Consider the following 115,093-nt stretch of genomic DNA (forward strand, 5'->3'; position numbering starts at 1 on the left):
CAGGGTGTCGCCCATCTGCAGGATCGGGATGCGGTACATGGGCCTAGACCTGCCGGCGCGTGATGACGAAGCCCTGCTGCTCCATCGCGAGCGTCAGCGCATCGGCCAGCGAGGACTTCGAGGCGATGCCCTGCAGGTCGATGCCCAGGTGCACGATGGTCTGCGCGATCTGCGGCCGGATGCCGCTGATGATGCATTCCGCGCCCATGAGGCGGATCGCGCTCACGGTCTTGAGCAGGTGCTGCGCCACCAGCGTGTCCACGGTGGGCACGCCGGTGATGTCGATGATCGCCAGCCGCGAGCCGGTCTCGACGATGCGCTGCAGCAGCGTCTCCATCACCACCTGCGTGCGCGCGGAGTCGAGCGTGCCGATCATGGGCACGGCGAGCACGCCCTCGAACAGCTTGATGACGGGCGTGGAGAGCTCCAGCAGGTCCTGCTGCTGGCGCCGGATCAGGTCTTCGCGGGTGTGCTGGTAGGTGGAGACGGTCCACTGCGCCATGCGGTCCGCCAGCAAGGAGACGGTCCACGCGGCGGCCATCGGCTGCTCCCTGACCTCGCGCTCGATCAGCGCGAACAGGGGCCGCTTGAAAGCGAGGACGAACGCGCTGGTGTCGCCGGCCGACTGGCCCTGCGCCGCGCGCGAACGCGAGAGCGATTCCAGCGCGCCGCGCAGCGTGTTCCACTGCGGGGACTGGAAGGCATCGGGATCGCCTCCGCCGCCCAGCGCCTCACGCACGCCGCGCAGGATCTCCTCGGCGTCGGTGCGCATGGCACGCCGGCCGGCTTCGGTGACGCGGCTCGCATTGGCGCCGGCCTCCTGCATCCATTCCGTGAGGATCTGTGCTTCGTGCTGGCCCAGCAGCTGCAGGACGGCATCGGTTTCTCGGCTCATTCTCGTTGTACCCGATGGTGAAAAGGACGGCCATTATCGGATTCAAAGGTTGAGCTGAGGTGTAGGAGAAGGCCGACAACTACCCGAGGAGAGCAGGCAGATCGGCGAGATCCGCGAAGATCATCGAGGCTCCCGCCGCCTTCAGCGCGGCCGGCGCATCGTGGTCCGCTTCGCTCGGGCTGTAGCCGAACACGGTGGCGCCTGCGCGCACGCCGGCCGTGACGCCGGTGACGGTGTCCTCCACCACCGCGCAGCGCGCGGGCGTCACGCCCAGCGGCGCCATCGCGGCGAGGTACACATCGGGCGCGGGCTTGGAGCGCGGCATCTCGTGGCCGCTGAAGATGCGGCCCTCGAAGTACGGCAGCAGGCCGCATTTGGCCAGCTGCATCTCCACCTTCCAGCGGTCGGCGCCCGAGCAGCAGGCGATGCGGCCCTGCAGCCTGTCGCTGATCGCAGCCACCGCCTGCAGCGCATGCCGGATCGGCTGCACGCCAGCGAGCAGCTGCTCGTTGCGGCGCTCGCGAAAGCGCACCAGCCATTCCTCGGTGAGCGGCCGGCCGGTGCGGGCCTCGATCAAGTCCACCTCGTCCTTCACCGCCTTGCCGAGGAACAGGTGCATGCACTCCTGCCTGGTGAGCTTCCATCCCAGCTCTTCCAGCATGTCGCGCAGCACCCCGTTGGTGATGCCCTCGCTGTCCACCAGCACGCCGTCGCAGTCGAACAGCACCGCATCGAACTTCACTTCAGATCTCCATCGACATAGAACCAGCGGCCATCCTCGCACACGAAGCGGCTGCGCTCGTGCAGGCGCTGCGCGCGGCCGGCCAGGCGCGAGCGCGCCACGAACTCGACTTGCGCATGCGTGGGATCGAGCAGCTGGTGCTCGCGCACCTCGAGCCCGAGCCACTTGAGCCCGGGCTCGAATCCCACCTCCGGCGGCCGCGTGGAGGCATGCCAGGTGGCCAGCAGGTAATCCGCATCCTCCAGCACGAAGGCCGAGTAGCGCGAGCGCATCAGCGCTTGCGCATCCGGCGCGGCCCGGTGCTCGAAATCGGCGAGGTACGGCCCGCAGCAGCGCGCGAACGGCAGGGGCTTGCCGCGTGCGTCCGTGCGGCCGCAGGGACAGGGGCCCTGGGCCGTGACGCTCATCCCTTCTTCGCCTTGCGCTGCTCCAGGGTCTCCGTCGGGCCGCCCTGCTTGACCCATTCGGTGTAGCCACCGTCGATGTGGGCCACGTTGGTCATGCCCATGTCCTGCAGCGCCTTGGCCGCGAGCGCGCTGCGCCAGCCCGCGCCGCAGAACAGCACGAACTCCTTGCCTTCGTCGGCGAAGACCTTCTTGAAGTACGGCGACTCGGGGTCGACCCAGAACTCGAGCATGCCGCGCGGCGCGTGGTAGCTGCCGGGGACGGTACCCTCGGCCTGCAGTTCGCGCACGTCGCGGATGTCCACCAGTTGCAGGTCGGGGCGTTCCAGGCGTTCGCGCACCTGCGCCACGCTGTACGTGCGAACGTGCGCCATCGCCTCGTCGACGAGTGCGCGGTAACCTCGCGTGATCGGCATGCGTTGGTCCTCCAGTGTGAATTGCGGCGGGCAGGCCCTCATCCTATAGTGCGGGCGCGGGGTGGCCACATGGATACGATCAAGGGACCGGCGAAATCACAGCGTCAGCGCGTCGGGGGCCCCCTGGGGGTGCTGCTCGTCATCGACACGCCTTCGCTGCTGATGCGCATGGCGGACGTCGCGCGCGACATCGAGGGCCTGCGGGTGGTCGGCACCTTCTCCAGCGCCGCGCAGGCCGTGGACTGGCTGGTGTTCGACCGCGCGGGCTGGCATCTCGCCTTCGTGGACCTCGGGCTGGGCGAAAGTGGCGACGAGCTGGTGCAGCGCCTGCAGTCGCAACCTCGCCCCGGCGTCGTCGTGGCCGTGGGCGACCATCTCTGGCGCGAAGTGCGCGAGAAGTGCCGCGCGATGGGCGTGCACGACCTGCTGGAAAAGGGCGACGTGATCGCCTTCCGCGGCTACCTGGAAAGCAAGGTCCGGTAGCCTAGTCCAGTGAAACAGGGAAATAGCACCCCCCGTGAGCGCCAGAAGGGCTGCAGGCTAGGCGCAAATCCTCGCCAGGTTGGACACCTGGCGAGGATTTGCAACGACGCATGCGGCCCTTCTGGCGCTCACCCGAAGGGCCGGGGCGAGAAGGGGCGCAGGAGGGCGTTACGGTCCTTGCCCAGGCGTCCAGCCTGGGCTGCGAACCGTGCCTACTCCTGCACCCCTTCTCGCCCCGGCGGGGGGTGCTATTTCCCTGTTTCACTGGACTAGAGCGCGCGCTGGATCAGGATCTTCTGCACGTCCGAGGTGCCTTCGTAGATCTGGCACACGCGCACGTCGCGCCAGATGCGCTCCACCGGAAAGTCGTTCACGTAGCCATAGCCGCCCAGCGTCTGGATCGCGGCGCTGCAGACCTGCTCGGCCATCTCGCTGGCGAACAGCTTGGCCATCGCCGCTTCCTTCAGGCAGGGCCTGCCGGCGTCGCGCAGGCTGGCCGCATGCCAGACGAGCTGGCGCGCGGCTTCGAGCTGCGTCGCGCAGTCGGCCAGGCGGAAACCCACGGCCTGGTGGTTGAAGATCGCGGTGCCGAAGCTCTCGCGCTCCTTGGCGTACTGCAGGGCCACCTCGAAGGCGCTGCGCGCCATGCCGATGCTCTGGGCCGCGATGCCGATGCGGCCACCCTCCAGCGCCGACAGCGCGATGCGGTAGCCCTCGCCTTCCTCGCCGATCAGGTTGCCGGCGGGGATGCGGCAGTCCTCGAAGCGGATCTGCGCGGTGTCGCTCGAATGCTGGCCGACCTTCTCCTCCAGCCGCGCCACGACGTAGCCGGGCGTGTCCGTGGGCACGAGGAAGGCGCTGATGCCGCGCTTGCCGGCCGCCTTGTCGGTCACCGCGATCACGATGGCGAGCTGGCCGTTCTGGCCGCTGGTGATGAACTGCTTGACGCCGTTGATCACGTAGCCGTCGCCGTCGCGCGCGGCGGTGGTGCGCAGCGCCGAGGCGTCGCTGCCCACGTGCGGTTCGGTGAGGCAGAAGGCGCCGAGCAGTTCGCCCTGGGCGAGGCGCGTGAGCCACTGCTTCTTCTGGGCCTCGCTGCCGTAGCGCATCAGGATCGCGTTGACCGGGCAGTTCGTGACGCTGATGGCGGTGCTGGTGCCGCCGTCGCCGGCCGCGATCTCCTCCAGCACCAGCGCCAGCGTCACGTAGTCGAGGCCGGCGCCGCCGTATTCCTCCGGCACGCAGATGCCGTAGGCGCCCAAGGCCGCGAGCCCCTGGTGGGCTTCGCGCGGGAAGGTGCGCTCGCGGTCCCAGCGCGCCGCATGCGGCCACAGCTGCTCGCGCGCGAAGTCGCGCACGGCGTCGCGGATCATTTCCTGGTCCGGGGTCAGAAGCATTCAGGCCTCCCGCCGAGCCGCCTCGAGGGAGGCCTGCGCCCCCTCGGGGGGCTGCGAACGAATGTGAGCTTGGGGGTCCATGGTTTCACCAGCCCTTGAAGGGGGTGCCGTCGTAGTCGAGGAAAGGGACGTGGCGGTGCTTGTACGCACGCTGGATGGTGTGGCGCATCCACTCCACGCTGGCGTCCGTCGCCAGCGGCGCGTTCTCGCCGCCCATGTCGGTCTGCACCCAGCCGGGGCTCAGGACGAGGAAGGTCGCCCTGGGGTAATCGGGCTGCGCCGAGGCCGCGGCCATGTTGAGGGCCGCCTTGCTGGCGCGGTACACCCAGCTGAAGCTGGAGTCGACGCTGGCGATGTGGCCCATCTGGCTGCTGACGAAGGCGAACTTGCCCCCGGCCGCTTCCACCATCGGCGCGACCTGGGGGATGGCCTGCATCGCGCCCCAGACGTTGGTGCGCATCACGCGGTCGAAGTCGTCGCGCGCGGGGGGCACGGTGGCGCCGCCGTGCGACATCACGCCGGCGACGTAGAGCGCGACGTCGATCTTCTCGCCATCGAGCTGCCAGCCGAGGCCGCTGATGCTGGCGGGGTCGGTCACGTCGAGCCTGAGCGCCTTGGCGCCGAGGGCGGCCAGCCGCGCGAGTCCTTCGTCGTCGCGCGCGGTGGCGATGACGGTTTCGCCCGCAGCGCGGTACTGGCGCGCGAATTCGAGGCCGATGCCGCGGGAGGCGCCGAGGACGAGGATGTTCATGGTGGGGTTGGTGTCCGTAGGCTGGTGGTGAGCGCGCGCAACGCGCGCCGCGAACCCCGGCGATGCGCGAGCGCCGCGGAGCGCTGGGGTTCGCGCGCTGCGCGGCTCACCGCCAGCCTACGAAGACGAGCACGAACTCAGACCAGTTCCAGCGCCACCGCCGTGCCCTCGCCGCCACCGATGCACAGCGTCGCGATCCCGCGCTTGCCCCCGCGCGCCTTCAGCGCATGCAGCAGCGTCACCATGATGCGCGCACCCGACGCGCCGATCGGATGGCCGAGCGCGCAGGCGCCACCGTTGACGTTCACGATGTCGTGCGCGACCCTCAGCTCCTCCATCAGCGCCATCGGCACGACGGCGAAAGCCTCGTTGACTTCCCACAGGTCCACGTCCGAGACCTTCCAGCCGGTCCTGGCCAGCAGCTTCTGCGTGGCGCCCACCGGAGCGGTGGTGAACCACTCGGGCTCCTGCGCATGCGTGGCATGGCCGACCAGGCGCGCCAGCGGCTTGACGCCCAGGCGCGCGGCGGTGCTTTCCTTCATCATCACCAGCGCGGCGGCGCCGTCGTTGATGGACGAAGAGGACGCCGCCGTGATCGTGCCGTCCTTCTTGAAGGCGGGCTTGAGTTGCGGGATCTTGTCCAGCTTCACCTTGCCCGGGCCCTCGTCGATGGTGACGACGCGCTCGCCGGCGCGGTCCTTCACCGTCACGGGCGTGATTTCCGTGGCGAACGCGCCGGAGGTCGTCGCCTGCTGCGCGCGCTTGACGGAGGTGGTGGCGAAGGCGTCCTGCGCCTCGCGCGTGAACTTGTACTTCGCCGCGCACTCCTCGCCGAAGGTGCCCATCGAGCGGCCGGCCTGGTAGGCGTCTTCCAGCCCGTCGAGCATCATGTGGTCGTACACCTTGTCATGGCCCATGCGGTAGCCGCCGCGGCCCTTGAGCAGCAGGTAGGGCGCGTTGGTCATGCTCTCCATGCCGCCCGCCACCATGATCTCGTGCGTGCCTGCCAGCAGCATGTCGTGCGCGAACATGGCGGCCTTCATGCCGGAGCCGCACATCTTCGACAGCGTGACGGCGCCGGTGCTCTTGGGCAGGCCGCCCTTGAACAGCGCCTGGCGCGCGGGCGCCTGGCCCTGGCCCGCCATCAGGCAGTTGCCGAACAGCACTTCGCCGACGGCATCGGCCGGGATCCCGGCGCGCTCGACCGCGGCCTTGATCGCGGCGCCGCCGAGGTCGTGCGCGGCCAGCGCCGAGAAGTCGCCCTGGAAGCCGCCCATGGGGGTGCGGGCGGCGCCGACGATGACGATGGAATCAGCCATGCTTACTCTCCTTTTCGAAGGAACGGGACATCAGGTGTGTCCAGGGGAATCGGACCGCCTTCCTCTTCGGCGATCCGGCGGATGTAGTCGCGGAACTCGGGGTCCTCGCCCCGCAGCAGGTACGGCAGGTTGTCGTGGAAGTCGCGGCGCCGGCACCATTCGCGCATGAAGTCGTCCCAGCTGTTCCAGCGCCGCGCCTCGTCCTCGCTCATGCGCGGCTTGTGCGCGACGAGGTAGGCGCGCTCGAACAGCGAGATCAGCATGTCGAAGATCACCAGCATGCGCTCGCGCTGCTCCGGCGTCGCCTCCGGCAGCGGCTCGTTGGTGCGCAGCTGCAGGTCGGAATTCGCGAGCACCACCTTGAGGAAGTCGGTGTAGGCGTTCGACAGCAGAAGGTACGCCTCTTCCTCCTCGTTGTCGCGCTCCTTGCGCTGCTCCCAGGCAAAGAACAGGATGGCGACCGGCAGGCCCAGCGTCGTGACGATGAAGCTGGCGACTTCCCATAGGTCTTTCCACTCCTCGCTCATTTCGCCTCGCGCATCCAGGCCACCATGTCGGCGACGACACGGTCCTCGATTCCGTTGAAGCCATGATAGGCGAGCGGCTCGCACAGCGGACCCTGGCTGCGCCCGCCCTCGTAGGTCCTGAGCGCGCTGCGGCCGGCGGGCAGCTTCGCCATCAGCTCGGGCAGGCGCTGCGGCGGGCAGACCTGGCAGGCGTCCTGCGCATGGTGCATCACCAGCACCGGCATCCGCAGCTTCTCCACGCCCATCTCCTGCACCGGGCGCGCGGTGGAGGTGCCGAAGCGGCTGCTGCCCAGGATGGTGGAGGTGAGCACCACGCCGTCGGGCGCGGCGTCACCGGCCAGCCGCACGGCCGCATTCGCGGCCGATTGCGTTCCGCGGCTGGTGCCGACGATCCAGACCGGCCTGGCGAAAGTGCGCCGGGCCCACGCCACCACCGCACCGAGGTCCTGCGCGTGCTCCTCGCTTTCGCGGAAATCGCCGCGCAGCTCGCGGCGGTCGCTGGGCGTGTCGACCAGCACGACGGCCTGGCCCTGCTGCACGAACAGCGAGCGCGAGCGGATCAGGAAGTTGCCGTCGTGGCGCAGGCTGCCGTTGTCGAAGATGCCCAGCGCGCCGCCGCCGCCGGTGAGCAGCAGCAGCACGCGCTCCGGCTCGCCCTCGGGGCGGATGGCGAGGCCGCGCTGCTGCACGCCGCGCGGCGTGGGCAGGTCCAGGACCTGCGACGTCTGCGCGATGGCGGGGACGATGCCGCCGAGCGCGAGCGCCAGCGCTGCGAGCCAGTCGCGCCGCTTCATGCCGCCACCTTGCCTTCCTCCGCCTGCGAAGCGGGTTCCTGCTGGCGCCGCGCGAAGCGCTTCTCGCGCTCGTACGGAAACACGTCGTGCACGTGGCCGGCGAGGATGCGCTCCTTGTGCAGCTGCCAGAACGCGGGATCGAGCAGGTCCGCGTGGTGCTTCATGAACACCTCGCGCACGGCGGGATGACCGAGCAGGAAGGGCGCGAAGGTCTCGGGGAAGACGTCCTTCGGCCCTACCGCGTACCAAACCTCGCCCGACATTTCCTCTTCCTCGTTGCGCGGCTGCGGCACCTTGCGGAAGTTGCAGTCGGTGAGGTATTCGATCTCGTCGTAGTCGTAGAACACGACCTTGCCGTTGCGGGTGACGCCGAAGTTCTTCCACAGCATGTCGCCGGGGAAGATGTTGGCGGCCACCAGGTCCTTGATCGCATTGCCGTACTCGATCACGGCGCGCTCCACCTGGCCCTGCTCGCCGGCGTCGAAGGCCTCCTGCAGGTAGATGTTCAGGGGGATCATGCGGCGCTCGATGTAGAGGTGCTTGAGGATCACCTCTTCGTGGCCGTCGCCGTCGCGGTCGCTCGTCTCCAGCTGGCTCGGGGCGAACTTGCGGATCTCCTCCACCAGTTCTTCCTCGAAGCGGTCGCGGGCGAAGGCGACCTCGCTGTACTCCAGCGTGTCGGCCATGCGGCCCACCCGGTCGTGCTGCTTGACCAGCAGGTACTTGGACTGGATCTGCTCGCGGCTGGTGTCCTTCTGCGGCGGGTAGAAGTCCTTGATCAGCTTGAACACGTAGGGGAAGGACGGCAGGTCGAACACCAGCATCACCATGCCCTTGATGCCGGGCGCGATGCGGAACTTGTCGCTCGAGTGCTTCAGGTGGTAGAGGAAGTCGCGGTAGAACAGCGTCTTGCCCTGCTTGGCCAGGCCCAGCGCGCTATAGAGCTCGCCGCGCGGCTTGCGCGGCATGAGCGAGCGCAGGAACTGCACGTAGGCCGCGGGGATCTCCATGTCCACCATGAAGTAGGCGCGCGCGAAGGAGAACAGCATCTGCAGCTCGTCCTCGCCGAACAGGACCGCGTCGATCACGAGCTTGCCGGCGCGGTTGTGCAGGATCGGCAGCGAGAAGGGCAGCTCGGCAAAGCCGTTGATGATCTTGCCGACCACGTAGGCGCCCTTGTTGCGGAAGAACAGGGACGACAGCACCTGGATCTGGAAGTTGGCTCGCAGCTTGACGTGCGCCAGGCGCGTGGCGATCGCCTCCATGATGAAGCCGGCGTCGCGCTGCAGGTCGTCGAAGGGGCACTGCAGCTGGAAGTTGTCGACGATGCGCACGATGTTCTCGCGCAGCGTCTCGCGGCTCGGGTAGTAGGCGCGGTAGGTCGGCGTGGCGGCCGGCTCGTCGTTCTCGATGTACTCGGTGCTGACCGCCGGCCGCACGAAGATGAAGTCGTTGTGGAAGTAGGTGCGGTGCAGGATCTTGGTGGTGACCGAGTTGAAGAAGGTCTCGGCGCACTCGGGCTGGTGGTGGTCGATCAGCAGGCCGATGTAGTGCAGCTTGACCTGGTGCCACACGTCCATCGGCTGCTCGCCGGCCTTGAATTCCTTTTCCAGCCGCACCACGGCTTCCCGCACCCGCAGGTCGTAGAACTCGATGCGCTCGCGCTGGGAGCGCTGCTGGCCGTGCCAGTCGGCCGTCTCGAAGCGGTGCTTGGCGCGCTGCGACTCCAGGCGGAACAGGCGGTAGTGCCGGTTGAAGCCATCGAGCATCGCCTTGGCGATGTCGTAGGCGAGCGGGGAGTCGAGGCGCTGGGGGAACATGGGCGGGCCGCGGGGCTAGCTGCGCGCGGCGATCACGCCTTCCACGGCGGCGCGGTACACGGGTTCGATCGAATCGGTGCTGGTGACCGTCATCCCCAGGTCCTGCAGCAGGCCGTCGTGCACGCCGAAGGCCCAGCCGTGGATCGTCACGTTCTGGTTCTTGGCCCACGCATCGACCATCACCGTGCTCACGCACAGGTTCACCACCTGCTCGATCACGTTCAGGTCGACCAGCGCGTCGGCGCGCTTGTCCGGCGCGATGTTCTCCAGGATGCCGCGGTGCCGGTCGCGCACGTCCTGGATGTGGCGGATCCAGTTGTCGGCCAGCCCGATGCGCTGGCCGTGCAGCGCGGCCATCACGCCGCCGCAGCCGTAATGGCCGACCACCATGATGTGCTCCACCTTCAGCATCTCCACGGCGAACTGCACCGTGGACAGGGCGTTGAGGTCCGAGTGCACCACCACGTTGGCGACGTTGCGGTGCACGAACACCTCGCCCGGCTCCAGGCCGGTGATCTGGTTGGCGGGCACGCGGCTGTCGGAGCAGCCGATCCACATGAACTTGGGCTTCTGCTGCTTCTGCAGGCCGGTGAAGAAGCCCGGGCGTTCGCGCTCCATCTGCGCGGCCCAGTTGCGGTTGTGGGCGAAGAGGTCGTTGATCGAAGCCATGGATGGATTTTGCTCGTCATTCCCGCGCGGGCGGTGAGGATGGCGACGCTACATCGTCTCCGCGAACAGCTCCCGCCCGATCAGCATCCGGCGCACCTCGCTGGTGCCGGCGCCGATCTCGTACAGCTTGGCGTCGCGCCACAGGCGCCCGAGCGGGAATTCGTTGATGTAGCCGTTGCCGCCGTGGATCTGGATGCCCTCGCCGGCCATCCAGGTCGCCTTCTCGGCGCAGTACAGGATCACCGAGGCGCAGTCCTTGCGCACCTGCCGCACATGCTCGCTGCCGAGCATGTCGAGGTTCTTGCCCACCGTGTAGCAGAAGGCGCGCGAGGCCTGCAGCACGGTGTACATGTCGGCCACCTTGCCCTGGATCAGCTGGAACTCGCCGATGCTCTGGCCGAACTGCTTGCGGTCGTGGATGTAGGGGACCACGTTGTCCATCACCGCCTGCATGATGCCGATCGGGCCGGCAGCGAGCACCGCGCGCTCGTAGTCGAGGCCGCTCATGAGCACCTTGGCGCCGCCGTTGGCCGCACCGAGGATGTTCTCCTCCGGCACCTCGACGTCCTGGAACACCAGCTCGCCGGTGTGGCTGCCGCGCATGCCGAGCTTGTCGAGTTTCTGGGCAATGGAGAAGCCCTTCATGCCTTTTTCGATCAGGAAGGCGGTGACGCCGCGCGCACCCAGCTCGGGCTCCGTCTTGGCGTAGACCACCAGCGTGTCGGCATCGGGGCCGTTGGTGATCCACATCTTGCTGCCGTTCAGGACGTAGTAGCCGCCCTTGTCCTGCGCCTTCAGCTTCATCGAGATGACGTCGCTGCCGGCTCCCGTCTCGCTCATGGCCAGCGCGCCGACGTGCTCGCCGGAGATCAGCCTGGGCAGGTACTTCTTCTTCTGCGCCTCGGTGCCGTTGCGCTTGATCTGGTTGACGCACAGGTTGCTGTGCGCGCCGTAGGACAGGCCGACCGAGGCGGAGGCCCGGGAGATCTCCTCCATCGCCAGCATGTGCGCGAGGTAGCCCATGCCGGCGCCGCCGTACTCCTCCGGCACCGTGATGCCGAGCACGCCGAGCTCGCCCATCTTGCGCCACAGGTCCATGGGGAACTGGTCGCTGCGGTCGATCTCCGCGGCGCGCGGGGCGATTTCCGCCTGCGCGAAAGCGTGCACGCTGTCGCGCAGCGCCTCGAGGTCCTCGCCGAGGCCGAAGTTCAGGCCGGGTAGCTGCATGGTGTCTCCTGGGGGGTCTTGGTGGTTCAGTTCTTGACGTCGTCGCGGCCGGTGATCGTCATGAGCGTGGCGCCCATGGTCGCGACCAGCTTCTCGCGGCCTTCGTGCAGGGCATAGGCCCGGCCTTCGGTGACGCTGATGGTGCGGCCCGGCTTGACGACGAAACCCTCCATGCGGAAGGACTCGCCGCGCGCGGGCGCCAGCAGGTTGATCTTGTATTCGATGGTCAGCACGCCGGCGTCGGCGGGCATCAGCGTGGAGGCCGCGTAGCCGCAGGCGGAATCGAGCGCGGTGGCGACGATGCCGGCGTGCAGGAAGCCGTGCTGCTGCGTGAGCTCCTGCCGCCAGGGCAGCGCGATCACCACGCGGCCGGCGGCGATTTCCGCCAGCGAGGCACCGATGGTGTGCATGGCGCCCTGCAGGGCGAAACTGGCGCGGATGCGCTCGGCGAAGGCAGGGTCCTGCGGGATCAGGCGCGGTGCGTCCATGGGCGGCGGGGTCCGATCGGCGGTTGACGTTGACGTAAACGTCAATTATGCGCGGACCTTGTCCGCCTTGTCCTTTTCCAGCCGCGCCAGCAGGGCCCGGGCTTCCTTTTCGTGGGTGCGGACCTCGTCCAGGTTGGCCTGCAGCTCCGCCAGCTGGTCCTCGAGCTGCTGCCGGTGCTGCGCCAGGATGGCGAGGAACTTGCGCAGCTGCGGGCCCGTGTCGCGCGGGCTGTCGTACATGTCGATGATGTCCTTGGCCTCGGTGAGCGAGAGGCCGAGGCGCTTGGCGCGCAGGGTGAGCTTCAGGCGGGTGCGGTCGCGCGGGCTGTAGATGCGGTTGCGCCCGCCGGGGCCGGAGCGCCCCGGCTGCAACAGGCCCATGTCCTCGTAGAAGCGGATTGCCCGCGTCGTGAGGTCGAATTCGCGGGCGAGGTCGCTGATCGTGTAGGTGGTCTGGGGATGCGGGGCGGCCATGGCGGGGTACGGCAATGCGGGCCGGGGGGCGGCCCGCCAGCCGGCATTACATCTGACGTTTACGTCAACGTCAACTCACCAGGCCGGCAGCGCCTCGTCCTTCAGGTGCGCGCGCAGCTCGGAATAGTTGGGAACGACGGTGCGCACCGTGTCCCAGAAGCGCGGGCTGTGGTCCATCACCCGCAGGTGGCTCAGTTCGTGGGCGACCACGTAGTCGATGACGGCAAGGCGGAAATGCACCAGCCGCCAGTTCAGGCGGATCGAGCCGTCGCTGTGCGCCGTGCCCCACAAGGTGCCGGCGCTGCTCAGGGAGAGCTTGCGCCACTGCACGCCCAGTTGCGGCGCGTAGTGGTTCAGGCGCTGGACGAAGAGGCTCCTGGCCTGCCGCATCAGCCAGGCCTGCACCGCGTCGCGGATCTGCGGGCCGGTGGCGCCCTGCGGCAGGCCGATGTGCAGCGTGTGGCGCGCGACGCCCGGCAGGGTGCTGTCGTCCGCGTGCAGCACGCCGCCGGCGGCGCTGGAACGCGGATCCAGCACCACGATCACCGTGTCGCCGAGATAGGGGAAGGTCGCGCCGTCCTTCCACTCGATGCGCGCGGCCTCCAGGCGGGCCTGGCGTTCGCGGGCGGCTTCCAGCTTGCTCACGATCCAGCGGCTCTTGGCGCGCACGGCCTGCTCGACCTCGCCCAGCGGCACCCAGCGCGGCGCGGTCACCACCAGCCCCTCGGGGCCGACCACGAAGCCGATGTTCTTGCGCCTGGCGCGCCGGAACTCGTAGGCGACCAGCACCTTGCCCAGGAGCGCTTCGCGGTTGGCGTCGGGATGGCGGAAGGCCTGCGGCGTGAGCACGCTGTCGAACGGCTCGCCGCGCACGGGGCGCAGGTCTTCTTCGGAGAGGGGTCGGCGTGCCACCGGGGGCGGCGCGGGCCTGGCCTTCGGCTCGTCGAACAGGTCGAGGAGGAGCTGAAGCGGCGACTGCATGGGCCGCGATTTTAAGGGTGCGGCGCGCGCGCGGGAGCGCCGTTACACCTGCGCCGGCTGCTGGCTGGAATCGCGCACGTAGGCGTCGGGATCGAGACGACGCATCTCGCCTTCGATCCAGGCCTCCACCTCGCGCATCAATTCGTCGGCGGAGCGACCCTCGCTCGGGATCGGTTTGCCGATGGAGACTTCGACCAGGCCCGGGTGCTTGATCATCGACTTGCGCGGCCAGCAGCGGGCGGAGCTCACCGCGATGGGGATCACGGGCGCGCCGGTGGCCACCGCCAGCCGCGTGCCGCCGGACTTGTAGGTGCCGGCCTGGCCGCGCGGGATGCGCGTGCCTTCCGGGAACATGATCACCCACACGCCCTGCGCCAGCAGCCGCTTGCCCTGCTCCACCACCTTGTTGAAGGCCTGCGCGCGCTGGCTGCGGTCGATGTGCACCATGTCCAGCCGGCCGATCGCCCAGCCGAAAAAGGGGATGTACAGCAGTTCGCGCTTGAACACGTAGGCCAGCGGATGCGGCATCAGCACCGGCATCAGGAAGGTTTCCAGGGTGGACTGGTGCTTCACCAGCAGAATGGCGGGGCTCGTTTCCCCGAGCGGCAGGTTGTCCCAGCCCTGCACGCGCCAGTGCACGCCGCAGATCACCCTCAGGCCCACCATCACCTGCCGCAGCCAGTCGCGCGCGATGCGGTAGAGCGTGTACGGCCTGGCGAACGGCGACAGCAGCACGATCGCCAGCGCGTACGGGATCACGGTCAGGAGCATCCACACGGCGTGGATGATGGATCGCAGCAAGGCCATGGCGCCCGAGTATGTCAGGACACAGGGCGTGGCGCAGGGACCTTGGCGATGAGCCAGTCGGCGAAGGCGCCCAGGTCCTGGTGGACACGGGTGTGGGCGGGATAGCCGTCCGGCAGGGGCTTGCCTTTCAGCGAGGCGGCCCGGCCGGTGAGCACCAGGTGCGGCGGGCAGCCGACCGCCGCGCCGGCGATCAGGTCGCGCGGCGTGTCGCCCACCACGGGCACGGTGCGCAGGTCGATGCCGAAGCGTTCGCCGATCTGCTCGAACAGGCCCGGGTTGGGCTTGCGGCACTGGCAGCCCTCGTCGGGCCCGTGCGGGCAGTAGAACACCGCATCCACGCGGCCGCCCAGCGCGGCCAGGGCCTTGTGCATCTTGGCGTGGATGGCGTTGAGCGAGGCCACGTCGAACAAGCCCCGCCCCAGCCCGGACTGGTTGGTGGCGACGGCCACGTGCCAGCCGGCGTGGTTCAGCCTCGCGATCGCCTCCAGCGCACCGGGCAGCGGGACCCACTCGTCCGGTGTCTTCACGAACTCGTCGCTCTCGTGATTGATGGTGCCGTCGCGATCGAGGATGACGAGCTTCATGGCGGGATTGGAGCGCTTATTGTGCAAGGCGGGACAGGTCCGCGACGCGGTTCATGGCCTGGTGCAGCGTGGCGAGCAGGCCCAGGCGGTTCAGGCGCAGGTCGGTCTCCTCGGCGTTGACCATCACGTCGTCGAAGAAGGCGTCGACCGGAGCGCGCAGCGCTGCCAGCGTCTGCAGCGAGCCGGTGTAGTCGCCCGCCTCGAACTGCGTGCGGGCCTGGGGCGCGATGCGCTGGGTGGCGGCGTAGAGCGCCTTCTCGGCGTCCTCGCGCAGCAGCGATTCGCTGACGTGCGCATCGGCCTTGTCGGCCTTCTTGAGGATGTTGCCGATGCGCTTGTTGGCCGCGGCGAGCGCCTGCGCCTCGGGCAGCGCCGCGAAGGAGCGCACAGCCGCCAGCCGCCTGGGCACTTCGCCCAGGCGTTGCGGCTGCAGCGCCAGCACGGCGTCGACTTCGTGCGCGCTGTAGCCCTGCTCGCGCAGCAGGCCCGCGAGGCGTTCGTAGATGAAGTCCGCGAGCTGCTGGTGCGTTTGCGGCTGCGCCTGCGGGAAGGGGGCGAGCGCCTGCGTGACGAGGTGGTCGAGCGACAGCGGCAGGTCGCGTTCCATCAGCATGCGCACGATGCCCAGCGCGTGGCGGCGCAGCGCGAACGGGTCCTTGTCGCCGGTGGGGAGCTGCCCGATGGCGAACAGGCCCGCCAGGGTCTCCAGCTTGTCGGCCAGCGCCACCACCACGCCGACGTCGTTGCGCGGCAGGCCATCGCCCGCGAAGCGCGGACGATAGTGGTCCTCGATCGCGATGGCGATGTCGTCGCCGAGGCCGTCGTGGCGGGCGTAGTAGCCGCCCATGATGCCCTGCAGCTCGGGGAACTCGCCGACCATGTCGGTCAGCAGGTCCGCCTTCGCCAGGCGCGCGGCCAGGTCCGCCTGGCGCGCCAGGGCATCGCCGCCGACCTGCGCACCGATCACGCTGGCGATGGCGCGCACGCGCTCGATGCGCTCGCCCTGCGTGCCCAGCTTGTTGTGGTACACGACCTTCGCCAGGCCCGGCACGCGCGAATCCAGCGTCTTCTTGCGGTCCTGGTCGAAGAAGAACTTGGCGTCGGCCAGGCGCGGGCGCACCACGCGTTCATTGCCGCCGACCACCGCGCTCGCGTCCTGCGGGCGGATGTTGCTCACGACGAGGAACCGGTTGGTCAGCTTGCCCCTGGCGTCCAGCAGCGGGAAGTACTTCTGGTTGGCCTTCATCGTGAGGATCAGGCATTCCTGCGGGACGTGGAGGAACTCCTTCTCGAACTCGCAGGTCAGGACGTTGGGGCGCTCGACCAGCGCGGTCACTTCGTCGAGCAGCGCCTCGTCCTCGATGGGACGGGCGCCGCCGCCCACGCGCGCGGCGGCTTCCTGCAGTTGGCGCACGATGTCGGCGCGCCGCTCGGCGAAGCTCGCGATCACGGCGCCGTCGCGCGCCAGGGTTGCCGCGTAGGTGTCGGCGTTCTTCAGCACGATGTCCTGCGCCGCCGCCTCGAAGCGATGGCCGTGCGTGGTGCGGCCGGCCTGCAGGCCGAGTGCCTGCACCGGCACGACCTCGGCGCCATGCAGGGCGACCAGCGCGTGCGCGGGCCGCACGAATTTGACGTCGGTCCAGCCGTCGGCGAGCTGGTAGGTCATGACCTTGGGGATCGGCAGCCTGGCGATCGCCTCGTGCAGCGCCTTCTGCAGGCCCTCGGCCAGCGTGACGCCCTTGGCGGTGCTGTCGTAGAACAGGGCCTCGGCCTTGCCGTCCAGGGCGCGCTTCAATTTCGGCACGACGGAGGCGTCGGCGCCCAGCGCCTGCAGCTTCTTGAGCAGCGCGGGCGTGGGATGGCCCGCGGCATCGAGGCCGACGCTGGCGGGCATGAGCTTCTGCGAGATCGCCTTGTCGGGCGCCTGCGAAGCCACGGCGGTGATGTGCGCGGCCAGCCGGCGCGGGGAAGCGAAAGCGGTGAGCTTCGATTCTCCCGTGGCCAGGCCCTGCGCCCGGAGTTGCTCCAGCAGCACGCCGGCAAAGGATTCGCCCAGCTTCTTCAGCGCCTTGGGCGGCAGTTCCTCCACGAACAGTTCGACCAGCAGGTTGTTGACGCTCATGTCAGGCCGCCTTCTTCTGCAGTTCGGCCACCCACTCGCGCGGCGCCATGGGGAAGCCCAGGCGCTCGCGGCTTTCGAAGTAGCTCTGGGCGACGCTGCGCGCCAGGTTGCGGATGCGGCCGATGTAGGCCGCGCGTTCGGTCACGCTGATCGCGCCGCGCGCATCCAGCAGGTTGAAGGTGTGCGCCGCCTTGAGCACCTGCTCGTAGGCGGGCAACGCGAGCTGCTGCTCCATCAGGTGCCTGGCCTGCTTCTCGTAGGCGCCGAAGGCGGTGAAGAGGAAATCGGCGTCGCTGTGCTCGAAGTTGTAGGCCGACTGCTCCACCTCGTTCTGGTGGTACACGTCGCCGTAGGTGAGCCCCTCGGTCCACTTCAGGTCGAACACGTTGTCCACGCCCTGCAGGTACATCGCCAGGCGCTCGAGGCCGTAGGTGATCTCGCCGGTGATCGGCTTGCAGTCGATGCCGCCCACCTGCTGGAAGTAGGTGAACTGCGTGACTTCCATGCCATTGAGCCAGACTTCCCAGCCCAGGCCCCAGGCACCGAGCGTTGGGTTCTCCCAGTCGTCCTCGACGAAGCGGATGTCGTTCTTCTTCAGGTCGAAGCCGACGGCCTCCAGCGAGCCGAGGTACAGCTCCAGGATGTTGGCCGGCGCCGGCTTGAGCACCACCTGGTACTGGTAGTAGTGTTGCATGCGGTTGGGGTTCTGGCCGTAGCGGCCGTCCTTGGGACGGCGGCTGGGCTGCACGTAGGCGGCCTTCCACGGCTCCGGGCCGATGGCGCGCAGGAAGGTTGCGGTGTGCGAGGTGCCCGCCCCGACTTCCATGTCGTAGGGCTGGAGCAGCGCGCAGCCCTGGGCGTCCCAGTACGACTGCAGCTTCAGGATCAGTTGCTGGAATGTGAGCATAGGCGGGGGGGCGCCAAGGCGGCGCTCCCGGGTCGGCGCGGGCCGGCGGCCCACGGAACCTTCCATTTTAGGGCTGCGGGCGGCGCCGCCCCGCCGAGGCCGCGAGCACGGCAGCGGCCAGGGCCAGCAGCCACAGGGGCAGCAGGCCCAGGCGGCTCGCCCAGCGGGCAAAAGGCGTGAAGGCCGTGCCCCCTTCCACCTCGCCCACCAGCACGCCGCGCGTATGGCGCGGCAGGGCGTGGGTGACCCGGCCGAAACGGTCGATGATCGCGGTGGCGCCCGTGTTGGTGGCGCGGATCATGGGCCGCTCGAACTCCAGCGCCCGCATGCGGCTGATCTGCAGGTGCTGGTCGATGGCGACCGTGTCGCCGAACCAGCCGATGTTGCTCACGTTGACGAAGATGGTCGGCGCCGTGGCCGGATCGGTGAAGCGCGCGGCGAGCTCCTCGCCGAACAGGTCTTCGTAGCAGATGTTGGGAGCGAGGCGCTGGCCCTGCCAGGCGAAGGAGGGCTGGCCCACGTCGCCCCGGTTGAAGTCCCCCAACGGGATGTTCATCATCCGCGTGAACCACTTGAACAGCGGCGGGATGAACTCTCCGAAGGGCACCAGGTGGTGCTTGTGGTAGCGGTAGCTGCCGTCGCCGGGGCGAAAGCCCATCACCGAGTTGGTGTAGCCGTCGTCGAAGTTGCCCAGCGGAATGCCCACCAGCGCGGCGCGCTGCCCGGTGGCGAAGCTGGCGCGCAGCCCCTCGAGATAGCCCTCGGGCAATTGCGCGGGCAGCAGCGGGATGGCCGTCTCCGGTGCCACCACCAGTTGTGCATTGGTGTCGCGCAGCCGGGCGCCGTACCACTCCAACGCGAGCGGGATGCCCGTGCCGCCCTCGAACTTCTCGTCCTGCGGGATGTTGCCCTGGAGCAGCCCGACCTGCAGGCGGGGCCCGCCCGGCGCCGCGGGCGGTGCGCTGGCGGTGTGGACGTTGCAGGCGGCCAGCAGGCCCGCGGCCGCGGCGAGCGCGATCCAGTAGCGCCACGAGCCCTGCACCGGCCGGCGCGCGAGGAGCGTCACCAGCCAGGCCAGCCAGGCCGCGACGGCGCCGATCCCGTACACGCCGAGCCACGGCGCCAGCGCGGCGAGCGGGCCGTCGACATGCGCGTAGCCGCCCGCGCCCCAGGGGAATCCGGTGAACAGCGTGTTGCGCAACAGCTCCGCGCCGAGCCACAGGCACGCGAACAGCACGCCGTCGCGCCAGGGGCGCCCCGCCGCGGCCCGCCACAGCCCGGCGGCCAGGGCGTAATAGAGGGACAGGAAGCCCGCCAGCAGCAGCACCGCCGCCACCGCGAGCGGCGCGGCCAGCCCGCCATACACGTGCATGGAGATGAACAGCCACCAGAATGTGGCCGCGAGCCAGCTCGTGGCGAATACCCAGCCCTCGAGGGCCGCCGACTTCCATCCGGGCGCGCGCCGCAGCAGTGCGACAAGGCCGGCAAGCGAGAGCACCTGCAGCCACCACTGCGGCTGCCCGTTGCCGGGCCAGGCGAGCGACAGCGCCTGCAGGAGGCCGGCCAGCGCTGCGAGGACGAAGGAGGCGAGGCCGGCCAGGCGCGGGCTCAAGCCGGGCCGCCGTCCAGGTCGACCGGGCTCACCTTGAACCAGCGCACCGCGCCGCCCTTGGTGTGCAGCACGACGAAGTTCAGCCCGCCCAGCACGATGGATTCGCCGCGCTTGGGCACGTGGCCCATCTCGTGCGCGATCAGGCCGCCGATGGTGTCGAAGTCGTGTTCCTCGGCCTCCTCGGACAGGTCCAGCTTGACGTCGAAGGCCTCGTTCACGCGCTCGATGGCGGTGTCGCCGCTGATGCGGTAGGTGCGGTCCGCCAGGCCGAAGATGTCGCCCTCGTCCTCCTCGACGTCGAATTCGTCCTCGATCTCGCCCACGATCTGTTCGAGCACGTCCTCGATCGTGATCAGGCCCGCGACGCGCCCGAATTCGTCGATGACGATGGCCAGGTGGTTGCGATTGCCGCGGAATTCGCGCAGCAGGTCATTGAGGCCCTTGGTTTCCGGCACCAGCGCTGCGGGGCGCAGCAGCGCGCGCAGGTTCAGGTCCGGCGAGCGCTGCAGCTTGAGCAGGTCCTTCGCCAGCAGGATGCCGATGATGTTCTCGCGGTCGCCCTCGTACACCGGGAAGCGCGAATGCGCCGTGTCGATCACCAGGTGCAGGATCTCGTCGTAGGGCGCGTCGATGTCGATCAGGTCCATGCGCGGCGCCGCGACCATCACGTCGCCGGCCGAGAGCTCGGCCATCTTGATCACGCCTTCGAGCATCACCCGCGACTCGGGGCCGATGATGTCGTTGTCCTCGGCATCCGCCAGGGTCTCGATCAGCTCCTCTTTCGAGTCGGGGCCGGGGTGGATGAACTCGGCAACCTTCTGCAGGAATGTGCGCTTGTCCTGCTTCTCTTGCGCTGCGCGCGCAGGGTGAGGGTCTGACACAGCCGGGACGGCGGTAGTGGAGGGATCGATAGGATACCGGATTGGCCGGGCACGCTGGCTCAGCCTGGACCCTACTCCCTTCGCGACCGCTCCTCGATCAGCGGCCGCTCTTGCGGCGCGCCTCGATGGCGCCGCGCCGGGCTTCCTGCAAGCCGGCCAGCAATTCGAGGAAGGTGCGGGCCTGCTTCTTCAAGCGATAGTCGACCTGCGCGACCTGCTCGTCGACGGCTTCGGTCATGCGGCTGTCCAGGGTGGCGGGCGGCAGGCGCAGGTAGGCCTCGGTCTCGGTGCCGTCGCGCTCCAGCGTGGCGCCGGCGTTGCGGGCGATCTTGATCATCGCCGTGTTCTCGGACAGGGCGTGGATGAACATCAGCTCCACGCCCTCGTTGCGCGCATGCGTGACGGCGCGGTCGAACAGGCGCGAGCCGTAGCCGCGCCCGCGCGCCTTGGCCAGCACCGAGACGCCGAACTCCGCGCCGGGCGCCGTGCCGGGATCGCTCGGAATGAACGCCAGGTGCGCCATGGCGATCAGTTCCAGCTTGCGGTTGAAGATCCCGAAGATGTCGTCGCGATCGAAATCGAGGTGGTCCACGTAGCGGCGGATCTGCTCGTCGTTCGCCGCGTAACCGAACCGCAGGTAGCGGTCGTGCGGCTCCAGGGCCAGCAGGTGCGAGGCGATGCGCCGGCTGTGCCCGGCGCCGAGGGAGCGGATCGGGACGATCCGCGACGGGCGGGGAGGTTGCTGTTCGGCCATGGCGCAAATGTAAGGGTTTCCCCTGACAAATGGGCGGGGGCGTGCCTAAAACCCCACGCCCGAATGCACGCCGCACCCCCTCCCAACGGGTGAGCTGGTGCGCACTCGCATGAACAACGTGATACAAAAACCAGCAAGCCGTTCTCGTTCGCCCTTGCGAATGCTGGCTTCCATGCACGACGCGCCACGCTTCATACGCACGACCAAGGTCATTGCCGTGGCGGACGTGGTCGAGTCGGTGCGGCTCATGGAGCAGGACGAGCAGGAGTTCATCCGGCGCTGGCAGAGCTTCGTGGGCTTCGTGCAGCAGCGGGTCGCGCAAGACAGCGGCCGGATCCACAAGAGCCTCGGCGACGGGCTGATGCTGGAGTTCTCCGATGCACACGGCTGCATTCGCGCGGCGCTGGCCATGCGCGCCTGGCTCGCCGAGACCAACGAACGGCTGCCTCCGGAAGACCAGGTGCAGCTGCGCATCGGCGCGCACGTGGCGGAGTTCGTGGCCGACGAGTACGACATCTACGGCACCGACGTGAACCTCGCCGCGCGCATCGCCTCGCTGGCCGGGCCGGGCGAGATCGTCATCTCCGCGGCCCTGCGCGAGCACCTGGGGGCGCAAGCCGGCCTGGTGCTGCAGGACCTGGGAACCTGCCACCTGAAGCACGTGAAGGAGCCGGTGCATGCCTTCCGGATCGGCGAGGCAGGCCACGCCCCCGTGGTGCCGGTGCGGCGGCTGGCGACGCATTCTCTGCGGCCGACGATCGCCGTGCTCCCCTTCGGGCTGGAGACGCCGACGGACGGGCTCACGGGCGAGGCCCTCGCGGACGACATCGTGGCTGCGCTCGCGGCAAGCGAATACCTGCAGGTCGTCTCGCGGCTGTCCACCGCGCCTTTCGGTGCCGAGAAGACCGGGCTCGACGAGGTGCGGCGGGCCGTGGGGGCGCATTTCGTCCTGGCGGGCCGCGCGCGCGGCGGCGCTGCCAACCTGTCCCTCTATGTCGAACTGGCCGATGCAGCCAGCGGTCACGTGGCCTGGGCGCAGACCTTCCAGGGGCCGCTGCGCGACGCCGAATTCAGCGAAGGCAGGCTGATGCGGCAGGTGGTGGCCGCGGTCCATGCGGCGGTGCTGGCCCATGAGCTCGATCGCTCGCGCTACCAGGCGCTGCAGGCGCTCGAAGGCCACACGCTGCTGCTCGCGTCCATCGGTTTGATGCACCGGCTCGCGGCGGCCGACATGGACCGGGCGCGGACCATGCTGGAACACCTGATCGAGCGCGGCCGGGGCCAGCCCGCACCGCACGCCTGGCTGGCGCACCTGAACGTGCTGCGCCTGCGGCAGCTCGGTGCGGGCCGCCCCGGAATCGACGCCGATGAAGCACTGCGGCACGCCGCGTCCGCCCTGCAATGCGATCCCGGTTCGGCGTGGGCACTCGCCGTGCAGGGGCAGGCCTGGCTGTATGCCGCGCAGGACGCCGATGCGGCGGAGGAATGCTACGCGCAGGCGCTCAGCGAACGCCCCGACGATGCCCTGACGCTGCTCCTGCTGGCGGAACTCCGGGCGCTGCAGGGGCTGGGGCAGCCGGCCCGCGAACTGGCCGAGCGGGCCCTGGCGGGCTTTCCACTGGAGACGATGCGCTACCTGTACGAAGGGGTGGGCGCGCTGGCGGCGCTGGTGGCCGGCGATACGCGCGCTGCGCTGGCGGGCGCCCGCCGCGCGGTGGAACGCAATCCGCACTACCTGCCGGCGCTGCGGACGCTGGTGGTGGCGCAGGTGCTCGAAGGACGGGTGGACGAGGCGCGGCGCACGGCCCGGCGGCTCGCCGCACGCCAGCCCGGATGGGGCGCGCGCCCGTGGTTGCAGCCCCTGCCGGCGTGCAGCGGGGTGGCGGTGCTGTTCGCCGAGGCCTTGCAGCAGGTGAGCGAGCCCGGGCAGTGAGCGCCTACCAGCGCGCGGGCAGCTTCTTCTTCAGCGTGATCCGCTTGATCCCGAGTTCGACGTAGCCGCCCTTTTCCAGGTCCTTGAGCAGGCGGCTGACCATTTCCCGGGACGCGCCGACCCGGCTGGCGATCTGCTGGTGGGTGATCTGCGTGAGCTGGATGGGCCCCGCCTGGCTCGCGGGCCCCTGCTGGCCCTCCAGGGTGTGGATCACCCGGCCGTAGACATCGAGCAGCGCCATCTGGCGCGCGGTCTCGGTGGCGGAGCGGGCCCGCCGGATCACCTGCGATACGAGGGCGAGCGCGAACGCCGGCTCTTCGGCCAGGTGCTGCTGCACCGCGGCGCGCGAGACCAGCGAACACAAGGTGGTCTCCAGCGTCATGACCGACGCCGACCGGGGGCCGCCATCGAGCGACATCTCGCCGAAGTAATCGCCGGCGCGGATCGTGCCGTAGGTGATTTCGCGCCCGTTTTCGTCCGTGGCGTACACCTTGACCTGCCCTTGCAGCACCACGAACAGGGAGTCGCCGGTGTCCCCCTCGTTCAGCACGATGCTGTTCTTGCGGTAGCTGCGCAGGATCCCGCGCGCGGCAAGGCGCCCCAGAGAGGGCTCGAGGCCGGCGATCAGCTTTTCCTGCTCCGTGGCGATGCGCGACACGGTCATGGCGTCCACCCCCTGAGTGAGAAAAAACTCTAGCACGACAGCCGCCGCACCGGCGGCATGCCAGCCTAATGCAGCGGGTCTTGCAGGTACGCCGCGCCCAGCGGGGGCAGGACTGCGACCTGGCCGACGAGCGCTCGCACGCCGTTGGAGTGCGTCTTGGCGCACAGGCTGCGGACGTGGCTGCGCACGGTGGAGACGGCCACATCGAGCTGCGAGGCGATTTCCGGCGCGGAATAGCCCTGGCAGAGGATGGAAAGCACCTGCTCCTCCGCCGGCGTCAGCCCGTGGCTGCGCGCGAAGAAGCACAGCATGAGGGCATCGCACACGGAGGCGCGCGAGAGGAACAGCGCGATCGGCGCGCCGGCGCGCGGGTGCTGGCCGCGCAAGGGAACGACGGCGATGCTCAGGCGCCCGCTGCCGGAACGCAGCGCGATCAGGCTGCGCAGGCCCGTCTCCGCCTTTTCCAGCGCCTGGACGAGCACGCGCGCCTGGCGGGCATCCGTCGTCTGGAGTTGCCCTTCGTGCACGGTGAGCATCTGGCGTCGGGCCAGTTCGTGCCGCGCCGCCTGGTTGGCGTGCAGCAGTTGCCCGGTGGCGGACGAGACCAGCACGCCATGCGCCAGTTCGTCCATGATCAGCGCGAACCCGCTGCTTGCGGCCTCGAGCTCACGCCGGGGCGCCGAGGCGCCCCCGTTGACGGCTTCGTTCATTGTCGATCCCCCTGTGCGCGGAGGATGGGAACATTGGTATTCCTTCCGCGCGGAGGTACAGCTTAGGAATGCGACAACGCTCCTGTTAGCTATTTTCAAGGGCGCGGCGTGTGACGGATTCACCTTGACGCGCGCGATCGATCCGGCCCATGAGTTCCATGCACCCGTCCATCACCTCGCGATGGAAGGCGAGCGCCACGTGCGGCTGGCCGGCGACGAAGCGGTTGTCGGCGTGTTCCATGGCCGCCGTGGCGGCGGGGAACACGATGTTGTCGCAGTTGGAGTACCAGCAGGTGGTAGGCGGCAGCGGATGGCGCGCTTCGTGGCTCGCCAGCTCGCGCACCCAGGGGCTGTCCAGTCGCATCTGGCGACCGTTGGGCATGCGGCTGAAGCGGCCCATCCACGTGCCCCCGTGCGGGCTGCCGATGGTGACGAGGCCCGCGAGCGTCCGCCCGCTGCCATGCGCGCGCCACCAGGCGCGGGCGGCAAGCCCTCCCATGCTGTGGCAGATGACCAGCGGCGGGCGGCCGGTGAGTTGCTCCACGCGCCGCACGGCCTGCTCCACGATCGTGGCGTATGCATCGATCGAAGCGAACACGGGCTCCAGGTTCACGGCGACATAGGGGTGCCCCTGCGCACGGAGCCTTCGCATCCAGGCGTTCCAGAAGCCTCGGTTGCACATGAAGCCGTGCACCAGGACCACGCCGGTGCGGCCGGCGCAGCGCTCGTCGAGATGGTCTTCGACGGCACGCCAGCGCAATGGCTGGCGCCACCAGAACGCGGCGAACAGGTGGCCGCTTTCGGCCAGCCAGGCATGCAGCACCTGCGCCGCGGAGGGCGCCGGCACGCGTGCGTCCGCCCGGTTGACCGCAGCGGACAGCACCGCCTCGATCGCGAGCACGATGGGGCCGAGCAATGCGATGACCGCGACGCCGAAGACCGCCTGCTGCGGGGAAGCAGGCCATCGCCATGCGGCCCACAGCATCGCGGCCGCGACTTGCACGCACACGGACAGCTGCAGCAGGCGCGCGAGGCTCGAGTGGCGCGGCATGCGTCCAGTATCCCACGCAGCGCCGGCGACACCCCGGCCCGCGCCACCTCGCTAGACTCGGCCTTGTCATGAGCACCGCCGAGACCATCCGCCAGGCCGTCGCCGAGGTCGAGGCGATGCGCCGCGAGAGCCGGGACCTGCCGGAGATCGGCGCCGCGGTCACCCGCGTGAAGCGGCTGCAGGCCCGGCGCTTCGAGGGCACCTACGCGGACCTGCTCGCCGATGGCACGTACAGTGCCGCGGCGCGCTTCTTCCTGGAGGAACTTTACAGCGAGCGTGACTACGCCGAGCGCGACGCGCAGTTCGCGCGCATCGCCGGCGCGGTGGAGAAGCTGTTCCCGCACGACGTCGCGGATACCGCCTCCGGGCTCGCGCAGCTGCACGCCTTGACCGAATCGCTCGATCACGCCATGGCGCGCGCGCTCCTTGCCCCCGACAGCGACGAAGCCGCCGCTTATGTGCGCGCGTGGAGGGCGGTGGGCCGCCGCGCCGATCGCCAGCGCCAACTCGAGACCGTGGTGGCGATCGGGGCGGAAATGACGCGCCTGACCCGCCTGCCGGGGTTGCGGCTGATGCTGAAGATGATGCGAGGGCCTGCTTCGGCCGCCGGGCTCGGCTCCCTGCAGCGCTTCCTGGAGTCCGGCTTCGACACCTTCGCGGCGATCGCCCGGCAGCGAGGGGGCGCCGAGCGCTTTCTCGCCATCATCCGCGAGCGCGAGGAACGCCTGATGGGGATGATGTTCGACGCCGAGGCTGTCGCTTGCGGGACCGAGCTGCGGCGCCTCTTGGGACAAGCCCGCTAGCGCCGCGCGGCCGGCTTTGGAGAATCGCCCGCGAAGGAGCTCACCACGATGGATTCCAAGCCCTGGCTGCAAAGCTATCCGCCCGGCGTGCCGCACGACATCGATCCATCCCAGTACGGGTCGCTCACCCAGCTGCTGGAGGAGTCGTTCCGCAAGAACGCGCAGCGGCCGTTTTCCGTGTGCATGGACCGCTGGATGCACTATGCGGCCCTCGACGGACACTCGCGCGCCCTCGGCGCGTGGCTGCAGGCCAGGGGGCTGGAGCCCGGCGCACGGGTCGCGATCATGATGCCGAACCTGCCCCAGTTCGCGGTCGCGATGGCGGCCGTGCTGAGGGCGGGCTACACCTGCGTGAACGTGAACCCGCTCTACACGGCTCGCGAGCTGGAACACCAGCTCAAGGACTCCGGCGCGACGGCGATCGTGATCCTCGAGAACTTCTGCCACACGCTGCAGGAGGTGATCGCGCACACGCCCTTGCGGCACGTCGTGGTCACCGGCATCGGCGACCTCCTGGGCGGCTGGTACGGTCACTGGATCACCTTCGCCGTGCGGCATGTCGCGCGGCTCGTTCCCGCGTTCCGCCTGCCCCTCGCGGAAGGGCGGACGGTAACCCAGCTGCCGCAGGCGTTGCGCGAGGGGGCGCGCCTGAGCCTGCGACCGGTGGCGCAGTCGCTCGATTCGGTCGCGTTCCTGCAATACACGGGCGGGACGACGGGGCTGTCCAAGGGCGCCGTGCTGACGCACCGCAACGTCGTGGCGGCGATCCTGCAGGCGGAGGCCTGGTTCACGCCGGCGCTCGCGCGGGTGGGCGAGACGCATCGCATCAACAGCATCGCGGCGCTGCCGCTGTACCACATCTTCGCTCTCACGCTGCTTCTCCTGGAGATCCGCTGGGGCGCACACCTGACGCTCATTCCGAATCCACGCGACATCGGCAAGTTCGTGGAGGTGCTCAAGAAGCGGCCGTTCCACATCCTTCCCGCGGTGAACACGCTGTTCAACGCCCTGCTGCAGCATCCGCAGTTCCGCTCCATCGACTTCTCGCCGCTGTGCGTGTCGCAGGCCGGCGGCATGGCCGCTTCGGAGGGCACGGCGCGCCAATGGCGGCAGGTGACGGGCTGCGTGATGGTCGAAGGCTGGGGCATGAGCGAGACCTGCGCGATCGGCACCAACAACCCGCTGGACGCGCGCGAGTTCTCCGGGACGATCGGCCTGCCACTGCCGGGGATCGACATCGCCATCAAGGACGATGCGGGGCGCTCGCTGGCCGTCGGCGCGGAAGGCGAGATCTGCATTCGCGGGCCCAACGTCACGCCCGGCTACTACCAGCAGCCGGAGGAGAACGCGAAGGCCTTCACCCGCGACGGCTACCTGCGCACGGGCGACATCGGGATCATGGATGCGCGCGGCTACACGCGCATCGTCGATCGCAAGAAGGACATGATCCTGGTCAGCGGCTTCAACGTGTATCCCAACGAGCTGGAGAACGTGGTTTCCACCTGTCCGGGCGTCGTGGAATGCGCGGCGATCGGCGTGCCCGACGAGAAGCAGGGAGAAGCGATCAAGATCTACGTGGTGAAGAACGATCCGACGCTGACCGAAGAGGAAGTCGCCCACCACTGCCGCGAGAACCTGACCGGCTACAAGCTGCCAAAGTACATCGAGTTTCGCGACGAGCTGCCGAAGACGAACGTGGGCAAGATCCTGCGGCGAGAACTGCGGACGTCGCGCTGAAGGACTGGAATGGGTTCACCCACGGAGCTGTTGCCTCCCGGCATCGTCGTGCTTGAGCGCGGCTGGCTGTCGGCGAACAACATCGTGCTGCGCGGCGCCGATCGCGCGGCGCTGGTCGACAGCGGGTACTGCACGCATTCGGAGCAGACGCTTCAACTGGTTGCCCGCGCCGTGGGCGCTCTGCCTTTGACCGACCTGGCCAATACGCACCTGCACAGCGATCACTGTGGTGGAAACGCGGCCTTGCAGGCGCGCCATCCGGGGCTGAGAACGTGGATTCCCCCGGGCCAGGCAGACGCCGTGCGCGCATGGGACGTCGTTGCGCTGTCGTATCAGCCGACGGGCCAGCAATGTCCGCGGTTTGCATTCGATGCAGTGCTGCGGCCCGGACGAGACGTCGAACTCGGGGATCTGCGTTGGCAAGTGCACTGCGCGCCGGGGCACGATCCGCATTCCGTGATCCTGTTCGAGCCGGGCTCGCGGACGCTGATGTCGGCCGATGCGTTGTGGCAGAACGGTTTCGGCGTGGTGTTCCAGGAACTGGAGGGGGAGGATGCCTTCGATGAGGTGGCCGCCACGCTGGATCTCATCGAGGGCCTCGCTCCACGCGTCGTGATCCCGGGGCATGGAGCGGTGTTCACCGATGTCGCGGATGCGCTCGGACGGGCCCGAAGCCGGCTGGAGGCGTATGTGAAGGATCCGCGGCGCCATGCCGCCCATGCGGCCAAGGTGCTGCTGAAGTACAAGCTGCTGGAGTTGCAGCGAGTCAGCGTGCGCGAGTTCACTTCGTGGGCGCTCGATGCGCCTTATTTCGTGCTGGTCCACGACCGGTGGTTCGCGGATCGGCCATTGCAAGAATGGCTTGCCACACTGATGGCGGAACTGGTGCGCGCCGGTGCTGCGACCTGCGACACAGATTTCATCGCCAACGCGTGATAACCGCGCGCAAAAACAAAAGGCCCGGCATTGCTGCCGGGCCTTCGTCGCTATTACAGCCTGACGATGTCCTACTTTCACACGGGAATCCGCACTATCATCGGCGCAGAGGCGTTTCACTGTCCTGTTCGGGATGGGAAGGAGTGGGACCACCTCGCTATGGTCATCAGGCTTAACTTTTTGCCCTGCTGCTATTGCTAGCAGCAAGACCAATTCATAGAGTCTTGTCAGTTGGTGCATTGCTGCACCGGTATTTGATTGCGTTCAACCCTGGCATAACACCCTGATCGACTCACCGGAGAAATGCCTCCGGCATTGGATCAAAGTTATAGGGTCAAGCCGCACGAGCAATTAGTACTGGTTAGCTTAACGCATTGCTGCGCTTCCACACCCAGCCTATCAACGTCCTGGTCTAGAACGACTCTTCAGGGGGCTCGAGGCCCCGGCAGATCTCATCTTGAAACGAGTTTCCCGCTTAGATGCTTTCAGCGGTTATCTCTTCCGCACTTAGCTACCCTGCAATGCCACTGGCGTGACAACAGGTACACCAGAGGTGCGTCCACTCCGGTCCTCTCGTACTAGGAGCAGGCTTCCTCAAATCTGCAGCGCCCACGGAAGATAGGGACCAAACTGTCTCACGACGTTTTAAACCCAGCTCACGTACCTCTTTAAATGGCGAACAGCCATACCCTTGGGACCGGCTACAGCCCCAGGATGAGATGAGCCGACATCGAGGTGCCAAACACCGCCGTCGATATGAACTCTTGGGCGGTATCAGCCTGTTATCCCCAGAGTACCTTTTATCCGTTGAGCGATGGCCCTTCCATACAGAACCACCGGATCACTATGTCCTGCTTTCGCATCTGCTCGACTTGTCAGTCTCGCAGTTAAGCACGCTTATGCCATTGCACTATCGCCACGATGTCCGACCGTAGCTAGCGTACCTTCGAACTCCTCCGTTACGCTTTGGGAGGAGACCGCCCCAGTCAAACTGCCTACCATGCACTGTCCCCGACCCGGATCACGGGCCTAGGTTAGAACCTCAAACGCACCAGGGTGGTATTTCAACGTTGGCTCCACCAGATCTAGCGACCCGGCTTCAAAGCCTCCCACCTATCCTACACAGATCCGTTCAAAGTCCAATACAAAGCTACAGTAAAGGTTCATGGGGTCTTTCCGTCTTTCCGCGGGGAGATTGCATCATCACAAACATTTCAACTTCGCTGAGTCTCGGGAGGAGACAGTGTGGCCATCGTTACGCCATTCGTGCAGGTCGGAACTTACCCGACAAGGAATTTCGCTACCTTAGGACCGTTATAGTTACGGCCGCCGTTTACTGGGACTTCGATCAAGAGCTTGCACCCCATCACTTAATCTTCCAGCACCGGGCAGGCGTCACACCCTATACGTCCACTTTCGTGTTTGCAGAGTGCTGTGTTTTTATTAAACAGTCGCAGCCACCGATTTTTTGCAACCTCATTGGGCTCCATGCGCGAGGCACTTCACCTACTAAAGGCACACCTTCTTCCGAAGTTACGGTGTCAATTTGCCGAGTTCCTTCTCCCGAGTTCTCTCAAGCGCCTGAGAATACTCATCTCGCGCACCAGTGTCGGTTTGCGGTACGGTCGTTGCAAGCTGAAGCTTAGTGGCTTTTCCTGGAAGCAGGGTATCACTCACTTCGGCGGCAAGCCGCCTCGTTATCACCCCTCATCTTAGCCCGGCGGATTTACCTGCCAGGCACGACTACAGGCTTGAACCGGGACATCCAACACCCGGCTGAGCTAACCTTCTCCGTCCCCACATCGCACTTGCAATCGGTACAGGAATATTGACCTGTTTCCCATCAGCTACGCATCTCTGCCTCGCCTTAGGGGCCGACTCACTCTACGCCGATGAACGTTGCGTAGAAAACCTTGCGCTTACGGCGAGCGGGCTTTTCACCCGCTTTAACGCTACTCATGTCAGCATTCGCACTTCTGATACCTCCAGCAGCCCTCTCGAGCCACCTTCACAGGCTTACAGAACGCTCTCCTACCACGTGCACTTGCGTGCACATCCGCAGCTTCGGTAACTGGCTTAGCCCCGTTACATCTTCCGCGCAGGACGACTCGATCAGTGAGCTATTACGCTTTCTTTAAATGATGGCTGCTTCTAAGCCAACATCCTGACTGTTTTAGCCTTCCCACTTCGTTTCCCACTTAGCCAATTTTAGGGACCTTAGCTGGCGGTCTGGGTTGTTTCCCTCTTGAGTCCGGACGTTAGCACCCGGTGCTCTGTCTCCCGCGCTGTACTCTTCGGTATTCGGAGTTTGCCTTGGTTTGGTAAGTCGCCATGACCCCCTAGCCAAAACAGTGCTCTACCCCCGAAGGTAATACGCGAGGCACTACCTAAATAGTTTTCGGAGAGAACCAGCTATTTCCAAGTTTGTTTAGCCTTTCACCCCTATCCACAGCTCATCCGCTAGTTTTGCAACACTAGTCGGTTCGGACCTCCAGTACCTGTTACGGCACCTTCATCCTGGCCATGGATAGATCACTTGGTTTCGGGTCTACACCCAGCGACTGAAGTTCGCCCTGTTCGGACTCGGTTTCCCTGCGGCTACCCTATTCGGTTAACCTTGCCACTGAATGTAAGTCGCTGACCCATTATACAAAAGGTACGCAGTCACCCTTGCGGGCTCCTACTTTTTGTAAGCATGCGGTTTCAGGATCTATTTCACTCCCCTCCCGGGGTTCTTTTCGCCTTTCCCTCACGGTACTAGTTCACTATCGGTCGATTACGAGTATTTAGCCTTGGAGGATGGTCCCCCCATCTTCAGACAGGATTTCACGTGTCCCGCCCTACTTTTCGCTAGCTCAGTACCACACAGATCTTTTCGCGTACGGGGCCATCACCCTCTTTGGCGCGCCTTTCCAGACGCTTCCGCTAAGTTCTGCGCTATCACTAGCAGGCTGTTGCGATTTCGCTCGCCACTACTTTCGCAATCTCGGTTGATGTCTTTTCCTCGAGCTACTGAGATGTTTCAGTTCACCCGGTTCGCCTCGCATGACTATGTATTCATCATGCGATACCGCTTGCGCGGTGGGTTTCCCCATTCGGAAATCTCCGGATCAAAGCTAATTTGCCAGCTCCCCGAAGCTTATCGCAGGCTATCACGTCCTTCGTCGCCTGTAATCGCCAAGGCATCCACCACATGCTCTTAGTCACTTGACCCTATAACTTTGACCCCTCTCACGAGGATTCATTGTCAATCAAGTACTTCGCGAGGTCTTTCACCTCGCGCGTTATGCCGTTTCTTCATACTTTCGATGTTTGACGTCGAAATTGAAGTCTGGTTGACGCAATCAAAAAATTGTCGTTAGCGGCACGGTCCGCCATGAAGCGGTTTCCGCTAACAACGCTGATTCGACTCTATGAATTGTTAAAGAACAGCCGATCGACTCGCAGCCAATGCCGCGGTCAACAACAAAACAGCCTGGAACTCTTTTTCTATAAAAGCCCAAGCCGCTTTGGTGTTGATTTTCCGATTATGGTGTTGGTGGAGGATGACGGGATCGAACCGACGACCCCCTGCTTGCAAAGCAGGTGCTCTCCCAGCTGAGCTAATCCCCCCCAGTGCCTCGTCTCATGCCTGGTCTTGCCGGGATGCGGGCAGCAGATGGTGGGTCTGGTTGGTCTCGAACCAACGACCCCCGCCTTATCAAGACGGTGCTCTAACCAACTGAGCTACAGACCCGGGGCCGTCGCTCACTGCGAGCACCTGTCTTGGCGAGCACGGCGTCGCTGGCGACATCTTCCAACAACCGATAAGTGTGGACGTTTGAATAGCTGCGAGTTGCAGTTTTTCCAGAAAGGAGGTGATCCAGCCGCACCTTCCGATACGGCTACCTTGTTACGACTTCACCCCAGTCACGAACCCTGCCGTGGTAATCGCCCTCCTTGCGGTTAGGCTAACTACTTCTGGCAGAACCCGCTCCCATGGTGTGACGGGCGGTGTGTACAAGACCCGGGAACGTATTCACCGTGACATGCTGATCCACGATTACTAGCGATTCCGACTTCACGCAGTCGAGTTGCAGACTACGATCCGGACTACGACCGGTTTTATGGGATTGGCTCCCCCTCGCGGGTTGGCAGCCCTTTGTACCGGCCATTGTATGACGTGTGTAGCCCTACCCATAAGGGCCATGAGGACTTGACGTCATCCCCACCTTCCTCCGGTTTGTCACCGGCAGTCTCATTAGAGTGCCCAACTGAATGTAGCAACTAATGACAAGGGTTGCGCTCGTTGCGGGACTTAACCCAACATCTCACGACACGAGCTGACGACAGCCATGCAGCACCTGTGTTCTGGCTCCCTTTCGGGCACTGGCACATCTCTGCACCATTCCAGACATGTCAAGGGTAGGTAAGGTTTTTCGCGTTGCATCGAATTAAACCACATCATCCACCGCTTGTGCGGGTCCCCGTCAATTCCTTTGAGTTTCAACCTTGCGGCCGTACTCCCCAGGCGGTCAACTTCACGCGTTAGCTTCGTTACTGAGTCAGTGAAGACCCAACAACCAGTTGACATCGTTTAGGGCGTGGACTACCAGGGTATCTAATCCTGTTTGCTCCCCACGCTTTCGTGCATGAGCGTCAGTGCAGGCCCAGGGGATTGCCTTCGCCATCGGTGTTCCTCCGCATATCTACGCATTTCACTGCTACACGCGGAATTCCATCCCCCTCTGCCGCACTCCAGCGATGCAGTCACAAATGCAGTTCCCAGGTTAAGCCCGGGGATTTCACACCTGTCTTACATCACCGCCTGCGCACGCTTTACGCCCAGTAATTCCGATTAACGCTCGCACCCTACGTATTACCGCGGCTGCTGGCACGTAGTTAGCCGGTGCTTATTCTTACGGTACCGTCATCAGCCCGAGGTATTAACTCAGACCTTTTCGTTCCGTACAAAAGCAGTTTACAACCCGAGGGCCTTCATCCTGCACGCGGAATGGCTGGATCAGGCTTGCGCCCATTGTCCAAAATTCCCCACTGCTGCCTCCCGTAGGAGTCTGGGCCGTGTCTCAGTCCCAGTGTGGCTGGTCGTCCTCTCAGACCAGCTACAGATCGTCGGCTTGGTAGGCCTTTACCCCACCAACTACCTAATCTGCCATCGGCCGCTCCAATCGCGCGAGGCCCTTGCGAGTCCCCCGCTTTCAACCAGAGTTCGTATGCGGTATTAGCGTAGCTTTCGCTACGTTATCCCCCACGACTGGGCACGTTCCGATGTATTACTCACCCGTTCGCCACTCGCCACCAGGGTTGCCCCCGTGCTGCCGTTCGACTTGCATGTGTAAAGCATTCCGCCAGCGTTCAATCTGAGCCAGGATCAAACTCTACAGTTCGATCTTGAATGTTGCTCAATAGGAATCGAAGTGAACTAACACTTCTTCTCTCTATGAGCGTTTGATTTGTTCCGAAGAACCTGGCAACTCTTTGCCATCAAACGCCCACGCTTATCGGCTGTATGTTGTTAACGATCCCGCAAGAGCCCCGCCTGCTTTGCGCCGCGCTACTCTTGCTCACCCCCGCTGCGATCAGCGAAGCCTTCGATTATGACAGGTTTTGAAGAGACCTGTCAATCTCTGCGGTTTCACTGCAGCGCTGCCCGGCGGCCGCGTTGTCAGCGAAGACTCACATTCTAGCACGCACCTGGGGCGCTCTCATCAATGCTCGCTGCGCCGGCCTGGCGCATCACTTGTTGGGGAGCACTGATGAGAACGCCCCGTCGTTGCCGACGGGGCGCCACGAATTACAGCCTGACGATGTCCTACTTTCACACGGGAATCCGCACTATCATCGGCGCAGAGGCGTTTCACTGTCCTGTTCGGGATGGGAAGGAGTGGGACCACCTCGCTATGGTCATCAGGCTTAACTTTTTGCCCTGCTGCTATTGCTAGCAGCAAGACCAATTCATAGAGTTTTGTCAGTTGGTGCATTGCTGCACCGGTATTTGATTGCGTTCAACCCTGGCATAACACCCTGATCGACTCACCGGAGAAATGCCTCCGGCATTGGATCAAAGTTATAGGGTCAAGCCGCACGAGCAATTAGTACTGGTTAGCTTAACGCATTGCTGCGCTTCCACACCCAGCCTATCAACGTCCTGGTCTAGAACGACTCTTCAGGGGGCTCGAGGCCCCGGCAGATCTCATCTTGAAACGAGTTTCCCGCTTAGATGCTTTCAGCGGTTATCTCTTCCGCACTTAGCTACCCTGCAATGCCACTGGCGTGACAACAGGTACACCAGAGGTGCGTCCACTCCGGTCCTCTCGTACTAGGAGCAGGCTTCCTCAAATCTGCAGCGCCCACGGAAGATAGGGACCAAACTGTCTCACGACGTTTTAAACCCAGCTCACGTACCTCTTTAAATGGCGAACAGCCATACCCTTGGGACCGGCTACAGCCCCAGGATGAGATGAGCCGACATCGAGGTGCCAAACACCGCCGTCGATATGAACTCTTGGGCGGTATCAGCCTGTTATCCCCAGAGTACCTTTTATCCGTTGAGCGATGGCCCTTCCATACAGAACCACCGGATCACTATGTCCTGCTTTCGCATCTGCTCGACTTGTCAGTCTCGCAGTTAAGCACGCTTATGCCATTGCACTATCGCCACGATGTCCGACCGTAGCTAGCGTACCTTCGAACTCCTCCGTTACGCTTTGGGAGGAGACCGCCCCAGTCAAACTGCCTACCATGCACTGTCCCCGACCCGGATCACGGGCCTAGGTTAGAACCTCAAACGCACCAGGGTGGTATTTCAACGTTGGCTCCACCAGATCTAGCGACCCGGCTTCAAAGCCTCCCACCTATCCTACACAGATCCGTTCAAAGTCCAATACAAAGCTACAGTAAAGGTTCATGGGGTCTTTCCGTCTTTCCGCGGGGAGATTGCATCATCACAAACATTTCAACTTCGCTGAGTCTCGGGAGGAGACAGTGTGGCCATCGTTACGCCATTCGTGCAGGTCGGAACTTACCCGACAAGGAATTTCGCTACCTTAGGACCGTTATAGTTACGGCCGCCGTTTACTGGGACTTCGATCAAGAGCTTGCACCCCATCACTTAATCTTCCAGCACCGGGCAGGCGTCACACCCTATACGTCCACTTTCGTGTTTGCAGAGTGCTGTGTTTTTATTAAACAGTCGCAGCCACCGATTTTTTGCAACCTCATTGGGCTCCATGCGCGAGGCACTTCACCTACTAAAGGCACACCTTCTTCCGAAGTTACGGTGTCAATTTGCCGAGTTCCTTCTCCCGAGTTCTCTCAAGCGCCTGAGAATACTCATCTCGCGCACCAGTGTCGGTTTGCGGTACGGTCGTTGCAAGCTGAAGCTTAGTGGCTTTTCCTGGAAGCAGGGTATCACTCACTTCGGCGGCAAGCCGCCTCGTTATCACCCCTCATCTTAGCCCGGCGGATTTACCTGCCAGGCACGACTACAGGCTTGAACCGGGACATCCAACACCCGGCTGAGCTAACCTTCTCCGTCCCCACATCGCACTTGCAATCGGTACAGGAATATTGACCTGTTTCCCATCAGCTACGCATCTCTGCCTCGCCTTAGGGGCCGACTCACTCTACGCCGATGAACGTTGCGTAGAAAACCTTGCGCTTACGGCGAGCGGGCTTTTCACCCGCTTTAACGCTACTCATGTCAGCATTCGCACTTCTGATACCTCCAGCAGCCCTCTCGAGCCACCTTCACAGGCTTACAGAACGCTCTCCTACCACGTGCACTTGCGTGCACATCCGCAGCTTCGGTAACTGGCTTAGCCCCGTTACATCTTCCGCGCAGGACGACTCGATCAGTGAGCTATTACGCTTTCTTTAAATGATGGCTGCTTCTAAGCCAACATCCTGACTGTTTTAGCCTTCCCACTTCGTTTCCCACTTAGCCAATTTTAGGGACCTTAGCTGGCGGTCTGGGTTGTTTCCCTCTTGAGTCCGGACGTTAGCACCCGGTGCTCTGTCTCCCGCGCTGTACTCTTCGGTATTCGGAGTTTGCCTTGGTTTGGTAAGTCGCCATGACCCCCTAGCCAAAACAGTGCTCTACCCCCGAAGGTAATACGCGAGGCACTACCTAAATAGTTTTCGGAGAGAACCAGCTATTTCCAAGTTTGTTTAGCCTTTCACCCCTATCCACAGCTCATCCGCTAGTTTTGCAACACTAGTCGGTTCGGACCTCCAGTACCTGTTACGGCACCTTCATCCTGGCCATGGATAGATCACTTGGTTTCGGGTCTACACCCAGCGACTGAAGTTCGCCCTGTTCGGACTCGGTTTCCCTGCGGCTACCCTATTCGGTTAACCTTGCCACTGAATGTAAGTCGCTGACCCATTATACAAAAGGTACGCAGTCACCCTTGCGGGCTCCTACTTTTTGTAAGCATGCGGTTTCAGGATCTATTTCACTCCCCTCCCGGGGTTCTTTTCGCCTTTCCCTCACGGTACTAGTTCACTATCGGTCGATTACGAGTATTTAGCCTTGGAGGATGGTCCCCCCATCTTCAGACAGGATTTCACGTGTCCCGCCCTACTTTTCGCTAGCTCAGTACCACACAGATCTTTTCGCGTACGGGGCCATCACCCTCTTTGGCGCGCCTTTCCAGACGCTTCCGCTAAGTTCTGCGCTATCACTAGCAGGCTGTTGCGATTTCGCTCGCCACTACTTTCGCAATCTCGGTTGATGTCTTTTCCTCGAGCTACTGAGATGTTTCAGTTCACCCGGTTCGCCTCGCATGACTATGTATTCATCATGCGATACCGCTTGCGCGGTGGGTTTCCCCATTCGGAAATCTCCGGATCAAAGCTAATTTGCCAGCTCCCCGAAGCTTATCGCAGGCTATCACGTCCTTCGTCGCCTGTAATCGCCAAGGCATCCACCACATGCTCTTAGTCACTTGACCCTATAACTTTGACCCCTCTCACGAGGATTCATTGTCAATCAAGTACTTCGCGAGGTCTTTCACCTCGCGCGTTATGCCGTTTCTTCATACTTTCGATGTTTGACGTCGAAATTGAAGTCTGGTTGACGCAATCAAAAAATTGTCGTTAGCGGCACGGTCCGCCATGAAGCGGTTTCCGCTAACAACGCTGATTCGACTCTATGAATTGTTAAAGAACAGCCGATCGACTCGCAGCCAATGCCGCGGTCAACAACAAAACAGCCTGGAACTCTTTTTCTATAAAAGCCCAAGCCGCTTTGGTGTTGATTTTCCGATTATGGTGTTGGTGGAGGATGACGGGATCGAACCGACGACCCCCTGCTTGCAAAGCAGGTGCTCTCCCAGCTGAGCTAATCCCCCCCAGTGCCTCGTCTCATGCCTGGTCTTGCCGGGATGCGGGCAGCAGATGGTGGGTCTGGTTGGTCTCGAACCAACGACCCCCGCCTTATCAAGACGGTGCTCTAACCAACTGAGCTACAGACCCGGGGCCGTCGCTCACTGCGAGCACCTGTCTTGGCGAGCACGGCGTCGCTGGCGACATCTTCCAACAACCGATAAGTGTGGACGTTTGAATAGCTGCGAGTTGCAGTTTTTCCAGAAAGGAGGTGATCCAGCCGCACCTTCCGATACGGCTACCTTGTTACGACTTCACCCCAGTCACGAACCCTGCCGTGGTAATCGCCCTCCTTGCGGTTAGGCTAACTACTTCTGGCAGAACCCGCTCCCATGGTGTGACGGGCGGTGTGTACAAGACCCGGGAACGTATTCACCGTGACATGCTGATCCACGATTACTAGCGATTCCGACTTCACGCAGTCGAGTTGCAGACTACGATCCGGACTACGACCGGTTTTATGGGATTGGCTCCCCCTCGCGGGTTGGCAGCCCTTTGTACCGGCCATTGTATGACGTGTGTAGCCCTACCCATAAGGGCCATGAGGACTTGACGTCATCCCCACCTTCCTCCGGTTTGTCACCGGCAGTCTCATTAGAGTGCCCAACTGAATGTAGCAACTAATGACAAGGGTTGCGCTCGTTGCGGGACTTAACCCAACATCTCACGACACGAGCTGACGACAGCCATGCAGCACCTGTGTTCTGGCTCCCTTTCGGGCACTGGCACATCTCTGCACCATTCCAGACATGTCAAGGGTAGGTAAGGTTTTTCGCGTTGCATCGAATTAAACCACATCATCCACCGCTTGTGCGGGTCCCCGTCAATTCCTTTGAGTTTCAACCTTGCGGCCGTACTCCCCAGGCGGTCAACTTCACGCGTTAGCTTCGTTACTGAGTCAGTGAAGACCCAACAACCAGTTGACATCGTTTAGGGCGTGGACTACCAGGGTATCTAATCCTGTTTGCTCCCCACGCTTTCGTGCATGAGCGTCAGTGCAGGCCCAGGGGATTGCCTTCGCCATCGGTGTTCCTCCGCATATCTACGCATTTCACTGCTACACGCGGAATTCCATCCCCCTCTGCCGCACTCCAGCGATGCAGTCACAAATGCAGTTCCCAGGTTAAGCCCGGGGATTTCACACCTGTCTTACATCACCGCCTGCGCACGCTTTACGCCCAGTAATTCCGATTAACGCTCGCACCCTACGTATTACCGCGGCTGCTGGCACGTAGTTAGCCGGTGCTTATTCTTACGGTACCGTCATCAGCCCGAGGTATTAACTCAGACCTTTTCGTTCCGTACAAAAGCAGTTTACAACCCGAGGGCCTTCATCCTGCACGCGGAATGGCTGGATCAGGCTTGCGCCCATTGTCCAAAATTCCCCACTGCTGCCTCCCGTAGGAGTCTGGGCCGTGTCTCAGTCCCAGTGTGGCTGGTCGTCCTCTCAGACCAGCTACAGATCGTCGGCTTGGTAGGCCTTTACCCCACCAACTACCTAATCTGCCATCGGCCGCTCCAATCGCGCGAGGCCCTTGCGAGTCCCCCGCTTTCAACCAGAGTTCGTATGCGGTATTAGCGTAGCTTTCGCTACGTTATCCCCCACGACTGGGCACGTTCCGATGTATTACTCACCCGTTCGCCACTCGCCACCAGGGTTGCCCCCGTGCTGCCGTTCGACTTGCATGTGTAAAGCATTCCGCCAGCGTTCAATCTGAGCCAGGATCAAACTCTACAGTTCGATCTTGAATGTTGCTCAATAGGAATCGAAGTGAACTAACACTTCTTCTCTCTATGAGCGTTTGATTTGTTCCGAAGAACCTGGCAACTCTTTGCCATCAAACGCCCACGCTTATCGGCTGTATGTTGTTAACGATCCCGCAAGAGCCCCGCCTGCTTTGCGCCGCGCTACTCTTGCTCACCCCCGCTGCGATCAGCGAAGCCTTCGATTATGACAGGTTTTGAAGAGACCTGTCAATCTCTGCGGTTTCACTGCAGCGCTGCCCGGCGGCCGCGTTGTCAGCGAAGACTCACATTCTAGCACGCACCTGGGGCGCTCTCATCAATGCTCGCTGCGCCGGCCTGGCGCATCACTTGTTGGGGAGCACTGATGAGAACGCCCCGTCGTTGCCGACGGGGCGCCACGAATTACAGCCTGACGATGTCCTACTTTCACACGGGAATCCGCACTATCATCGGCGCAGAGGCGTTTCACTGTCCTGTTCGGGATGGGAAGGAGTGGGACCACCTCGCTATGGTCATCAGGCTTAACTTTTTGCCCTGCTGCTATTGCTAGCAGCAAGACCAATTCATAGAGTTTTGTCAGTTGGTGCATTGCTGCACCGGTATTTGATTGCGTTCAACCCTGGCATAACACCCTGATCGACTCACCGGAGAAATGCCTCCGGCATTGGATCAAAGTTATAGGGTCAAGCCGCACGAGCAATTAGTACTGGTTAGCTTAACGCATTGCTGCGCTTCCACACCCAGCCTATCAACGTCCTGGTCTAGAACGACTCTTCAGGGGGCTCGAGGCCCCGGCAGATCTCATCTTGAAACGAGTTTCCCGCTTAGATGCTTTCAGCGGTTATCTCTTCCGCACTTAGCTACCCTGCAATGCCACTGGCGTGACAACAGGTACACCAGAGGTGCGTCCACTCCGGTCCTCTCGTACTAGGAGCAGGCTTCCTCAAATCTGCAGCGCCCACGGAAGATAGGGACCAAACTGTCTCACGACGTTTTAAACCCAGCTCACGTACCTCTTTAAATGGCGAACAGCCATACCCTTGGGACCGGCTACAGCCCCAGGATGAGATGAGCCGACATCGAGGTGCCAAACACCGCCGTCGATATGAACTCTTGGGCGGTATCAGCCTGTTATCCCCAGAGTACCTTTTATCCGTTGAGCGATGGCCCTTCCATACAGAACCACCGGATCACTATGTCCTGCTTTCGCATCTGCTCGACTTGTCAGTCTCGCAGTTAAGCACGCTTATGCCATTGCACTATCGCCACGATGTCCGACCGTAGCTAGCGTACCTTCGAACTCCTCCGTTACGCTTTGGGAGGAGACCGCCCCAGTCAAACTGCCTACCATGCACTGTCCCCGACCCGGATCACGGGCCTAGGTTAGAACCTCAAACGCACCAGGGTGGTATTTCAACGTTGGCTCCACCAGATCTAGCGACCCGGCTTCAAAGCCTCCCACCTATCCTACACAGATCCGTTCAAAGTCCAATACAAAGCTACAGTAAAGGTTCATGGGGTCTTTCCGTCTTTCCGCGGGGAGATTGCATCATCACAAACATTTCAACTTCGCTGAGTCTCGGGAGGAGACAGTGTGGCCATCGTTACGCCATTCGTGCAGGTCGGAACTTACCCGACAAGGAATTTCGCTACCTTAGGACCGTTATAGTTACGGCCGCCGTTTACTGGGACTTCGATCAAGAGCTTGCACCCCATCACTTAATCTTCCAGCACCGGGCAGGCGTCACACCCTATACGTCCACTTTCGTGTTTGCAGAGTGCTGTGTTTTTATTAAACAGTCGCAGCCACCGATTTTTTGCAACCTCATTGGGCTCCATGCGCGAGGCACTTCACCTACTAAAGGCACACCTTCTTCCGAAGTTACGGTGTCAATTTGCCGAGTTCCTTCTCCCGAGTTCTCTCAAGCGCCTGAGAATACTCATCTCGCGCACCAGTGTCGGTTTGCGGTACGGTCGTTGCAAGCTGAAGCTTAGTGGCTTTTCCTGGAAGCAGGGTATCACTCACTTCGGCGGCAAGCCGCCTCGTTATCACCCCTCATCTTAGCCCGGCGGATTTACCTGCCAGGCACGACTACAGGCTTGAACCGGGACATCCAACACCCGGCTGAGCTAACCTTCTCCGTCCCCACATCGCACTTGCAATCGGTACAGGAATATTGACCTGTTTCCCATCAGCTACGCATCTCTGCCTCGCCTTAGGGGCCGACTCACTCTACGCCGATGAACGTTGCGTAGAAAACCTTGCGCTTACGGCGAGCGGGCTTTTCACCCGCTTTAACGCTACTCATGTCAGCATTCGCACTTCTGATACCTCCAGCAGCCCTCTCGAGCCACCTTCACAGGCTTACAGAACGCTCTCCTACCACGTGCACTTGCGTGCACATCCGCAGCTTCGGTAACTGGCTTAGCCCCGTTACATCTTCCGCGCAGGACGACTCGATCAGTGAGCTATTACGCTTTCTTTAAATGATGGCTGCTTCTAAGCCAACATCCTGACTGTTTTAGCCTTCCCACTTCGTTTCCCACTTAGCCAATTTTAGGGACCTTAGCTGGCGGTCTGGGTTGTTTCCCTCTTGAGTCCGGACGTTAGCACCCGGTGCTCTGTCTCCCGCGCTGTACTCTTCGGTATTCGGAGTTTGCCTTGGTTTGGTAAGTCGCCATGACCCCCTAGCCAAAACAGTGCTCTACCCCCGAAGGTAATACGCGAGGCACTACCTAAATAGTTTTCGGAGAGAACCAGCTATTTCCAAGTTTGTTTAGCCTTTCACCCCTATCCACAGCTCATCCGCTAGTTTTGCAACACTAGTCGGTTCGGACCTCCAGTACCTGTTACGGCACCTTCATCCTGGCCATGGATAGATCACTTGGTTTCGGGTCTACACCCAGCGACTGAAGTTCGCCCTGTTCGGACTCGGTTTCCCTGCGGCTACCCTATTCGGTTAACCTTGCCACTGAATGTAAGTCGCTGACCCATTATACAAAAGGTACGCAGTCACCCTTGCGGGCTCCTACTTTTTGTAAGCATGCGGTTTCAGGATCTATTTCACTCCCCTCCCGGGGTTCTTTTCGCCTTTCCCTCACGGTACTAGTTCACTATCGGTCGATTACGAGTATTTAGCCTTGGAGGATGGTCCCCCCATCTTCAGACAGGATTTCACGTGTCCCGCCCTACTTTTCGCTAGCTCAGTACCACACAGATCTTTTCGCGTACGGGGCCATCACCCTCTTTGGCGCGCCTTTCCAGACGCTTCCGCTAAGTTCTGCGCTATCACTAGCAGGCTGTTGCGATTTCGCTCGCCACTACTTTCGCAATCTCGGTTGATGTCTTTTCCTCGAGCTACTGAGATGTTTCAGTTCACCCGGTTCGCCTCGCATGACTATGTATTCATCATGCGATACCGCTTGCGCGGTGGGTTTCCCCATTCGGAAATCTCCGGATCAAAGCTAATTTGCCAGCTCCCCGAAGCTTATCGCAGGCTATCACGTCCTTCGTCGCCTGTAATCGCCAAGGCATCCACCACATGCTCTTAGTCACTTGACCCTATAACTTTGACCCCTCTCACGAGGATTCATTGTCAATCAAGTACTTCGCGAGGTCTTTCACCTCGCGCGTTATGCCGTTTCTTCATACTTTCGATGTTTGACGTCGAAATTGAAGTCTGGTTGACGCAATCAAAAAATTGTCGTTAGCGGCACGGTCCGCCATGAAGCGGTTTCCGCTAACAACGCTGATTCGACTCTATGAATTGTTAAAGAACAGCCGATCGACTCGCAGCCAATGCCGCGGTCAACAACAAAACAGCCTGGAACTCTTTTTCTATAAAAGCCCAAGCCGCTTTGGTGTTGATTTTCCGATTATGGTGTTGGTGGAGGATGACGGGATCGAACCGACGACCCCCTGCTTGCAAAGCAGGTGCTCTCCCAGCTGAGCTAATCCCCCCCAGTGCCTCGTCTCATGCCTGGTCTTGCCGGGATGCGGGCAGCAGATGGTGGGTCTGGTTGGTCTCGAACCAACGACCCCCGCCTTATCAAGACGGTGCTCTAACCAACTGAGCTACAGACCCGGGGCCGTCGCTCACTGCGAGCACCTGTCTTGGCGAGCACGGCGTCGCTGGCGACATCTTCCAACAACCGATAAGTGTGGACGTTTGAATAGCTGCGAGTTGCAGTTTTTCCAGAAAGGAGGTGATCCAGCCGCACCTTCCGATACGGCTACCTTGTTACGACTTCACCCCAGTCACGAACCCTGCCGTGGTAATCGCCCTCCTTGCGGTTAGGCTAACTACTTCTGGCAGAACCCGCTCCCATGGTGTGACGGGCGGTGTGTACAAGACCCGGGAACGTATTCACCGTGACATGCTGATCCACGATTACTAGCGATTCCGACTTCACGCAGTCGAGTTGCAGACTACGATCCGGACTACGACCGGTTTTATGGGATTGGCTCCCCCTCGCGGGTTGGCAGCCCTTTGTACCGGCCATTGTATGACGTGTGTAGCCCTACCCATAAGGGCCATGAGGACTTGACGTCATCCCCACCTTCCTCCGGTTTGTCACCGGCAGTCTCATTAGAGTGCCCAACTGAATGTAGCAACTAATGACAAGGGTTGCGCTCGTTGCGGGACTTAACCCAACATCTCACGACACGAGCTGACGACAGCCATGCAGCACCTGTGTTCTGGCTCCCTTTCGGGCACTGGCACATCTCTGCACCATTCCAGACATGTCAAGGGTAGGTAAGGTTTTTCGCGTTGCATCGAATTAAACCACATCATCCACCGCTTGTGCGGGTCCCCGTCAATTCCTTTGAGTTTCAACCTTGCGGCCGTACTCCCCAGGCGGTCAACTTCACGCGTTAGCTTCGTTACTGAGTCAGTGAAGACCCAACAACCAGTTGACATCGTTTAGGGCGTGGACTACCAGGGTATCTAATCCTGTTTGCTCCCCACGCTTTCGTGCATGAGCGTCAGTGCAGGCCCAGGGGATTGCCTTCGCCATCGGTGTTCCTCCGCATATCTACGCATTTCACTGCTACACGCGGAATTCCATCCCCCTCTGCCGCACTCCAGCGATGCAGTCACAAATGCAGTTCCCAGGTTAAGCCCGGGGATTTCACACCTGTCTTACATCACCGCCTGCGCACGCTTTACGCCCAGTAATTCCGATTAACGCTCGCACCCTACGTATTACCGCGGCTGCTGGCACGTAGTTAGCCGGTGCTTATTCTTACGGTACCGTCATCAGCCCGAGGTATTAACTCAGACCTTTTCGTTCCGTACAAAAGCAGTTTACAACCCGAGGGCCTTCATCCTGCACGCGGAATGGCTGGATCAGGCTTGCGCCCATTGTCCAAAATTCCCCACTGCTGCCTCCCGTAGGAGTCTGGGCCGTGTCTCAGTCCCAGTGTGGCTGGTCGTCCTCTCAGACCAGCTACAGATCGTCGGCTTGGTAGGCCTTTACCCCACCAACTACCTAATCTGCCATCGGCCGCTCCAATCGCGCGAGGCCCTTGCGAGTCCCCCGCTTTCAACCAGAGTTCGTATGCGGTATTAGCGTAGCTTTCGCTACGTTATCCCCCACGACTGGGCACGTTCCGATGTATTACTCACCCGTTCGCCACTCGCCACCAGGGTTGCCCCCGTGCTGCCGTTCGACTTGCATGTGTAAAGCATTCCGCCAGCGTTCAATCTGAGCCAGGATCAAACTCTACAGTTCGATCTTGAATGTTGCTCAATAGGAATCGAAGTGAACTAACACTTCTTCTCTCTATGAGCGTTTGATTTGTTCCGAAGAACCTGGCAACTCTTTGCCATCAAACGCCCACGCTTATCGGCTGTATGTTGTTAACGATCCCGCAAGAGCCCCGCCTGCTTTGCGCCGCGCTACTCTTGCTCACCCCCGCTGCGATCAGCGAAGCCTTCGATTATGACAGGTTTTGAAGAGACCTGTCAATCTCTGCGGTTTCACTGCAGCGCTGCCCGGCGGCCGCGTTGTCAGCGAAGACTCACATTCTAGCACGCACCTGGGGCGCTCTCATCAATGCTCGCTGCGCCGGCCTGGCGCATCACTTGTTGGGGAGCACTGATGAGAACGCCCCGTCGTTGCCGACGGGGCGCCACGAATTACAGCCTGACGATGTCCTACTTTCACACGGGAATCCGCACTATCATCGGCGCAGAGGCGTTTCACTGTCCTGTTCGGGATGGGAAGGAGTGGGACCACCTCGCTATGGTCATCAGGCTTAACTTTTTGCCCTGCTGCTATTGCTAGCAGCAAGACCAATTCATAGAGTTTTGTCAGTTGGTGCATTGCTGCACCGGTATTTGATTGCGTTCAACCCTGGCATAACACCCTGATCGACTCACCGGAGAAATGCCTCCGGCATTGGATCAAAGTTATAGGGTCAAGCCGCACGAGCAATTAGTACTGGTTAGCTTAACGCATTGCTGCGCTTCCACACCCAGCCTATCAACGTCCTGGTCTAGAACGACTCTTCAGGGGGCTCGAGGCCCCGGCAGATCTCATCTTGAAACGAGTTTCCCGCTTAGATGCTTTCAGCGGTTATCTCTTCCGCACTTAGCTACCCTGCAATGCCACTGGCGTGACAACAGGTACACCAGAGGTGCGTCCACTCCGGTCCTCTCGTACTAGGAGCAGGCTTCCTCAAATCTGCAGCGCCCACGGAAGATAGGGACCAAACTGTCTCACGACGTTTTAAACCCAGCTCACGTACCTCTTTAAATGGCGAACAGCCATACCCTTGGGACCGGCTACAGCCCCAGGATGAGATGAGCCGACATCGAGGTGCCAAACACCGCCGTCGATATGAACTCTTGGGCGGTATCAGCCTGTTATCCCCAGAGTACCTTTTATCCGTTGAGCGATGGCCCTTCCATACAGAACCACCGGATCACTATGTCCTGCTTTCGCATCTGCTCGACTTGTCAGTCTCGCAGTTAAGCACGCTTATGCCATTGCACTATCGCCACGATGTCCGACCGTAGCTAGCGTACCTTCGAACTCCTCCGTTACGCTTTGGGAGGAGACCGCCCCAGTCAAACTGCCTACCATGCACTGTCCCCGACCCGGATCACGGGCCTAGGTTAGAACCTCAAACGCACCAGGGTGGTATTTCAACGTTGGCTCCACCAGATCTAGCGACCCGGCTTCAAAGCCTCCCACCTATCCTACACAGATCCGTTCAAAGTCCAATACAAAGCTACAGTAAAGGTTCATGGGGTCTTTCCGTCTTTCCGCGGGGAGATTGCATCATCACAAACATTTCAACTTCGCTGAGTCTCGGGAGGAGACAGTGTGGCCATCGTTACGCCATTCGTGCAGGTCGGAACTTACCCGACAAGGAATTTCGCTACCTTAGGACCGTTATAGTTACGGCCGCCGTTTACTGGGACTTCGATCAAGAGCTTGCACCCCATCACTTAATCTTCCAGCACCGGGCAGGCGTCACACCCTATACGTCCACTTTCGTGTTTGCAGAGTGCTGTGTTTTTATTAAACAGTCGCAGCCACCGATTTTTTGCAACCTCATTGGGCTCCATGCGCGAGGCACTTCACCTACTAAAGGCACACCTTCTTCCGAAGTTACGGTGTCAATTTGCCGAGTTCCTTCTCCCGAGTTCTCTCAAGCGCCTGAGAATACTCATCTCGCGCACCAGTGTCGGTTTGCGGTACGGTCGTTGCAAGCTGAAGCTTAGTGGCTTTTCCTGGAAGCAGGGTATCACTCACTTCGGCGGCAAGCCGCCTCGTTATCACCCCTCATCTTAGCCCGGCGGATTTACCTGCCAGGCACGACTACAGGCTTGAACCGGGACATCCAACACCCGGCTGAGCTAACCTTCTCCGTCCCCACATCGCACTTGCAATCGGTACAGGAATATTGACCTGTTTCCCATCAGCTACGCATCTCTGCCTCGCCTTAGGGGCCGACTCACTCTACGCCGATGAACGTTGCGTAGAAAACCTTGCGCTTACGGCGAGCGGGCTTTTCACCCGCTTTAACGCTACTCATGTCAGCATTCGCACTTCTGATACCTCCAGCAGCCCTCTCGAGCCACCTTCACAGGCTTACAGAACGCTCTCCTACCACGTGCACTTGCGTGCACATCCGCAGCTTCGGTAACTGGCTTAGCCCCGTTACATCTTCCGCGCAGGACGACTCGATCAGTGAGCTATTACGCTTTCTTTAAATGATGGCTGCTTCTAAGCCAACATCCTGACTGTTTTAGCCTTCCCACTTCGTTTCCCACTTAGCCAATTTTAGGGACCTTAGCTGGCGGTCTGGGTTGTTTCCCTCTTGAGTCCGGACGTTAGCACCCGGTGCTCTGTCTCCCGCGCTGTACTCTTCGGTATTCGGAGTTTGCCTTGGTTTGGTAAGTCGCCATGACCCCCTAGCCAAAACAGTGCTCTACCCCCGAAGGTAATACGCGAGGCACTACCTAAATAGTTTTCGGAGAGAACCAGCTATTTCCAAGTTTGTTTAGCCTTTCACCCCTATCCACAGCTCATCCGCTAGTTTTGCAACACTAGTCGGTTCGGACCTCCAGTACCTGTTACGGCACCTTCATCCTGGCCATGGATAGATCACTTGGTTTCGGGTCTACACCCAGCGACTGAAGTTCGCCCTGTTCGGACTCGGTTTCCCTGCGGCTACCCTATTCGGTTAACCTTGCCACTGAATGTAAGTCGCTGACCCATTATACAAAAGGTACGCAGTCACCCTTGCGGGCTCCTACTTTTTGTAAGCATGCGGTTTCAGGATCTATTTCACTCCCCTCCCGGGGTTCTTTTCGCCTTTCCCTCACGGTACTAGTTCACTATCGGTCGATTACGAGTATTTAGCCTTGGAGGATGGTCCCCCCATCTTCAGACAGGATTTCACGTGTCCCGCCCTACTTTTCGCTAGCTCAGTACCACACAGATCTTTTCGCGTACGGGGCCATCACCCTCTTTGGCGCGCCTTTCCAGACGCTTCCGCTAAGTTCTGCGCTATCACTAGCAGGCTGTTGCGATTTCGCTCGCCACTACTTTCGCAATCTCGGTTGATGTCTTTTCCTCGAGCTACTGAGATGTTTCAGTTCACCCGGTTCGCCTCGCATGACTATGTATTCATCATGCGATACCGCTTGCGCGGTGGGTTTCCCCATTCGGAAATCTCCGGATCAAAGCTAATTTGCCAGCTCCCCGAAGCTTATCGCAGGCTATCACGTCCTTCGTCGCCTGTAATCGCCAAGGCATCCACCACATGCTCTTAGTCACTTGACCCTATAACTTTGACCCCTCTCACGAGGATTCATTGTCAATCAAGTACTTCGCGAGGTCTTTCACCTCGCGCGTTATGCCGTTTCTTCATACTTTCGATGTTTGACGTCGAAATTGAAGTCTGGTTGACGCAATCAAAAAATTGTCGTTAGCGGCACGGTCCGCCATGAAGCGGTTTCCGCTAACAACGCTGATTCGACTCTATGAATTGTTAAAGAACAGCCGATCGACTCGCAGCCAATGCCGCGGTCAACAACAAAACAGCCTGGAACTCTTTTTCTATAAAAGCCCAAGCCGCTTTGGTGTTGATTTTCCGATTATGGTGTTGGTGGAGGATGACGGGATCGAACCGACGACCCCCTGCTTGCAAAGCAGGTGCTCTCCCAGCTGAGCTAATCCCCCCCAGTGCCTCGTCTCATGCCTGGTCTTGCCGGGATGCGGGCAGCAGATGGTGGGTCTGGTTGGTCTCGAACCAACGACCCCCGCCTTATCAAGACGGTGCTCTAACCAACTGAGCTACAGACCCGGGGCCGTCGCTCACTGCGAGCACCTGTCTTGGCGAGCACGGCGTCGCTGGCGACATCTTCCAACAACCGATAAGTGTGGACGTTTGAATAGCTGCGAGTTGCAGTTTTTCCAGAAAGGAGGTGATCCAGCCGCACCTTCCGATACGGCTACCTTGTTACGACTTCACCCCAGTCACGAACCCTGCCGTGGTAATCGCCCTCCTTGCGGTTAGGCTAACTACTTCTGGCAGAACCCGCTCCCATGGTGTGACGGGCGGTGTGTACAAGACCCGGGAACGTATTCACCGTGACATGCTGATCCACGATTACTAGCGATTCCGACTTCACGCAGTCGAGTTGCAGACTACGATCCGGACTACGACCGGTTTTATGGGATTGGCTCCCCCTCGCGGGTTGGCAGCCCTTTGTACCGGCCATTGTATGACGTGTGTAGCCCTACCCATAAGGGCCATGAGGACTTGACGTCATCCCCACCTTCCTCCGGTTTGTCACCGGCAGTCTCATTAGAGTGCCCAACTGAATGTAGCAACTAATGACAAGGGTTGCGCTCGTTGCGGGACTTAACCCAACATCTCACGACACGAGCTGACGACAGCCATGCAGCACCTGTGTTCTGGCTCCCTTTCGGGCACTGGCACATCTCTGCACCATTCCAGACATGTCAAGGGTAGGTAAGGTTTTTCGCGTTGCATCGAATTAAACCACATCATCCACCGCTTGTGCGGGTCCCCGTCAATTCCTTTGAGTTTCAACCTTGCGGCCGTACTCCCCAGGCGGTCAACTTCACGCGTTAGCTTCGTTACTGAGTCAGTGAAGACCCAACAACCAGTTGACATCGTTTAGGGCGTGGACTACCAGGGTATCTAATCCTGTTTGCTCCCCACGCTTTCGTGCATGAGCGTCAGTGCAGGCCCAGGGGATTGCCTTCGCCATCGGTGTTCCTCCGCATATCTACGCATTTCACTGCTACACGCGGAATTCCATCCCCCTCTGCCGCACTCCAGCGATGCAGTCACAAATGCAGTTCCCAGGTTAAGCCCGGGGATTTCACACCTGTCTTACATCACCGCCTGCGCACGCTTTACGCCCAGTAATTCCGATTAACGCTCGCACCCTACGTATTACCGCGGCTGCTGGCACGTAGTTAGCCGGTGCTTATTCTTACGGTACCGTCATCAGCCCGAGGTATTAACTCAGACCTTTTCGTTCCGTACAAAAGCAGTTTACAACCCGAGGGCCTTCATCCTGCACGCGGAATGGCTGGATCAGGCTTGCGCCCATTGTCCAAAATTCCCCACTGCTGCCTCCCGTAGGAGTCTGGGCCGTGTCTCAGTCCCAGTGTGGCTGGTCGTCCTCTCAGACCAGCTACAGATCGTCGGCTTGGTAGGCCTTTACCCCACCAACTACCTAATCTGCCATCGGCCGCTCCAATCGCGCGAGGCCCTTGCGAGTCCCCCGCTTTCAACCAGAGTTCGTATGCGGTATTAGCGTAGCTTTCGCTACGTTATCCCCCACGACTGGGCACGTTCCGATGTATTACTCACCCGTTCGCCACTCGCCACCAGGGTTGCCCCCGTGCTGCCGTTCGACTTGCATGTGTAAAGCATTCCGCCAGCGTTCAATCTGAGCCAGGATCAAACTCTACAGTTCGATCTTGAATGTTGCTCAATAGGAATCGAAGTGAACTAACACTTCTTCTCTCTATGAGCGTTTGATTTGTTCCGAAGAACCTGGCAACTCTTTGCCATCAAACGCCCACGCTTATCGGCTGTATGTTGTTAACGATCCCGCAAGAGCCCCGCCTGCTTTGCGCCGCGCTACTCTTGCTCACCCCCGCTGCGATCAGCGAAGCCTTCGATTATGACAGGTTTTGAAGAGGTCCGTCAACCCTTTTTCGCTGTTCCGTCCGCGATCCGCGCCTGCAGCATCTGCCGTCGCGTCTCGCTTCGTTGCCAGCGAAGCCTGCCATTCTATACCGACTTTCGTCGGCCCCGACCGGCAGGCTCCCTGCTGCTGTCGACCCCGCGTTCGCGTTGCCGTCATCAACAGAGCCACGGACTATAGCACAGGGAAAACCCTAGGCCAAATCCACGAGCGGCAAGGAGCGGTGACGCTGGCCAGTGAGAGCGAAGAGTGCGCCCGCCAGCGCGGGCGCCAGCGGAGGCACGCCCGGCTCGCCGACACCCGCCGGCGCACCTTCGCTCGGCACGATGTGCGTCTCGACCTGCGGCGCGGAGGCCAGCCTGAGCATCCCGTAGTCGGGGAAATTCCGCTGCTGCACGACCCCCTGCCGGATGTCGATGCGTCCGTACAGAGCGGCCGTGAGGCCGAACACCACGGCTCCCTCCATCTGCTGCGCCACGATCTGCGGATTCACCACCGTGCCGCAGTCGATCGCGCAGACGACCCGATGCACGCGGGGCGCTGTGCCCTGCAGCGAGACTTCCACCACCTGCGCAACGACGGCGCCGAAAGACTCGTGCAGCGCCACGCCGCGTGCGCGCCCGGGCGGCGGCGGGCGGTCCCATCCGGCGCGTTCGGCGGCCAGGTTCAGCACCGCAAGGTGCCGGGGCGACTCCCGCAAGAGGCTGCGGCGCAGAGCCAGGGGATCCTGGCGGCCCTCTGCCGCGATCTCGTCGATGAACGACTCCATGAAGAAGGCATTGTGCGAATGCCCCACGGAGCGCCAGAAGCCCACCGGCACGCCGCTGCGCGTGAACACATGCTGGATGCGCTGGTGGCTGATCGCGTAAGGCTGGTCGAACAGGCCCTCGGACCCCGTCTTGTCCGGCAGGTCGACGGGTCCGGCGAACGCCGGCAGCGCCCGTTCCATCCAGCGCGGTGCGATCGCATCGCCCGCCGACCGCACGTGGAGTGCGACCGGCCGCCCCTGTGCATCCAGCGTCGCGCGCAGCCGTGCGACGTGCATCGGCCGATAGAAGTCGTGCGTCGTGTCTTCCTCGCGCGGCCAGATCAACTGCACGGGCACGCCGGGCACGTCCATCGCGACGCGGACCGCCTGCGCCACGTAGTCGACCTCGAGTCGCCTGCCGAATCCGCCGCCGAGGAAGGTGACGTGCAGGTCCACCCGATCGAGCGGCACGCCGGCGATGCGCGCCGCCGCTTCGCGACAGGCCTGCGGCACCTGCGTCGGCGCCCAGACCTCGACGCGGCCGCCATCGACGCGGGCGGTCGCATTCATCGGCTCGAGCGTGGCATGCGCCAGGAAGGGCGCGTGATACCAGGCCTCCAGCGTACGCGTGCCTTCGCGCGCGACGCCGTCCACGTCCCCTTCGCTGTGGAAGGTGAAGCCCTCCCGCGAGCGCACCGCGTCCTCCAGGTCGCGCGCGATCCGCGCCGAATCGAGGCGCGCATGCAACCCCGCCCGCCACTCGACCTGCACGGCCTGCACCGCCTGCAGCGCCTGCCAGGAATTCCCCGCCACCATGGCGAAGCCGGCGGTCGAGCCCGCGTACGCCGGCAGCATCACCAGCCGCTCCACGCCCGGCATGGCCAGCGCCGCCGCCGCATCGATCCGGCCCGGCGCGCCGCCCAGGGTCGGCGCCAGGCGCAGTGCCGCGTAGCGCATGCCCGGCAGCCGCACGTCGATCCCGAAGCGCGCCTGCCCGTTCACCTTCGGCGGCAGGTCCAGGCGCGGCGCGGGGCGGCCGATCACGCGCCACTGCTTGCGATCCTTCAGCTCCACCTGCCCAGGCGGGGTCGCCGCGGCAACGCGCGCCAGTTCGCCGTATCCGGCACGCCGTCCGGACGGATGCGTCACGACACCGTCGGCGACCTGCAACTCCTCGGCCGGCAGTTTCCAGCCAAGCGACGCCGCACCCACCAAGGAAGCGCGCGCGGTGGCCGCGGCGAGCCGCACCACTTCCCACGCGTCGGCGACGCTCGAGGAGCCGCCGGTGGCATTGACGCCCAGTTCCCGGCCCACCTTCCCGATGAGCCAGCGCCCCGCCTTCACGCGCCCGAATCCGTCCTCCCGCGATTCCTCGCGCGGATGAAAGGGGAGATAGCCGTACAGCAACGCCACATTGCCGTAGATCGCGTCCCAGCCCGCCTGCTCGATGCCCACCGCCGACAGCGGCACATCGAGTTCCTCCGCCGCCAACTGCGGCAGCGCCGTGTGCACGCCCTGCCCCATCTCGCTGCGCGGCATCGCCAGCACCACGCCGCCATCGGGCAGGATCTTGATCCAGCCGTTGAGCGCGAAGTCGCCCTCGCCGGGGACCATCATGCTGGCGAGGCCAACGCGCGAGCGCTGCGGCAGCGCCGCCCAGCCCACGAGCAGCGCGCCGGCGCCCGCCGTGGTTCCGACCAGCCAGGTGCGGCGCTTCACGCGCGCATCCCGGCCGCGCGCTTGATCGCGGCGCGCACGCGCTGGTAGGTGCCGCAGCGGCAGATGTTGCTCATCGCGACGTCGATGTCGGCGTCGGTCGGCTTGGGCTTCTTCTCCAGCAGCGCCGCGGCGGCCATCAGCATGCCGCTCTGGCAATAGCCGCACTGCGGCACCTGCTCGGCGATCCAGGCGGCCTGCAGGGGATGGGGCTTCGCGGCCGTCCCCAACCCTTCGATCGTCTGGATCGCGCGTCCCGCCACGCTGGCGACCGGGGTGACGCACGAGCGCACGGCCTGCCCGTCGACGCGGACCGTGCAGGCGCCGCAGGCGGCGATGCCGCAACCGAACTTGGTCCCGGTCATCTGCAGCACATCGCGCAGCACCCACAGCAGCGGCATGGCGGGGTCGGCCTGCACCTCGATGCGCGCGCCATTGATGTTCAGGTCCACGGAACCCCTCCCTTCGCCAGCAGGTCCCACTATAGCCAGCGGCCCCTCCGCCGGTCGCCCGGCCATCGCCGCTCGGCGGCGGTGCTACGCTCGCCAGCTTTCCACCCGCACCATGGCCCTCATCACCCTCGCGAACGCCCAGCTCGCCTTCGGTCACGTGGCATTGCTGGACCACGCCGACTTCGCGCTCGAAGCCGGCGAGCGCGTCGGCCTGATCGGCCGCAACGGCGCCGGCAAGTCCTCGCTGCTGCGCATCCTCGCGGGCCTCGAATTCCCGGACGACGGCGAGGTCCAGCGCCAGCAGGGCCTGCACGCCGCCTTCGTGGCGCAGGAGCCGCTGCTGTCCGAAGACGCCACCGTGTTCGAAGCGGTGCGCATCGGCCTGGCCGACGTGATCGCACTGGTCGACGCGTTCACGCACCACGGCAGCGGCGACCTCGATGCCCTGCACGCGCTGCAGGCGCGCATTGAGGCGCAGGACGGCTGGAACTGGCGCCAGCGCATCGACGAGACCCTGCACCGCCTGCACCTCGATCCGCAGGCGCTGGTCGGCTCCCTTTCGGGCGGCAACCGCAAGCGCGTGGCGCTCGCGCAGGCGCTGGTGCGCCGGCCCGACGTCCTGCTGCTCGACGAACCCACCAACCACCTCGACCTCGACTCCATCGAGTGGCTCGAGAACCTGCTGCTGGAGTTCCGTGGCAGCGTCGTGCTGATCACGCACGACCGCACGTTCCTGGACCGCGTCGCCACCCGCATCGTGGAGCTCGATCGCGGCCGGCTGCTCTCCTATCCCGGCAACTTCACGCAGTACCAGCTCCTCAAGCAGGAGCAGCTCGCGCAGGAGGCCGTGATCAACGCCAAGGCCGACAAGCTGCTCGCGCAGGAAGAGGTGTGGGTGCGCAAGGGCGTCGAGGCGCGCCGCACCCGCGCGCAGGGGCGCATCACCCGGCTCGAGCAGCTGCGCGACAGGCGTGCGGCGCGGCGCGAAGCGGTGGGCCGCGTCAGCATGGACGTCGCCACGGGCCAGTCCAGCGGCAAGATCGTGGCCGAACTCACGCGCGTGTCCAAGTCCTACGGCGACAAGGTCGTCGTGCGCGACTTCACCAGCACGATCCTGCGCGGCGACAAGGTGGGCCTGGTCGGTCCGAACGGCGCCGGCAAGACGACGCTGCTCAAGCTGATCCTCGGCGAGCTCGAGCCCGACTCCGGCCGCGTGCGCCGCGGCACCAACCTGCAGGTCGCCTACTTCGACCAGATGCGAACCGCACTCGACCCCGACGCCACGCTGGAGGACTTCATCAGCCCCGGCAGCGAGTGGATCGAGATCGGCCGCCAGCGCAAGCACGTCAAGAGCTATCTCGGCGACTTCCTGTTCTCGCCGGCGCGTTCGGGATCGCCCGTGCGATCGCTTTCGGGCGGCGAGCGCAACCGGCTGCTGCTGGCGCGCCTGTTCGCGCGGCCGGCCAACGTGCTGGTGCTGGACGAACCGACCAACGACCTCGACATCGACACGCTGGAACTGCTGGAGGAATTGCTGCAGGACTACGAGGGCACCGTGTTCCTCGTGAGCCACGACCGGGCGTTCCTCGACAACGTGGTCACGAGCACGATCGCCTTCGAGGGCGACGGCCGCTGGCGCGAATACGAGGGCGGCGTCGAGGACTGGCTGACGCAATCGAGGCGCTCGCGCGAACTGGCCGAGGCGGCCAGCGCGCCGGCAGCGGTGCCCGTGCGGGAAAAGGCGCCCGCGCCGGCGCAGGCGGCGGCGAGCAAACGCAAGCTGGGCTACAAGGAACAGCGCGAGCTCGAGGCGCTGCCGGCGCGCATCGAAGCATTGGAGCAGGAGCAGAAGGCCATCCAGGCCGAACTCTCCGCCGGCGCCGTCTACCGCGACGACCCGGCGCGTGCGACGCAGCTCGCACAACGCAGCGAGCGCATCGAGGAAGAACTGATGGAAGCGCTGGAGCGGTGGGAGGCCTTGGGTCAGCTGTAGGCATCCGCCGTCACCTTCTGGCGGCCCTTGCTGACCTTGCCATCCACCCGCGCCACGGGCTGCACGCTACAGTCCGTGCACTCATGACGACCAGCAGTTTCACGATCGCCAAGCGCCCTCCGCAGTTCTTCTGGAGGCTCCTGGTGCGCTGGTTCACGATCGCGCTGCTGCTCGGGGGCGCCGGCGGCTGCGCCAGCCTGCCGGCCAACGAGGGCCGCACCGCCTCCAGCGCATTCAACCAGCCGGAGGCCACGCCGCTGGGCCGGCTGGTGCAGGCGCGCCGCAGCCAGGTCACCACCCGCAGCGACACCGCCTTCCACCTGCTCAACACGGTGGACGAAGCCCTCTCCAGCCGGCTCGCGCTGATCGACGGCGCGCAGCGCAGCCTCGACCTGCAGTACTACGCCATCCACGCCGATGCGAGCACCGAGGTGCTGCTGCAGCGCCTGCGCGAGGCGGCGCGGCGCGGGGTGCGCGTGCGCATCCTGCTGGACGACTTCAATTCCGTCGGCGAGGACGCCCAGGTGCTGCGCCTGGCCTTCGAGCCCAATGTGGAGATCCGCCTGTTCAATCCGCTGCCGGGCAGCCGCAGCAACATGATCGGGCGGATCATCACTTCGCTGCACGACGTCGGCCGCATGCAGAAGCGCATGCACAACAAGCTGTTCCTGGCCGACAACGCCTGGGGCATCACGGGCGGCCGCAACCTGGGCGACCAGTACTTCGGCGGCGGCGACAAGCAGAACTTCGTCGACCTCGACGTGCTGGCGGCGGGCCGCATCGTGCGCGACATGTCCGCCAGCTTCGACCGGTTCTGGAACGACGAACTGGCCTACCCGGTGCAGACCCTCCTCGATGCCCAGGACCTGGAGCAGCTGCGCCAGTGGCAGCCCGCCTCGGCGCCGGGCGCGGGCGATGCGAAGCCGCAGCCGGCGGCGCTGCCGGTCACGGCGTCAGCCACGGTCCTGCCCTCGGTCACGCCTTCCGAAGTGGTCGACGCCAAGCGGCCGCCCATGGACCTGACCACCATCCCGCTGATCTGGGCGCCCTCGACGCTGCTGGTCGACGCGCCCGGCAAGGTGGGCCCCGGGGACGACGAAGTGGACGCCGGCGAAACCGTCATCGACGGCCTGCTGTCGCTGATGCAGCAGACCCAGCGCGACCTGCTGATCATCTCCCCCTACTTCGTCCCCGGCCAGCGCATGATGGCGGTGTACGAGCAGCTGCGCAAACGCGGCGTGCGCGTGCGCGTATTGACCAATTCGCTGGCTTCCAACGACGCGCCCGCGGCCCACGCCGGCTACGCGCGCTACCGCAAGCAGTTGCTGGACATGGGGGTGGAGGTCTACGAGATGCGCTCGGATCCCGGCACCGCCGCCGAAGCGCTGGGCAACAAGCCGACGCAACGGCGCCGCGCGGCCCTCTTCGGCAGCGGCGTGGGCGGCTCCAAGGGCGGCGCGTCGCGCGCCAGCCTGCATTCGAAGGCGGTGGTGATCGACGGCAGGCTGTCGATCATCGGCTCGATGAACCTCGACCTGCGCTCGCAGCTGAAGAACAGCGAAGTCGGACTCGTGATCCGCAGCGCCCCGCTCGCGCAGGTGGCGACGCGGCAGGTCGAGGAGACGCTGTCCAGCGCCGCCTACCGGCTCGAAAAGCGCGGCGGCGGCTTCTTCTGGCGCGCCCCCGCCGGTGCCAGCTTCGGCGACGAGGACGGCGAGCCCGGCGCCAGCACCAAGCTGAAACTGATGGTGCGCCTGCTCGGCCCCCTGGCGCCCGACGAGATGCTCTAGTCCCGCGCGGCCCTCACATCTTCCTGGCCAGCTCCACGTACTTCTTCCAGAACGCAGCGTCCTGCGTGGTCGCGAAGTTGATGCGCATGAGGGTGCTCGCCTGCCGCTGCGCATGGAACAGCGCGCCCGGCGCGAGCAGGTAGCCCTCGTCCAGCATGCGCTGCGACAGCGCATCGGTGTCCACGCCCGTATCCACCCATCCGAACAGGCCGGCAGGCTCGGCGGCGAAGCGGCAGCCCGCATGCAGCGCCAGCTTCACGCTGCGGCTGCGCGCCAGGTCCAGCCGCGTGCGGATGCGCTCGCTGTGGCGGCGCAGCTGTCCCTGCTCGATGCACACGGCCAGCGCCTTCTCCAGCAGCGCGGGCGTGGTCAGGGTGGTCAGCAGCTTGGTATCGAGCAAGGGCTCGACCAGGGCTTCCGGCGCCGCGATGAAGCCGATGCGCCAGTTCGGCGCCAGGATCTTGGCGAAGCCGCCGACGTAGATCGTGCGCTGCAGGCCATCGAGCGCCGACAGCCGCGTGGCATGCGGCGGCGCGATGTGGCTGTAGGTGTCGTCCTCGACGATGTGGAAGCCGTGCTGGTTCGCCAGTTGCAGCAGCCGGTGCGCGCTGCCCGGCGACAGGCAGTAGCTGGTCGGGTTGTGGAACACGCTCACGCTGACGTACAGCTTGGGCTTGTGCACCTGGCAGTACTTCGCCATCACCTGCAGGTCGGGCCCGTCGGCGCGGCGCGGCACGGGCAGCAGGCGCATGCCCAGCGCGGACAGGCGCGCGAATTCGACGGCCCAGCCCGGCTCCTCCACCATCACCGGATCGCCGGGCCGCAGCAGCGTGCGGCTCACGATGTCCAGCGCGTGCGTCGCGCCGATCGTGGTGATGATGTGTTCCGGCGGCACCGGAACGTTCAGGCCCGCGAGCTTGGTCGAGAGCGCGCGGCGCAGGCCGGCGTCGCCCAGCGGCTCGCCGTATTGCAGCGAGAACGCCTGCAGCAGCTGCGTGCCGGTGACCTTGCGCACCGCCGCCGGCAGGAAGCTGGACTCGAGCCATTCGGTGGGCAGCACGCCCATGCCGGGCTGCGGCTTGTTGCTGGCGCGATGGAACATGCCGCGGATCAGCGAGGTGGCGTTCACCGGCCCCGGCCCTCGCGGGGCCGCGGGGCGTTGCGGCCGATCGGCCACGCCTTCCTGCGTCGCCGCTTCGCGCACGAAGAAGCCGCGGTTCTTGCGCGCCTCCACCAGCCCCTGCGCCAGCAGCTGGTCGTACGCCGCAACCACCGTCGACGGGCTCACGCCCTGCTGCTCGGCGCACTGCCGCACCGAAGGCAGACGCGCCCCCGGTGCGAGCAGGCGATTGCGGATGCGCTCGCCGAAGCGGGCGGCGAGCTGGTCGGTGAGCGACTGCGAGGAGGCCTTGAGCAGCATGCGGTGCCTTCCGCTGTACTGCCCGGGCCGGCGATACAGCGCGTGATGTGATCTGGAAAACTGTACTGCCAGTGTACTGCTGCCGGCCCGTACAGTGGCCGCATGCATTCACCGACCTCTCCCGCGCAAGGGCCCCATTCATGACGCCGGCGGAACGCCGCGGCCTCTGGCTGGGTGTCGCCGGCGTGGCGATCTTCGCGCTCACGCTGCCCATGACGCGGCTCGCCGTGGGCACGCCCGAGGCGCCGCTGATGTCGGGCCTGTTCGTGGCGCTGGGCCGCGCCGCCGTGGCCGGCGCCCTCTCCATCGTGTTCCTGCTCGCTGCCCGGGCGCCGTTGCCTCGCGGAGACGAATGGCGCGCCCTGGCGATCACCTCCGGCGGCGTGGTCTTCGGTTTCCCGGTGTGCACCTCGATCGCGATGCGTCACGTCGAGGCCGTGCATGCGAGCGTCATCATCGGTGTGCTGCCGCTCGCCACCGCCCTCCTTGGCGCGCTGCTGCACCGCCAGCGGCCCTCGCGCGCCTTCTGGGCCTGCGCCACGCTCGGCAGCCTGCTGGTGGTCGCCTTCGCCCTGCTGCGTTCGGGCAGCACCCTGCGCCTGCAGGCAGCCGATGCCCTGCTGCTCGCGGCAGTGGCCTTCGCCGCCGTGGGCTATGCCTGGGGCGCGCGCCTGTCGCAGCGCATGCGCGCGGAACACGTGATCTGCTGGGCCCTGGTGCTCGCGCTTCCCCTCACCCTGCCGCTCGCCTGGTGGACGTGGCCCCAGGCAACGGTCCCCGCCAGTGCCTGGTGGGGCCTGGGTTACGTGTCGGTGTTCTCGATGTGGATCGGCTTCTTCGCCTGGTACCGCGGGCTCGCGCTGGGCGGCACCGTGCGCGTCAGCCAGGTGCAGCTGCTGCAACCCTTCCTGAGCATGGTGTTCGCCGTGCCGCTGCTGCACGAGCGGCTGGACGCCACCAGCGTGGGCTTCGCGCTGGCCGTGATCGCCACCGTCTTCGTCGGCCGCCGCATGCCGGTCGTCCGCGCCCCTGCCACCCCCGTCCTTTCCCCTGCCGTGGAGCACCGATGAAACCCGACGACCTGCAGCCTTCGCCCGGCTGGACCCTGTCGCGCCGTGCCGGCCGCATGACCTCCTCCGCGATCCGCGATCTCCTGAAGATCACGGAGCAGCCGGGCATCATCAGCTTCGCCGGCGGCCTGCCCTCGCCACTCACATTCCCCGTCGAAGCCTTCCGGGCGGCGTGCGAGAAGGTCCTGCGCGAAGACGGCCGCAGCGCGCTGCAGTACGCCGCCAGCGAAGGCTACGCGCCGCTGCGCGAGGCCGTCGCCGCGCTGCTGCCGTGGAAGGTCGATCCGGCCCAGGTCCTGATCACCACCGGCTCGCAGCAGGGCCTGGACCTGGTCGCCAAGGTGCTCGTCGACCAGGACAGCCGCGTGCTGGTGGAGACCCCGACCTACCTGGGCGCGCTGCAGGCCTTCGCGCCCATGGAGCCGCAGGTGGTGGGGATCGCCAGCGACGACGAGGGCGTGGACATCGCCGACCTCGCGCGCCGGCGCGGCGACGCGCGCTTCCTGTACGTGCTGCCGAATTTCCAGAACCCCACCGGCCGCACGATGACCGAAGGGCGCCGCCAGGCCCTGGTGCAGACCGCACGCGAACTGGCGCTGCCGCTGGTGGAAGACAACCCCTACGGCGATCTCTGGTTCGACGCGCCCCCGCCAGCGCCGCTGGCCGCGCGCTACCCGCAAGGCACGATCTATCTCGGCTCGTTCTCCAAGGTGCTCGCGCCCGGCCTGCGCCTGGGCTATCTCGTGGCGCCGCCCGCCGTTGCCAGCAAGCTGGTGCTGGCCAAGCAGGCCGCCGACCTGCACAGCCCCAGCTTCAACCAGCGGCTGGTGGCGGAAGTGCTGCGCGACGGCTTCCTGGAGCGCCACGTGCCCACCATCCGCACCCTCTACCGGGACCAGCGCGATGCGATGCTCGAGGCGCTCGCGCGCGAGATGCACGGGCTGGACCTGCGCTGGAACGCACCCGCCGGCGGCATGTTCCTGTGGGCGCGGCTGCCCGCCGGCATCGACGCGGCCCGGCTGCTGCCCCGCGCGGTGGCGCGCGGCGTCGCCTTCGTGCCGGGCGCCGCCTTCTATGCCGGGGAGGCCGATGCGCGTACGCTGCGGCTGTCCTTCGTGACCGCGAGCCGCGAGCAGATCGCCGCCGGCATCGCCGCGCTCGCCGCCACCATCCGGGAGAATCCGCGGCCATGACCCTGCGCCCGTTCAAGCAAGTCGACGTCTTCACGGCGGTGCCCTACCGCGGCAACCCGCTCGCGGTGGTGCTGGACGGCGAAGGCCTCGCCGACGAGCAGATGCAGCACTTCTGCAACTGGACCAACCTGTCGGAAGCCACCTTCCTGCTGCCGCCCACGCAGCCCGGCGCCGATTACCGCGTGCGCATCTTCTCGCCGGGACGCGAACTGCTGTTCGCGGGCCACCCGACGCTGGGAAGCTGCCATGCCTGGCTGGAAGCCGGGGGCCGGCCGCGCGGCGAGCACATCGTGCAGGAGTGCGGCGTCGGGCTCGTGAAGCTGCGCCGCAGCGGCGAGCGCCTCGCCTTTGCCGCGCCGCCGCTGCGCAAGAGCGGCCCGCTGCCGGAAGAGGACGTGACCTTGATCGCCCGCGGCCTGGGCGTGGCCCGCAGCGCCATCGTCGACCACGCCTGGTGCGACAACGGCCCCAACTGGCGCGGCGTGCTGCTGAAGTCCGCCGAACAGGTGCTGGCGCTCAAGCCCGACGGGGCGATCCTCGCCGGCCTCGACGTCGGCGTGATCGGCCCGCGCGGCAAGGTCGGCGTGGTGGGCTCGCGGCCTTCCGGCGACGACTGCCTGTTCGAGGTGCGCGCCTTCTTCCCCGGCAACAACGGCATGGCCGAGGACCCCGTGACCGGCAGCCTCAATGCTGCGCTCGCGCAATGGCTGATAGGCGCCGGCATCGCGCCGCGCAGCTATGTCGCGAGCCAGGGCACGGCCCTCGGCCGCGCCGGCCGGGTGCACGTGGAGCGCGACGAGGCCGGCGAGACGTGGATCGGCGGTGCCTCGGTCACCTGCGTCGACGGCCAGGTGAGGCTCTGAGATGCGAGCGCGCATCGATCACCTCGTGGTGGGCGCAGACAGCCTGGAGCAAGGCGTGGCCTGGTGCGAAGCGACGCTGGGCGTCACGCCGGGGCCGGGCGGCGAGCATCCGCTGATGGGCACGCACAACCGCCTGCTGCGCATCGCCACGGTCGATTTTCCGCGCGCCTATTTCGAGATCATCGCGGTGCAGCCCGGCCGCGCGCCGCAGCGCCCGCGCCGCTGGTTCGACCTCGACGACGAGACCCTGCGCGACCGGCTGCGGCGCGACGGCCCGCGGCTGCTGCACTTCGTGGCCGGCGTGCCGGACGTGCGGGGAGCGGTCCACGCATGGCAGGCGCTGGGCATGGATCGCGGCGAGGTCGTCGCCGCCTCGCGCAGCACGCCGCGCGGCCTGCTGCAGTGGCAGATCACGGTGCGACCCGACGGCCAGCGGCTCTTCGACGGCGTGCTGCCGACACTCATCGAGTGGGGCGAAACGCATCCCGCGCCGGGCATGCCGGAATCGGGCGTGACGCTGCACGCGCTCGCTGCCTCGCATCCCGAAGCGGTGCGCCTGCGCGCCGCCTACCGGGCGATCGGGCTGGATGCGGTGAAGCTCGACGAAGGGCCGGCGCAATTGCGCGCGACGCTCGAGACGCCGCGCGGACGCGTCACCCTGGCGTCCTAGCAAACTGCGCGCGTTTGCCAGAATAGCCACCATGGGCACGCTTTACCTCGTCCGCCACGGCCAGGCTTCCTTCGGCGCCGCCGACTACGACCAGCTCAGCGAGCTCGGCCAGCGCCAGAGCCGGCGGCTGGGCGAGTACTTCGCGCAGCGCGGCGTCCACTTCGACGGCCTGATCGCGGGCACCCTGCGGCGCCACAAGCAGACGCTGGCCGGCATCCTGGAAGGCATGAACCGCGCCGGCGAGCACCTCGCGTGGGAGGGGCTCAACGAATACGACAGCCAGGCGCTGATCGCCACCGTGCACCCGGGCGAGCTGCCCAGGCCCGATTCGCCGGAGCGGTACCGGCACCATTTCCGCCTGCTGCGCGACGCGATGGGCCGCTGGATGGCCGGCGAGACGCGTCCGGCCGGCATGCCCAGTTACGCGGAGTTCGTCGACGGCGTGACCAGCGCGCTCGATCACGTGCGCGCCAACCACTACGGCCAGAACGTGCTGGTGGTCACCAGCGGCGGCCCGATCGCCACCGCGGTGGGCGCGGTGCTGGGCACCAAGCCGGAAGCGACGATCGACCTGAACATGCGCATCCGCAACACGGCGATCACGGAGTTCGCGTTCACGCCGAAGCGGCATTCGCTGATCATGTTCAATGCGATCCCGCACCTGGATGCGCCGGAATACCGGGACTGGGTGACTTACGCGTAGGCTGCACGCGTAGGCTGGCGGTGAGCCGCGCCAGCGCGCGACCGAGCGCCGCGGCGCGTAGTCCGAGGCGACAGCCTCGGCAACCCCAGCGCTGGGGTTTCGCTGCCGCTCCACCGCCAGCCTACGAGAACCGGATGCGCCAGGCGCGGCGAGCGTCGGGCAGCGCCACTTCAGGTTCGAAGGTCGCGCCATGCAGCGCCGCCACCTTTTCGACCACGCGGTGGCCCAGGCCCAGGCGCAAGGGCTGCAGCGGCGCCGCCGCTTCGCCCGGCGGGCCGGCATGCTGCTGGCCGTCGTCGGCCACCTGCAGCGCGCGCGTCGCGGGGTCCAGCTCCACCTCCACCTGCGTGCCGCGCGGCGTGTGCGCCAGCGCGTTCTGCACCAGGTTGCGCAAGGCGAGCTCCAGCAGCACGGGATGACCGGACAGCGGGAACGGCCCCGGGCTGGACAGCCCCAGCTCGCGCCCGCCGGCATGCGCGTGCGGCGCGAACTCGGAGACGACGCGCCGCGCCACCGCGTCCAGGTCCACCGGCTGGGCAGCCTCTACGAGTTCGGCGCGGCTGGCACGGGCCAGCGCGAGCAGGTGCGCCAGCACGTCGCCGGCGCGCAGGGCGTCCTGCTCGAGGCGGCCCAGTGCCTCCTGCTGCAGCGGCCCGGGCGGGGCTTCACGTGCCTCGCGCACCTGCAGCGCCAGCGACGCGAGCGGCGTGCGCAGTTCGTGCGCGAACTCGTTGGCCAGGGCGCGTTCGCGCACGAGCACCGCGTGGTAGCGGTCCACGAGGCGATTGATGGCATCGACGGTGGCGGCCAGTTCCTGGAAGCGCACGGAGTCCTCCACCTTCTGCGCATCGTGCGTGTCCAGCGCATGCACCTTCTCGGCAAGCTTGCGCAGCGGACGCAGTCCGCGGTGGATGGCCAGCCCCAGCACGAGCGCCACCACGGGCAGCAGCCACAAGCCGGGCTCGACCACCTGGCCGGCGATGTCGGCGGCCAGGTCGTCGCGCTCCCGCTGCGACAGCAGCACCATCAGGCGGTAGCGATGCCGCTCGTCCCAGCGCGAGAACGCGCGCCAGGGCTGCGGCGGCTGGCCCAGCTGCAGGCTCGCGAAGCCCTCCGGGCTGGCGAAGGGCGGCAGGGGCGCATCGCCCGTGCGCGAGAGCACCTTGCCGGCAGCGTCCCAGACCACCACGCTGATGGTGCGCTGGTAGTCGTGCGCCTTCAGGTCCGGCGCCGACACCGCGGGCGCCGGCGGCACGTCCGGGGCGAGCCCGGCCGGCGCGAGCGGCAGCAGCAGCGAGCTGACGCTGGCCAGGTGGCCGTCGGTGAGTTCGTCCGCCTCGTGTTCGCCGGTCTTGTAGCCGAAGGCGATGAAGGTGGCCCACACCAGCGTGAGCGCGCCCAGCACCCACGCGAGCAGGTGGCGCGTGAGGCTGGGCCCGCGCGCGGACCTCATGCCGGCGGCTCCGCCGGCACGTAGTAGCCCACGCCCCGCACCGTGCGGATCACGCCCTCGCCGAGCTTGCGGCGCAGCCGGTGCACGTGGACCTCGATCGCGTTGCTCTCCAGGACGCTGTCGAAGTTGTACAGCTTGGCCTCGAGCTGCGCGCGCGAGAGCACGTGCGGCCGCGCCTCCATCAGCGCCAGCAGCACGGAGAACTCCCGCGTGGAGAGCTCCACCGGCGCGCCGGCCCGTTGCGCCGTGCGCGCCGCAGGGTCGATCTCGATGTCGCCATAGCGCACGGTCGGGTGCGCGCGGCCGGCGAGCCGCCGGCGCAGCGCCCGCATGCGCGCGGCCAGTTCGTCGGGGTCGAAGGGTTTGGTCAGGTAGTCGTCGGCGCCCAGGTCCAGCCCGGCGATGCGGGAGGCGACCTGGTCGCGCGCCGTCATGATCAGCACCGGCGTCGCCGGATCCGGCAGGCGGCCGACGGGCGCGGCCCGCACGCGCCGCAGCAGCTCGGTGCCGTCGCCGTCGGCCAGCCCCAGGTCCAGCAGCACCACTTCGTACGCCTCGGCCGTCAGGGCGGTCCAGGCCCCCGCCAGGCTCGGGGTGCGGTCCACGGCATGGCCGGAGCGGCCCAGGTGGGCGGCCAGCCCGCGGGCGATGCCCTCGTCGTCTTCCACCACCAGCACACGCATGAGGGAATTGTGCCCCTTAAGGATCACGTAATCCGGCCGTCCCAGCATTCCGGGCATGGCAAGGGCATGGGGTGCGACCCTCCCAAGCCGGTTGGATCATGTTGGGGCTGGTGGGTGTGGTGCTGGGCTGGGACGCGGGCGGCATGGGCATGCCGCCCGCGCACCTGGTCGGTCCGGCCACCGGGATTGACCCGTCACCGCCTTGCTGGCCGCCCTGGCGGCGTCCATGCTCAAGATCCGCTGCCGCCGAGCTACCCGGGGGAACTCAGCGCGTTCGGCGGACTCGGACCCTACGTATCGCAGCAGAGCTTGCGGCCCGGCGGCGGCGCGGGCCGCCGCTTTCCCCCGGACATGCGGCCTTGGGCTTCACCTGCCCGGGTGGATACTTCGCCTGCGCCAAGCGCCCTGGAGCGCGGCGGTGTGCTGGGCCGCCGCCAGCCTGGTGGATGCGGCGTGGCCACGCTCCTGGCACCTCGAGAGGATCTGAACAATTGGATGAACGACAGCCGCGGGGCATTCCCGCCGCTTTCCTGGTGGCTGGCGCCAGCGCCTGGATGGCGACCGCCGGCAACGCCGCCCTGTGGCGCGAACTGCAGAGCCTGGGCATCGCCCAGGCCCAGGGCGGCTGGCTGCTCACCCTCACGCTGGGCGGCATGCTGGCGGCCGCGCTCTACGCGCTGCTGAGCCTGTTCGCCTGGAAGCGCGTGCTCAAGCCCGCGATCGTGCTGCTGCTGGTCGCCACCGCGGTCGGGGCGCACTTCATGTGGACGTACCGGATCGTCATCGACAGCGCGATGGCGACCAACACCCTGCAGACGGACTGGCACGAGGTCCGCGCGCTGCTCACGCCCCGCTTCGGCGCCGTGGTCCTGGTCGGCGCGCTGCTGCCGTCCTGGATGGTCTGGCGCGTGGGCGTCCACCACCGGCCGTGGAAGCAGCAGGCGGTGCGCAACCTGGCCGGCCTGGCCGCGGGCATCGCGGTGGTCGCGGGCCTGATCCTGGTGAGTTTCCAGCCGCTCGCGTCCACGATGCGCAACCACACGCAGCTGCGTTACCTGATGAACCCGCTGAACCAGCTCTGGGCGGTGGGCCAGTCGGCGTTCGGCAGCAGCAAGATCAAGGGACCGGTGGCGCCGCTGGGGCGCGATGCGCGGCTGGCCGCCGGTGCGCCCGGCGCCAAGCCGCGGCTGCTGGTGCTGGTGCTGGGCGAGACGGGCCGCAGCGGCAACTTCGGCATCAACGGCTACGAACGCGACACGACCCCCGAACTGGCGCGTGCGCAGGCCGTGACCTTCCGCAACGCGTGGTCCTGCGGCACCAGCACCGCCGCTTCCGTGCCCTGCATGTTCTCGCACCTGGGGCGCGAGGGCTTCGGCGGCCGCAAGCAGGATTCCGAGAACCTGCTGGACGTGCTGCAGCACGCCGGCCTCGCGGTGCTGTGGATCGACAACCAGCCGGGCGGCTGCAAGGGCGTGTGCGAGCGCATCGCCAACGTGAACACGTCGGCGCTCAAGGACCCGCAGCTGTGTCCGAACGGCGAATGCCTGGACGAGATCCTGGTGCAGGGCCTCGACGAGCGCATCGCGCAACTGCCGGCGGCGCAGCGCGCCAAGGGCGTGGTGCTGGTGATGCACCAGATGGGAAGCCACGGGCCGGCCTACTCGCAGCGCACGCCGCCCGCGTTCAAGAAGTTCATGCCCGAGTGCACCAGCAGCCACCTGCCGGACTGCAGTTCCGCGCAGCTGCGCAACGCCTACGACAACACCATCGCCTACACCGACCACGTGCTGGGCGCCACCATCGCCTGGCTGCGCCAGCGCAGCGACTACGAGGGCGCGCTGCTCTATGTGGCCGACCACGGCGAGTCGCTGGGCGAGAACAACCTGTACCTGCATGGCCTGCCCTACGCCATCGCGCCGGACGTGCAGAAGCACGTGCCATGGGTGACCTGGCTGTCCGCCGGTTTCGAGCAGGCCGGCGGCCCGACGATGCAGTGCCTGCGCGCACGCGCGGACGCGCGCATCTCCCACGACCACCTGTTCCACTCCGTGCTCGGCCTGATGCAGGTCACCACCTCCGCCTACCGGCGCGACCTCGACGCCTACGCCGGCTGCGGCGCCGCCTGAAGCGCCGGCGCGCACCGGGGTCCCGGCTACACTGCGCCCATGGACAGCAGCGGCGCCTCCGAGCAAGCCTCCTGGTGGGTGGCCTGCCTCTGTGCCGCCTGGTGCGGCGTCTGCCGCGAATGGCAGCCCACCTTCTCGGCGCAGGCCCGCGCGCATCCGCACCTGCGCTTCGCCTGGGTCGACGTGGAGGATGAAGACGACGCGATGGGCGACGTCGACATCGAGACCTTTCCCACGCTGATGGTCGCGCGCGGTGACGAGGTGTTGTTCCTGGGCCCCATCCCACCCTCCAGCACGCAGTTCACCCGGCTGCTGGCCACGCTGCAGGCCCAGCCCCGGCCCGCTCCCGGCGTGGGCGCCGAGGCCAACGCGCTGTTCCGCCGCCTGAAGCCCCAGGTCCTGCCCCAGGCCCGCCTCCGACCCCCCGTCTGACGAGGTAGGGCCGCTCCTACACCCGGCAGCATTGCTGCCTGACGAGCGTAGTACGCACTTGCAAGCTCAATCGCAACATGGCTGGCACAGACCGGCCATGCAGTTCCAACATTTCAGTTTGCAAGGAGATCCTCACATGGCTTCCAACAATCAGGGCAACCAGGGCGGCGGAAAATCGAACCGTGGCTTCGCTTCCATGGACCCGCAGCGGCAGCGCGAAATCGCCAGCGAGGGCGGACGCGCGGCCCATGAGAAGGGCACGGCCCACGAGTTCACTTCCGAAGAAGCCCGCGAAGCCGGACGCAAGGGCGGCATGGCCCGCAGCGCCAACCGGCGCAACGCCATGGCCAGCCAGAACAGCGGCAGCGCCAGCGGCAGCAGCAGCGGCGGCAGCCACGGCGGTTCGCAGGGCAGCAGCGGCTCGCACAGCGGCGGCGGCAGCGAACACTGACCCGGACCGCATGGCCGCGCGAGCGGCCGCCGTTCCAGTCCAAGGCCGCGACAGCGGCCTTTTTTTTTCCCTCGAGGAATGCTGCGGTGGACGCCGAGGCTTCAGTAGCCTTCGCCGAGCTGCCACTCGCCGATCAGGCGCACGCGCGCATCCAGGTCGTCGGGAAGCTCCTGGCCGGGCGCGGGGGTCGCGGCTTGCTCGATGGCCTTGTCCGCGGGCGCAGCCTCGCGCGCCGGCGCGGCAGGCTGCTGCGGCACGGCGGGGAGCTGGAAGACGGACGAGAAACGCATGAGGTTCACCTGCCGACCAGTTTGGCAGGGAACCGTGACAGCAGTATTTCGGGTTTTCACCCGGCGGCTCTTTCCGCACGCGCGCGTGGCCGTGCGGCAACTACTCCCCTCTCCGGAGGATGGACGCGACCGACCGGGCCGCGTCCGCTCCCCGCCTCAGTGCCTGGCGCGACCCTGCGATTGCGACTGGGATTGCGACTGCGTGCCCGGCTCGGAGCGATCGGGCTCCGCCGGCGAGGAAATGTCGCCGAGCGACGTCGCGACGTCCACTTCATCCCCTGAATCCTTGGCTGCGATGTCACCCAGCGTGACGATGCCCACCAGCCGGTCGCTGCCGTCCACCACCGGCATGCGGCGGATCTGGGCGTCGGCCATCTCGCTGAGCACCTGGTCCACGTCGTCCTCCTCGTGGACGCAGCGCACGTGTCCGCTCATGACGTCCGCCAGCTTCATGGCCTTCAACTCACCCTGCTGGGCCGCCACGCCGCGCACCACGATGTCGCGGTCGGTCACCATGCCCACCAGCTTGTCGCCCTCGCACACGGGGATCACCCCCACGTTCATTTCGTCCATGCACCTGGCCGCATCGACCACCAGGTCGTCCGGGGTCATCGTGCGCACGTCCCGCGTCATGACATCTGCCACCGTCGTCATCGAGTTTCTCCTTCGCAAGTGAACAGGCACCGCGGAACGCCATGCCCTCCGGCCCAATGTACCGACGCGTGGCGCGCGGGCTATCGGTCCACTCGCAAGCTCGCGTAGGACGCGGCGGCTCAGGCGGCCGGCGCGTAGACCGCCTGCGGGCGCTCTCCGGCCAGCGCCTGCAGCAGGTTGGTGGTGGCGAGCCGCGCCATCGCGTGACGCGTCTCGTGGGTCGCGGAGCCGATGTGCGGCAGCGGCGTGACGCGCGGGTGGCACCGCAGCGGCGAATCCTGCGGCAGCGGCTCGACGGCGAACACGTCCAGCGCCGCGGCCCGCAGGCGGCCCGAGTCCAGCGCCTGCAGCAGTGCGTCCTCCTGCACGGTGGCGCCGCGGCCGCCGTTGACGAAGATCGCGCCCGGCGGCATCAGGCCGAATTCGCGCGGGCCCATCAGGCCTCGGGTGGCGTCGGTGAGCGGCAGCGTCGCGGCGACGATGTCGGCGCGTCGCAGCAGTTCGTCCAGCGCGACGTGGGTCGCCCGGCCCGCGAGTTCGGGCACGTCGACGGCCACCGGGTTGTGGTACAGGACCGGCATGCCGAAGCCCAGGGCGGCGCGCCGGGCCACCGCCTGGCCGATGCGGCCGAATCCGAGGATGCCCAGCGTCTTGCCGTGCACGTCCCAGCCGAACAGGTCTTCGCCGATGTTGCGGCTCCAGCGGCCTTCGCGCACGTGGTTGGAGAGTTCGACGATGCGGCGGCTGGCCGCCATGACCAGGGCGAAGACCGTGTCCGCGGTGGTCTCGGTCAGCACGCCCGGCGTGTGGCACAGGAGGATGCCGCGCTCCTGCAGCGCAGCGATGGGGTAGTTGTCGACGCCGACCGAAATCGAGGAGATCACTTCGAGGCGCGGGGCGCGCTCCAGCAGCGCGGGCGTGATCGCGTAGCTGGAGCCGATCAGGCCTTGCGCATGGGGCAGTGCCGCCTCGAAGGCGGCGAGCTGGTCCGGCTTGCGCGGATTGGCCACGGTGACTTCGTGCAGCGCGGCGAGGCGCGCGAGCTGGTCGTCCGGCAGCTCGCGGAACACGAGCACCGACTTGCGGGGCGCCGTCACAGTCCGGCCGCCTGCAGTTCGGCGCGCGTCGGCAGGCCTTCGGTGTCGCCCAGGACCTGCACGGCGCGCGCGCCGATCCAGGCGCCGCGGCGCACCGCCTCGGCCACGTTGCGGCCTTCCAGCAGCGCGCTGACCACGCCCACGGCGAAGCCGTCGCCGGCCCCGACCGTGTCCACGACCTGCGTGACCGGAAAGCCCGCCACGCGGCCGCAGCCGTTCACGCCGTCGAAGTACGCGCCCTCCGGCCCGAGCTTCACGGTGACCAGCTTGGCGCCCCGCTGCCGATAGAAGCGTGCGATGCCCTCCGGCGTCGTTTCGCCGGTGAGGAAGAGTCCTTCCTCCAGGCCCGGCAGCACCCAGTCGGCCTGGCAGGCCAGCACGTTGATCTCGCGCCGCATCTCCCCGGGCGAAGCCCAGAGCGAAGGACGCAGGTTGGGATCGAAGGAGATGGTGCCGCCGGCCGCGCGCATCACGTCCAGCGACTTCTGCGCCGCCGCCCGCGCGGTGGCGGAAATGGCGGGGAAGACGCCGGTGGCGTGCAGGTGGCGCGCCGAACGCAGCCACGCCTCGTCGACATCGGCCGGTCCCATCTGGCTCGCGGCGGAGCCCTTGCGGTGGTATTCCACCGGCGGGTCACTGCCGTCCGTGACGCGGCCCTTGAACTGGAAGCCGGTGCGCTGCGCGGGGTCGCACACGACCTTCGAGCAGTCCACCCCTTCGCGCCGCATCTCCGCCAGCAGGTAGCGGCCCATGGAATCGGTGCCGAGCCGGCTCGCCCAGGCCACGCGCAGGCCCAGCCGCGCCATGCCGATCGCGAAATTGGTCTCGGCGCCGGCGGTGCGCTTGGCAAAGCGCATCACCTGCTCCAGCGGCCCCGGCGTCTCGGCGACGAACATCTGCATCATTTCGCCGAAGGTGACGACGTCGAAGCGGATGTCCTTCATCGCGCGGCTCCGAGCGCGGCGGCGGCCGCGCGCAGCTGGCGGATCTCGTCGCGCGTGACGGCCAGCAGGTCCTCGCCGGCCAGCGGGTATTCGATCGCCCAGGGCAGCGCGCGCGGCAGGGCGCGCAGCACGGCGCGCCACGGCGCCTGCGACTCGGCCAGCGGCACGGCGACCCAGCGGCGCGGTTGCCGCTGCACGCCCTTGCAGTGCACATAGCTCACGCGGGGCGCGAAGGTGCGCGCCGCCTCCTGCGGGCATTCGCCGGTCCAGTGCCAGTTGCCCATGTCGAAGGTCAGTCCCAGGCGCAGGCCGGCTTCGTCGGCACGGCGGAAGAAGGCCTGCAGCGCGTCGAGCGTCCCCGCGGGCGTGGTCTGGTCATTCTCGATCACCAGCTCGGTGTCGCGCCCGCGCAGCAGGTCCGCCAGGCGCGGCAGGTCATGGTGCGACTCCGAACCGAAGCCGCCGATGGACATCTTCAGGCGCGGCGCGTCGAGCAACTCGGCGGCCTCGAGCGCGCGCTGCAGCGCCGCGATGTCGAGCGCACCGTGGTGCGCCCACAGGCCCTCGGGGCTGGAGTAGACGAGATGCGAGCCGCGCTCCGCCACGGCGCGGGCGATGTCGGGCAGTTCCTCCGCAGGGCGCGTGAGGAGTTCGCCGCGCACTTCGACGCCGTCGGCGCCCGCCTTCTGCGCGAGTTGCGTGAACCACAGCTGGCCGTGGCGCCGCACTTCCGCCGCCCCGAAGGACGACAGGGAGATCAACACCGGCTGCATCACGCGACGACCGGTTGCTGCGGATGATGATGGGAGCTCAGGATCTGGCCCAGGAACTGGCGCGTCTTCTCATGCTGCGGCTGCAGGAAGAACTGCTCCGGCGGCGCCTGTTCGACGATGCGGCCGTCGGCCATGAAGATCACGCGGTCGGCCACCTTGCGCGCGAAGCCCATCTCGTGCGTCACGCACAGCATGGTCATGCCTTCTTCCGCCAGGCCGATCATCGTGTCCAGCACTTCCTTGACCATCTCGGGGTCGAGCGCGGACGTGGGCTCGTCGAACAGCATGATGCGCGGCGTCATGCACAGGGCGCGGGCGATCGCCACGCGCTGCTGCTGGCCGCCCGAGAGCTGGCTCGGATACTTGTTCGCCTGCTCGGGAATGCGCACGCGGGCGAGGAACTTCATCGCGGTCGCCTCCGCCTCCTCCTTCGAGATGCCGCGCGTGCGCATCGGCGCCAGCGTGCAGTTCTGCAGGATGGTGAGGTGGGGGAACAGGTTGAACTGCTGGAACACCATGCCGACTTCGGCCCGCACCTTGTCCACGTTGCGCTTGTGCGCCGTGAGGTCGATGCCGTCCACGACGATGCTGCCCTGCTGCACGGTTTCCAGGCCGTTGATGCAGCGGATCAGCGTGGACTTGCCCGAGCCCGAGGGCCCGCACACCACGATGCGCTCACCGGGCGCGACCGCGAGGTCGATGTCGGTGAGCACCTGGAACTTGCCGAACCACTTCTGCACGCCCTGCATGCGGATGATCGGTTCGGCGCCGGCGCTGTCCCTCTGGTCCATGCTGTTCCCCGCTGCGCGCTTACTGCATCTTCGGCAGGTCGGCGCCCAGCCACTTGTTGTACAGCTTGTTCAGCTCGCCGTTGGCCGTGTTCTTCGCCACGAAGTCGTTCACCGCCTTGAGCAGCGGCTCCTGGCCGGGGCGCATGGCGACGGCCATCTCCTGCTGGCGCAGCACGAACTTGGGCTCGAAGGCACCGGGCTGGCGCTTGTTGATCTGCGCGGCGACGGTGGTGGAGCAGCCGATGGCATCGACCTGGCCGGAGATCAGGGCCTGCATGGCGGACGCGTCGTCGTCGAAGCGGCGGATCTCGGTGCCTTGCGGGGCGATCGCGGTCAGCGCCACGTCCTGCGTGCTGGCGCGGGCCACGCCCACCTTCAGCGGCTTCAGGTCGGCCGGGCCCTTGATGTTGGCCTTCTTCTCGCCGAACAGCACGATGGTGGCGGCGGAATACGGCTTGGAGAACTGGACCTGCTTGGCGCGCTCGGGCGTCACGGCCAGCGAGGCGACCAGCAGGTCGACCTTGTTGGTCAGCAGGAAGGGGATGCGGTTCGGGCCGGTCACCGGCACGAGATTGACCTTGACGCCCCAGTCCTTGGCCAGCAGGCGGGCCACGTCGGCGTCGTAGCCGTCAGGCTGGTTCTGGGCGTTGGTCGTGCCGTAGGGCGGGAAGTCCACCAGCAGGCCGATGTTGATCTCGCCCTTCTTCTTCAGGTCTTCCGGGCTCTGGGCGAGCGCCGGCGCGGCGAGCAGCGACACGGTCGCGGCCAGGCCCAGCACGGCGAAAACACGGCGGGTGATGGTTTGCATGGGGAAGTCTCCAGTGGATGAAAAGGGAAATGCGGTCAGCGCGCCAGCGCCCGGGCCTGGCGGCGCTCCATGTGCTGGGCCAGCAGCGACAGCGGCCAGCACAGCGCGAAGTAGATGCCCGCGACCAGGCTGAACACGATCAGCGGCTGGAAGGTGGCGTTGTTGATGATCTGGCCGGCGCGCGTGACCTCGGTGAAGCCGATGATCGCGGCCAGCGAGGTGCCCTTGATCACCTGCACCATGTAGCCCACGGTGGGCGGCAGGGCGATCTTGAAGGCCTGCGGCAGCACGACGTCGCGCATGCGGGCGAAGTAGTGCAGGCCCAGCGCGTGCGCGGCCTCGGTCTGCCCGTGCGGGATCGCCTGGATGCAGCCGCGCCAGATCTCGCCGAGGAAGGCGCTCGTGTTGAGGATCAGCGCCACGCCGGCGGCGACCCAGGGGTTGACGTCGATGCCCAGCACCGGCGCGCCGAAGAACACCAGGAACAGCTGCAGCAGCAGCGGCGTGCCCTGGAACACCTGCACGAAGGCCGTGGCCACGGCCTGGGCGACGCGGCTTTCGCTGGTGCGGCCCAGCGCCACGAGCAGGCCGCCGATGGCGCCGCCCACGAAGGCGATCAGCGACAGCGCGATCGTCCACCTGGCCGCTTCGAGGATGAAGAGGAATTCGGGAAAGCCGAAGGTGCGCATCAGCGGCGGTCCGGGTAGTCCAGCGCGAGCCGGTAGACGAAGCGGAACAGGATCGAGAACGCCAGCGCCAGCAGGAAGTAGATGACGGCGACGACGATGTAGATCTCGAAGCTGCGGAAGGTCTGCGACTGCAGGTTGGCCGCGACCGAGGTGAGGTCGTCCGCGGAGATCGCGGACACCACGGCGGAACTGAGCATCAGCAGGATGAACTGGCTGGTGAGCGCCGGGTAGATCGCCTTGAGCGCCGGCTTGAGGATGATGTGGCGGAACACCTGGTGGCGCTTGAGGTTCAACGCCAGGCCGGCCTCGATCTGCCCGCGCGGGATCGACTCGATGCCGGCGCGCAGGATCTCCGTGGCGTAGGCGCCGAGGTTCACCACCATCGCCACCAGCGCCGCGGAATGCGCGGACCAGCGCAGGCCGAGCGCGGGCAGCGCGAAGAAGAAGAAGAACAGCTGCACCAGGAAGGGGGTGTTGCGGATCAACTCGATGTATGCATTGACCACCCAGCGCGCGGCCTTCGGGCCCGCCGTCTTGGCCCACGCGCAGACGATCGCGACGGCGAGCCCCAGCACCGTGGCGGTGAGCGAGAGCTGGATCGTGGTCCAGGTGCCCTGGAGCAGCAGCGGCCAGGCGGCGAAGACGTCCTGGAACTGGAAGGTGTAATTCACGTCGGAGCGAGCTGAAACCGGTTTCTGGACGCGATTATAGAAACCGGTTTCAGGCTCTCATCAGGGGAAACCCTTAGATCGAAGCCTGCGCTCCCACGGACGAGCGGCGCACCACCAGTTCGCCCGGCAACAGGATCTGTCGCGGCGGCAGGTCCAGGCCCCGCAGCCGCTCCAGCAGGCACGCCGTGGCGAGCCGGCCGAGAGCGTCGGTGGGCTGCGCGATGGTCGTCAGGCCCGGGCCCACGAGCGCAGCCCACTCCGTCTCGTCGATGCCGACGAAGCCCAGGTCGCGCCCGAAGGTCCAGCCCTGGCGCGCCACCGCGTCGGCCACGCGCAAGGTGATCACCGCGTTGCTGGCCAGCACCGCCGGCCGGCGGCCGCGCGCGTGCTGCTCGCGCAGTGCCGCGGCGAGCACTTCCGGCGCGTTCGCGCTGGATTCGACCACGCCGCCGGTGGCCTGCGGGTGCGCGGCGAGGAAGGCGCGGAAGGCCGCCACCCGTTCCTCGCGCGAGCTCACGCCGGCGGCGGGCTCGGTCACGAACACCAGGTCGTCCCAGCCGCAGTCCAGCAGGTGGCCGGCCGCCATCCGGATCGCACCGGCGTTGTCCAGGGACACGAAATCCGCCTGCATGTTGGCGTGGCGCCGGTCCACCAGCACCACGGGCCGGCCCTGGCGCGCCACCGCGGCGGCGGCGCCTTCGTCGCGACCGAGCGTGTTCAGGATCAGGCCTTCGACGTGGTACGACGCCAGGGCCTGGATCGCGTCGCGCTCGCGCTGGCTGTCGTCGCCCAGGTTGAACAGCATCAGCAGGTAGCCGGCCTCCTGGCAGGCCTTTTCGGCGCCGCGCAGGACGGCCACGGAAAAGGGATTGGTCACGTCGGCCACCACCAGGCCGACCAGCCGCGAGCGCCCGCGCTTGAGCGCCTGCGCCATCGGGCTGGGGGAGTAGCCCAGGGCCGCGATCGCGGACTCGACGCGGGTGGCGATCTCCGGCGTCAGCAGCTCGTCGCGCCGGTTCAGGAAGCGGGACACCGTGGCCTTGGAGACGCCGGCCTTCTCGGCGACGTCGGCGATCGTCGTCCGGACGATGGGGGGTGCGAAGACGGGCGGTGAAGGCTTGGCGGACATCGGTTTGCTGAAACCAGTTTCAGGCACCGATGCTAACGTGAAGCGGTCCGGGAGCGAAGCCCCCTGGGATTACTCCGCCAAGGTTGTCAGGGGCAACGCCGCGATCTCCTGCAGCAGCAGGGCGAGTTGGCGGCCGGCCGCCTCGAGGACCGCGCGGCCCTGCGCCGCATCGGCGGCTGCCGCATTGCCGGCGGCACCCAGCGGGTTGTAGTCCTGCATGGCCCATCCCAGCCTGGCGCTGCGGCCGTTGCCCAGGATCGGATACTGCGCGGCGCGATCGCGCGAGCTGGAAGAGAAATCCTGCGCCTGCGCCATCCGCACCGTGTCCGGCGCCAGCGCCAGCATCAGGGAAGTCTCGATCTGCCCCGCGTGCACGCCGAAGCGGTGTTCGTCGGCGCTGAAGAGGCCGTTCACGTCGTCGCCGAGGGGCAGGTTCCACCAGTTGCAGCCGTAGACGATCAGATTGCAGCGCACCCGCAACTCGCGCGCGACGATGTCCAGCAGGCTTGCCTGGCCGCCGTGGCCGTTGAACAGGAGCAGCTTGCGCACGCCGGCGCGGGCAACGCATTCGCCCAGGGCGACCCAGGTGGCGATCACCGTCTCGATCGGCAGCGTGAGGGTGCCGGGAAAGGAGGCGTGCTCGGGGCTGTAGCCGACTTGCTGGGTGGGCAGAACCAGCACTGGCGCGTCTTGCGGAAGCTGCGTCAGGGCTTGCGCCACGATGCCGTCGACGAGGCACTGGTCGACGCGCAGCGGCAGGTGCGGGCCGTGCTGCTCGGTCGCGCCGACGGGGAGGACGGCGACCGTCTTCGCCGCGTCAATCGTTGCGAAGTCGGTGGTGGCGAGGTCGGCCCAGAAGCGCGAGGGGAGCGGCATGGGGTGATCTTAGTAGGCTGGCGGTGGAGCGTCAGCGCAACCCCAGCGATGCGCGAAGCGCTGGGGTTCACGGCGCGCTGCGCGCGCGTTCACCGCCAGCCTACGAAGACGGCCATGCGCCGGCTTACGACTTCAGTGCGTGCAGCGCCGCCCGCGCAATGCTCCCCGCATCCACCCGGAAATACGCCCGCAGCGCGGCCCGCGTGTCGCTGCGGCCGAATCCATCCGTGCCCAACGTCACGTAGCGCCGCGCGGAAGGCACGAAGGCGCGGATGCTCTCCGGCACGGCGCGCACGTAGTCGCTGGCGGCGATCACCGGCCCGCCGGACGCGCCGAGCTGCTGCGCCACGTACGCCGCGCGCTCCACGCCGTTTTCCAGGGCATCGCGCTCGCAGGCCACGCCGTCGCGGGCCAGCTCGCTCCAGCTGGTCACGCTGAAGACTTCGCTGGCGATGCCCTGCTGCGCAAGCTGCTGCGCCGCGGCGATCACCTCGGTGAGGATCGCGCCCGACCCCATCAGCGTGACGCGCCGCGGCGCGTCCGGCGCACCGTACGCGCCGAAGCGGTAGCAGCCGCGCACCACGCCCTCGCGCGCATCGGCCGGCAGGTCCGGCTGGGCGTAGTTCTCGTTCATCAGCGTGACGTAATAGAACACGTCGTGCTGCTCCACCAGCATTTCGCGCATGCCCGCATCGACGATCACGGCCATCTCGCCCGCGAACGCGGGATCGTAGGCCTTGCAGTTCGGGATGGTCGCGGCCACGAGGTGGCTGCTGCCGTCCTGGTGCTGCAGGCCCTCGCCCGCCAGCGTCGTGCGGCCCGAGGTCGCACCGAGCAGGAAGCCGCGCGCGCGTTGGTCGGCCGCCGCCCAGATGGCGTCGCCCACGCGCTGGAAGCCGAACATCGAGTAGTAGATGTAGAAGGGCAGCATGGCGTAGCCGTGCACGCTGTAGCTGGTGGCCGCGGCCGTCCAGCTCGCGATGGCGCCCGCCTCGCTGATGCCCTCCTCCAGGATCTGGCCGTCGAGCGCCTCGCGGTACGACAGCACGGAGCCGATGTCCTCCGGCTCGTACTTCTGCCCCACGCTGGAATAGATGCCCACCTGCTTGAACAGGTTGGCCATGCCGAAGGTGCGCGCCTCGTCGGCCACGATCGGCACGATGCGCGGGCCCAGCTGCGGGTCTTTCAGCAGCCCCGCCATCAGGCGCACGAAGGCCATGGTGGTGGACATTTCCTTGCCGCCTGCCTGCAGCGCGAACTGCGCATAGCTTTCCGCCTCGGGCACGGGCACCGCGTCGGCCTTCGTCTGCCGCTGCGGCAGGTAGCCGCCCAGCGCGGCGCGCCGCGCGTGCAGGTAGCGCATCTCGGCGCTGTCGTCGGCGGGCTTGTAGAAGGCGAGCGTCTTGGCCTGTTCGTCCGACAGCGGCAGGTTGAAGCGGTTGCGGAACTCCAGCAGCTCGGTCTCGTCCAGCTTCTTGTGGCTGTGCGTGGTCATGCGGCCCTGCCCCGCCTTGCCCATGCCGTAGCCCTTCTTCGTGTGGGCCAGGATCACGGTGGGCTGGCCGTGGTGGCGCGCGGCGGCGTCGTAGGCCGCGTGGATCTTCACGAGGTCGTGGCCGCCGCGCTTGAGGCGGTCGATCTGTTCGTCCGTCATGCCCTGCGCCAGCCGCGCGAGCTCCTTGTTCTGGCCGAAGAAGTTGTCGCGGTTGAAGCGCCCGTCCTTGGCGGCGAAGGTCTGCATCTGGCCGTCCACCGTGTGCGCGAAGGCGCGCACCAGCGCGGCGGAGGTGTCGCGCGCGAACAGGCCGTCCCAGTCGCTGCCCCACAGCAGCTTGATCACGTTCCAGCCGGCGCCGCGGAACAGCTTCTCCAGTTCGTCGACGATGCGGCCGTTGCCGCGCACCGGACCATCGAGCCGCTGCAGGTTGCAGTTGACCACCCACACCAGGTTGTCCAGCTTCTCGCGCGAGGCCAGCGTCAGCGCGCTCATGCTCTCGGGCTCGTCCATCTCGCCGTCGCCGAACACGCCCCACACCTTGCGCGCGCCGCAATCGACCAGCCCCCGATGCGTGAGGTAACGCATGAAGCGCGCGTGGTAGATCGAGCTGATCGGACCGATGCCCATCGAGCCGGTCGGGAACTGCCAGAAGTCCGGCATCAGCCAGGGGTGCGGATAGCTGGAAAGCCCGCGTGCGCCTTCGCCCGGCGCGGCGATCTCCTGACGGTAATGCGCGAGGTCCTGCTCGCGCAGGCGGCCCTCGAGGAAGGCGCGCGCATAGACGCCGGGCGCGCTGTGCGGCTGGTAGAACACCAGGTCGCCCTTGCCCTGCTCGCTGCGGGCGCGGAAGAAGTGGTTGAAGCCCACCTCGAACAGGTCCGCGGCGCTCGCGTAGCTGGCGATGTGGCCCCCGAGCTCGCCGTACGCCGTGTTGGCGCGCACCACCATCGCCAGCGCGTTCCAGCGCATGATCGACGCGAGCTTCTCCTCGATCGCGAGGTCGCCCGGGAACACCGGCTGGCGTTCCACCGGCACGGTGTTCACGTAGGGCGTGACCAGCTCCGGCGACCAGCCCACCGCGGGGCTCCTTCCGAGCACCGCGAGCTGGTCGAGGATGAAGCGGGCCCGCGCGGGCCCTTCCTGTTCCACCAGCGCGCGGAAGGCGTCGCGCCACTCCGCGGTCTCGATGGGGTCGGTGTCGCCGTTCTCGTCGGCGAGGTAACGCGTGATGCTGTCGTCGGCCATGCCTCCACTCTAGGCACGATGGCGCGGCACGGGGCGCCGAAATGCAGGTGGAGGCTTGGCTCGGCGGCATAAAATGCCTCAGTCTCCGCATTTCACAGCATTCCGTGCACTTGGACACCACCGACCTGCGCATCCTGGCGCAACTGCAGGAAGACGGCTCGCTCACCAACGTCGAACTGGCGCGGCGGGTCCATCTCTCGCCCTCTCCGTGCCTGGCGCGCGTGAAGGCGCTGGAGGCCGCGGGCGTGATCGAGCGCTACGTGGCGCTGGCCAACGCCAAGGCGCTGGGCCTGGGCCTGAACGTGTTCATCAACATCAGCCTGAAGTCGCAGTCGAAGGAGGCGCTGGCGGAATTCGAGCGCCGCATCGCGGAGCACGACGAGGTGATGGAGTGCTACCTCATGACCGGCGACAGCGACTACCTGATCCGCGTCGCGGTGCCGGACATCGCGGCGCTGGAGCGCTTCATCCTGGAACAGCTCACGCCGATCCCCGGGATCGAGAAGATCCGCTCCAGCTTCGCGCTCAAGCAGGTCCGCTACAAGACGGCGCTGCCCTTACCGCCGCGATCCTGACCGACACGCATGCAGGCGGGCCCACGCGCCTGTAGTCACGTGTCTTACGGCCGGGCTGCCTGCACGCGACGGCTTCCTTGCGGCTTCCGCCGAACGACAGGGCCCCCCGCGCCGGAGACCATTCGTGCATGGGGACTCTTCGATCATTTGCTGAAACCGCCTGGCGCGAGAGCTGGAACCGCGCCGTCTGGCCCTCGCTGGCCTTGTCGATCGCGGTGGCGCTCGACCAGTGCACGCGCGGGCCTTCGCTGACCGCGATGATCATCACGGCGTACCTGAACGGGGCGCTGCCGACGCTGGGCTGAGGAACCGCTGGGCTTCGCGCTGGCGCGGCTCAGCACCAGCCTACGTCAACGGCGCTTCGAAAATTCACCGCGCAGGCGCGATCCGCCAGACCGTGTTGCCGACATCGTCGGCCACCAGCAGGCCACCGGTGCGATCCAGCGCCACGCCCACCGGCCGGCCCCAGGCATGGCCGTCCGGACTCAGGAAACCGGTGAGGAAATCCTGCGGCGGCCCCGCCGGCCTGCCGTTGGCGAACGGCACGAACACCACCTTGTAGCCACTGCGCGGCGCCCGGTTCCACGATCCGTGCTCGCCGACGAACGCCCCTTCGGCATAAGGCGCAGCCAGCCGCCCCTCCGAGAACGCGAGCCCCAGCGGCGCCACGTGGTTGCCCAGGGCGAAGTCCGGCGCGATCGCGCGCGCCACCATCTCGGGCCGCGGCGGCTGCACGCGGTCGTCCACGTGCGCGCCCCAGTAGCTCCAGGGCCAGCCGTAGAAGGCGCCCTCGCGCACCGAGGTCAGATAATCCGGGACGAGGTCGCTCCCGAGCTCGTCGCGCTCGTTCACCACCGCCCACAGGGCGCGCGTGCGGGGCTCGAACGCCAGGCCCACCGGGTTGCGCAGGCCGCCGGCGAACAGGCGCTTGCTGCCGCTGGCCACGTCGATCTCCCAGATCGCCGCGCGGCCGTCCTCCTTCTCCATGCCGTGCTCGGCGACATTGCTGTTGGAGCCCACCGAGGCGTAGAGCTTGCGGCCGTCGGGGCTCGCCACCAGGCCCTTGGTCCAGTGGTGGTTGCGGCCCGCCGGCAGGTCCGTCACCTTCACCGGCGCCGCGGTGATCTGCGTCTGCCCCGGCTGGTAGGGAAAGCGCACCACCGCATCGGCGTTGGCGACATACAGGTCGTTGCCCACCAGGGCCATGCCGAAGGGCGAGTGCAGCTTGTCGATGAACACACTCTTGTGCTCCGCCTGCCCGTCGCCGTTCGCATCGCGCAGCAGCAGGATGCGGTCGGGACTGGGCACCCCCGCGCCCGCGCGCTTCATCACCTGCTTCATGACGAAGCTCTTGATTCCCTTGGGTTCATCGCCGGGCGGCGGCTTCGGGGCGTTGCTCTCGGCCACCAGGATGTCGCCATTGGGCAGCACGTAGAGCCAGCGCGGATGCTCCAGGCCCCGCTCCAGCGCCGCCACCCGGAACCCGGGCGGCGCCTGCGGCTGGCGGTCCTGCGGCCAGCCCTGCGCCGGGGCGATGTGCACGGTGGGGATCAGCGACTTGGCGGGCGGCGGCAACTGCGGCTGCGCGCCGACGGTGGCGGCTTCGGGCAGGCGGGCGGTGTCGCTGCAGCCGGCGACTCCCGCCAGCAGCACGAACAGGAGCGAGGCGGTTCGGGACATGGCACGAAGTGTGCGTCCCTGATCCCATACTGTGGGGCGGAAGCGCGGGAAAAGGGACAATCGGAGGATGACGCAAGAGTTGTTTCGACAGGACGCCTATCTGCGGGAGACGCCCGCCACCGTGCTCGCCCTCGGCGAGCAGGGGGTGGTGCTGGACCGCACGGTGTTCTATCCGCTGGGCGGCGGACAGGCCGGGGACACCGGCATGCTGGTGCTGCCCGACGGGCGCCTGCTGCAAATCGCGGACACCCGCAAGGCCAAGGACGAGCAGGGCCTGCCCACGGGCGGCGTGGCGCATGTGCCGCAGCCCGGCCAGGAGGCCCTGCTGGCGGAATTGCGCCCGGGCGACGCCGTCGTCGCGCGCATCGACTGGGACCGCCGCCACCGGCTGATGCGCTTCCACACCACGACCCACCTGCTGTGCCACCTGGTGCCGCAGCTGGTGAACGGCTGCTCGATCACGCCGGACTATGCCCGGCTGGACTTCAACATGACCGACCCGCTGGAGAAGGAAGCGCTCACCGCCGGCATCGCCCGCCTGGTGGCTGCAGGCCACGCGGTCGAAATCGGCGCCATCACGGACGAGGACCTGGATGCCAATCCGGCCCTGGTCAAGAGCATGTCCGTGCAGCCGCCGCGCGGCACGGGGCGGGTGCGCACCATCCGCATCGGCGGCGCGTCCGCGATCGATTACCAGCCCTGCGGCGGCACCCACGTGGCCAACACCTCGGAAATCGGGGCGGTGGTCGTTACCAAAATCGAGAAGAAGAGCGCCACCACCCGACGGGTGGTGCTGGGCTTCGCCTGAACTCCGGAACTTCGGCCTCACCGCAGAGCTCCACCTTGCAGCCATGACATTCGCCCGCCTGCTCGCCGCCCTCAGCCTCGCGGCGGCCCTCCTGCCCGCCGCCTCCTTCGCCCAGGCGGACAAGGCCGTGGTCACCACCGAGCACGTGCGGGCCGAGCTGCTGGCGCATGCGCCGGACGGCCTGGAGGCCGGCAAGCCGGCCTGGCTGGGCCTGAAGATCACGCACAAGCCGGAGTGGCACACCTACTGGAAGAACCCGGGCGACTCCGGCCTGCCCACCCTGGTCACGTGGAGCCTGCCGGCCGGCATCGAGGCCGGTGAGATCGCCTGGCCGGTGCCGCGCAAGCTGCCGGTCGGCCCGCTGATGAACTACGGCTACGAAGGCACCGTGCTGCTGCCGGTGCCGCTCACCGTGACATCGGCGTTCAAGCCGGTAGCCGCCGAAACCGAGATCCAGCTCAAGGCCTCGTGGCTGGTCTGCCAGAAGGAATGCATTCCCGAGGAGGGCAGCTTCACGCTGAAGCTGCCGGCCCGCGGGTCGACCGCGCTGCATGGCGGCAATTTCCAGGCCGCGCTCGCGGCGGTGCCGCAAGCGCTGAAATCCGGCGCGCAGGTCAGGATCGAAGGCCAGCGGCTGGAAATTTCGGTGGCGGGGCTGCCGGCCGCCGCGCGGGGAAAAAACCTCGAATTCTTCCCCGAAACCGGGGAGGTGATCGACCCGCCCGGCGCCTGGACCCAGGCCTGGAAGGGCGAAGCCTGGACGGCCAGCGTGCCCCTGTCCCCCCACCGCGGCGCCAGCCCCAACGTGCTGCCCGTGGTGCTCGCCGCGGGCGACCAGGCCTGGCGGGTCGAAGCACCCGTCACCGGCACCTGGCCCGCCAAGGCCGCGCCGGCCAGCGCGATCTCCCCGGCTCTCCAGGAAGCCCTGCGCCAGAGCGCCGCACTCCCGAACGCCGGCGCGCCGTCGACGGCCGGCACCACCTTGCTGGCCGCCCTGTTCGGCGCGCTGCTCGGTGGCCTGATCCTCAACCTGATGCCCTGCGTGTTCCCGGTGCTCGCGATCAAGGTCGTGGGCTTCACGCAGCACGCGGACGACCGCCGCGGCCACCGCATCAGCGGCCTGGCCTATACCGCCGGCGTGATCGTGTCCTTCGCCGCACTGGGCGCCCTGATGCTGGCGCTGCGCGCGGCCGGCGAGCAACTGGGCTGGGGCTTCCAGCTGCAGTCCCCCGGCGTGGTCGCGACGCTCGCGGCGCTGTTCACGCTGATCGCGCTGAACCTGTCCGGCGTCTTCGAATTCCGCTCGTTCCTTCCGAGCGCCGTGGCGACCCTGGAAGCGAAGCACCCGGTGGCCAACGCCTTCCTGACCGGCGTGCTGGCCGTGGCCGTCGCCTCGCCCTGCACCGCGCCCTTCATGGGCGCCTCGCTCGGGTTCGCGGCCACCCTGCCGGCGGGCGAGGCGATGGCGATCTTCGTCGCGCTGGGCTTCGGCATGGCGCTGCCCTACCTGGCCGCCGCCTGGATCCCCGCCATCGCCGGCTGGCTGCCGCGGCCGGGCGCGTGGATGGAAACCTTCCGCCGCCTGATGGCCTTCCCGATGTTCGCCACCGTCGCCTGGCTGGTCTGGGTGCTGGGCCAGCAAAGCGGCATCGACGGCGCCGCCTCGCTGCTCGCCGTGCTGGTGGCCCTGAGCATGGTCGTGTGGGCGCTGACACTGCACGGCCGCACCCGCGTCATCCTGGGCTCGGTGGCGCTCGCCGGCCTGGCGTTCGTCGCCTGGAGCATCGGCGGCGCGATCACGCGCCCGGCCACCGCGGCGACCGTCGCCCGGGCGATGGACAGCCGCTGGCAGCCCTGGGCGCCGGAGCGCGTGCAGCAGCTGGTCGCCGCCGGCAAGCCGGTGTTCGTGGACTTCACCGCGGCCTGGTGCGTGACCTGCCAGCTGAACAAGAAGACCACGCTCTCGCGCACCGACGTGCTGGAAGACTTCGCCAAAGGCAACTTCACGCTGCTGCGCGCCGACTGGACGCGCCGCGATCCGGCCATCACCGCGGCCCTCGCGCAACTGGGGCGCAACGGCGTGCCGGTCTACGTGATCTACCGCCCGGGCCGTGCGCCGGTGGTGCTGTCCGAAGTGCTGGGCGCGGACGAAGTGCGCAACGCGATCGGCCAGATGTAGGTCGCGCGCGCCGGTGCGTACACTGGCGCGATGAGCACGATCCACGAACTGCGCCGCATCCTCGGCACCTGCCGCACGCTGGCGGTCGTCGGCCTGTCGCCGCAATGGCACCGCCCGAGCTTCTTCGCGGCCAAGTACATGCAGGAGCACGGCTACCGCATCGTGCCGATCAACCCCTCCGCGCCGGAGATCCTGGGCCAGCGCAGCTATCCCAGCGTGACGGCCGCGGCGCAAGCGGGCGAGAAGATCGACCTGGTGGACTGCTTTCGCAAGAGCGCCGACATCCCGCCGATCGCCGACGAAGCCATCGCCATCGGCGCGAAGTGCCTCTGGATGCAGATCGGCGTCGTCGACGAAGCCTCGGCCGCCAGGGCGCGCGCCGCGGGCCTCGCCGTGGTGATGGACCGCTGCGTGAAGATCGAACATGCCCGCCTGTTCGGCGGCCTCAACTGGGCCGGCGTGAACACCAAGGTGATCTCGGCTCGGCGGCCGCAGCAACTGTTCTACTGAGATGGCACAAGACCACGACGACGGTTCCGGCAAGACATCGCAAGCCGGCGCCGACCACGAATACGCGTTCGGCACCCGTGCCATCCACGCCGGCGCCATCCCCGACCCGGTGACCGGCGCGCGCGCCACGCCGATCCACCAGACCACCAGCTTCGTGTTCGACTCCGCGGAGCACGCGGCGAGCCTGTTCAACCTGCAGACCTTCGGCAACGTCTACAGCCGCATCAGCAATCCGACGGTGGCAGTGCTGGAGGAACGCGTGGCCTCGCTCGAAGGCGGGCGTGCCGCGCTCGCCTGCGCCACCGGCATGGCGGCGCAGATGACGGCGATCCTCGCGATCCTGAAGGCGGGTGACCACATCGTCGCGGCCTCCACCCTGTACGGCGGCACCGTGGGCCAGCTCGGGATCGGCTTCGGGCGACTGGGCATCGAGACGACCTTCGTCGATCCGCAGGACCCGGAGAACTTCCGCCGCGCGATCCGCCCGAACACCCGCGCGGTCTACGGCGAGACGCTGGGCAATCCGCTGGTGAACGTGTTCGACATCGAGGCGGTAGCGCACATCGCCCATGCGCACGGCCTGCCGCTGATCATCGACAACACGGTGGCCAGCCCCTACCTGTGCAACCCGTTCGACTTCGGCGCCGACATCATCGTGCACAGCGCGACCAAGTACCTGGGCGGCCACGGCACGACGATGGCGGGCGTGCTGGTGGAATCGGGCAAGTTCGACTGGGGCAGCGGCCTGGCGCGCGAGAAGTTTCCCGAGATGCTGGAGCCGAGCCGCGCCTACCACGGCGTGAAGTTCTACGAGACCTTCGGCGACTTCGGCTACACCATGAAGGCGCGCATGGAGGTCAACCGCACCTTCGGCGGCGCGCTGTCGCCGCTGAACGCGTGGCTGATCCTGCAGGGCATCGAGACGCTGCACCTGCGCATGCAGGCGCATTGCCGCAACGCGCGGCGCGTCGCCGAGTTCCTCGCCGACCATCCGCTGGTGGGCTGGGTCAACTATCCGGGGCTTCAGGACTCGCCGCACTACGCCCTGGCGAAAAAGCAGTTCCGCGCCATCGACGGCCAGCCGGGCGCCTCGGGCATCCTCACCTTCGGCATCCGCGCACCCGATGCGACCAAGGCGGGCGAACGCTTCATCGATGCCTGCGAGTTCCTCTCGCATCTCGCGAACATCGGCGACGCCAAGACGCTGGTGATCCATCCCGCATCGACCACGCACCGGCAGTTGAGCGAGGAGGAACTGCAGCGCGCCGGCGTGCGGCCCGACATGATCCGGCTGTCGGTCGGCATCGAGGATGTGGAGGACATCCTGTGGGACCTGGACCAGGCGCTGCGCAAGGCGGTGGGATGAAGCGGGGGCACTGGCATGACGCGCGCTGTGCCGTGACGCGGGGGTCCTCTTCGTAGGCTGGGGTGACGAAGGAACCCCAGCGATCAGCGTAGCGCAGCGAGCTGGGGTTCCTTCGTCACCGCCAGCCTACGTTCGCTCCATCCACAAGAACAGCCCCGGGATCGGCACCCGCTGGTCCTCGCGCACCGGCCGCTTCTCCAGTGCGCTCACCGCGAAGCCATGCGCCTGCGCGAGCCGCCGGATCCCCGCCTCCGAATGCGCATACCGCAGGCTGGACCGCAGTTCCAGCTCCGCGCCCCGCGACTCCTCCACGGTGAAGCAGAAGCTTCCGCCGGCGGGCATGCGCTGCGCCAGCAGCCGGAACACCTCGCCGAGCGCGCCCACGTACACGAACACGTCGGCCGCGACCACGACATCGAAGGATTCCGTGGCTCCGGCGAGATACGCCACCACGTCGCCCTGCACCAGCGCGTCGTACGCACCCAGCTTGCGGGCCTTCTCCAGCATGTTCGACGACAGGTCCACGCCGGTGACGCGATCGGCCATCGCACGCAGGTACGGGCCGCACAGGCCGGTGCCGCAACCCAGGTCGAGCGCGTGGCGCCAGCGCGCTCCCATCGCTGCCAGCCGCTGCGTGAGCACGCGCGGCGCGTCGTAGCGCAGCGTCCGCACCAGGTGCTCGTCGAATTGCGCCGCATAGCCGTCGAACAGCGCCTCCACGTAATGGGAGGGCGGCCGTTGCGGCGCCTCGCCGGCTTCGAGGCCCGCGAGGTAATAGCCAAGCAGCTCGCGGTCGCCGCCGCGCGCCAGCGCCTCGCGGAAGGACTGCGCCGCATCGCCGGCGCGCCCCAGCTCCTTCAGCGCATTCCCGCGCAGGATCCACAAGGCGGGCGAGCGCGCGTCCGCGGCCAGCGCGCGGTCGAAATGGGCCAGGGCGTCCGCGGTGCGACCGAGTTCCGCCAGCGCGGTGCCGCAGTGCCCGAGCGTCTCGGCGTTCGCCGGTTCGCGCTCCAGGGCCTCCTGCAGCAGGGCGAGCGCCTCCTCGGCGCGCCCCAGCTTGAGCCGCACCGCGCCGAGGTTGCTCAGGACGGAGGGCCGCCCCGGCGCGAGCGACAGCGCGGCGGCGAACTTGCGCTCGGCCTCGGGCAGGCGGCCGGCCTCGTAGGCGGCCACGCCTTCGACAAAAAACGCCCGCGCCTGCTCGAAATCAACTGCCATGCTGCCCATCCGGAAACCGGGATCATAGGCCCTGCGACAATGGCGGGATGCGTTTCCAGCCCCTCGCCAACGACACCTTCCTCCGAGCCTGCCTGCGCCAGGCGACACCGTACACGCCGCTGTGGCTGATGCGCCAGGCCGGCCGCTACCTGCCCGAATACAAGGCGACGCGCGCCCGCGCCGGCAGCTTCATGGGGCTGGCGACCAACGTGCAGTACGCCACCGAGGTCACCCTGCAGCCGCTGGACCGCTTCGCGCTCGACGCCGCGATCCTGTTCTCGGACATCCTGACGGTGCCGGACGCCATGGGCCTGGGCCTGAGCTTCGCCGAGGGCGAAGGCCCCAAGCTGGCGCGGCCCCTGCGCGACGAGGCCACCGTGGGCGCGCTGCAGGTGCCCGACCTCGACAAGCTGAAGTACGTCTTCGACGCGGTCACGTCGATCCGCAAGGCCCTGAACGGCCGCGTGCCCCTGATCGGCTTTTCCGGCAGCCCCTGGACGCTGGCCTGCTACATGGTCGAAGGCGGCGGCTCGGGCGACGACTGGCGCGGCGTCAAGAGCATGCTGTACAGCCGCCCGGACCTGATGCATCGCATCCTCCAGGTCAATGCCGAAGCCGTCGCGGCCTACCTCAACGCGCAGATCGACGCCGGCGCGCAGGCCGTGATGGTGTTCGACAGCTGGGGCGGTGCCCTGGCGGACAGCGCCTTCCAGCAGTTCAGCCTGCAGTACACCGCGCAGGTGCTGGCCAGGCTCAAGCGCACCGACGCCGAAGGCGTCACCATCCCGCGCATCGTCTTCACCAAGGGCGGCGGCCTCTGGCTGGACGAAATGGGCCGGCTCGATTGCGACGTGCTCGGCGTGGACTGGACGGTCAACCTGCGCCGCGCGCGGGCCCAGGTGGGCGCCAGCAAGGCGCTGCAGGGGAACATGGATCCCGCCGCGCTGTTCGCGCCGCCCGAGGCCGTGGCCGCGGAAGCACGCCGCATCCTCGAGGACTTCGGCACGCCGCACACCGGCAGCGGCACCGGGCCGACGCAGGTCTTCAACCTGGGCCACGGCATCAGCCAGCACACGCCGCCGGAGCACGTGCAAGCGCTGGTGGAAACGGTGCATGCGCACTCTGCGAAGATGCGCGCCAGCGCTGGCGCCGCTGCGTAAGGAAAGCCGCATCGGGACGTTCCCTAGCGCCCGCCTGGCCGATTCGTTGGCTCGCGCGCTTGACTTATGCACAAAACCTGTGTTGCGGGGCCCCTGGGCCACCATGCCCCTGCCTGATGCGCTCCAAAAAAGGTAGCGCGCCTAAGTCCTTGATTTTGCTGCATTTCACTTTGTGCACTTTCCCGGTGCAGACGAGGCAACTCCTTGATTTCTCGGGGCTTGGGGGCCTGCGACGACGCGGTATCAACAAAGTTATCCACAAGAACGGCGGGTGGCGGCAAAGCGCTGTGGAATCAAGGACTTATGCGGGTTTGCGCCATCCGGGCCTAAGCGGCATCCGTAAGGCACCTTAGTCATGGGCCACCTGCTGCACGTGGTGGTGCCGACGCCCGCCCACAGCACCGTCGTCGAACCGCTCAGCTACCTGAGTGAGCTCCCGCTCTTGCCGGGCGCCTTGGTGCGCGTGCCCCTGGGGCGACGCGAGGTGTGCGGCGTGGTCTGGGACGCGCCGGCCGGCGGCGGCCCGCAGCCCGATCCCGGGCAGTTGCGCGCCGTCGGCGCCGTGCTCGGCGGCCTGCCGCCCTTGTCGGCGGCCTGGCGCCGGCTCGTCGCCTTCGCCGCCGGCTACTACCAGCGCAGCCTCGGCGAAGTGGCGCTGGCGGCGCTGCCGCCGCAGCTGCGCGGACTCGACGCCGAGCAGCTGGCGCGCCGACTGCAGCGCAAGGCAGCCGCGGCCGTGGAAGCGGTCCGCTCGGCGCCGCCCGCGCTGACGGACGAGCAGGCGCAGGCGCTGGCGGCCATTGGCGCCGAACCCGGTCCGTTCCTGCTGTTCGGGGCCACCGGCAGCGGCAAGACCGAGGTGTACCTGCGGGCCGTGCAGGCGCTGCTGGACCGGGATCCCGAGGCACAGGCCCTGGTGCTGGTGCCGGAGATCAACCTCACGCCGCAACTGCAGGCGCGCTTCGAGGACCGCTTCGGCGCCTCGGCGGTGGTGGCGCTGCACAGCGGCATGACGAATCCCCAGCGCCTCAAGAGCTGGATCGGCGCCCACCTGGGCCGCGCGCGCATCGTGCTGGGCACCCGCATGGCGGTGTTCGCCTCGCTGCCGCGGCTGGGGCTCATCGTCGTCGACGAGGAGCACGATCCCAGCTACAAGCAGCAGGAGGGTGCCCGCTATTCGGCCCGCGACCTCGCGGTGTACCGCGCGCGCGCCGAGGGCGCCAAGGTGGTCCTCGGTTCCGCCACCCCCTCGCTGGAGAGCTGGCACGCGTGCGAGCGCGGCCGCTATCGCTGCCTCGAAATGCCGGCCCGCATCGGCGCCGGCGCCTTGCCCACCGTGCGGCTGGTGAACATGAACCACCAGCCGCACGGCACGCTGTTCTCGCCGCCGCTGCTGGCGGCGATCTCGCAGCGCATCGCGCGGGGCGAGCAGGCCCTGGTGTTCCTCAACCGGCGGGGCTACGCCCCCGTGCTGGCCTGCAACGCCTGCGACTGGAAGAGCGAATGCAGCCATTGCAGCGCCTTCCGCGTGTTCCACAAGATCGACCGCACGCTGCGCTGCCACCACTGCGGCTTCACCGAACGGGTGCCGCGGGCCTGCCCCAGCTGCGGCAACGTGGACATCGCGCCGCTGGGGCGCGGCACCGAGCGACTGGAGGAGCAGCTGGTCGAACTGCTCGCGGATGCGCGCCGGCCCGACGGCGAGCCTGCGCGCATCGCGCGCATGGACGCCGACAGCACCCGGCACAAGGGCGCGCTCGAGGAGCAGCTCGCGCAGGTGCATTCCGGCGAGGTCGATGTGCTGGTCGGCACGCAGATGGTCACCAAGGGGCACGACTTCCGCCGCATCACGCTGGTGGCCGCGGTGAATCCGGACGGTGCCCTGTATTCCAGCGACTTCCGCGCGCCCGAGCGCCTGTTCAGCCTGCTGATGCAGGCGGCCGGGCGCGCCGGGCGCGATGCGGCACGCTCGGCCGCCAGCGAGATGTGGGTGCAGACCTTCAGCCCCGAGCATCCCCTGTTCGCCGCCCTGAAGAAGCACGATTACCCCGCGTTCGCCGCGCAGCAGCTGGGCGAACGCCGGCAGGCCGCCATGCCGCCTTTCGCCTTCCAGGCCCTGTTGCGGGCGGACGCCCGCACGCAGGAAGTGGCGCAGGCCTTCCTGCAGTCCGCCGCCGATGCCGCCGCGGCGCTGGAAGGCAGCGCCCGCGTGACGATCTATTCACCGGTGCCGATGACGGTGCAGCGCGTGGCCAACGTGGAGCGGGCGCAGCTGCTGCTGGAAAGCGGCTCGCGGCCGGCGCTGCAGGCCTTCCTGTCGGCGTGGCAGCCGGTGCTGCAGGGCTTGCGCCTGCGCGGCCTGATCCGGTGGGCGATCGATGTGGATCCGCTGGTGATCTGAGGCGCCTGGGCGGCTGGCGGGACCGTAGGCTGGCGGTGGAGCGAAGCGCAACCCCAGCGATGCTGGCGGTGGAGCGAAGCGCAACCCCAGCGATGCGCGCCAGCGCTGGGGTGCCGGCGCGCATCGCGCGCGGTCACCCCCAGCCTACGATTCCGCCTCGCCCTTCATCGCGAGAGCCGCCGGATACAGCGTATTGCGCGACGCCCCGGTGATCTCCGCCGCCAGCCGCACCGCGGTCTTCACCGGCAGTTCGGCCACCAGCAGCCGCAACACGCGCAGCGCCTGGGCACCGTCGTCTACCACCCGCTCCGGGTGCAGCACCAGGGCGAATTCGCCGCGCGCGCGGTCCGCGTCGGCCTGCAGCCAGGCCGGGAAGGCCTCGCAGGCCATCGTGGCGATCTGCTCGAACTGCTTGGTCAGCTCGCGTCCGACCGTGAGCGGCCGCCCGCCCAGCACCGCCAGGCTCTCCGCCAGCACGGCGATGCGGTGCGGCGCCTCCAGCAGCACCACCGCGCGCGGCTCCTGCCTCAGCGATTCGACGGCCTGCTGCCGCTCCCCCGCCTTGGCGGGCAGGAAGCCGAAGAACACGAAGCCGGATTCCTCGCCTTCCGCTCCCGTGGCGCTCAGCACCGTGGTGACGCTGCTGGCTCCCGGCAGCGGCATGACGCGCAGCCCCGCCGCGACCACCGCCGCCACCACCCGCGCGCCCGGGTCGCTCACGCCGGGCGTGCCCGCGTCGCTGGCGTACGCCACCCGCTGCCCCAGCTGCAGGCGCCGCACGACCTCCTGCGCGCCCTGCGCCTCGTTGTGGCGGTGCACGCTCAGCAGCGACTTCGTATCGATGCCGTAGGCGCGCAGCAGCGCCTGGGTGTGGCGCGTGTCTTCGCAGGCGATGGCGTCGACCAGCTGCAGAACGTGCAAGGCCCGCAGGCCGATGTCCGCCAGATTGCCGATGGGCGTGGCCACCACGTACAGCGTACCCTGCGGGTAATGCTGGGCCGCCGCCGCGTCACGGGCCGCGGCCAGCGCGGAGGCAAACGATGCGCTCAATGGAACTCCTTCGAAGGGGGCCCACGCCGTGAGCACCAGGGACGACGGCGCTGCCGCGGAAGACCGCGCGCTGGCCCATCTGCAGCAGCAGGGACTCGCGCTCGTCGCGCGCAATTATCGGACGCCGCACCGCGGCGGCGGCGAGATCGACCTGATCATGCGCGAGCCCGACGGCACGCTGGTGTTCGTGGAAGTGCGCAAGCGCGCCAGCCGCGGCTTCGGCGGCGCGGCGGGCAGCATCGGGTGGGAAAAGCAGCGGCGCGTGGTGTTCGCCGCGCAGCACTACCTGCTGCGGCTGCGGCAGCCGCCGCCGTGCCGCTTCGACGTGGTCAGCATGGAAAACGGCGCGCTCCAGTGGATGCGCGCCGCTTTCGATGCCGGCTAGGACCGCCCGCCAAGGGCGCGTCCCAGCTTCAGGCGTACTGCTTAGCCGCGGTCGGCCTTGCGACGCATCACGGGCGCGGGAGCGGGCTGCTCGATCGGCGCCGGGGCGGCACCCATCTGCTGCTGTTCCTGCACGATCACCGGGGCCGGGGGCTGGGCCTGGGCGACGATCGGGGCGGGCTGTTCGACGCGGGCGACTTCGCGCACGGTCGTGACCTGGGCGGTCTGGACCTGGTCCAGCAGGCCCGGCACGCCGGTCTCACCCATGGAGGTCAGGTGAGAGCTCTGCTGGCCGGCGCCCAGGGCGGGGTTGGTCACGAAGGGGTTGGGGGGGATGCCTTGGGCGACGGCGAGACCGACGACGGCGACAGCGGAAACACCGGCAACCAGACCGGCAATTTTTTTCAGAACAGCCATTGCAACTTCTCCTAGAACTTGATTTGTTGAACCTTTGAACCTGCGGGCTCGTGTTGGCCAGCGATGTCTAGAGTAGTGAGCGGGAACTTGCGCGGAGTCAGTTCCGCGCGGCACCTCGTGTCGGGTCATGTCCGCCGCTGCGTCGTCCATTCGTTCCCACGTCCGTCCGACCGCACCTACAGCCGAAGCTCCGCACGGCAACATTCCGCGTCCCAGGTAACGTGGCGTGCGGCAGAGGCTGCAAATGAAGACTTATGTCACGCCCGCAGGCACCAGGCTGGCTCAGCCTGCGATGGCGACGTCGCGGGGGTGACTCCGCTGCACCTTCTCGAGGCGGCCGTCGTCGAGGTGGTACACCGTGTCGAAGCCTTCGATCATGCGCTGGTCGTGCGTGACGGTGATCACGGCCGATCCGCGCTCGCGCGCGATGCGGCGCAGCAGCGCCATCGACTTCATGCCGCGCGCGGTGTCGAGCGCCGCCGTGGGCTCGTCGGCCAGGACCAGCACCGGGTCGTTCGCCAGCGCACGGCCGATCGCCACCCTCTGCTGCTCGCCGCCGGAAAGGCGCGCCGGCAGGGCGTGGGCGCGGTGCGCGATCTCCAGGTAGTCCAGCAGTTCATCGGCGCGGCGCGCCGCCGCGCGCTTGCCCGCACCATTGAGCTGCAGCATGAGGGCCACGTTCTCGCGCGCGGTGAGGAAGGGAATCAGGTTGTGCTGCTGGAACACGAAGCCGATCTTGCGCCGGCGGAAGGCGCGCACGTCCACGCCCGTCGGCCCGTCGTCGTACAGGCACTCGCCGGCGATCACCACGCGGCCCGTGAGCGGAGGCTGGATCATGCCGATCGCCAGCAGCAGGGTGCTCTTGCCGGAGCCGCTGGGGCCCAGCAGCGCCGCCAGCTCGCCGCCCTGCACCGAGAGCGACGTCGGCTGGAGCGCGTGCACGGCGGCCTCGCCGCTGCCGAAGGTCTGGCTCACGCCGGTGATTTCCACGACGGCCATGCGTCAACCTCCCAGCGCGAGCTGCGGCGGCGTCCGCAGCGCGTGCCACACCGCCAGCAGGCTCGCCAGCACGCCGCCCACGAGCATGACGGCGAAGGTGATGCCCGTTTCCACGCCGGTGAACGCCAGCGTGCGCGGGAACCCCGGTGCGATCCACTCGCGCAGCGCGTACGCCAGCACGAAGGCGCCGAGCGTGAGCAGAAGCGACTGCGTCACGATCAGCCGCACGATCAGGTGGTTCGGCGCGCCGATCAGCTTGAGCGTGGCGATGGAGCGGATCTTCTCGATGGTCAGCACGTAGACCACCAGCCCGATGATCACGATCGAGACGAGCACAAGCAGCGCGCGGAACAGGCCCAGCACCGAGGAGATCCGGCTCAGGCGCCCCTCCAGCATCAGGCTGCGCTCCTGCGCCGTGGTGTACACGTCGAAGTGGAGCCAGTCGCGCACGTGCTGCGCGACGCGCCCGGCGTCCGACGCGGGGTGCAGGCGCACCAGCACCGCGTTGATGGTGCCCGCGCTGTCGCCGAACAGCGGCAGCAGCGCAGTGGCCTGCGCGCCCCGCACGCCGATGCGCTCCAGGCGCTGCAGCGTCGCCGCGCGCGCGGCGACGACGGCATGCGGATCCTGCTCGAACTGCACCTTCTGCGCGTCGGGCAGCGACAGGTACACCAGCGGGTTGCCGCTCGCATCCACCGCGCCCCGGGTGAGGCCCACCACCCGGTAGCGGTCGTTGCCCAGGGTCGCGAGTTCCCCCAGGCCCAGGCCGAGCTTGCCGTCCGCGACCATCTCCCAGTGCGGCGCCTCGATCGCGCGGCCCTGCACCAGCCGCCCGGGCCGGCCGAGGCCCGCCTGCACGTCGTAGCCGACCACGGTGAACTGCTGGCTGGCCGCCTCGCCGTCGCGCAGCGTGCGCTGCGCCGTGTAGACCACCAGCGGACTGGCCGTTTCGACACCGGGAGTGGCCGCCACGCTGCGGTAGCTGTCCTGCGGCAGGCGCGACGGTTCGTTGAAGGGACCGCCCCGCCCGCCTTCCACCACCCAGAGGTCGGTCGCGGTGTTCTCGATCAGCCACACGCCGTCGGCGATGTTGCCGCGGTAGATGCCGTTCATCACGAGGACGATCGCCAGCAGCATCGCCACGCCCGCCATCGTCGCCAGGAAGCGGCCGAGGTGCCGGCGGATGTCCTTCAGCGCGAGTTCCACGGCTGCCCCTGCGCCGTCGCGGCGACGACGGGCTGCACCCGCATGCCGGGCCTGGCACGGCTCGCATCGCTCACCACCACGTCGCCGGCGGAGAGCCCGGCGCGCACGAGCACCTGTCCGTCGGCGCTCGGCCCGGTTTCCACGGCCACGAAGTGCGTGCGCCCGGCCACCACCCGCAGCACACCGCGGCGGCCGCTCGCGTCCTGCGCCAGCGCCGAGACGGGCGCCACGAGCCCCGCCACCCGGCCGGTCGCGATGCGGACCTGCGCCTCCTGGTCGATGGCCACGCGCGGCGGCGTTCCGGCGAAGGACACCTGCACGTCCAGTTCGCGGGTGGCAGCGTCCGACTGCAGTGCGACGCGGGTGACCTGCCCGCGCACCACGGTGCCGCTGCGCAGCCGGATGGTGGCGGCCTGGCCGGCCCTGACCTGTTCGACCACGGCTTCGTCGACACGCGTGGTGACCCACAGCGATGCCGGATCGACGATGCGCAGGATCGGCGTGCCCGGCGCGACCGTCGTGCCCGGCTCCACCAGGCGCTGGATCACCACGCCCGCCATGGGCGCCGTCAACTGCGCGTGGCCGAGCAGCGTGTCGGCGACGACGCCTTCCTGCCGCAGCGCAAGCTGGTCCGCGCGCCGTGCCGCGGCGGTGGCCCGCGCCCCCAGGAGGGCGGCCTGCGCCGCCCGCGCCGTGGCCGTCGAGGCATCGAGCGAGGCCACCGACACGAAGCCGGTGGCATGCAGGTCCGCGTCGCGCCGCTGGCGGGCCACGGCCCCTTCGAGGTCCGCATCGGCCTTGGCAACCGCCGCGTCCGCCGCCTCCACCTGGCGCGCGACCGACTCCTGCTGGCTCAGAACCGCGGAGCGCCGGGCCGACAGGTCGCGCGCATCCAGGACGACCAGGCGCTGGCCGCGGTGCACCGCGTCGCCGACGTCGGCGTCCACCCGCACGACCGTGGACGTGAGCCTGGCGCTGAGGGTGACGGGAACGCGCGCCTGCACCGTGCCGGGACCGCTCACGCTGGCCTCGACGCTGCCCTGGGTGATGGCGGTCGCCGCCACCGGCAGCGGACGCAGCAGGCGCCAGGAGGCCAGGCCCGCCGCGGCCACGAGCAGCACGCCGGCGGCGGCCACGATCGCGAGGGTCGTCCGGCGCATCGCCTGCTCCCCCCTTCAGCCCTGCCGGCGGCGCTTGCCCGGCATCACCGTGGCGAACAGGCGTCCGTGCACGGCGGCGCGTTCGTGCTGGCGCGCGATGCTGCCGCACACCAGGTCGCACAGGGCGTACACCGAGTCGTCGGCGATGCTGTAGTAGGCGGAGGTGCCGCGGGCGTCCCGCCGCACCAGGCCTTGCTGCGTGAGGAAGGTGAGGTGCCGCGACACGTTGGCGGCGGTGTAGCCGGTCGCCTCGGCCAGCTCGCCCACGTTGCGTTCGCCGGAGCGCAGCAGGTTGAGGATGTTCAGCCGCGTCGGCTCGGACAGGGCACGGAAGTACTCGGCCACTTTCTCCAGGGCTTCGGGCGGTAGGTCTTTCATGAATGCGCAGGGATCGGGAAGGTGGTCCACATCATGCCTCACGAAGATCTCCTTCGGGAATGTTTGGCTACTTGCATTCTTAACTGAATGACTAAATAATAGCACTTGCAAGCACAGCCGCAAGAGGCAACCCCATGCGACGACCGATCCACCCCTCCCACCACCGCTCCGCCGCCCGTGCCACGGCCGCCTGGCTGGCCGCTTCCGCGGCCGCCTTGCTGCTGGCATGCTTCCAGACCGCCGCCTGCGCCGCCGATCCCGCGCCCACCGACCGGGTGCCGGGCAAGGACCTGCGGACCGAGGTGGCCAGCGCCGCGACCAGCGGCCGCAGCGCCTCGTACGACGGTGTCGTCGAGGCGCTGCGGCAGACTTCCGTCGCCGCCCAGGTCCCGGGCGCGGTCGTGGCCCTGACCGTCAAGGCGGGCGACCGCGTGCAGGCCGGCCAGGTGCTGCTGCGCCTGGACGCCCGCGCGGCCGAACAGAACGCCGCCGCCGGCGCGGCGCAGGTGCGGGCCGCGCGCGCCACGCAGGAGGCCGCCGCCCGCGAGTACGACCGGCAGAAGCAGCTGTTCGAGAAGAACTACATCAGCCGTGCGGCCCTGGAGCGGGCCGAGGCGCAGTTCAAGGCAACGCAGGCGGAAGCCGCGGCCCAGCTCGCCAACGCCGGCGCCGCCCGCACGCAGTCCGACTTCCACATCGTGCGCGCACCCTACGCCGGCGTCGTCGCCGACGTGGCGGTGGTGCTCGGCGACATGGCCATGCCCGGCCGGCCGCTGCTGACCCTCTACGACCCGGCGGCGCTGCGCGTGAAGGCGTCCGTGCCGCAGACCGCGGCCCTGCGCCTGCCGCGCGACCTGGTCGCGCAGGCGGAGATCCCCGGCCTGGCCCAGCGCATCGTGCCCACCCGCGCGCAGCTGCTGCCCACGGTGGATCCCGCCACCCACACGCTCGAACTGCGGCTGGACCTGCCCGCCGGCCTGGCCGGCGTGGCCCCCGGCATGTTCGCGCGCGCCTGGCTGCCGCTCGCCAACGGCGCGGACAGCCGCGTGTTCGTCCCGCAGCAGGCGGTGATCCGGCGCGCGGAACTCGTGGGCGTGTACGTGGTGGGCCCGGATGGCCGCGCGCTGCTGCGGCAGGTGCGGCTGGGCCGGGCGGAGGGCGACCGGATCGAGGTCCTCAGCGGCATCAGCGCCGGCGAACGGGTCGCGCTCGAGCCGCAACTGGCGGCGCGCACGCGCTGACGCCCGGGGGAACCTGCATGAGCAACCCGCGCCTCGGCATCTCCGGCCGCATCGCCGGCTTCTTCCAGTCGGCGCAGATCACGCCGCTGCTGGCCCTCGTCGCCTTCCTGCTCGGCGTGTTCGCCGTGCTGGTCACGCCGCGGGAGGAAGAGCCGCAGATCAACGTCACCATGGCCAACGTGCTGGTGCCCTTCCCCGGCGCCTCGGCGCGCGACGTCGAGCAGATGGTCGCCACGCCGGCCGAACAGGTGCTGTCGCAGATCGCGGGCATCGAACACGTCATGTCGGTCTCGCGGCCCGGGCTGGCGGTGATCACCGTGCAGTTCAAGGTCGGCGTGCCGCGCACCGAGGCGCTGGTGCGCCTGTACGACACGCTCAACGCCAATGCGGACTGGCTGCCGCGCGGGCTCGGCGTGGGCGAGCCGATCATCAAGCCCAAGGGCATCGACGACGTGCCGGTGGTGGGCCTGACGCTGTTCGCGCGCGACGCTCGCATGGGCTCGTTCGACCTCGAGCGGGTGGCGCACAGCGTCGAGACGGACTTGAAGCGCGTACCGGGCACGCGCGAGGTGGTGACCATCGGCGGGCCCGGCCGCGGCATCGTGGTCGAACTCGATCCGGCGCGCATGGCGAGCGCCGGCGTCACGGTCGCCGAACTGCGGCAGGCGTTGCAGTCGGCCAACCTCGGCGCCCCGGTGGGCGAGCTGCTGGGCGGCAACCGCTCGGTGGCGCTGGAGGCCGGGCCCTTCCTGCGCGACGCGCGCGACGTCGGCGAGCTGATCGTCGCGGTGCGCGACGGCCGGCCCGTGTTCCTGCAGGACATCGCCGCGGTGCGCGACGGCGCCTTGCCGGCCCAGCGCTACGTGTGGCACGGCGTCACCGGCCAGGGCGGCGGCGAGTATCCGGCCGTCACGCTGGCCATCACCAAGAAGCCGGGCGAGAACGCCATCGACGTCGCCGACGCGGTGATGCGGCGCGTGGCCGAACTGCGCAACACGGTGATCCCGCAAGGCGTGGACGTGGCCGAGACGCGCAACTACGGCGCCACCGCCAACGACAAGGCGCTCAAGCTGATCCAGAAGCTGATGTTCGCCACTGCCTCGGTGGTGGCGCTGGTGTTCTTCGCCCTCGGCCGGCGCGAGGCCGCCATCGTCGGCAGCGCCGTCGTCCTGACGCTGACGGTGACCCTGTTCGCGTCCTGGGCCTGGGGCTTCACGCTCAACCGGGTGTCGCTGTTCGCGCTGATCTTCTCGATCGGCATCCTGGTGGACGACGCCATCGTGGTGGTGGAGAACATCCACCGGCACCAGGCCCTGGAGCCGCACAAGACGCTGCGCGAACTCATTCCGGGCGCGGTGGACGAAGTGGGCGGGCCGACCATCCTGGCCACGCTCACCGTGATCGCCGCCCTGCTGCCGATGGCCTTCGTGAGCGGCCTGATGGGCCCGTACATGAGCCCGATCCCGATCAATGCCAGCATGGGCATGCTGCTGTCGCTGGCCATCGCCTTCGTCGTCACGCCCTGGCTGGCGCGGCTGTGGATGCGCCATGGGCACGGCGCCCAGCCCGATGCGGGCAAGGGCCTGGCGGCCAGGCTGGGGCCGCTGTTCGAGCGCGTGTTCCGTCCGCTGCTCGATCCGCGCCGCGGCGCCCGCAACCGCAAGCTGCTGGGCGCCGTGGTCGGCGGCCTGATCCTCGTGTCGCTGGTGCTGCCGGCCGTGGGGCTGGTGGTGCTGAAGATGCTGCCGTTCGACAACAAGTCGGAGTTCCAGGTGGTGGTGGACATGCCCGCGGGCACGCCGGTGGAACGCACGGCCGGCGTGCTGCGCGAACTCGGCGACCACCTGTCGCGCCAGCCCGAGGTCGTGGATTACCAGGCCTATGCGGGCACCGCCGCGCCGATCAACTTCAACGGCCTCGTGCGCCAGTACTACCTGCGCGCCGGCGGCGAGGTCGGCGACCTGCAGGTGAACCTGGTCGACAAGGCGCACCGGCACGAGCAGAGCCACGCCATCGCCACCCGCCTGCGCCCCGCGCTGCAGGCGATCGGCAAGCGCCACGGCGCCAACGTGAAGGTGGTGGAGGTGCCGCCCGGCCCGCCGGTGCTGGCGCCCATCGTGGCGGAGATCTACGGCCCCGACGCGGCCGGCCGCCAGCAGGTGGCGCACGCGGTGCGCGCCGTCTTCGAGCAGACGCCCGGTGTCGTCGACGTCGACGACAGCAGCATCGCGGCGGCACCGCGCAAGCTGCTGCTGGTGGACCGGCGCAAGGCCGCCCTGCAGGGCGTGCCGCAGCAGGCCATCGTGAGTACCCTGCGCGCCGGCCTGGCCGGCGAGTCCGCGGCCTGGCTGCACGACGAAACGAAGTACCCGGCGCCGGCGGTGCTGCAGCTGCCGGCCGAAGCGCAGGGCGAGATCGACGCGCTGCTGCAGCTGGCCGTGCGCGGCGCCCGCGGCCAGCTGGTGCCGATCCGCGAACTGGTGACGGTGAGCGACACGCTGCGCGAGCAGCCCGTGTACCACAAGGACCTGCTGCCGGTGAACTACGTGGTGGGCGACATGGCCGGCGCCGTCGACAGCCCCCTGTACGGCATGTTCCGCATGCGCGAGTCGCTGGCCGCGATCCGCACGCCCGACGGCGGCACGCTGGGCGAGTACTTCATCCACCAGCCTTCCGACGCCTGGCGCGGCTACGCGCTGAAATGGGACGGCGAGTCGCAGATCACGTACGAGACCTTCCGCGACATGGGCGCGGCCTACGCGGTGGGCCTGGTGCTGATCTACCTGCTGGTGGTGGCGCACTTCGGCTCCTACCTCACGCCGCTGATCATCATGGCGCCCATCCCGCTGACCATCGTCGGCGTGATGCCGGGCCACGCGCTGCTGGGCGCGCAGTTCACCGCCACCAGCATGATCGGCATGATCGCGCTGGCCGGCATCATCGTGCGCAACTCGATCCTGCTGGTGGACTTCATCGAGCTGCAGCTCGCGCGCGGCGTGCCGCTGGCGCAAGCGGTGGTGCACTCCGCCGCCACGCGCGCGCAGCCGATCCTGCTGACCGGCATGGCCGCCATGCTGGGCGCCTTCTTCATCCTGGACGACCCGATCTTCAACGGGCTGGCGATCTCGCTGATCTTCGGCATCTTCGCCAGCACGCTGCTGACGCTGGTCGTCATCCCGCTGCTGTTCTTCGTCAGCCACCGCAAGCGCCCGGTGGCCGACCCCGCCTTCCTAGCCGCAAACCAAGGAGCTTCCGCATGACCTCGTGGCAAATCGTGCGCCTGTTCGCAGGCACCTTCATCCTCCTGTCGCTCGCCCTCGGCGTGCCGGGCAGCCCGCTGTTCGTGAGCACCTGGTGGCTGGCCCTCACCGCCTTCGTCGGCGCCAACCTGCTGCAAAGCTCGCTCACGCGCTGGTGCCCGCTGGAGATCATCCTGCGCAAGCTCGGCGTGCAGAAGGGCTGCTGACCATGGACGCGCGGCTCGCCCCCCTCCTGCTCGCCGTCCTCCTGGCGGCACCGGCCGCGCGGGCGACGGACCTGCTGGACGCGTGGCGTGCCGCCGCGGCGCACGACCCCGAAATCGCCGCGGCCCGGGCCGCGCGCGCCGCCGGACAGGCCCGCCGCGAGCAGGCCGGCGCCCTCTGGCGGCCGACCGTGTCGCTGCAGGCCGGCGTGGCACTGGCCGACGCCGAGACGGCGGCGCGCGGCGCGCAGTTCTCGGCCCCCGGCTTCGGCCAGAGCACGGGCGTGGCGTTCGACACTTCGGTCACGGGCGGCGCGAGCACGCGCTACGCCCTTTCCCTGAGGCAGCCGCTCTACGACCGCGAACGCTCGGCGCAGTCCGAGCAACTGCGCATCGCCGGCGAAGTGGCCGAGCGCCAGTGGCAGGCGGCGCAGCAGGCCCTGATTGTGCGCAGCGCCGAGCGCTATTTCGACGCCGCCCTCGGTGCGCACCAGCTGCGCCTGGCGTCGCAGCAACTCGATGCGGTGGAACGCGCCCGCGTCGAAGCCGAGGACCGCTTCCGCATCGGCGACCGGCCGGTGACGGACGTGCACGAGGCGCGGGCCCGCGCCGCGGCCCTGCAGGCGCAGAGGCTCGCGGCCCAGAGCGAGCTCGAGATCCGGCGGGCGCGCCTGGCCGACCTCATGGGCATGGAGCCGGGCGCGCCACTGGCGCTGCCGGCGGCCGCGGCGGCCGAGGAACCCGAGCCGCTCGCCGCCTGGCTCACCCGCGCCGCGCGCGACAACCCGCAGGTGCTGCTGGCCGAGGCGCAGGTGCGCAACGCCGAACAGGAGGCGCGCAAGACGGCGGCGGCGCTGTCGCCCACGCTCGATGCCGTCGCCCAGCTCGGTCGCGAGCGCATCTCGGGCAGCGGCGACTTCGGCAGCGCGAGCAACCAGTCGGTGCAGCGCGCCATCGGCGTGCAGCTGACGGTGCCGCTCTATACCGGCGGCTGGCGCCGCGCGAAGCAGGCCGAAACCCTGGCGCTGGCCGAGCAGGCCCGCGCCGAACTGGAGCAGGCCCGCGAACGGGCCGTGCAGCAGGCGCGCGGCGCCTGGCTCGAACTCTCGGTGGCGCGGGGCCGCACGACCGCCCTCGAAAGCGCCTGGCGCGCGAGTCTCGCCCGCCTCGACGCCACGCAGGTGGGGTTGCAGGCGGGCGACCGCACGACCCTGGACCTCCTCAACGCGCAGAACGACACGGCCGCGGCCGAACTGGCGCTGCTGCAGGCGCGCGTCCAGCTGCAACTGCAGCGGCTGCGGCTGGCCGCCGCCGCCGGCAGCCTCGAGGAGGGGCTGCTCGCGCGCGTCAACGCCGAACTTGCCCCGCCGGCTTCGGGCATCGCCCCGGTCGACGCTGCCGTGGCCACGGGCCGCTGAGGCGGCCCCGGCGCATCCGGGATCCATGAACCAGTCGATCGCCCTCGGCCCCCTCGCCCTGCCGGTCGCGCCGCTCGTTGCGCTGGGCTGCGTCTGCCTCGGCTGGTTGGCGGGCATGCTCGCGGTGCGCCACCAGAAGCTGGACATCGATGCGCAGCTCGCCCTCGTCCTGCTGGCGGGGCTGCTCGGCGCCCGTTCCATGTTCGTGCTGCAGGCGATCGACGCCTATCGCACGGCGCCCCTGTCCATCCTGGACCCGAGGGACGGCGGCTGGGACGCCCTGGGCGGCTTCATCGCCGCCGGCGCCGCGGCCTTGCTGCTGGCGCTGCGGCAGCGTGCGCTGGCGTGGCCGCTGAGCGCCGCGCTCGCGACCAGCGCCTGCGTCTGGGCAGCGGCGGCCCTGCTACCCGGCGCACTGCAGGAGCGCACGCCGCAGCTGCCGCAGCTGTCCCTGAGCGCCCTGGACGGACGGGAGGTCGCGCTCGCGAGCTTCCGGGGCAAGCCCGTCGTGGTGAACCTGTGGGCAACGTGGTGCCCGCCATGCATCCGCGAGATGCCGGTGCTGCAGCAGGCGCAGCAGGAACGCACGGACGTGGAGTTCGTCTTCGTCAACCAGCGCGAACCGGCTGGACGCGTGATCTCCTTCCTGGGAGCGCGCGGCCTCGGCCTGCGCAACGTGCTGCTCGATGCGCAAGGACAGCTTGCGGGCGAGCTGGGCGCGGCCGCCCTGCCGACCACCCTGTTCTTCGACTCGCAGGGCCGGCTGGCAGGCGCACGCGTCGGCGAGTTGTCCAGCGGCAGCCTCGCCGCGCGGCTCTCGTCCATCGCCCCGCGTCCGGCGGCTGCCCCCTGACAGCGGCGCGAATCACCCAAGGAGAGAAAGAATGGACCATGCAATCCACCAGACGGCACAAGGCCTGCGCATCACCGCTTCGGTGACCGGCGAGAAACAGGGCGAATTGCTGCAGGAACTCGGCAAGTGCGCGGGCGGGACCTGTTCCTGCCCCACGCCGCAGTACGACAAGTTGCAGTCGATCGAGGTTTCGGCGACCGCGGCGGGAGTGGCGGTCGACGTGAAGGTGAAGCCCGGCGAAACCATCGACGTGGCCGACATCGAACGCTGCCTGGAACACACCGGCAGGCAGATCGGGGCCTGAGCGGTCGCCGCCGCGCGGTGGCTCAGGCCGACACGGGTACCGCAACGCCCGGCCACCTCGCCGAACGGACGATACGACGCAGCCCCCGCTCAACCCACCCGCTGGTAGTACAGGTTCTGCGGATGCCGCGCCTGGGCGAAGAAGACCCAGCGCTCCGCCAGCAGGCCCACCGCCTGGACCAGCACGGCGGCCAGCCACGCGGTGCCGGTGCCGGTCAGCAAGGCCCACGCGCCCAGCGCCAGGGGGAGCCCGAAGCCCAGCGCGAGGGCGGCCAAGCGCACCCGCCGGACCGCGGCCTCCGCCAGGCCGTGGAAGAACTCGCGCGTGTTGAAGCTGCCGCCGGACAGCCCCATGGTCATCTGCACCAGCCGCCGGGCGCGGATGCCGGTGGCGGACTGCAGCGTCGAGCGGGGCTTGAGACCAGCGTTGCGCCGGAAGCTGGCCATGCGCACGATGCCCGCGACCAGGGTGACGAGCAGCGCCGGCGCACCCAGCGCCGACGCGAGCCGCGCTTCGCCGCGCGCGAAGGCCAGTGCCGCCGCCAGCACGAGGCCCGAGGAGAGTCCGATCAGGACGTAGTTCGCCACCGTCAGCGGATGGGCCCACTCCTGGATGAAGCGGATGCAGGCGTAGATCATCGCGGTGCACAGCCACAGCAGCGCGGCGCCGCCGATCGCCGCCAGCGGCAGCGCCCAGTCCAGCGCCGGCACCGGTGCCCCCCGCCACACGGCGAGCCACCACGCCGCGAGCACGCCGATGAAGGCGGGCAGGACGATCACCTCGCGCGACAACCAGGACGTGCGCCACATGGCGGCGGCACGCCAGCCGCGCAGCGGATGCCCCAGGTGCAGGAAGGAGGAAGCCAGCCCGCCCACGAGCAGCAGCATCGCCAGGGCCAGGCCCCAGAGCAGGAAGGGCGTCGCGGGCGCGATCGCGCCCGCCAGCACGGCCAGCGCCAGCGCCACGGCCAGCCCCTGGCCGCAGCCCGCCAGCACGGTGAAGAACACGACCGACCATGCGGGGTTCATGCGCCGCCTCCCGGCTCCGGGGCTTCCGCGGCCTGCGAGCGCCGCGGCAGGTAGCGGTTGGCGGGCTGCGTGCCCCACTCCGGCATCAGCGCGTAGCCGCCGCGCTCGGCGATCGCGCGCGAGACGGCGGACTGCGGATCGGCAACGTCGCCGAACAGGCGCGCACCGGTGGGACAGGCCTTCACGCACGCCGGCTTGCGATCGGCCTCGGGCAGCGCGGCGTCGTGGATGCGGTCCACGCACAGGGTGCACTTGGTCATCACCTTGCGCTCCTCGTCGAATTCGCGCGCGCCGTAGGGGCAGGCCCATGAGCAGTACTTGCAGCCGATGCACTTGTCGAAGTCGACCAGCACGATGCCGTCGGACTTGCGCTTGTAGCTGGCGCCGGTGGGGCACACCGGCACGCAAGGCGGCTCCTGGCAATGCAGGCAGCTCTTGGGGAAGTGGATCGTGTCGGTCGCGGGAAAGGTGCCCGCCTCGTAGGTCTGCACGCGGTTGAAGAAGGTGCCGGTCGGCGCAGCGCCATAGGGCGAGCGGTCGGCCAGCGGCCCCGCCGCGCCGGAGGTGTTCCACTGCTTGCAGGAGGTCACGCAGGCGTGGCAGCCGACGCACACGTCGAGGTCGATCACCAGCGCGAGCTGCTTCGCCAGCGTTGCATCCGGCACGCCGGCGCTTGCCGCCGCCGCGGCGGCGAGGGCTTCCTCGGCGTCACGCGCGCTCACCGCCGGCTCCTTCCCGCCAGGTACGCGATCACCTGTCGCGCCGCCCGCGTGCCGGGCGCGGCGGGCACGGCGGGCATCTGCGGCATCGTCTCGTGCGCGGCACCGGGTTCGGCCGGCCGGATGCGCACGCGCACGTCGTACCAGCCCGCCTGCCCGGTGACGGGATCGGAGTTGCTCATGTGGCGTCCTCCCCCGCGCGGGTCGGGCAATTCGCTGGAGATCAGGTGGTTCAGCAGGAAGCCCTTGCGCGACTCGTCGGCGTCGTCGGCCAGCCCCCAGGCCCCGCGCGCCTTGCCGATCGCGTTCCAGGTCCAGACGGTGCCGGGCTCCACCGCCTGCGAGTAGCGCAGCATGCAGCGCACGCTGCCCCACTGGCTCTCCACCCAGGCCCAGCCGCCGTCGGCCACGCCGGCCGCCGCCGCCGTCGCGGGATGCACGTGCAGGTAGTTGTGGCTGTGGATCTGCCGCAGCCACGCGTTCTGCGAGTCCCAGGAGTGGTACATCGCCATCGGCCGCTGCGTCACGGCATGGAGCGGGTAGGCCGCAAGCTCCGTGGCCGCGTCTTCCAGCGGCGCATACCAGAAGGGCAGCGGATCGAAGTAGGTGGCGATGCGCTGGCGCAGGTGCTCGGGCGGCTGGCGGCCGCGGGTCTTGCCCTGCGCCGCCAGGCGGAAGCTTTGCAGGCAGTCCGAATAGATCGCCAGCTGGATCGGGTCGTTCTTCTGCCGCCAGCCCTTGGCCTGCGCGAAATCGAGATAGGCGCGGTTCCAGTTGCGCATGAAGTGCATCTCCTGCGGCAGGTGGTGCTGGAACACGCAGTTGTTGGCCGCGTACATCTCCCACTGCTTCGGGTTGGGGGCGCCGCGCAGGTGCTCGCCGCCATCGGCGCCGCGCCACCCCATGAGGAAGCCGACACCGGGCTGCGGCTGGAAGTTGACGATGAAGTCCTGGTAGCCGGTGAACTTGCGGCCGCCCTCGGGCGTGGTGAAGGCGGGCAGCTTCAGCCGCGAGGCGAGTTCCACCAGCACTTCCTGGAAGGGCTTGCAGCCCGGCGGCGGCTTCACCACCGGCACCCGCACCGAATCGACCGGCCCGTCGAATTCGGAGATCGGCCGGTCCAGCATGCTCATGACGTCGTGCCGCTCCAGGTACGTGGTGTCCGGCAGCACGAGGTCGGCGAAGGCGACCGTCTCGCTCTGGAAGGTGTCGCACACCGCGATGAACGGGATCATGTATTCGCCCGCGTGGTCCTTGCGCGTGAGCATCTCGCGCGCCACCAGCGGGTCCATGCTGGAGTTCCAGGCCATGTTGGCCATGAACAGCAGCAGCGTGTCGATGCGGTACGGGTCGCCGCGTGCCGCGTTGGCGATCACGTTGTGCATCATCCCGTGCGCCGCCAGCGGGTGCTCCCACGAGAACGCATGGTCGATGCGCAGGGGCGTGCCGTCCGCGAGGATGGCCAGTTCCTCGGGGCTGGCCGGGAATCCCAGCGGCGCCGCGTTCAGCGGCGTGTTCGGCCGGATCTGCTCCGGGTCGTTGAACGCGCGGTAGTTCGGCACGATGTGGCGCGGGTACGGCGCCTTGTGGCGAAAGCCTCCGGGCGCGTCGATGGTGCCCAGCAGCGTCATCAGCACCGCCAGCGCGCGCACCGTCTGGAAGCCGTTGGAATGCGCCGCCAGCCCGCGCATCGCATGGAAGGCGACCGGCCGCGCCTGCGTCGTCGCATGCTCCCGGCCCCAGGCGTCGGTCCAGGCAATCGGCAGCTCGAAGGCCTGCCGGAACGCGGCATCGCCCATTTCCGCGGCGAGGCGGCGGATGCGTTCGGCGGGGATGCCGGTGATGGCGCCGGCCCATTCGGGCGTGCAGTCGCGCACGCGGTCCGCCAGGAGCTGGAATGCGGGGGCGACCCGCGTGCCGTCAGGCAGCGTGTAGCGTCCTTCCAGCGCCGGGTCCATGCCCTCGGCGATGCCTTCCGGATAGGCGTGCACCGCGCGGCCTGATGCGCGGTCCCACACCAGCTTGTTGTGCGGATGGCGGCCGTCGCCGGGCGGGCCGGCCTGCGGGTCGAAGGCGAACAGGCCCTCGCGCTCGCCCTCGTCGAGCACCACGAGTTGCGGCGCGTTGGTGAAGCGCTTGAGGAACGCGTGGTCCACCTGGCCGGTGCGCACGAGTTCGTGCAGCAGCGCCATCAGCAGGGCGCCGTCGGTGCCGGGGCGGATCGGGATCCACTCGTCGGCGATCGCGGAGTAGCCGGTGCGCACCGGGTTGACGGAGATGAAGCGGCCGCCGGCACGCTTGAACCCGGAGATCGCCGCCTTCAGGGGGTTGCTGTGGTGGTCCTCCGCCGTGCCGAGCATGACGAACAGCTTCGCCCGCTCGAGGTCCGGGCCGCCGAATTCCCAGAAGCTGCCGCCCACCGAATAGATCATGCCGGCGGCCATGTTCACCGAGCAGAAGCCGCCGTGCGCGGCGTAGTTGGGCGTGCCGAACTGGCGCGCGAACAGGCCGGTCAGGGCCTGCATCTGGTCGCGGCCGGTGAACAGCGCGAACTTCTTCGGGTCGGTGGCACGGATGCGTGCGAGACGCGCCTCCAGGATGGAGAACGCCCGCTCCCACGAAATCGGCTCGAACTCGCCGGCGCCGCGCTCGCTGCCGCGCTTGCGCAGCAGCGGCTGCGTCAGCCGCGCCGGCGACAGCTGCTTCATGATGCCGGCCGACCCCTTGGCGCAGATCACGCCCTTGTTCAGGGGATGCTCCGGGTTGCCGTCGATGTAGCGCACCTCGCCGTCGCGCAGGTGCACGCGGATGCCGCAGCGGCAGGCGCACATGTAGCAGGTGGTCGTCTTCACCTGCGTGGCCGCGCCCGCGTACGGCGGCGCCAGGGGGTCGTGCAGCACCGGCATCAGAAGCGCCGGCCCCAGGCCAGGCCGACGGAGAATTCGCGCATGCGGATCGTCTCGGTGCCGCCCGCGCCCGGGCCCAGCACCGCGTTGAACAGCGACGGCCCGGTGACGCTGCGCCGCGGCGCGACCATGAAGGCGCCGGTCAGCTCGTTGTCCTTCGTCAGCGCCCAGGTGAAGCCGGCGGTGTAGTGGCTCGTCATCACGCCCGGTGCCAGGATGTTGAAGCTGACGTCGCTGGCGCGGATCGGGTTGTCGCCGCGGTTGTAGCCGGCGCGCAGCGTCAGGCGCTCGTTCATGCGCCAGGCCGCGCCGAGCTTGAACACGTCGATGTCGCGCCAGCCGAAGCCGGGGCCGTTGGCGGCGCCCAGCGGCGCCCGCGCGGCGCTCGGGTTGCCGACCGAGGCCACGCCGGAATAGTTGATGCGCTGCCAGTCCGCCGCCAGCGTCCAGGCCGGCGCCGGGGTGAACGCCACGCCGATCCCGTAGTTCTGCGGAATGTCGAAGTCCCCGTTGCCGGCGAACAGGCCCGCGTAGCGGTCGAAGCGGCGCATGTTCATCTTCGGCGCGAAGGCGGCGCCCACGGTCAGCGCGTCGGTGAGCCGGCCGAAATAGCCCAGGCGCACGCCGGCCCCGAAGGAGTGGTCGTGGCCGCGGTTGGTGACGTTGCCCGGCGACTGCGTGAACGGCGGGAAGCCGGGCGCGTTGTCGAACGCATGCAGGCCGAGGGCCTCGAAGCGCTGGTAGCCGAGCAGCAGCGCCGCACCTACCGAGTGCCGCGGCGCGAGCTTGTACGCCACCGTCGGCGCGACCACCAGCTGCATCAGGTCGACGCCGAGGCCGCCGGAGCCGCACAGCATGTTGGCCGGCCCGGCGCCGCAGTTGAAGTTGCCCTGCGGATAGCTGGTGTTCATGCCGCCGTTGCCGTAGACCGTGAGGCCCACCGACAGGTCGTCGCGCAGCATGCGGTTGTAGCCGACCTCGGGCACGCCGAACCACTTGCGGCCGCTTTCCACCCGCCCGTTCAGCGTCGGAAAACCCGCGCCGCTGCGCTCGGCGTCGCGCCGCGGGCTGAAGGCGTCGGCGCCGGCGTCGAAGCGCGAGCCGGCCCAGACCATGCTGGCCGGGTTGTTGGCGCCGCCCATGGCGTCCTGCGCCAGCGCGAGCGACGCGCCGCCCATGCCCTTGGCCTTGAGGCCGTAGCCGTGCGGGAAGTAGCCGTTGGTGGCAAAGGCGGGCAGTGCCGCCAGGGCCCCGGCCAGCGGCGCGAGCCGGGCCAGGCGCTTGAGAATCTCCATGCTTGTCTCCGTCGTTGTGGTCGTTGGGGCACTCGCCTACCAGTACGCCTGCAGTTGCCCATCCTGCAGGCGGCAATCCCGTTCGCGCAGCGGCTCGTGCCCGGGCGCCGTGCAGGCACCGGAGCGGGCATCGAAGCGCCAGCCGTGCCGCGGACAGACCAGCGTGTCGCCCGCCAGCGCGAGCTGCGGGATGTCCGTGCCCTGGTGCGGGCAGCGGCTGTCGAACACGCGCCAGCCCTCCTGCGCGCGGTGCACGAACACGGCGCGGCCGTCGCACTCGATGCGTTGCGTCTGCCCGGGCGCGATCGCCTGCGCCTGCGGCAGCGCATGCCAGCGGGGTTGTTCCGGCTCCGCTGGAGGCGCGGCGAAGGCGAACTCGGGCAGCTCCAGCGCGAGGATCACGTCCACCGCCCAGACGATCTTCGCCAGGCCCAGCGTGGGAAAGGCCATCAGCAGCGCGTCGAGGATTTCCTCGCCGCTGCAGCCTTCGCGCAGCGCCCGCGCGAGGTACTGGCGCAGCCCGCGCTCGGTCTGCGCATGCACCTTGGTGATCACGGAGATCAGGTTGCGCGTCTTCGGGTCGAGCCGGGTGCCGCAGTCCTTGAGGAAGGCGAAGTAATGCCCCATCGCCTGCGGCCGCGCCTGGACGAGGAATTTCAGCGCATCGCTCATTCCACCAGCACTCCCGAGGCCGCAGCCACCAGCACCAGGATCTCGAGCAGGCAAAGGGCCACGAAGGGCCGGTCGCGCCGGGCCGCGTACAGCGGCACCAGCGCCAGCAGCGCGAAGGCGGAGCAGCCCGCCAGGATGCCGATGCCGGCCAGCCCCAGGACGTCGCCGCGATGCAGCAGCGCCAGCCACGCCCAGCCCCGCGGCGAGCCGGTCTGGCGCAGGTAGTCCGCCACCGGCTGCGACCAGAACTGCGGCAGCGCCTCCGGCGCCACATGCCCTGGCAACCAGCCCAGGACATAGGCGGGCAAGCTCGCCAGCAGCACGGCAAAGCCGATGCGCGTGCCCCATTCCAGCACCGCCGCATAGCGCAGCTGGGCCGTCGACTGCGCGATCGCCGCGCCGGCGGGCGCCGGCGTCATGGCCACACTCCCGTGCCCTTGAGCAGGGCGCGCAGCCCCGCGAACAGCAGCACGCCCAGCACCAGCCGCCGGATCGCGCGGGCGTCCAGGCGGTGCAGCAGGCGCGCGCCGATGCGCGCACCCAGCATGGTCCCCAGCACCGAGGGCACGGCGATCAGCGGCAGCACCGCCCCGCGGTGCAGGTAGACCCAGGCGGCGGACGAGTCGACCAGCGACAGCACCACGCCCGACGTGCCCGCGGCCAGCTTCAGGGGCGTGCCCATCACGAGGTTCAGCACCGGCACGTTGGCCCAGCCGGCGCCGATGCCGAACATGCCGGCCATCACGCCGATGACGGTGAACGCGGCCAGCCCGCCCAGGGTGTGGTGTACCTGCCATTGCACGGTGCGCCCGGACGCGCGGTCCACGAACATGCCGTGCAGCGCCAGCGAGCGCGCCAGCAGGTCCGACCGCCGCACCAGCGGATATTCGCTGCCGTGCGACAGCAGCATCACGCCGACGATGCCCAGCACCAGCACGCCGAGCATCACCTGCACCGCCGCGGCGGGCAGCGCCAGCCCCAGCATCGCCCCGCCGATGGCGCTGGCGGAGGCCAGCACCGCCAGCGGCAGCGTCAGCCGCAGGCTGCCCAGGCCGCTGCGCAGCAGCATGGGGCCGGACGACAGTGCGCTGGCCAGCGCCACCAGCAGGCCGGCGCCGCGCACGAAATCCAGGTGGAAGGGAAAGAAGCTGGCCACGATCGGCACGAACAGCGTGCCGCCGCCGATGCCCGCGGGCACGGCCACGATCCCGAGCAGGAAGCAGCAGGCGAACAGGGCCAGCGGCCAGATCCACCATGCGACCTGCGCCGGCGCGCCCAGGCTCGCGGCGTGCGCGGGCGCCAGCGTGGCGAGCACGCCGCAGACGACCCCGATGGCAGCGCGCAGCATGGGGGGATTAGGCGCAGCGGCCCGTGCAGCGTCTATCACCGCGAAGGGGGGAGCCGGGACTACCCATGTGGGGGATGGGGACCCCCGGCGGTCGGCTGCCCCGGGCGACTACGGGAAGCTCCCGTGTTGCGCCGGCGCCGATGCGATGCAATATGCATCAGTCATCGCTTATGAAAGCAGCGGCCCCTTGAACGACGTGCCCGCCCCTGCCCCGCCCGCGCCGGCGCTGCTGGCCCAGATCACCGCCGAACTCGCCGCCGGCGAGGACCTGCGCACGCTGCTGGAACGCTTCCTCGCGCCGCTGGTGCAGATCGCGCAGGCCCGCGCGGGCGCGGTGCGCATGCTGTCCGCGGACGGCGAGCGCTTCGAGCTGGTGGGCACGCTCGGCCTGCCCGCATCGCTGCAGGACACCGAGCAGCTGGCGGACCGCCACTGCGGCTTCTGCGGCGAGGGCGTCGACCAGGCACGCGTGGTGTGGACGCGCGAGCTGCGGCCCTGCGCCCTGCGCACCGGCGATGCGTTCTTCGCCGGCCCCGGCCGCTCCGCGCTGGCGGTGCCGCTGCGGCATGGCCAGCGCGTCCTGGGCATCTACAACCTGTTCCTCGACGACGACCGGGAACCCGCGCCGGGCGTGCTGCTGCTGCTGCGGTCGGTGGGCGAACTGCTCGGGCTGGCGCTGGAAAAGCACCGGCTGGAGGCGGAAAACCTGCGCGCGACGGTCGCGCAGGAGCGCCAGCGCATGGCGGCCGAACTGCACGACGCGGTGGCCCAGAACTTGACGTTCGTCAAGATGCGACTGCCGCTGCTGCACGACGCTATCCAGGCGTGCAACCAGGAGAGCGCATTGGCCCTGCTCGAGGATGTCCGCGACACGCTGGTCGAGGCGCACGGCAGCCTGCGCGAGATCGTGACGCACTTCCGCACGGGGGTCGACCCGCGTGGGCTGGCCGCGGCGCTCGAGACCCTCGCCGCGCGCTTCACCGTGCGCACCGGCATCCCGCTGGAGGTGGACAACCGGCTGCCCGCCCTGCAGCTGGCGCAGGACGCGCAGGCCGAGGTCTTCCACATCGTGCAGGAGGCGCTGGCCAACGTCGAACGGCACGCGGGCGCGCGGCACGGCTGGCTGGCCATCGAGCCCGGCCTCGGCCGCGTCGAGATCCGCATCGAGGACGACGGCGTCGGCACCCCCGCGCGCGGCGGCGCGCCGGCGAGCGCGAGCGCACATTACGGCCTGGACATCATGCGCGAGCGCGCGCAACGCCTGGGCGGCCTGCTGGCCGTGACGCCGCGCCCGGGCGGCGGCACCATGGTGCGCTGCTCGCTGCCCCTGCCTTGCGGAGGTTCCGCTTGAACGCACCGCCGCTGAAGATCCTGCTGGTGGAGGACCACTCGCTG

Annotated in this window: 90 protein-coding genes, 8 tRNA genes and 12 rRNA genes (2 of these 110 only partly in view); 32 read left to right on the plus strand and 78 right to left on the minus strand. The window is 67.4% G+C overall.

Annotation, left to right across the window (positions count from 1 at the left end; translation table 11 throughout):
• The 5 genes from WG923_RS08465 to WG923_RS08485 form a co-directional block, all read right to left on the minus strand.
• Positions 1 to 39 carry the beginning of an STAS domain-containing protein gene (locus WG923_RS08465; protein ID WP_340350515.1) on the minus strand. The gene continues 336 nt to the left of window position 1, outside the view, so the window shows 39 of its 375 coding nt (coding positions 1-39); its start codon is at positions 37 to 39; its stop codon lies beyond the left edge, outside the window.
• 4 nt (positions 40 to 43) lie between these two features.
• A complete protein-coding gene (locus tag WG923_RS08470; RefSeq protein ID WP_340350516.1) occupies positions 44 to 895 on the minus strand; it encodes an STAS domain-containing protein in 852 nt (283 codons plus the stop codon).
• A gap of 79 nt (positions 896 to 974) precedes the next feature.
• Complete coding sequence (locus tag WG923_RS08475) at positions 975 to 1,637, minus strand: HAD family hydrolase (RefSeq protein WP_340350517.1); 663 nt, start codon at positions 1,635 to 1,637, stop codon at positions 975 to 977.
• Entirely contained in the window at positions 1,634 to 2,044 is a 411-nt protein-coding gene (locus WG923_RS08480) for a YchJ family protein (protein ID WP_340350518.1), read from the minus strand. The genes WG923_RS08475 and WG923_RS08480 overlap by 4 nt, the downstream gene beginning before the upstream one ends.
• Positions 2,041 to 2,457 (minus strand): rhodanese-like domain-containing protein, encoded by a 417-nt coding sequence (locus WG923_RS08485; RefSeq protein ID WP_340350519.1) that lies wholly within the window; start codon positions 2,455 to 2,457, stop codon positions 2,041 to 2,043. Before WG923_RS08485 ends, WG923_RS08480 begins: the two co-directional genes overlap by 4 nt.
• 69 nt (positions 2,458 to 2,526) lie before the next feature.
• Between WG923_RS08485 and WG923_RS08490 the strand changes: the two genes are divergently transcribed.
• Positions 2,527 to 2,940: a response regulator gene (locus tag WG923_RS08490; RefSeq protein ID WP_340350520.1), complete on the plus strand. Its 414-nt coding sequence runs from the start codon at positions 2,527 to 2,529 to the stop codon at positions 2,938 to 2,940.
• Between the two features lie 269 nt (positions 2,941 to 3,209).
• Here the strand turns inward: WG923_RS08490 and WG923_RS08495 are convergent, their stop codons facing one another.
• The 18 genes from WG923_RS08495 to WG923_RS08580 all read right to left on the minus strand — a co-directional run bounded on the left by WG923_RS08495 (position 3,210) and on the right by WG923_RS08580 (position 21,054).
• Positions 3,210 to 4,337, minus strand: coding sequence for an acyl-CoA dehydrogenase family protein (locus tag WG923_RS08495; protein WP_340350521.1), 1,128 nt, complete (start codon positions 4,335 to 4,337; stop codon positions 3,210 to 3,212).
• Positions 4,338 to 4,422: 85 nt separating this feature from the next.
• Entirely contained in the window at positions 4,423 to 5,088 is a 666-nt protein-coding gene (locus WG923_RS08500; RefSeq protein ID WP_340350522.1) for an SDR family oxidoreductase, read from the minus strand.
• Positions 5,089 to 5,225: 137 nt separating this feature from the next.
• Positions 5,226 to 6,407 (minus strand): acetyl-CoA C-acyltransferase, encoded by a 1,182-nt coding sequence (locus tag WG923_RS08505; RefSeq protein ID WP_340350523.1) that lies wholly within the window; start codon positions 6,405 to 6,407, stop codon positions 5,226 to 5,228.
• Positions 6,408 to 6,409: 2 nt separating this feature from the next.
• Positions 6,410 to 6,934, minus strand: coding sequence for a hypothetical protein (locus WG923_RS08510; protein ID WP_340350524.1), 525 nt, complete (start codon positions 6,932 to 6,934; stop codon positions 6,410 to 6,412).
• Positions 6,931 to 7,728: an alpha/beta hydrolase gene (locus tag WG923_RS08515; protein ID WP_340350525.1), complete on the minus strand. Its 798-nt coding sequence runs from the start codon at positions 7,726 to 7,728 to the stop codon at positions 6,931 to 6,933. Before WG923_RS08515 ends, WG923_RS08510 begins: the two co-directional genes overlap by 4 nt.
• Entirely contained in the window at positions 7,725 to 9,548 is a 1,824-nt protein-coding gene (gene aceK, locus WG923_RS08520; protein ID WP_340350526.1) for a bifunctional isocitrate dehydrogenase kinase/phosphatase, read from the minus strand. The genes WG923_RS08515 and aceK overlap by 4 nt, the downstream gene beginning before the upstream one ends.
• Positions 9,549 to 9,563: 15 nt before the next feature.
• Positions 9,564 to 10,217 (minus strand): carbonate dehydratase, encoded by a 654-nt coding sequence (gene can / locus WG923_RS08525; protein WP_340350527.1) that lies wholly within the window; start codon positions 10,215 to 10,217, stop codon positions 9,564 to 9,566.
• Between the two features lie 48 nt (positions 10,218 to 10,265).
• Positions 10,266 to 11,444 carry an isovaleryl-CoA dehydrogenase gene (locus WG923_RS08530; RefSeq protein WP_340350528.1) on the minus strand — a complete coding sequence of 393 codons (1,179 nt, stop codon included), beginning with the start codon at positions 11,442 to 11,444 and terminating at the stop codon, positions 10,266 to 10,268.
• 26 nt (positions 11,445 to 11,470) lie between these two features.
• Positions 11,471 to 11,932 carry a PaaI family thioesterase gene (locus WG923_RS08535; RefSeq protein ID WP_340350529.1) on the minus strand — a complete coding sequence of 154 codons (462 nt, stop codon included), beginning with the start codon at positions 11,930 to 11,932 and terminating at the stop codon, positions 11,471 to 11,473.
• 45 nt (positions 11,933 to 11,977) lie between these two features.
• Positions 11,978 to 12,406: a MerR family transcriptional regulator gene (locus WG923_RS08540; protein WP_340350530.1), complete on the minus strand. Its 429-nt coding sequence runs from the start codon at positions 12,404 to 12,406 to the stop codon at positions 11,978 to 11,980.
• A gap of 75 nt (positions 12,407 to 12,481) precedes the next feature.
• Positions 12,482 to 13,387, minus strand: coding sequence for a M48 family metallopeptidase (locus WG923_RS08545; protein WP_340350531.1), 906 nt, complete (start codon positions 13,385 to 13,387; stop codon positions 12,482 to 12,484).
• A 42-nt stretch (positions 13,388 to 13,429) separates the two neighbouring features.
• The gene (locus WG923_RS08550; RefSeq protein WP_340350532.1) at positions 13,430 to 14,194 is read right to left on the minus strand and encodes a lysophospholipid acyltransferase family protein; all 765 of its coding nucleotides are present in this window, start codon (positions 14,192 to 14,194) and stop codon (positions 13,430 to 13,432) included.
• A gap of 14 nt (positions 14,195 to 14,208) precedes the next feature.
• A complete protein-coding gene (gene gmhB / locus WG923_RS08555; RefSeq protein ID WP_340350533.1) occupies positions 14,209 to 14,778 on the minus strand; it encodes a D-glycero-beta-D-manno-heptose 1,7-bisphosphate 7-phosphatase in 570 nt (189 codons plus the stop codon).
• 16 nt (positions 14,779 to 14,794) lie between these two features.
• Entirely contained in the window at positions 14,795 to 16,900 is a 2,106-nt protein-coding gene (glyS, locus tag WG923_RS08560) for a glycine--tRNA ligase subunit beta (RefSeq protein WP_340350534.1), read from the minus strand.
• Between the two features lies 1 nt (position 16,901).
• Positions 16,902 to 17,807, minus strand: a complete 906-nt coding sequence (gene glyQ / locus WG923_RS08565; RefSeq protein ID WP_340350535.1) for a glycine--tRNA ligase subunit alpha — start codon at positions 17,805 to 17,807, stop codon at positions 16,902 to 16,904.
• Between the two features lie 67 nt (positions 17,808 to 17,874).
• A complete protein-coding gene (gene lnt / locus WG923_RS08570) occupies positions 17,875 to 19,419 on the minus strand; it encodes an apolipoprotein N-acyltransferase (protein WP_340350536.1) in 1,545 nt (514 codons plus the stop codon).
• On the minus strand, positions 19,416 to 20,300 hold the full coding sequence (locus tag WG923_RS08575) for an HlyC/CorC family transporter (RefSeq protein ID WP_340350537.1): 885 nt from the start codon (positions 20,298 to 20,300) through the stop codon (positions 19,416 to 19,418). Before WG923_RS08575 ends, lnt begins: the two co-directional genes overlap by 4 nt.
• A 97-nt stretch (positions 20,301 to 20,397) precedes the next feature.
• A complete protein-coding gene (locus tag WG923_RS08580; RefSeq protein WP_340350538.1) occupies positions 20,398 to 21,054 on the minus strand; it encodes a GNAT family N-acetyltransferase in 657 nt (218 codons plus the stop codon).
• 172 nt (positions 21,055 to 21,226) lie between these two features.
• Between WG923_RS08580 and WG923_RS08585 the strand changes: the two genes are divergently transcribed.
• The gene (locus WG923_RS08585) at positions 21,227 to 22,987 is read left to right on the plus strand and encodes an adenylate/guanylate cyclase domain-containing protein (protein WP_340350539.1); all 1,761 of its coding nucleotides are present in this window, start codon (positions 21,227 to 21,229) and stop codon (positions 22,985 to 22,987) included.
• A gap of 4 nt (positions 22,988 to 22,991) precedes the next feature.
• Here WG923_RS08585 and WG923_RS08590 read toward each other — a convergent pair whose 3' ends face one another.
• The 3 genes from WG923_RS08590 to WG923_RS08600 form a co-directional block, all read right to left on the minus strand.
• Positions 22,992 to 23,651, minus strand: coding sequence for a Crp/Fnr family transcriptional regulator (locus WG923_RS08590; RefSeq protein WP_340350540.1), 660 nt, complete (start codon positions 23,649 to 23,651; stop codon positions 22,992 to 22,994).
• Between the two features lie 65 nt (positions 23,652 to 23,716).
• On the minus strand, positions 23,717 to 24,361 hold the full coding sequence (locus WG923_RS08595; protein ID WP_340350541.1) for a helix-turn-helix transcriptional regulator: 645 nt from the start codon (positions 24,359 to 24,361) through the stop codon (positions 23,717 to 23,719).
• Positions 24,362 to 24,446: 85 nt separating this feature from the next.
• Positions 24,447 to 25,412 (minus strand): esterase/lipase family protein, encoded by a 966-nt coding sequence (locus WG923_RS08600; protein WP_340350542.1) that lies wholly within the window; start codon positions 25,410 to 25,412, stop codon positions 24,447 to 24,449.
• Positions 25,413 to 25,480: 68 nt separating this feature from the next.
• On the opposite strand from WG923_RS08600, the gene WG923_RS08605 reads away from it, so the two are divergent.
• From WG923_RS08605 to WG923_RS08615, 3 genes are read left to right on the plus strand one after another with little or no spacing between them, the layout of a single operon-like run.
• Positions 25,481 to 26,215 carry an FFLEELY motif protein gene (locus WG923_RS08605; protein WP_340350543.1) on the plus strand — a complete coding sequence of 245 codons (735 nt, stop codon included), beginning with the start codon at positions 25,481 to 25,483 and terminating at the stop codon, positions 26,213 to 26,215.
• Positions 26,216 to 26,263: 48 nt separating this feature from the next.
• On the plus strand, positions 26,264 to 27,952 hold the full coding sequence (locus WG923_RS08610) for an AMP-binding protein (RefSeq protein ID WP_340350544.1): 1,689 nt from the start codon (positions 26,264 to 26,266) through the stop codon (positions 27,950 to 27,952).
• Positions 27,953 to 27,961: 9 nt separating this feature from the next.
• Positions 27,962 to 28,888 carry an MBL fold metallo-hydrolase gene (locus WG923_RS08615; protein ID WP_340350545.1) on the plus strand — a complete coding sequence of 309 codons (927 nt, stop codon included), beginning with the start codon at positions 27,962 to 27,964 and terminating at the stop codon, positions 28,886 to 28,888.
• Between the two features lie 58 nt (positions 28,889 to 28,946).
• On the opposite strand, the gene rrf (WG923_RS08620) is transcribed toward WG923_RS08615, so the two are convergent.
• The 22 genes from rrf (WG923_RS08620) to WG923_RS08725 form a co-directional block, all read right to left on the minus strand.
• A 5S ribosomal RNA gene (rrf, locus tag WG923_RS08620) occupies positions 28,947 to 29,059 on the minus strand.
• Between the two features lie 159 nt (positions 29,060 to 29,218).
• A 23S ribosomal RNA gene (locus WG923_RS08625) occupies positions 29,219 to 32,101 on the minus strand.
• 323 nt (positions 32,102 to 32,424) lie between these two features.
• Positions 32,425 to 32,500: transfer RNA gene (locus tag WG923_RS08630), tRNA-Ala, on the minus strand.
• A 47-nt stretch (positions 32,501 to 32,547) separates the two neighbouring features.
• Positions 32,548 to 32,624: transfer RNA gene (locus WG923_RS08635), tRNA-Ile, on the minus strand.
• A gap of 114 nt (positions 32,625 to 32,738) precedes the next feature.
• Positions 32,739 to 34,275, minus strand: a 16S ribosomal RNA gene (locus WG923_RS08640).
• A 412-nt stretch (positions 34,276 to 34,687) separates the two neighbouring features.
• Positions 34,688 to 34,800, minus strand: a 5S ribosomal RNA gene (rrf, locus tag WG923_RS08645).
• A 159-nt stretch (positions 34,801 to 34,959) separates the two neighbouring features.
• Positions 34,960 to 37,842: ribosomal RNA gene (locus WG923_RS08650) — 23S ribosomal RNA — on the minus strand.
• A gap of 323 nt (positions 37,843 to 38,165) precedes the next feature.
• A tRNA-Ala gene (locus WG923_RS08655) sits at positions 38,166 to 38,241 on the minus strand.
• Between the two features lie 47 nt (positions 38,242 to 38,288).
• Positions 38,289 to 38,365: transfer RNA gene (locus tag WG923_RS08660), tRNA-Ile, on the minus strand.
• 114 nt (positions 38,366 to 38,479) lie between these two features.
• A 16S ribosomal RNA gene (locus WG923_RS08665) occupies positions 38,480 to 40,016 on the minus strand.
• Between the two features lie 412 nt (positions 40,017 to 40,428).
• Positions 40,429 to 40,541 (minus strand): 5S ribosomal RNA (gene rrf / locus WG923_RS08670).
• Positions 40,542 to 40,700: 159 nt separating this feature from the next.
• Positions 40,701 to 43,583 (minus strand): 23S ribosomal RNA (locus WG923_RS08675).
• Positions 43,584 to 43,906: 323 nt separating this feature from the next.
• Positions 43,907 to 43,982: transfer RNA gene (locus WG923_RS08680), tRNA-Ala, on the minus strand.
• A 47-nt stretch (positions 43,983 to 44,029) separates the two neighbouring features.
• Positions 44,030 to 44,106: transfer RNA gene (locus WG923_RS08685), tRNA-Ile, on the minus strand.
• A gap of 114 nt (positions 44,107 to 44,220) precedes the next feature.
• A 16S ribosomal RNA gene (locus tag WG923_RS08690) occupies positions 44,221 to 45,757 on the minus strand.
• 412 nt (positions 45,758 to 46,169) lie between these two features.
• A 5S ribosomal RNA gene (gene rrf / locus WG923_RS08695) occupies positions 46,170 to 46,282 on the minus strand.
• A 159-nt stretch (positions 46,283 to 46,441) separates the two neighbouring features.
• Positions 46,442 to 49,324, minus strand: a 23S ribosomal RNA gene (locus WG923_RS08700).
• Between the two features lie 323 nt (positions 49,325 to 49,647).
• Positions 49,648 to 49,723 (minus strand) — tRNA-Ala (locus WG923_RS08705).
• Positions 49,724 to 49,770: 47 nt separating this feature from the next.
• Positions 49,771 to 49,847 (minus strand) — tRNA-Ile (locus WG923_RS08710).
• A gap of 114 nt (positions 49,848 to 49,961) precedes the next feature.
• Positions 49,962 to 51,498 (minus strand): 16S ribosomal RNA (locus WG923_RS08715).
• Together the 16S, 23S and 5S rRNA genes with 8 tRNA genes alongside form the textbook arrangement of a ribosomal RNA operon.
• Before the next feature lie 427 nt (positions 51,499 to 51,925).
• Positions 51,926 to 54,199, minus strand: coding sequence for a xanthine dehydrogenase family protein molybdopterin-binding subunit (locus WG923_RS08720; protein WP_340350546.1), 2,274 nt, complete (start codon positions 54,197 to 54,199; stop codon positions 51,926 to 51,928).
• Positions 54,196 to 54,648 (minus strand): (2Fe-2S)-binding protein, encoded by a 453-nt coding sequence (locus WG923_RS08725; protein WP_340350547.1) that lies wholly within the window; start codon positions 54,646 to 54,648, stop codon positions 54,196 to 54,198. Before WG923_RS08725 ends, WG923_RS08720 begins: the two co-directional genes overlap by 4 nt.
• A gap of 112 nt (positions 54,649 to 54,760) precedes the next feature.
• Between WG923_RS08725 and WG923_RS08730 the strand changes: the two genes are divergently transcribed.
• A complete protein-coding gene (locus tag WG923_RS08730) occupies positions 54,761 to 56,641 on the plus strand; it encodes an ATP-binding cassette domain-containing protein (protein WP_340350548.1) in 1,881 nt (626 codons plus the stop codon).
• An 83-nt stretch (positions 56,642 to 56,724) separates the two neighbouring features.
• Positions 56,725 to 58,431: a phospholipase D-like domain-containing protein gene (locus WG923_RS08735; RefSeq protein ID WP_340350549.1), complete on the plus strand. Its 1,707-nt coding sequence runs from the start codon at positions 56,725 to 56,727 to the stop codon at positions 58,429 to 58,431.
• 13 nt (positions 58,432 to 58,444) lie between these two features.
• On the opposite strand, the gene WG923_RS08740 is transcribed toward WG923_RS08735, so the two are convergent.
• Positions 58,445 to 59,851 (minus strand): aminotransferase-like domain-containing protein, encoded by a 1,407-nt coding sequence (locus tag WG923_RS08740; protein WP_340350550.1) that lies wholly within the window; start codon positions 59,849 to 59,851, stop codon positions 58,445 to 58,447.
• Positions 59,852 to 59,991: 140 nt separating this feature from the next.
• Between WG923_RS08740 and WG923_RS08745 the strand changes: the two genes are divergently transcribed.
• The 5 genes from WG923_RS08745 to WG923_RS08765 are packed head-to-tail and all read left to right on the plus strand — an operon-like array spanning position 59,992 to position 64,350.
• Complete coding sequence (locus WG923_RS08745; RefSeq protein WP_340350551.1) at positions 59,992 to 60,921, plus strand: DMT family transporter; 930 nt, start codon at positions 59,992 to 59,994, stop codon at positions 60,919 to 60,921.
• Positions 60,918 to 62,114 carry an aminotransferase-like domain-containing protein gene (locus tag WG923_RS08750; RefSeq protein ID WP_340350552.1) on the plus strand — a complete coding sequence of 399 codons (1,197 nt, stop codon included), beginning with the start codon at positions 60,918 to 60,920 and terminating at the stop codon, positions 62,112 to 62,114. Before WG923_RS08745 ends, WG923_RS08750 begins: the two co-directional genes overlap by 4 nt.
• Entirely contained in the window at positions 62,111 to 62,977 is an 867-nt protein-coding gene (locus tag WG923_RS08755) for a PhzF family phenazine biosynthesis protein (RefSeq protein WP_340350553.1), read from the plus strand. Before WG923_RS08750 ends, WG923_RS08755 begins: the two co-directional genes overlap by 4 nt.
• Position 62,978: 1 nt before the next feature.
• Positions 62,979 to 63,647 carry a VOC family protein gene (locus WG923_RS08760; protein ID WP_340350554.1) on the plus strand — a complete coding sequence of 223 codons (669 nt, stop codon included), beginning with the start codon at positions 62,979 to 62,981 and terminating at the stop codon, positions 63,645 to 63,647.
• A 31-nt stretch (positions 63,648 to 63,678) separates the two neighbouring features.
• A complete protein-coding gene (locus tag WG923_RS08765; protein WP_340350555.1) occupies positions 63,679 to 64,350 on the plus strand; it encodes a histidine phosphatase family protein in 672 nt (223 codons plus the stop codon).
• Between the two features lie 121 nt (positions 64,351 to 64,471).
• On the opposite strand, the gene WG923_RS08770 is transcribed toward WG923_RS08765, so the two are convergent.
• Entirely contained in the window at positions 64,472 to 65,803 is a 1,332-nt protein-coding gene (locus WG923_RS08770; RefSeq protein WP_340350556.1) for a histidine kinase dimerization/phospho-acceptor domain-containing protein, read from the minus strand.
• Positions 65,800 to 66,486: a response regulator transcription factor gene (locus WG923_RS08775; protein WP_340350557.1), complete on the minus strand. Its 687-nt coding sequence runs from the start codon at positions 66,484 to 66,486 to the stop codon at positions 65,800 to 65,802. Before WG923_RS08775 ends, WG923_RS08770 begins: the two co-directional genes overlap by 4 nt.
• 491 nt (positions 66,487 to 66,977) lie before the next feature.
• Between WG923_RS08775 and WG923_RS08780 the strand changes: the two genes are divergently transcribed.
• The 3 genes from WG923_RS08780 (at position 66,978) to WG923_RS08790 (ending at position 69,495) form a co-directional block, all read left to right on the plus strand.
• A complete protein-coding gene (locus tag WG923_RS08780; RefSeq protein WP_340350558.1) occupies positions 66,978 to 68,612 on the plus strand; it encodes a phosphoethanolamine transferase in 1,635 nt (544 codons plus the stop codon).
• A gap of 39 nt (positions 68,613 to 68,651) precedes the next feature.
• Complete coding sequence (locus WG923_RS08785; protein ID WP_340350559.1) at positions 68,652 to 69,044, plus strand: thioredoxin family protein; 393 nt, start codon at positions 68,652 to 68,654, stop codon at positions 69,042 to 69,044.
• 136 nt (positions 69,045 to 69,180) lie between these two features.
• Complete coding sequence (locus tag WG923_RS08790; RefSeq protein ID WP_340350560.1) at positions 69,181 to 69,495, plus strand: KGG domain-containing protein; 315 nt, start codon at positions 69,181 to 69,183, stop codon at positions 69,493 to 69,495.
• A 101-nt stretch (positions 69,496 to 69,596) separates the two neighbouring features.
• Here the strand turns inward: WG923_RS08790 and WG923_RS08795 are convergent, their stop codons facing one another.
• The 12 genes from WG923_RS08795 to mdeB form a co-directional block, all read right to left on the minus strand.
• Positions 69,597 to 69,785, minus strand: a complete 189-nt coding sequence (locus tag WG923_RS08795; RefSeq protein WP_340350561.1) for a hypothetical protein — start codon at positions 69,783 to 69,785, stop codon at positions 69,597 to 69,599.
• A 156-nt stretch (positions 69,786 to 69,941) separates the two neighbouring features.
• Positions 69,942 to 70,439 (minus strand): CBS domain-containing protein, encoded by a 498-nt coding sequence (locus WG923_RS08800; protein ID WP_340350562.1) that lies wholly within the window; start codon positions 70,437 to 70,439, stop codon positions 69,942 to 69,944.
• A gap of 119 nt (positions 70,440 to 70,558) precedes the next feature.
• Positions 70,559 to 71,536: a 2-hydroxyacid dehydrogenase gene (locus WG923_RS08805; RefSeq protein WP_340350563.1), complete on the minus strand. Its 978-nt coding sequence runs from the start codon at positions 71,534 to 71,536 to the stop codon at positions 70,559 to 70,561.
• Positions 71,533 to 72,480, minus strand: a complete 948-nt coding sequence (locus WG923_RS08810; RefSeq protein WP_340350564.1) for a sugar kinase — start codon at positions 72,478 to 72,480, stop codon at positions 71,533 to 71,535. Before WG923_RS08810 ends, WG923_RS08805 begins: the two co-directional genes overlap by 4 nt.
• Positions 72,477 to 73,253, minus strand: a complete 777-nt coding sequence (locus WG923_RS08815) for a sugar phosphate isomerase/epimerase family protein (protein ID WP_340350565.1) — start codon at positions 73,251 to 73,253, stop codon at positions 72,477 to 72,479. Before WG923_RS08815 ends, WG923_RS08810 begins: the two co-directional genes overlap by 4 nt.
• Complete coding sequence (locus WG923_RS08820; protein WP_340350566.1) at positions 73,253 to 74,044, minus strand: amino acid ABC transporter ATP-binding protein; 792 nt, start codon at positions 74,042 to 74,044, stop codon at positions 73,253 to 73,255. The genes WG923_RS08815 and WG923_RS08820 overlap by 1 nt, the downstream gene beginning before the upstream one ends.
• Positions 74,045 to 74,063: 19 nt before the next feature.
• Entirely contained in the window at positions 74,064 to 74,852 is a 789-nt protein-coding gene (locus WG923_RS08825) for a transporter substrate-binding domain-containing protein (protein ID WP_340350567.1), read from the minus strand.
• Positions 74,853 to 74,887: 35 nt separating this feature from the next.
• On the minus strand, positions 74,888 to 75,541 hold the full coding sequence (locus WG923_RS08830; RefSeq protein ID WP_340350568.1) for an amino acid ABC transporter permease: 654 nt from the start codon (positions 75,539 to 75,541) through the stop codon (positions 74,888 to 74,890).
• A complete protein-coding gene (locus WG923_RS08835) occupies positions 75,541 to 76,212 on the minus strand; it encodes an amino acid ABC transporter permease (protein ID WP_340350569.1) in 672 nt (223 codons plus the stop codon). Before WG923_RS08835 ends, WG923_RS08830 begins: the two co-directional genes overlap by 1 nt.
• 73 nt (positions 76,213 to 76,285) lie before the next feature.
• Complete coding sequence (locus WG923_RS08840; protein ID WP_340350570.1) at positions 76,286 to 77,341, minus strand: LacI family DNA-binding transcriptional regulator; 1,056 nt, start codon at positions 77,339 to 77,341, stop codon at positions 76,286 to 76,288.
• Between the two features lie 69 nt (positions 77,342 to 77,410).
• Positions 77,411 to 78,217: a creatininase family protein gene (locus WG923_RS08845; protein ID WP_340350571.1), complete on the minus strand. Its 807-nt coding sequence runs from the start codon at positions 78,215 to 78,217 to the stop codon at positions 77,411 to 77,413.
• A gap of 124 nt (positions 78,218 to 78,341) precedes the next feature.
• Positions 78,342 to 80,960, minus strand: a complete 2,619-nt coding sequence (mdeB, locus tag WG923_RS08850) for an alpha-ketoglutarate dehydrogenase (RefSeq protein WP_340350572.1) — start codon at positions 80,958 to 80,960, stop codon at positions 78,342 to 78,344.
• A 104-nt stretch (positions 80,961 to 81,064) separates the two neighbouring features.
• Between mdeB and WG923_RS08855 the strand changes: the two genes are divergently transcribed.
• Positions 81,065 to 81,535 (plus strand): Lrp/AsnC family transcriptional regulator, encoded by a 471-nt coding sequence (locus tag WG923_RS08855; protein ID WP_340350573.1) that lies wholly within the window; start codon positions 81,065 to 81,067, stop codon positions 81,533 to 81,535.
• A 128-nt stretch (positions 81,536 to 81,663) separates the two neighbouring features.
• Positions 81,664 to 81,840, plus strand: coding sequence for a hypothetical protein (locus WG923_RS08860; RefSeq protein ID WP_340350574.1), 177 nt, complete (start codon positions 81,664 to 81,666; stop codon positions 81,838 to 81,840).
• A 64-nt stretch (positions 81,841 to 81,904) separates the two neighbouring features.
• Here WG923_RS08860 and WG923_RS08865 read toward each other — a convergent pair whose 3' ends face one another.
• Positions 81,905 to 83,215: a PQQ-dependent sugar dehydrogenase gene (locus WG923_RS08865; protein ID WP_340350575.1), complete on the minus strand. Its 1,311-nt coding sequence runs from the start codon at positions 83,213 to 83,215 to the stop codon at positions 81,905 to 81,907.
• A 67-nt stretch (positions 83,216 to 83,282) separates the two neighbouring features.
• Here WG923_RS08865 and WG923_RS08870 point away from each other — a divergent pair, with 67 nt between their 5' ends.
• From WG923_RS08870 to WG923_RS08885, 4 genes are read left to right on the plus strand one after another with little or no spacing between them, the layout of a single operon-like run.
• Positions 83,283 to 84,023, plus strand: coding sequence for an alanyl-tRNA editing protein (locus tag WG923_RS08870; protein ID WP_340350576.1), 741 nt, complete (start codon positions 83,283 to 83,285; stop codon positions 84,021 to 84,023).
• A gap of 43 nt (positions 84,024 to 84,066) precedes the next feature.
• Positions 84,067 to 86,202 (plus strand): protein-disulfide reductase DsbD family protein, encoded by a 2,136-nt coding sequence (locus tag WG923_RS08875; RefSeq protein ID WP_340350577.1) that lies wholly within the window; start codon positions 84,067 to 84,069, stop codon positions 86,200 to 86,202.
• A 30-nt stretch (positions 86,203 to 86,232) separates the two neighbouring features.
• Positions 86,233 to 86,712, plus strand: coding sequence for a CoA-binding protein (locus WG923_RS08880; protein WP_340350578.1), 480 nt, complete (start codon positions 86,233 to 86,235; stop codon positions 86,710 to 86,712).
• Between the two features lies 1 nt (position 86,713).
• Complete coding sequence (locus WG923_RS08885) at positions 86,714 to 88,078, plus strand: O-acetylhomoserine aminocarboxypropyltransferase/cysteine synthase family protein (protein ID WP_340350579.1); 1,365 nt, start codon at positions 86,714 to 86,716, stop codon at positions 88,076 to 88,078.
• 126 nt (positions 88,079 to 88,204) lie between these two features.
• Here the strand turns inward: WG923_RS08885 and WG923_RS08890 are convergent, their stop codons facing one another.
• On the minus strand, positions 88,205 to 89,296 hold the full coding sequence (locus tag WG923_RS08890; RefSeq protein WP_340350580.1) for a tetratricopeptide repeat protein: 1,092 nt from the start codon (positions 89,294 to 89,296) through the stop codon (positions 88,205 to 88,207).
• Between the two features lie 47 nt (positions 89,297 to 89,343).
• Between WG923_RS08890 and hemE the strand changes: the two genes are divergently transcribed.
• Together hemE and WG923_RS08900 are read left to right on the plus strand one after the other, a co-directional pair.
• On the plus strand, positions 89,344 to 90,456 hold the full coding sequence (gene hemE / locus WG923_RS08895; RefSeq protein ID WP_340350581.1) for a uroporphyrinogen decarboxylase: 1,113 nt from the start codon (positions 89,344 to 89,346) through the stop codon (positions 90,454 to 90,456).
• A gap of 355 nt (positions 90,457 to 90,811) precedes the next feature.
• The gene (locus WG923_RS08900) at positions 90,812 to 92,857 is read left to right on the plus strand and encodes a primosomal protein N' (RefSeq protein WP_340350582.1); all 2,046 of its coding nucleotides are present in this window, start codon (positions 90,812 to 90,814) and stop codon (positions 92,855 to 92,857) included.
• A 144-nt stretch (positions 92,858 to 93,001) separates the two neighbouring features.
• On the opposite strand, the gene rsmI is transcribed toward WG923_RS08900, so the two are convergent.
• Positions 93,002 to 93,907: a 16S rRNA (cytidine(1402)-2'-O)-methyltransferase gene (gene rsmI, locus WG923_RS08905; RefSeq protein ID WP_340350583.1), complete on the minus strand. Its 906-nt coding sequence runs from the start codon at positions 93,905 to 93,907 to the stop codon at positions 93,002 to 93,004.
• Between the two features lie 28 nt (positions 93,908 to 93,935).
• Here rsmI and WG923_RS08910 point away from each other — a divergent pair, with 28 nt between their 5' ends.
• Entirely contained in the window at positions 93,936 to 94,292 is a 357-nt protein-coding gene (locus tag WG923_RS08910; protein ID WP_340350584.1) for a YraN family protein, read from the plus strand.
• 41 nt (positions 94,293 to 94,333) lie between these two features.
• Here the strand turns inward: WG923_RS08910 and WG923_RS08915 are convergent, their stop codons facing one another.
• From WG923_RS08915 to WG923_RS08935, 5 genes are all read right to left on the minus strand, one after another.
• Positions 94,334 to 94,708, minus strand: coding sequence for a hypothetical protein (locus WG923_RS08915; protein ID WP_340350585.1), 375 nt, complete (start codon positions 94,706 to 94,708; stop codon positions 94,334 to 94,336).
• 282 nt (positions 94,709 to 94,990) lie between these two features.
• Complete coding sequence (locus WG923_RS08920) at positions 94,991 to 95,707, minus strand: ABC transporter ATP-binding protein (protein ID WP_340350586.1); 717 nt, start codon at positions 95,705 to 95,707, stop codon at positions 94,991 to 94,993.
• A gap of 3 nt (positions 95,708 to 95,710) precedes the next feature.
• Positions 95,711 to 96,913, minus strand: coding sequence for an ABC transporter permease (locus WG923_RS08925; protein ID WP_340350587.1), 1,203 nt, complete (start codon positions 96,911 to 96,913; stop codon positions 95,711 to 95,713).
• Positions 96,898 to 98,073 (minus strand): efflux RND transporter periplasmic adaptor subunit, encoded by a 1,176-nt coding sequence (locus WG923_RS08930; protein ID WP_340350588.1) that lies wholly within the window; start codon positions 98,071 to 98,073, stop codon positions 96,898 to 96,900. Before WG923_RS08930 ends, WG923_RS08925 begins: the two co-directional genes overlap by 16 nt.
• A 15-nt stretch (positions 98,074 to 98,088) precedes the next feature.
• Positions 98,089 to 98,451 (minus strand): ArsR/SmtB family transcription factor, encoded by a 363-nt coding sequence (locus WG923_RS08935; RefSeq protein WP_340350589.1) that lies wholly within the window; start codon positions 98,449 to 98,451, stop codon positions 98,089 to 98,091.
• A gap of 134 nt (positions 98,452 to 98,585) precedes the next feature.
• Between WG923_RS08935 and WG923_RS08940 the strand changes: the two genes are divergently transcribed.
• Genes WG923_RS08940 through WG923_RS08965 form a run of 6 tightly spaced genes read left to right on the plus strand, consistent with a single transcriptional unit; the run spans position 98,586 to position 105,730 of the window.
• Positions 98,586 to 99,692 (plus strand): efflux RND transporter periplasmic adaptor subunit, encoded by a 1,107-nt coding sequence (locus tag WG923_RS08940; protein ID WP_340350590.1) that lies wholly within the window; start codon positions 98,586 to 98,588, stop codon positions 99,690 to 99,692.
• A 17-nt stretch (positions 99,693 to 99,709) separates the two neighbouring features.
• The gene (locus WG923_RS08945) at positions 99,710 to 102,952 is read left to right on the plus strand and encodes an efflux RND transporter permease subunit (protein ID WP_340350591.1); all 3,243 of its coding nucleotides are present in this window, start codon (positions 99,710 to 99,712) and stop codon (positions 102,950 to 102,952) included.
• Positions 102,949 to 103,158, plus strand: coding sequence for a YgaP family membrane protein (locus WG923_RS08950; RefSeq protein ID WP_340350592.1), 210 nt, complete (start codon positions 102,949 to 102,951; stop codon positions 103,156 to 103,158). Before WG923_RS08945 ends, WG923_RS08950 begins: the two co-directional genes overlap by 4 nt.
• A 2-nt stretch (positions 103,159 to 103,160) precedes the next feature.
• Positions 103,161 to 104,573 (plus strand): TolC family outer membrane protein, encoded by a 1,413-nt coding sequence (locus WG923_RS08955; protein WP_340350593.1) that lies wholly within the window; start codon positions 103,161 to 103,163, stop codon positions 104,571 to 104,573.
• 25 nt (positions 104,574 to 104,598) lie between these two features.
• Positions 104,599 to 105,426: a TlpA family protein disulfide reductase gene (locus WG923_RS08960; protein ID WP_340350594.1), complete on the plus strand. Its 828-nt coding sequence runs from the start codon at positions 104,599 to 104,601 to the stop codon at positions 105,424 to 105,426.
• Between the two features lie 31 nt (positions 105,427 to 105,457).
• Positions 105,458 to 105,730, plus strand: coding sequence for a hypothetical protein (locus tag WG923_RS08965; protein ID WP_340350595.1), 273 nt, complete (start codon positions 105,458 to 105,460; stop codon positions 105,728 to 105,730).
• An 89-nt stretch (positions 105,731 to 105,819) separates the two neighbouring features.
• Here WG923_RS08965 and WG923_RS08970 read toward each other — a convergent pair whose 3' ends face one another.
• The 7 genes from WG923_RS08970 to WG923_RS09000 are packed head-to-tail and all read right to left on the minus strand — an operon-like array spanning position 105,820 to position 113,698.
• Positions 105,820 to 106,758: a dimethyl sulfoxide reductase anchor subunit family protein gene (locus WG923_RS08970; RefSeq protein WP_340350596.1), complete on the minus strand. Its 939-nt coding sequence runs from the start codon at positions 106,756 to 106,758 to the stop codon at positions 105,820 to 105,822.
• Entirely contained in the window at positions 106,755 to 107,480 is a 726-nt protein-coding gene (locus WG923_RS08975) for a 4Fe-4S dicluster domain-containing protein (protein WP_445322910.1), read from the minus strand. The genes WG923_RS08970 and WG923_RS08975 overlap by 4 nt, the downstream gene beginning before the upstream one ends.
• Positions 107,477 to 110,383 carry a molybdopterin oxidoreductase family protein gene (locus tag WG923_RS08980; RefSeq protein ID WP_340350597.1) on the minus strand — a complete coding sequence of 969 codons (2,907 nt, stop codon included), beginning with the start codon at positions 110,381 to 110,383 and terminating at the stop codon, positions 107,477 to 107,479. The genes WG923_RS08975 and WG923_RS08980 overlap by 4 nt, the downstream gene beginning before the upstream one ends.
• Positions 110,383 to 111,678, minus strand: coding sequence for an OmpP1/FadL family transporter (locus WG923_RS08985; RefSeq protein WP_340350598.1), 1,296 nt, complete (start codon positions 111,676 to 111,678; stop codon positions 110,383 to 110,385). Before WG923_RS08985 ends, WG923_RS08980 begins: the two co-directional genes overlap by 1 nt.
• A gap of 36 nt (positions 111,679 to 111,714) precedes the next feature.
• On the minus strand, positions 111,715 to 112,350 hold the full coding sequence (locus WG923_RS08990; protein WP_340350599.1) for a Rieske 2Fe-2S domain-containing protein: 636 nt from the start codon (positions 112,348 to 112,350) through the stop codon (positions 111,715 to 111,717).
• Positions 112,347 to 112,769, minus strand: coding sequence for a hypothetical protein (locus WG923_RS08995; RefSeq protein WP_340350600.1), 423 nt, complete (start codon positions 112,767 to 112,769; stop codon positions 112,347 to 112,349). Before WG923_RS08995 ends, WG923_RS08990 begins: the two co-directional genes overlap by 4 nt.
• The gene (locus WG923_RS09000) at positions 112,766 to 113,698 is read right to left on the minus strand and encodes a sulfite exporter TauE/SafE family protein (protein ID WP_340350601.1); all 933 of its coding nucleotides are present in this window, start codon (positions 113,696 to 113,698) and stop codon (positions 112,766 to 112,768) included. Before WG923_RS09000 ends, WG923_RS08995 begins: the two co-directional genes overlap by 4 nt.
• Before the next feature lie 196 nt (positions 113,699 to 113,894).
• Between WG923_RS09000 and WG923_RS09005 the strand changes: the two genes are divergently transcribed.
• Together WG923_RS09005 and WG923_RS09010 are read left to right on the plus strand one after the other, a co-directional pair.
• On the plus strand, positions 113,895 to 115,049 hold the full coding sequence (locus WG923_RS09005; protein ID WP_340350744.1) for a GAF domain-containing sensor histidine kinase: 1,155 nt from the start codon (positions 113,895 to 113,897) through the stop codon (positions 115,047 to 115,049).
• A protein-coding gene (locus WG923_RS09010) for a response regulator (protein ID WP_340350602.1) crosses the window boundary here: on the plus strand, positions 115,046 to 115,093 show its start. The gene runs 618 nt beyond the window's last position; 48 of the gene's 666 nt are visible here — the first part of the coding sequence; its start codon is at positions 115,046 to 115,048; its stop codon lies beyond the right edge, outside the window. Before WG923_RS09005 ends, WG923_RS09010 begins: the two co-directional genes overlap by 4 nt.

Origin of the sequence: Ramlibacter sp. AN1133, assembly GCF_037890035.1 — a bacterium.
In the GTDB taxonomy this organism is placed as follows: domain Bacteria; phylum Pseudomonadota; class Gammaproteobacteria; order Burkholderiales; family Burkholderiaceae_C; genus Ramlibacter.

Bases quoted from the DNA above. Each gene is read 5' to 3' on its own strand.
- WG923_RS08470 (WP_340350516.1), bottom strand. From the start codon at position 895: ATGAGCCGAGAAACCGATGCCGTCCTGCAGCTGCTGGGCCAGCACGAA.
- WG923_RS08480 (WP_340350518.1), bottom strand. From the start codon at position 2,044: ATGAGCGTCACGGCCCAGGGCCCCTGTCCCTGCGGCCGCACGGACGCA.
- WG923_RS08485 (WP_340350519.1), bottom strand. From the start codon at position 2,457: ATGCCGATCACGCGAGGTTACCGCGCACTCGTCGACGAGGCGATGGCG.
- WG923_RS08490 (WP_340350520.1), top strand. From the start codon at position 2,527: ATGGATACGATCAAGGGACCGGCGAAATCACAGCGTCAGCGCGTCGGG.
- WG923_RS08495 (WP_340350521.1), bottom strand. From the start codon at position 4,337: ATGCTTCTGACCCCGGACCAGGAAATGATCCGCGACGCCGTGCGCGAC.
- WG923_RS08500 (WP_340350522.1), bottom strand. From the start codon at position 5,088: ATGAACATCCTCGTCCTCGGCGCCTCCCGCGGCATCGGCCTCGAATTC.
- WG923_RS08505 (WP_340350523.1), bottom strand. From the start codon at position 6,407: ATGGCTGATTCCATCGTCATCGTCGGCGCCGCCCGCACCCCCATGGGC.
- WG923_RS08510 (WP_340350524.1), bottom strand. From the start codon at position 6,934: ATGAGCGAGGAGTGGAAAGACCTATGGGAAGTCGCCAGCTTCATCGTC.
- WG923_RS08515 (WP_340350525.1), bottom strand. From the start codon at position 7,728: ATGAAGCGGCGCGACTGGCTCGCAGCGCTGGCGCTCGCGCTCGGCGGC.
- aceK (WP_340350526.1), bottom strand. From the start codon at position 9,548: ATGTTCCCCCAGCGCCTCGACTCCCCGCTCGCCTACGACATCGCCAAG.
- can (WP_340350527.1), bottom strand. From the start codon at position 10,217: ATGGCTTCGATCAACGACCTCTTCGCCCACAACCGCAACTGGGCCGCG.
- WG923_RS08530 (WP_340350528.1), bottom strand. From the start codon at position 11,444: ATGCAGCTACCCGGCCTGAACTTCGGCCTCGGCGAGGACCTCGAGGCG.
- WG923_RS08535 (WP_340350529.1), bottom strand. From the start codon at position 11,932: ATGGACGCACCGCGCCTGATCCCGCAGGACCCTGCCTTCGCCGAGCGC.
- WG923_RS08540 (WP_340350530.1), bottom strand. From the start codon at position 12,406: ATGGCCGCCCCGCATCCCCAGACCACCTACACGATCAGCGACCTCGCC.
- WG923_RS08545 (WP_340350531.1), bottom strand. From the start codon at position 13,387: ATGCAGTCGCCGCTTCAGCTCCTCCTCGACCTGTTCGACGAGCCGAAG.
- WG923_RS08550 (WP_340350532.1), bottom strand. From the start codon at position 14,194: ATGGCCTTGCTGCGATCCATCATCCACGCCGTGTGGATGCTCCTGACC.
- gmhB (WP_340350533.1), bottom strand. From the start codon at position 14,778: ATGAAGCTCGTCATCCTCGATCGCGACGGCACCATCAATCACGAGAGC.
- glyS (WP_340350534.1), bottom strand. From the start codon at position 16,900: ATGAGCGTCAACAACCTGCTGGTCGAACTGTTCGTGGAGGAACTGCCG.
- glyQ (WP_340350535.1), bottom strand. From the start codon at position 17,807: ATGCTCACATTCCAGCAACTGATCCTGAAGCTGCAGTCGTACTGGGAC.
- WG923_RS08580 (WP_340350538.1), bottom strand. From the start codon at position 21,054: ATGGCCGAACAGCAACCTCCCCGCCCGTCGCGGATCGTCCCGATCCGC.
- WG923_RS08585 (WP_340350539.1), top strand. From the start codon at position 21,227: ATGCACGACGCGCCACGCTTCATACGCACGACCAAGGTCATTGCCGTG.
- WG923_RS08590 (WP_340350540.1), bottom strand. From the start codon at position 23,651: ATGACCGTGTCGCGCATCGCCACGGAGCAGGAAAAGCTGATCGCCGGC.
- WG923_RS08595 (WP_340350541.1), bottom strand. From the start codon at position 24,361: ATGAACGAAGCCGTCAACGGGGGCGCCTCGGCGCCCCGGCGTGAGCTC.
- WG923_RS08600 (WP_340350542.1), bottom strand. From the start codon at position 25,412: ATGCCGCGCCACTCGAGCCTCGCGCGCCTGCTGCAGCTGTCCGTGTGC.
- WG923_RS08605 (WP_340350543.1), top strand. From the start codon at position 25,481: ATGAGCACCGCCGAGACCATCCGCCAGGCCGTCGCCGAGGTCGAGGCG.
- WG923_RS08610 (WP_340350544.1), top strand. From the start codon at position 26,264: ATGGATTCCAAGCCCTGGCTGCAAAGCTATCCGCCCGGCGTGCCGCAC.
- WG923_RS08615 (WP_340350545.1), top strand. From the start codon at position 27,962: ATGGGTTCACCCACGGAGCTGTTGCCTCCCGGCATCGTCGTGCTTGAG.
- WG923_RS08730 (WP_340350548.1), top strand. From the start codon at position 54,761: ATGGCCCTCATCACCCTCGCGAACGCCCAGCTCGCCTTCGGTCACGTG.
- WG923_RS08735 (WP_340350549.1), top strand. From the start codon at position 56,725: ATGACGACCAGCAGTTTCACGATCGCCAAGCGCCCTCCGCAGTTCTTC.
- WG923_RS08740 (WP_340350550.1), bottom strand. From the start codon at position 59,851: ATGCTGCTCAAGGCCTCCTCGCAGTCGCTCACCGACCAGCTCGCCGCC.
- WG923_RS08745 (WP_340350551.1), top strand. From the start codon at position 59,992: ATGACGCCGGCGGAACGCCGCGGCCTCTGGCTGGGTGTCGCCGGCGTG.
- WG923_RS08750 (WP_340350552.1), top strand. From the start codon at position 60,918: ATGAAACCCGACGACCTGCAGCCTTCGCCCGGCTGGACCCTGTCGCGC.
- WG923_RS08755 (WP_340350553.1), top strand. From the start codon at position 62,111: ATGACCCTGCGCCCGTTCAAGCAAGTCGACGTCTTCACGGCGGTGCCC.
- WG923_RS08760 (WP_340350554.1), top strand. From the start codon at position 62,979: ATGCGAGCGCGCATCGATCACCTCGTGGTGGGCGCAGACAGCCTGGAG.
- WG923_RS08765 (WP_340350555.1), top strand. From the start codon at position 63,679: ATGGGCACGCTTTACCTCGTCCGCCACGGCCAGGCTTCCTTCGGCGCC.
- WG923_RS08770 (WP_340350556.1), bottom strand. From the start codon at position 65,803: ATGAGGTCCGCGCGCGGGCCCAGCCTCACGCGCCACCTGCTCGCGTGG.
- WG923_RS08775 (WP_340350557.1), bottom strand. From the start codon at position 66,486: ATGCGTGTGCTGGTGGTGGAAGACGACGAGGGCATCGCCCGCGGGCTG.
- WG923_RS08785 (WP_340350559.1), top strand. From the start codon at position 68,652: ATGGACAGCAGCGGCGCCTCCGAGCAAGCCTCCTGGTGGGTGGCCTGC.
- WG923_RS08790 (WP_340350560.1), top strand. From the start codon at position 69,181: ATGGCTTCCAACAATCAGGGCAACCAGGGCGGCGGAAAATCGAACCGT.
- WG923_RS08795 (WP_340350561.1), bottom strand. From the start codon at position 69,785: ATGCGTTTCTCGTCCGTCTTCCAGCTCCCCGCCGTGCCGCAGCAGCCT.
- WG923_RS08800 (WP_340350562.1), bottom strand. From the start codon at position 70,439: ATGACGACGGTGGCAGATGTCATGACGCGGGACGTGCGCACGATGACC.
- WG923_RS08810 (WP_340350564.1), bottom strand. From the start codon at position 72,480: ATGAAGGACATCCGCTTCGACGTCGTCACCTTCGGCGAAATGATGCAG.
- WG923_RS08815 (WP_340350565.1), bottom strand. From the start codon at position 73,253: ATGCAGCCGGTGTTGATCTCCCTGTCGTCCTTCGGGGCGGCGGAAGTG.
- WG923_RS08820 (WP_340350566.1), bottom strand. From the start codon at position 74,044: ATGGACCAGAGGGACAGCGCCGGCGCCGAACCGATCATCCGCATGCAG.
- WG923_RS08825 (WP_340350567.1), bottom strand. From the start codon at position 74,852: ATGCAAACCATCACCCGCCGTGTTTTCGCCGTGCTGGGCCTGGCCGCG.
- WG923_RS08830 (WP_340350568.1), bottom strand. From the start codon at position 75,541: ATGCGCACCTTCGGCTTTCCCGAATTCCTCTTCATCCTCGAAGCGGCC.
- WG923_RS08840 (WP_340350570.1), bottom strand. From the start codon at position 77,341: ATGTCCGCCAAGCCTTCACCGCCCGTCTTCGCACCCCCCATCGTCCGG.
- WG923_RS08845 (WP_340350571.1), bottom strand. From the start codon at position 78,217: ATGCCGCTCCCCTCGCGCTTCTGGGCCGACCTCGCCACCACCGACTTC.
- mdeB (WP_340350572.1), bottom strand. From the start codon at position 80,960: ATGGCCGACGACAGCATCACGCGTTACCTCGCCGACGAGAACGGCGAC.
- WG923_RS08860 (WP_340350574.1), top strand. From the start codon at position 81,664: ATGGGGACTCTTCGATCATTTGCTGAAACCGCCTGGCGCGAGAGCTGG.
- WG923_RS08865 (WP_340350575.1), bottom strand. From the start codon at position 83,215: ATGTCCCGAACCGCCTCGCTCCTGTTCGTGCTGCTGGCGGGAGTCGCC.
- WG923_RS08870 (WP_340350576.1), top strand. From the start codon at position 83,283: ATGACGCAAGAGTTGTTTCGACAGGACGCCTATCTGCGGGAGACGCCC.
- WG923_RS08875 (WP_340350577.1), top strand. From the start codon at position 84,067: ATGACATTCGCCCGCCTGCTCGCCGCCCTCAGCCTCGCGGCGGCCCTC.
- WG923_RS08880 (WP_340350578.1), top strand. From the start codon at position 86,233: ATGAGCACGATCCACGAACTGCGCCGCATCCTCGGCACCTGCCGCACG.
- WG923_RS08885 (WP_340350579.1), top strand. From the start codon at position 86,714: ATGGCACAAGACCACGACGACGGTTCCGGCAAGACATCGCAAGCCGGC.
- WG923_RS08890 (WP_340350580.1), bottom strand. From the start codon at position 89,296: ATGGCAGTTGATTTCGAGCAGGCGCGGGCGTTTTTTGTCGAAGGCGTG.
- hemE (WP_340350581.1), top strand. From the start codon at position 89,344: ATGCGTTTCCAGCCCCTCGCCAACGACACCTTCCTCCGAGCCTGCCTG.
- WG923_RS08900 (WP_340350582.1), top strand. From the start codon at position 90,812: ATGGGCCACCTGCTGCACGTGGTGGTGCCGACGCCCGCCCACAGCACC.
- WG923_RS08915 (WP_340350585.1), bottom strand. From the start codon at position 94,708: ATGGCTGTTCTGAAAAAAATTGCCGGTCTGGTTGCCGGTGTTTCCGCT.
- WG923_RS08920 (WP_340350586.1), bottom strand. From the start codon at position 95,707: ATGGCCGTCGTGGAAATCACCGGCGTGAGCCAGACCTTCGGCAGCGGC.
- WG923_RS08930 (WP_340350588.1), bottom strand. From the start codon at position 98,073: ATGCGCCGGACGACCCTCGCGATCGTGGCCGCCGCCGGCGTGCTGCTC.
- WG923_RS08935 (WP_340350589.1), bottom strand. From the start codon at position 98,451: ATGAAAGACCTACCGCCCGAAGCCCTGGAGAAAGTGGCCGAGTACTTC.
- WG923_RS08940 (WP_340350590.1), top strand. From the start codon at position 98,586: ATGCGACGACCGATCCACCCCTCCCACCACCGCTCCGCCGCCCGTGCC.
- WG923_RS08945 (WP_340350591.1), top strand. From the start codon at position 99,710: ATGAGCAACCCGCGCCTCGGCATCTCCGGCCGCATCGCCGGCTTCTTC.
- WG923_RS08950 (WP_340350592.1), top strand. From the start codon at position 102,949: ATGACCTCGTGGCAAATCGTGCGCCTGTTCGCAGGCACCTTCATCCTC.
- WG923_RS08955 (WP_340350593.1), top strand. From the start codon at position 103,161: ATGGACGCGCGGCTCGCCCCCCTCCTGCTCGCCGTCCTCCTGGCGGCA.
- WG923_RS08960 (WP_340350594.1), top strand. From the start codon at position 104,599: ATGAACCAGTCGATCGCCCTCGGCCCCCTCGCCCTGCCGGTCGCGCCG.
- WG923_RS08965 (WP_340350595.1), top strand. From the start codon at position 105,458: ATGGACCATGCAATCCACCAGACGGCACAAGGCCTGCGCATCACCGCT.
- WG923_RS08970 (WP_340350596.1), bottom strand. From the start codon at position 106,758: ATGAACCCCGCATGGTCGGTCGTGTTCTTCACCGTGCTGGCGGGCTGC.
- WG923_RS08980 (WP_340350597.1), bottom strand. From the start codon at position 110,383: ATGCCGGTGCTGCACGACCCCCTGGCGCCGCCGTACGCGGGCGCGGCC.
- WG923_RS08985 (WP_340350598.1), bottom strand. From the start codon at position 111,678: ATGGAGATTCTCAAGCGCCTGGCCCGGCTCGCGCCGCTGGCCGGGGCC.
- WG923_RS08990 (WP_340350599.1), bottom strand. From the start codon at position 112,350: ATGAGCGATGCGCTGAAATTCCTCGTCCAGGCGCGGCCGCAGGCGATG.
- WG923_RS08995 (WP_340350600.1), bottom strand. From the start codon at position 112,769: ATGACGCCGGCGCCCGCCGGCGCGGCGATCGCGCAGTCGACGGCCCAG.
- WG923_RS09000 (WP_340350601.1), bottom strand. From the start codon at position 113,698: ATGCTGCGCGCTGCCATCGGGGTCGTCTGCGGCGTGCTCGCCACGCTG.